The organism is Thauera carbonicopians (assembly GCF_025699485.1).
GTDB lineage: Bacteria > Pseudomonadota > Gammaproteobacteria > Burkholderiales > Rhodocyclaceae > Thauera.
The window spans coordinates 56,724-168,874 of the sequence record NZ_JANUXN010000001.1; the positions used below are offsets into that span (position 1 = coordinate 56,724).

Here is a 112,151-nt window from a genome sequence, read left to right on the forward strand (position 1 = left end):
GGCTGAGACACGGCCGGTCAGGTGTGGCCGGCTGAGGGCTGATCAAGGCCATCGGCGCATCCGGCGAGGCAGGTCATCGTCGGATGCGCCGGATTTTCGTGAATCGAGCGCAGGCCGGCTCGGCAGAGCCATGTACATGCAAAACAAAAAGGGCTGTGGATCAGTATCCACAGCCCTTGCTGTATGTGGGGCGACATACCGGGATCGAACCGGTGACACCTGGAGCCACAATCCAGTGCTCTACCAACTGAGCTAATGCCGCCACTAAAACCTGTCCTGGCCTGCCCGGCAGGGATCGAACCTGCAACCCCCAGCTTAGAAGGCTGGTGCTCTATCCAGTTGAGCTACGGGCAGAGTCCCGCGGGCAATCGGGGTGTGAGCTGGTCGGGGTGGAGGGATTCGAACCCCCGACATCTTGCTCCCAAAGCAAGCGCGCTACCGGACTGCGCTACACCCCGAGAGCCGCGAACTATACAGAGGTCCCGGCATGTCGTCAAACATCTTTTGCGGGATTTTTCATGTTTCCCGCGCGCGCTGCCAATTACGCACAACGCGTAGCATGTTGAGCAGCAGCCACCCGAATTCGATAAGCATCAGCAGCCCGGCGATACGCGCAGCGGCGGCCACGAACACGCCCAGCACGAGGGCGGCGAGTACCGCGAGATGGAGCTTCAACTGCTGCTTGACAGGGATGTCGGGCAGCAGCTTCTTCATGTTCGGGGCGCGGATGCCGGCCTGGGTGAGGTTCAGCCAGGCGAGGAAAGGGACGATCTTGTACAGCATGGCGCTGATCGCGCCGGCGAAGCCGCCGTGCAGAATGAGCACGCCGGCGAGCACCGACCACTGCCCGCCGTCGTCGACGAGGTTGGCGCCCAGCGCGGCGATGCCGGCGAGCATCGCGAGCATCGCCGCGCGGAAGGCATGGAAGGGTGCATCCGGCGTGCTGCGGCGGGTGCGCGACTGCAGCCGCAGGGTCAGTATCGTGAAGGCGCCGAAGGCGAGCATCAGGGCGGTGCCGAGCACGATGCCGGCACCGTCCGCAGCGGTCGAGCGGGCCAGCGACCACGACACCAGGCCCGCCAGCACCACGGGTGCCCACCAGCGGGTGAAGCGGGCAGGATAGCTCGGCGTGATCTGGAACATCGGCACCACGACCCAACTGGTCGCGGCCAGCAGGATGCCGCCCCAGCCCAGCCAGCCCCAGGCGGCATGCAGGTCCACGGCCTGGGCCAGCGGTATCGGCAGGCTTGCGCCGCGGCCGATGGCGAAGGCGAGCGCCAGCCCGAGCACCGCGGTCACCGCCAGGCCGATCAGGGCCAGGCGCAGATCCCGCGGCGCGTGGCTGGCGATCTTGACCGACGGCGAGCGGATCAGGCCGGCCAGCGCGGCGATCAGGAAGATGCCGATGCCGCCGAGCAGCAGCATGGCGCCGCCGATGATGGCGTCCGGGAGGCCGAAGGCGAGGCCGCCGGCGAGCCCGGTGGCGCCGAAGGTGAGCAGCGCATGGCTGCTGCCCGCGACGCCCAGTACCGCGGGGACGCGGACGCCGGCGACCACGGGCAGGATCTGCTGCAGCGCGCCGATCATCACCTGCAGCATGAAGCCGGCTGCGAGCAGGTGGACGGCGGCGAGCGCGCCGGGCGTCCAGCGCGAATCGAGCACGCCGTCGCCGAACAGCAGCACGAGTCCGGCACAGATGCCGAACAGCGGCGCCGTCAGGAAGAAGCGCAGCGGTGCCGACAGCGGCGGCGTGTCTTCATAGGCGAGCCCGGGATTGGCGCTGCTCATGGTTTGCCTGCGGGGTTGCGCGTGGGAGCCGTCACGGACGGCCGATCAGGATCTCCACGGCGCCGTCGTCGCGGATGCTCACCTCGTTGCGATAGCCGTCGCGGTCGAGCATGCGCAGCAGCGGATGCGGCATGCGATCGAGCAGCAGCGTGAACTGCTGGCCGGACTGCAACTCGGCCAGCGCTTCCATGGCGCGCTCGAAGGGTTCGGGAGGCTCCAGGCCGCGGGCGTCGACGATGGTCATGATGCGTGCTCCACGGCAAGCATTTGGGAAAGATGGCTACAGAGCTCGTCCTGGGCATGGGCGAGGCGGGCGTCGCACATCGGGTAGAGGATATTCTCCTCCTTCATGTTGTGCTGCTGCATCATGATCAGAAGGGTTTCCGCCTCGCCGGCGAAATCGTCCGCATCGCGCGCCTGCAGCGCCGCGCGCAGGCGTTCGAGTGCGGCGCGCATGTCGACGTGCTCGCCGCGCATGACCTGGGTCGGCCCCTGGGTCATGCCGGTGGCCGCTTCGAAGGCGGGGAAGAGCTGCTGCTCCTCGGCGTCGAAATGGGCGTTCAGGCCGTGGGCGAATGCTTCCAGGGCTTCGCTTGCGCCTTGCCAGTCGTTCTCGGCGGCGAGCGTTTCTGCGCGGGCGAAATCGTGATCGCAGGCGCGGTGATCGTGGGTCATCAGTTCGGCTATCGTGCTCATGGTCTGCTCCGATGGGACTGAGGCCATTCTCCGCCGTGACCGGCGGCTGGCATTGATACGAGTCAAGTCGGGTAAGGCGCTGCCGGCCGGAGCCGGGTGGTTCGCATTCGATTCGTTTGAGGAATCGTATGCCGCGCAGGCACAATCGCGCTTTTCGTTCCGCCGGAGGCGGCATGTCGAATGCGGCTGCGCCGGGCGCCTGGAGCCGGATCTTCCTGCCCTTTGCGCTCGGCTACTATCTGTCCTACCTGCTGCGCACGGTCAATGCGGTGATCTCGCCGGCGCTGACCGGCGAGCTCGAACTGTCGGCGGCGCAGCTCGGGCTGTTGACCAGCATGTACTTCTTCGCCTTCGGGCTGGCGCAGATTCCGGTCGGGATCGCGCTCGACCGCTATGGCCCGCGCCGCGTCGAAAGCGCCTTGCTGCTGCTGACCGCGCTGGGCGCAGCGCTGTTCGCGCAGGGCGACTCGATCGGCAGCCTCGGGCTGGGGCGGGCGCTGATCGGGCTGGGCGTGTCGGCCTGCCTGATGGGCGCGCTGAAGGGCTTTGCGCTGTGGTATCCGCCCGAACGGCAGAGTTCGATGACGGGCTACGTGATGGCCTGCGGTGCGCTGGGGGCGCTGACCGCCAGCGTTCCACTCGAAGCGATGATTCCACTGCTCGGCTGGCGGGGCGTGTTCTGGGGCATCGCGGCCGTCGCGCTGGCGGCGTCGGCGAACCTGTTCTACAGCCTGCCGCGCGAGACTGCAGCCGGCGGCAACGTGCGTCTGGCGAGCATCGTGCAGGGCGTGGCAGGCATTTTCGCCGCGCCGGCCTTCCTGCGCTTTGCCGGCTCTTCGCTGTTTTTCGTCGGCGGCTTCATGGCGCTGCAGAGCCTGTGGGCCGTGCCCTGGCTGATGCACGTCGAAGGACTGGAGCTGGCCGCGGCGGCCCGCATCCTGCTGGTGATGAACCTCGGCATGCTGTCCGGGCAGTTGTCCATCGGCATGTTCGGCGTGCGCTTGGCCCGCCTCGGCGTGCAGCCCCTGCGCCTGCTGCAGGTCGGCTATGCGGGCCTGCTGCTGGTATTGGCGGCGATCCTGTTCGGGGTCGGCCCGGTCATCGTCATGTGGTTCCTGTTCGGCGTGCTGTCGGCGGTGAATTCGCAGTCCTACCTGGCGGCGGCGAACAATTTCCCGCGCGAGATGTTCGGCCGGGTCAGCACCTCGATCAATCTGATGGTCTTCCTCGGCGCCTTCCTGGTGCAGTGGGGGATCGGCCTGGTGCTCGATCTGCTGCGCAGTTGGGGCTGGGCGATGCCCGAAGCGCTGAAGTTTGCCCTCGCCGTGCTGCTGTTGCTGCAGGCCTTCAGTTACCTGCCGCTGCTGGGCAGGCGCGCGGGAAAAAGCGGGAACTGAAAGGAGCGAAGCCTGCCGAGGCAGCGGGTTTCTCCGATCAGGCCGCTGCGTGCCGCTGCTGCCGGGCGGCGCGTGCGGCAACGCCCAGGCCGGCCAGCCCGGCCGAGCAGACGCCGAGCACCAGTGCCAGGGCCGAGCCGTAGAAGATGCCCGAAGTCATGCCGGCATCGAGCATCGCGCCGAATATCGGTGCCGCGATGCAGAAGCCCAGATCCAGTCCCGAATACACCGTGCCGTATACGCGCCCGGTCGCGCCGGGCGGCGCCGCACGCTTGATCAGCATGTCGCGCGAAGGGCCGGCCAGGCCGATCCCCAGGCCCGCCAGGGCCGTCATCGCCAGCGCCGCGATGCCCGACGGCAGGCCGGAGCCCACCAGCGCCAGCAGCACCGCCGTTGCGAGCAGGCACACGCCGATGGTCTTCTCGAGCCGCTCCACGCGCGTGACGAGGAAGCCGCCGACCACCATGCCCGCGGCGCCGCACAGCATGTAGCCGGTGACCACCATCGCCGTCATCGACAGCGGCAGGCCGTAGAGCTCCTGAAGCGTGGGGCCGGCGAAGCTCTGGATGGCCGACAGCGAGCAGGTGCTCCAGAAGAAGAAGGAAAAGCACAGCCACACCGAAGGCAGCTTCAGGAATGCGAGCGGATGCTCCTCTGCCGCCGCCGCGGTGCTTTTCGCTGCCTGGCTGGCCCACGAACCCTGGCGGTCGTCGAGCGCATCGCGGTTCCAGACCATGATGGCCAGCACCGCCAGCGCCAGCCCGGCGCCGGACAGGCAGGCGATGCGCCACGAGCCCGTCGCTGCGGCGATGCCGGCCATGAACACCGGCGCCGCCGCCCAGCCCAGGTTGCCCGAGATGCCGTGCACCGAGAAACCGTGGCCCAGCCGCTGCGGCGATACGCGCTTGTTGAGGATGGTGAAATCCACCGGGTGGAAGGGCGCATTGCCCAGCCCTGCCAGCACCGAAGCCAGCAGCAGGCCGGCATAGCTGGCGGACGAAGCCGCAACCAGCCCCGCCAGCACGAAGCAGGAAAGTGCGCAGAACAGCACCGGCCGGGCGCCGACGCGATCCACCAGGAAACCCGACAGCGCTTGGCCGACGCCCGAGATCACGAAGAACACCGATACCAGCAGTCCCAGCTCGGAGTAGCTGAAGCCGAACTCCGCGATCAGGAACGGAAACAGTGGCGGCAGCAGCATGTGGAAGAAATGCGAGGAGCCGTGCGCCAGGCCGATCAGGCCGATGGTGCGGGCGTCCTGCCGCAGCGAGGGGGCGTGTGCGATGGAGTTCATGCAGCGGATGATAGGCAGCCTGGCGGCGGCCGATATGCGACAGCAGGACATATACTGTCGCGATCATGCCAAACCAAGCCAGACTTCGGCCTGCCGCGCCGCGAATGAAACCCCGGGCGAAAAACGCGCCGGCCTGCGTGGTGGCGGCAACGACGCCGCATCTCTACCTCCCCACGGCCGAACGTCCGGTGCGGGCGAAGATGAGCAAGCTGCGCGCCGATACGCTGGTGATGCCCCATCGCCATCCCTGGGCGCAAGTGGCCATCTCCGCCACCGGCGTGATCCGCCTGAGCACCGAACGCGGCACCTACATCGTGCCGCCCTGGCGCGCGCTGTGGATTCCGCCCGGCGTGGAGCATGCGGTGACGGTGGTGGAGGACGCCGACATGCGCACGCTCTACTTCCATCAGCCGGCCGGGCGCTTCGGTCCCGACGTGGCGCCTGGGGACGATGGCCCCTGGCGCGGCTGCCGGGTGCTGGAAATGTCCGAGCTGCTGCGCGCCCTGGTGCGCGAGATGCCTTGCGTGCCCGACGATGCACCGCCGCTGCCGGCCGGACTGCGGCAGCGCGAGAAGCTGCTGAGTGCGCTGATCCTGGACGAACTGCGCAGCGCCAGTGCCGTGCCGCTGGGTGTGGACCTGCCCCGCGACAAGCGCCTGCGCCAACTGTGCGAGGCGGTGCTGGTCGATCCCACGCGCCATGAGACCCTGGCCGACTGGGCGTCCGGCACCGGGGCCAGTCCGCGTACCGTCGCACGCCTGTTCCGCCACGAGTTGGGGCGGACGTTCACGCAATGGCGGCAACAGGTCGTCCTAGCCCGGGCCGTGGCCCTGGCCGCGGGCCGCATGCCGGTCAAGCAGATCGCCGCGGAGCTGGGCTACAACAGCCCGAGCGCTTTCAGCGCCATGGTGCATCGTGCCGTGGGCATGCCGCCGGCACGTTTCCTCGGGCTGCAGGACGACTGAAGGAGGGCGGCAGCGGCTCAGGCTGCCAGCCCGCAGGCCACGCCCGACGACCAGGCCCACTGGAAGTTGTAGCCGCCCAGATGGCCGGTGACGTCCATCACTTCGCCGATGAAATACAGGCCGGGACAGGCGCGTGCCTCCATCGTGCGCGAGGACAGGGCGTGGGTATCCACGCCGCCGAGCGTGACTTCGGCCTTGGCATAGCCCTGCGTGCCCGACGGCGCCAGCTTCCAGCCCGACAGCGTGGCGGCGATGGCGCGCAGCTCGGCATGGCGGAAGCCGTTCATCGGCTTCGTCCAGCCGTGCAGTTCGCACCAGGCATGGGCGAAGCGGCGCGGCAGGCGCTCGGCGAGCAGGTTGGCGAGCAGGGTGCGTTCGCCGGCGTGTTCGAGCAGCCAGTGCTCGGTATCGAGGTCCGGCAGCAGGTCGAGCGCGACTGGTTCACGCTCGTCGTCGCCGTAGGCCTGGGCCTGCCAGTAGTTCGACACCTGCAGGATGGCCGGCCCGGACAGGCCGCGGTGCGTGATCAGCGCGGCTTCGCGGAACACCGGGCCGCGGCAGCGGGCTTCGACTTCGAGCGAGATGCCGGCCAGCGGCGCGAGCCGCGACAGGGTCTCGGGCGGCAGCGTCAGCGGTACCAGCGCCGGCAGCGGCGCGATCACCGGCAGGCCGAACTGCTCGGCTAGCCTGTAGCCCAGCGGGCTGGCGCCGATCTTCGGGATCGACAGTCCGCCGCTGGCCACGACCAGGCTGTGGGCGGCGAAGCGGCCGATGCTGGTGTCCACCAGGTAGCGTTCGGCATCGATGTCGCCGCGGGCCACTTCCAGCACCTTGGCGGGCATTGCCCAATCGACGCCGCCGTCCTCGCATTCGCTGCGCAGCATGTCGATGATCTGCTGGGCGGAATCGTCGCAGAACAGTTGGCCCCAATCCCTTTCGTGGAAATCGATGCCGTGGCGCTGCACAAGACCGATAAAATCCGCCGCCGTGTAGCGCGACAGCGCGGAGCGCACGAAATGCGGATTGCGGCAGAGATAGTTTTCCGCGCCGACCCGGCGGTTGGTGAAGTTGCAGCGCCCACCGCCGGAAATGCGGATCTTCTCGGCCAGCTTTTCGGCGTGATCGACGAGCAGCACACGGCGGCCGCGCTGGCCGGCGGTGGCCGCGCACATCATGCCGGCGGCACCGGCGCCGATGACGATCACGTCGTAGCTGCGGGCGGCCGGCCGCCGGCCGGAGGGGGCTGGGTGCGCCACGTGGGTACCTGCGATGACGAAAGCGGCGCAGAATACGCGCTGCGCCACCGGGCGGCAAACCACGCCGGCCGGAGGGCGCGACGAACAGAACGAGAATGTCAGCTTGCTGGAGTTTTTTATGACTGATACCACCACCGGCCCGAACGCACCGCTCCGCAAACGGAGCCTGCTTCGCCCGGCGTTGTGGACCGCGGGAGTGGTGATCGTGATCGGCGCAATCGGCTTCTTTGCCGTGCCGCCGGTCGCCAGGCACTACGCCGTGAAAATCCTGGGCGAGACGCTGGGCCGGCCGGTGTCGATCGAAGGTGTCGCGCTCAATCCCTTCACCGCCACGGCCGAAGTGCGCGGGCTGAAGATTCTCTCCGCCGATGCCGGCAGCGAGGCGCTCGCCTTCGATGCGCTGCGGGTCAATGCCGAACCGGTCCAGTCGCTGATCCAGCGCGGCGTGGTGCTGCACGAAGTGGCGCTGCGCGGGCCGCGGCTGGAAATCGGCATCGACGAGGGCGGGCGCCATAGCTGGAGCGACGTCGCCGAGCGTATCGAAGCGATGCTCGCCGACAAGGAAGAGCCGGCCGACGACGAGTCCGGCGCGCTGTTCTCGATCGGCAACATCCGCATCAGCGACGGCCACGTCCGCGTGGACGACAAGCCGCGCGGACTGGTGCACGAAGTGGCGGACCTGGAAGTGGGCCTGCCCTTCATCTCGAACCTGCCGGTGAAGGTCGACGTCTTCGTCGAACCCAGCCTGTCGGCCACGCTCGACGGCAACCCGCTGCTGATGAAGGCGCGGCTCAAGCCGTTCGCGGATTCTCACGACACCATCCTCGACGTCGTGCTGGACAAGTTCGACCTCACGCCCTGGCTGGTCTATGCACCTTTCGATCCCGCGTTCAGCCTGCCGTCCGCCCAGTTCAGCAGCAACATCGAACTGTCGTTCAGGCAGGCGCCCGAAGGCACGCCCGAACTTGCACTGAGCGGGCCGCTGAAGCTCGAAGCTTTCCAGCTGCTGGACAAGGACGGCACGACGGTCGCGAATATCCCCGAGTTCGAGCTCGAGTTCGCCGACGTGCAGCCGCTGATCAACCGCTGGCATTTCACCCGCCTGCGGCTGGCCCAGCCCGAGATCGACCTGGTAAGGCTGGAGGACGGCGGCATCAACCTGATGAAGCTGCTGCCGGCGACGGCGGAGCAGGCGGCCGAGGCGAAGCCGAACGGCAACAAGCAGCAGAAGGGGAGGAAGGAGGAAGCGAAGGCGGCCGGAGAGCCCGCGGCGGATGCCGCACCCAGGGCCGCTGCGGCCGAAAAGCCCGACTTCCTGCTCGCGCACGCGCGCATCCGCGATGGCGTCGTGCGCTTCGAGGACCGCAGCCTGAAGCAGCCCTTCAAGACGCGGATCGAGGCGATCAACCTCGACCTGCGCGATCTCGCCACCGATTCCGACATGCCGGCCGAGATCCGGCTCGACTACGTCAGCGATGCCGGCGAGAAGCTGGTGCATGAAGACCGCCTGCGCCTCGAACCCTTCGAGTTCGACGGCCTGCTGAACTTCGAGTCGATCCAGGCGCCGCGCTATGCGCCTTACCTCGCCGAAGCCCTGCCCGGCGGCGAACTGCGCAGCGGCACGCTCAGCGGCGCGCTGCGCTACAAGCTCGCGCTGGACGACAAGGGCGAACCCCGCATCGACCTCAAGGCCGACACGCTGGCCGTGCGCGATTTCGCCCTGGCGCTGAAAGGCGCCAAGGACGCCGCGCTGAAAGTGCCCGAACTGGACGCCACGGAGGCGGTGCTCGACCTCGACGCGCAGAGCGTCAAGCTCGCCACGCTCGGCATCAAGGGCGCGAGCGTGTCGGCGGTGCGCCTCAAGAACGGCGACATCGACCTGCTCGGCATCACCGGCCCGGCGGCGAAATCCGGCAGCAAACCCGCAGCGCAAAAAGGCGCCAAGGCCAAGGGCGGCAAGCCGGCCGCCGAAGCGCCGTGGGTCGTCGCCGTCGACAAGTTCGCGCTGCAGGCCGCGTCGATACGGGTCGAGGACCGCACGGTGAACAAGCCGGTGGTGCTGGCGGTCGACAACATCGGCCTGGAAGTGGACGGCTTTTCGACCGCCAAGGATGCGCTCGGCCAGCTCAAGCTCGACTCGCGCATCAACCGCAACGGCCGGCTCGGCGTCACCGGCAGCCTCGGGCTGGAGCCGCTGAAGGCGGATCTCCGCATCGACGCGCGCAGCCTCGACCTGCTGCCGGTCCAGCCCTACGTGCTCGAGCAGACCAAGATCTCCATCTCCCGCGGCGCGCTCAACACCCAGGGGCGACTCAGGCTCGACACCGGCCGGCGGGGCGATCTGCGTGCCAACTTTCGCGGCGACCTCAGCGTCGGCAACTTCGCTTCGGTCGACCGGCTCAATGCCACCGACTTCGTGCGCTGGCGGACGCTGCGCATCGGTGGCATCAATGCCACTTCCGAGCCTTTCTCGCTGGCGGTGCAGCGCATTGCGCTCGACGACTTCCAGACCCGCCTGATCCTCGACGAACAGGGCCGCCTGAACCTGCGGGAAATCCAGGGCGAGCAGGCCGGCGGCGGCGAGACCGCGGCCGCGGCACAGCCGCCTCCGCAGCCTTCGGCGCTCGATCCCTTCATCGACCCGGCACTCACCAATACCGGCCCGCGCCAGCTCGAAGGCCAGCGCAGCGTCGAACTGCCGCCGGCGCCGGCCGAACCGCCGCCGCCGATCCGCATCGACCGCATCGAGATCAAGCGCGGCAACATCGCCTTCAGCGATCGCTTCATCCAGCCGCACTACGACGTCAACCTGACCGACATGGCGGGCGAACTGACCGGGCTGTCGACCGATCCCGACACGCTCGCCAAGCTGGATCTGAAGGGCAGGGTAGACAAGGCCGCGCCGGTCGAAGTCGCCGGCGAACTGAACCCCTTCCGCCACGACGCGCATCTCGACATCCTCGCCTCGGTCAAGGATTTCGAGCTGACCGGGCTGTCGAGCTACGCCGGCAAGTACGTCGGCTACGGCATCGCCAAGGGCAAGCTGTCGGCCGAACTGAACTACAAGATCGAGGAACGCAAGCTCACCGCCACCAACCAGATCTTCCTCGACCAGCTCACCTTCGGCGACAAGGTCGACAGCCCCGACGCGATGAACCTGCCGGTGCAGCTCGCGGTGTCGCTGCTGCAGAACAGCCGCGGCGAAATCGACCTGCACCTGCCGGTCAGCGGCACGCTGGACGACCCGGAGTTCAGCGTGTTCGGGCTGGTGGTGAAAGTGCTGGTCAACCTGATCGGCAAGGCCATCACCTCGCCGTTCGCACTGCTCGGTTCGGTGCTGGGCGGGGGCGAGGAACTGTCCTACCTGGAGCTGGCGCCGGGCGCGGTCGAGCCGGGCGAGGCGGAGCACGAAAAGCTGGGCACGCTGGCGACCGCCTTGCTCGACCGGCCTGCGCTACGGCTCGACATCACCGGCCGCGCGGATCCGGCAGTGGATACCGACGGCCTCAAGCAGGCGGCGCTGCAGCGCGCGGTCAAGGCGCAGAAGCTCAAGGCGCTGGTGGACAAGGGCCAGGCCGCACCTTCGCTCGACGACATCGAAGTGGGCGCGGAGGAATATCCGGAGCTGCTGAAGAAGGCCTACCGCGAAGGCGACTTCGACAAGCCGAGGAATTTCATCGGCATGGCCAAGGACGTGCCGGTGCCCGAGATGGAAGCGCTGATCCTGGCCAACACCCCGGTCGGCGACAACGAACTGCGCGCCCTGGCGCAGCAGCGCGCGCAAGCGGTACGCGACTGGCTGGCGGGCGAGGGCGGCGTGCCCGGCGAGCGCATCTTCGTGCTCGAACCCAAGGTCGAGGCAGCCGGCGAGAACGGGCAGGTGCAGTTCTCGCTGCGCTGAGCTGCATCCGCCGGGCAGGCGTTCAGCGCGCGGGCGCGAGGTTCAGGTTGCCGACGCCGTTCTGGCCCTTGATCAGGAACTTGCCCACCGCCTGGTCGCTGCGGCAGGGTCCGAGCCGGCGGCCGTCGATCTCGCTGCGGGCCGCCGCGGTGCCGCCTGCCCGGGTCGTGCTGAGTTCGCCCTGGAAATTGTACTGGAAGTCGCCGGAGAACTTGCCTTCGATCGTCGCCGTGCCGTCTTGCGTATCGCACTGCGCACGGTAGTGGAAGTACGGCCCTTCCTTCGACCATGTCTGCTCCCGGCAGTCGGCCCCGGCGTTCGCCGGTGTGGCCAGCACGTCGTCCCGGCCTTCCTTGGCGATGCAGATGTGGAAGCTCTCGGTCTTCGCCGCTTCGCCCGCCGGCCCATGGTTGATCAGCCACAGGCCATGCATCCGTTGCGGTGCGTCGATGACGCCTGGGGCGGGCGTCGGGTCGGCGTGAGCGGTTTGGAACGTGGCGGCGGCCAGCAGCAGCGGAACGAGGGTGCGCATGTTCATTTCCAGCGATGGCTTGGGTGTGGGTATCGGATTGGCCGCAGATTAACCGTGCGCCGTGGCGTGGAAATTGAGCAAGGACAATACCGGCTCGGTTTTCGCCAGGTTCAGAACAGTCCCATTTCCAGCCGCGCCGCTTCGCTCATCATCTCCCGGCTCCACGGCGGGTCCCAGGCGAGTTCGACCGTCGCTTCCTTGACGCCGGGGATCTCGAGCAGCTTTTCGCGCGCCTCGTCGGCGATCAGCGTGCCCATGCCGCAGCCGGGCGCGGTCAGCGTCATGCGCACTTCCAGGCGGAAGCCGCCGTCGGGCAGCGGCTCGGCGGTGCAGCCATAGACCAGGCCGAGATTGACGATGTCGATCGGAATCTCGGGGTCGTAGCAGGTGCCCAGCACTTTCCAGGCGTTCTGCTCGACCGAGGCGGCGTCGGCTTCGCCTTCGGCGTGTGCGGGCATCGGCGGCGGCAGCTGGGGCTCCAGCCCCAGCGCATCGGCGTCGCGTTCGGCGATGCGGTACAGATTGCCGCCGCACATCACCGTGATCGAACCGCCCAGGCGCTGCGTCACCAGCGCATAAGCGCCTTCGGGCAGTGTCTCGGGCTGGCCCCAGGGCACGCTGACGGCGTCGCAGTCGCGCGCCAGCACGCGGGATTCGGTTTCGGCATAGCGTTCACCCATGGTCGTCTCCGTCATTCGGTGCGGGCCGGCTCCTGGGCGCCGACGATCGCGTTGTGCAGGGTGTGCCAGGCCAGCGTGGCGCACTTCACCCGCGCCGGAAACTCGCGCACGCCGGACAGCACCGCCAGCTTGCCGAAGTCGCGGTCGGGCGGCACGTCGGTGAGCAGGGCGTGGAAGTCGTGGAACAGGGCTTCGACTTCGGCCACCGGCTTGCCTTTGACCGCCTCCGTCATCAGCGAGGCCGAGGCGGTGGAAATCGCGCAGCCGTGGCCGACGAAGCTGACGTCCTTGACCAGGCCGTCCTCGATGCGCAGATAGACCGTGAGCTGGTCGCCGCACAGCGGGTTGTGGCCGTCGGCCTGGTGGTCGGCGTCGGCCATGGCGTGGAAGTTACGCGGCTGGCGGTTGTGGTCGAAGATGACCTCCTGGTACAGCTCGCGCAGGTCGGGGGCGCTGTCGTTCATGGGGCGTCCTTCAGGTTCCGAACAGTTTCTGGGCCTTGCCGATGGCGGCGGCCAGGGCGTCGACATCGGCTTGTGTGTTGTACATCGCCAGCGAGGCGCGCGCGGTGCCGGGAATGCCGAAGCGGTTCATCAGCGGCATCGCGCAATGGTGGCCGGCGCGGATCGCGACGCCTTCGGCATCCAGGATGGTGCCGAGGTCGTGCGGGTGGATGCCGTCGACCAGGAAGGACAGGATGCCTGCCTTGTCCCTGGCCGTACCCACCAGCCGGATGCCGGGCAGCGTGCCGATCGTCGCCGTGGCGTAGTCGAGCAGGGCGTGCTCGTGCGCGGCGATGCGCGCCAGGCCGATGCCCTGCACGTAGTCGATCGCGGCGGCCAGGCCGATGGCGCCGGCAATGTTCGGCGTGCCGGCTTCGAAGCGCTGAGGGGCGTCGGCCCAGGTGCTGCGCTCGAAGGACACGGTGCGGATCATGTCGCCGCCGCCTTGCCAGGGCGGCATCGCCTGCAGGATGGGCTTGCGTGCGTAGAGCACGCCGATGCCGGTCGGGCCGTACAGCTTGTGGCCGGAGAAGGCGTAGAAATCGCAGCCGATGGCCTGCACATCCACCGCCTGGTGGGCCACGGCCTGGGCACCGTCGACCAGCACCAGCGCACCGGCGGCATGGGCACGCGCGGTGAGCTCGGCCACCGGGTTGATGCTGCCGAGCGCGTTCGACACGTGGGTGATGGCGACGAGCTGGGTGTCCGAGCCCAGCAGGGCGTCGAAGGCGTCGAGGTCGAGCTCGCCGGCATCGCTGACCGGTGCGACCTTGAGCATCGCGCCGGTCTGCTCGCACAGCAGCTGCCAGGGCACGATGTTGGAGTGGTGCTCCATCGCCGTGATCAGGATCTGGTCGCCGGCGCGCAGTTCGGCGCGGCCCCAGCTCTGTGCGACCAGGTTGATGGCCTCGGTGGTGCCGCGGGTGAACACGATCTCGTCGGCGCTCGCGGCATTGATGAAGCGCTGCACCGTGATCCGCGCGTCGTCGTACAGCTCGGTCGCATGCTGCGACAGCCAATGCACGCCGCGATGGATGTTGGCGTTGGATTCCAGATAGAAGCGCCGTTCGGCCTCGATCACGGCCAGCGGCTTCTGCGTCGTCGCGCCGTTGTCCAGATAGGCGAGCCGGCGGCCATGCACCTTGCGGGCGAGGATCGGGAAATCGGCGGCGACGTCGAGCTGCGCCGGGTGGATGTCGGCAGGGGAATTCACAGCAGTTCCTCCAGCAGGGCGCCGCCCGGCAGGCGGCTCAGCAGGGCGGCGCGGGCGTGGCGGCGCAAGGCGTCCTGGGCGATGCGCTCGATCACTTCGGCGGCGAAGGCGTAGGTCAGCAACTGGCGCGCATGGGTTTCGTCCACGCCGCGGGTGCGCAGATAGAACAGCGCGCTGTCGTCGATCTGGCCCACGGTGGCGCCGTGCGCGCATTTGACGTCGTCGGCGTAGATCTCCAGCTCGGGGCGGGCGTCGGCTTCGGCCATCTTCGACAGCAGCAGGTTGTCGCAGCGCTGCACCGCGTCGGTGCGCTGTGCGTCCTGGGCGACGATGATGCGGCCGGCGAACACGCCGCGGGCGTTGCCGTCCACCAGGCCGCGATAGTGCTCGCGGCTGGTGCCGAGCGGCCGGGCATGGTCGATCAGCGTGTGGTGGTCGACATGGCGCCGGCCATCGACGTGGTACAGGCCGTTGAACAGCGTCTCGCAGCCTTCGCCGTCGAAGCGGGTGCGGATGTCGTTGCGCGCCAGCCTGGCGCCGAAGGACAGCGAATGCGTGGCGAAATGCGAACCGCGCGCCTGCTCGGCCTCGATGTTGGCGAGGTGGATGCTCTGTTCGTCCTGCTGCTGCAGCTTGACGTGGCTGATGCGCGCATCCTGCGCCGCCTGCACGCGGGTGACCACGGTGGCCAGCGTGTTGCCGCCGCCGAGGTGATGTTCGACGATGCTGGCCTCGGCATTGGCTTCGGCCACGATCAGGTTGCGCAGGTGGCTGTCGGCCGCGCCGGTGGCGCCGATGAAGACCAGGTGCAGCGGCTGCTCCAGCGCCGTGCCGGGTGACAGATGGACGAAGGCACCGTCGCTGCACAGCGCCAGGTTGAGCGCGTACGGGCTGGCCACGGCGGCGTCATCCCCTGCGGCGCTGCCGAAGGCGGCTTCGACCGCCTCGGGCCGGCGGGCCAGGGCCTCGGACAGGGCGCTGACCGTGATGCCCGCCGGCAGCGGCGGCCTCACCGACAGCGCCGGCTCGAAATGCCCGTCGACGAACACCAGCCAGTGGCCGCCATCGTCGAAATCGGCGCGCAGCGCGGCCAGCGTGGTGGCGGGGTGCGGGGCGTCCTCCGGTGCGGCCAGCGGCTGCTGGTCGAGGAAGGCGAGCGAAGTGTGGCGCCAGGCTTCGAGCCGGCTCGTCGGCCAGCCGGCGGCGGCGAAGCTGTCGATCGCGTTGCGGCGGCGGCCGGTCAGCCAGGGCAGCGCGGCGCCCGGCAGCGTGGCGGCGCGTTCGCGCTGGCGTGCGACCCAGGTATCGATGGTATTCATGGCTCAGCCTCCTGCCGCGCCCGCGGCCTGCGCGGCGCCGGCACCGCTTTCGATCCAGCCGTAGCCGTGCTGTTCCAGCTCCAGCGCCAGCTCGCGTCCGCCGGAGCGCACGATGCGGCCTTTCGACAGCACGTGCACGCGGTCGGGCACGATGTAGTCGAGCAGGCGCTGGTAGTGGGTGATGACGATCATCGAGCGTTCGGGCGAGCGCAGGCGGTTGACGCCTTCGGCGACCACTTTCAGCGCGTCGATGTCCAGGCCCGAGTCGGTTTCGTCCAGCACTGCCAGCTTCGGCTCCAGCAACGCCATCTGCAGCACTTCGTTGCGCTTCTTCTCGCCGCCGGAAAAGCCTTCGTTCACCGAGCGGTAGAGGAATTCCTCGCGCATGCCGACGGCCTTCATCTCGGCCTTGACCCTTGAGAGGAAGTCCATCGCATCGTATTCGGACAGGCCGCGATGGCGGCGCACGGCGTTGACCGCCGCCTTCAGGAAATAGGCGTTGGAGACGCCGGGAATCTCGACCGGGTACTGGAAGGCGAGGAACAGCCCGGCGCGGGCGCGCTCCTCGGCGGGCAGCGCGAGCAGGTCGGTGCCGTCCCAATCGACGCTGCCGGCGGTGACCTCGAAAGTGTCGCGCCCGGCCAGCACCTGGGCCAGCGTGCTCTTGCCCGAACCGTTGGGGCCCATGATGGCGTGCACCTCGCCGTCCTTCACTTCGAGGTCCAGGCCGTTCAGGATGGCCTTGCCGTCCACCGCGGCGTGCAGCTTGTCGATCTTCAGCATGTCATTTTTCCCTGTTTCACTCAGCCGACGCTGCCTTCGAGGCTCACGCCCAGCAATTTCTGCGCTTCCACCGCGAACTCCATCGGCAGTTCCTTGAACACTTCGCGGCAGAAGCCATTGACGATCATCGATACCGCATCCTCGGCGCTGATGCCGCGCTGCATCGCGTAGAACAGCTGGTCTTCGCCGATGCGCGAAGTGGTGGCCTCGTGCTCGACACGGGCGGTCGGATTGCGCGCCTCGATGGTCGGGAAGGTGTGCGCCGCGCAGCGGTCGCCGATCAGCAGCGAATCGCACTGGGTGTAGTTGCGCGCGCCTTCGGCCCTCGGCGTGACCCGCACCAGGCCGCGGAAGGTGTTGCTGCCGCGGCCGGCCGAGATCCCCTTCGAGAGGATGGTGCTGCGGGTGTTGCGGCCCATGTGGATCATCTTGGTGCCGGTGTCGGCCTGCTGCAGGTTGTTGGTCAGCGCCACCGAATGGAAGTCGCCCACCGAGTCGTCGCCGCGCAGGATCACGCTCGGGTATTTCCAGGTGATTGCCGAGCCGGTCTCGACCTGCGTCCAGGAAATGTGCGAGCGCGCACCGCGGCAGTCGCCGCGCTTGGTGACGAAGTTGTAGATGCCGCCCTTGCCGTCCTTGTCGCCGGGGTACCAGTTTTGCACGGTGGAATACTTGATCTTGGCGTCGTCGAGCGCGATCAGCTCCACCACCGCGGCATGGAGCTGGTTCTCGTCGCGCATCGGCGCGGTACAGCCTTCGAGATAGCTGACCGAAGCGCCTTCCTCGGCGATGATCAACGTGCGCTCGAACTGGCCGGTGTCGCGCGCATTGATGCGGAAGTAGGTGGACAGCTCCATCGGGCACTTGACGCCCTTGGGGATGAAGACGAAGGAGCCGTCCGAGAACACTGCCGAATTGAGCGCGGCATAGAAGTTGTCGCCCGGCGGCACCACGCTGCCGAGGTATTGGCGCACCAGCTCGGGATGCGTCTTCACCGCCTCGGAAAAGGAGCAGAAGACGATGCCGTGCTCGCCCAGCTCCTTCTGGAAGGTGGTGGCGACCGATACCGAGTCGAACACCGCATCCACCGCCACGCCCGCCAGCCGGGCGCGCTCGTGCAGCGGCACGCCGAGCTTCTCGAAAGTGCGCAGCAGTTCGGGATCGACTTCGTCCAGGCTCTTCGGCCCGTCCTTCTTCGACTTCGGCGCCGAGTAATAGACGATGTCCTGGAAATCGACCGGCGGGAAGCTCACCGCGGCCCAGGTCGGCGGTCTCATCGTCAGCCAGCGGCGATAGGCTTCCAGGCGCCAGTCGAGCAGCCAGTCCGGCTCGCCCTTGCGCGCCGAGATCAGGCGGATGGTGTCTTCCGACAGGCCCTTGGGCACGGTGTCGGTTTCGAGCCGGGTTTCGAAGCCGGCGGTGTAGTCCTGTTCCAGGAAGGCGCCGAGGGCGTCGCCGCGCGTGGCGGCAGAGGCGCTCTTGGGGGAGGCTGGGGTGGTGACTGGGGTTGGGGCGTTCATCTCGGTTTCTCCTGTCGTTCAGCCCGGGTGGCGTACCAGGCGGCTGGGGCCGCGCATGCGCTGGGCGGCTGGGGAAGAGGTGTCGGCAAACCTGGGGGGTGGCGTCATCTCGGCGATGCTCACGCCCTGCAGGGCCTCGCGGACCACGGTGTTGATGCGCAGCCAGCCGTCGCGGATGCGACAGCCCGTTTCCAGCGTGCAGGTACCGCTGCCGGAACTGCATTCGGTCAGCCCGAAAGGCTGGTCCTCCAGCGCATCGACGATGTCGGCGATGCTGATCTGTTCGGGCGGCCGCGCCAGCAGGTAGCCGCCGTGCGTGCCGCGCTGGCTGACCACCAGCCCGTGCCGCCCCAGCGCCTTCAGGACCTTGCTGACGGTGGCCAGGCCGAGGCCGAGAGCGTCGGCCAGTTCGGTGGCGCTGACGACCTGCGTCGGCGTCACCGCCATGTGGGTCGCGATCAGGGTTCCGTAGTCGGTGAGTTTGCTGATCCGTAGCATGATGAAGGGCCTCCGGGGTGGCCTTGCTGTCTAGCGTGCCTAAACTGTACTAAATTAGTACTGTATTTGCAAGACGGCACCACGGCCAGTGATGGCGGTCGAAGAATGCACGGGAACTGCCGCCGGAATGGCGCGTGGATGCGCCGCCGGGCCTATGATGCGAAAAGGAGCATGCAGGAGGAAGCGATATGGAGCTGGAAGTGGGTCGGGTCTATCCGGTGCGCCTGTGCAGCGGCGAAATCCGCGCCTGGCGCTTCGATGGCCGCGATGGCCGCGGCCTTGCCTGGTGGCATGACACCGAGACCGGCACGGGCTTCAACGAGTCGGGCGTGCTCTACGCCTGGGAGCTGCTGCCGGAGGGAGAGTGCGATGGCTGAGCCGTGGTGGATTCGTGTCGCGCTGCCTTTTCCCGCCTCGCTGGTGCTGCCGGCGCTCGGTCTGGGCGTCGCCTGGCAGACGTGGCCGCAGGCGGCCGGCGCGGGGGCGTTGATGCTGGCGCTGCTTGCCGGGCTGGCTGCCTGGACGCTGGTCGAATACCTGCTGCATCGCTTCTTCATGCACGGCGTCGAGCCTTTCACCGCGTGGCACCTGCAGCATCACCGTGAGCCGCTGGCGCCGCTCCGGGTGCCGGTCGTATTCAGCCTGATGCTGGTGCTGGCCATGCTCGGCCTGCCGCTGATGGTGCTGGGACCGGACAGCCTGGCGGCACCGTTTTCGGCCGGCCTGCTGCTGGGCGACATCCTGCAGGAAAGCGTCCATCAACGGCTGCATGCACATGAAGTGTCCGGCCACTGGCTGCCGTACCTGCGCGAGCACCACGCCTGGCATCACTTCAGGGACGAAAGCCTGGCTTTCGGTACGCTGACGGATTTCTGGGACCGCTGCTTCGGAACCTGTCCGCCATCCGGGCGGGGACGCTGAGGACGGAAGTTCGGAGGCCGGGTTCAGGATTGGTGCCTGCCCGTGCGAAGCACCTGCCAGGCGAGCACGACCCAGCCCAGGATCATCAGGCTGCCGCCGATCGGCGTCACCGCGCCCAGCCAGCGCGGCCCGCCCAGCGCCATCAGGTACAGCGTACCGGCGAAGACCACCGTCCCCGCCGTCAGCAATGCGGCAGGCAGCAGGCTGCGCGGCAGCCGGGCCGCCCCCAGCGCGAGCAGGCCGACCGCATGCCACATCTGGTACTGCACCGCCGTCTGCCACCAGCCCAGCGCGCTGGCATCGAGCAGGCTGCGCAGGCCGTGCGCACCGAAGGCGCCCAGCGCGACGCCGAGCGCGGCGAGCAGGGCGCCGGCAAGCAGGGGAAAGCGTTGGATGTCGTGCATGTGCGAGCTGACTTCCTCTGGATGAGATGGGGGAAAGAGCGAAGCACGGACGCCGGGTTTGATGCGGGCTTCCGTAGCACCGATCAGGAGGCGGGCGGAATCCGCAGCGGAATCGTCACCGGCCCGTCGTTGACCAGCCGGACTTTCATGTCTGCGGCGAAGCGTCCGGTCTGCACCACCGGATGTGCGGCGCGCGCGCTGGCGACGAAGTGCTCGTACAGCGCCTCGCCGGTGCGCGGGTCGGCGGCCTTGCTGAAGCTCGGGCGGTTGCCGCCGCCGGTGTCCGCTGCCAGCGTGAACTGGCTGACCACCAGCAGGCCGCCGGCGACGTCCTGCAGCGAGTGGTTCATCCTGCCGGCCTCGTCGGCGAAGATGCGCAGCTTCAGGATCCTGGCGAGCAGCTTGTCGGCTTCGGCCGGTGTGTCGCCGTGCTCGGCACAGACCAGCGCGAGCAGGCCGGGGCCGATTTCGCCGATGGTGTCGCCATCGACGACGACGCGCGCTTCGGAGACGCGCTGCAGGACTGCGAGCATTTTTTCGGGAGCCTTCAGGCCGGCGCCCCGAAGGGCGCCGGGCGTGGATGCGCCGCCGGGGGCGGCGCTTTCGGTCAGACGGCGGTGAGCGCCTGTTCCAGGTCGTCGATCAGGTCGTCGATGTGCTCGATGCCAATCGACAGCCGCACCATGTCGGTCGTCACGCCGGCCTTGGCCAGTTCTTCCGGCGACAGCTGGCGGTGGGTGGTCGAGGCCGGGTGGCAGGCGAGCGACTTGGCGTCGCCGATGTTGACCAGGCGGGTGAACAGCTTCAGCGCGTCCTGGAAGCGGGTGCCGCCTTCGATGCCGCCCTTGACGCCGAAGGACAGGATGCCCGAGGCGCGGCCGCCCATGTACTTCTGCACCAGGGCGTGGTCGGGGTGGTCGGGCAGGCCGGCGTAGTTCACCCATTCCACCTTGGCGTGGCCCTTCAGGTACTGCGCCACCTTCACGGCGTTGTCGCAGATGCGGTCCATGCGCAGCGCCAGGGTCTCGATGCCCTGCAGGATCAGGAAGGTGTTGAACGGCGACAGCGCCGCGCCGGTGTTGCGCAGCGGCACCGTGCGCGCCCGGCCGATGAAGGCCGCCGGGCCGAGCGCCTCGGTATAGACGACGCCGTGATAGGACACTTCCGGCTCGTTCAGGCGGCGGAAGCGCGCCTTGTGCTCGGCCCACGGGAACTTGCCGGAATCGACGATCACGCCGCCGAGCGAGTTGCCGTGGCCGCCCAGGTACTTGGTCAGCGCGTGCACGACGATGTCGGCGCCGTGCTCGAAGGGGCGGCACAGGTAGGGCGAGGGCACGGTGTTGTCCACGATCAGCGGCACGCCGGCCTTGTGCGCGATCTCGGCCAGGCGGCCGATGTCGGTGATGTTGCCCAGCGGGTTGCCGACCGATTCGCAGTAGATCGCCTTGGTGCGCTCGTCGATCAGCCCGGCGAAGCTGTCGGGGTCGCCGGAGTCGGCGAAGCGCACTTCGATGCCGAACTGGGGCAGGGTGTGGGCGAACAGGTTGTAGGTGCCGCCGTACAGCGCCGTCGCCGAGACGATGTTGTCGCCGGCCTCGGCGATGGTCTGGATCGCATAGGTGATCGCCGACATGCCGGAAGCCACCGCCAGCGCGCCGATGCCGCCTTCCAGCTCGGCCACGCGCTGCTCGAGCACCGCGTTGGTCGGGTTGGTGATGCGGGTGTAGATGTTGCCCGCGACCTTGAGGTCGAACAGGTCGGCGCCGTGCTGGGTGTCGTCGAAGGCGTAGGACGTGGTCTGGTAGATCGGCACCGCGACGGCCTTGGTCGTGGGTTCCGGCGAATAGCCGCCATGCACGGCGATGGTTTCGAGCTTCATGCGACGGGTCTCCCCTGTGGGTGGATGTGTGGCGAGAGTATAGCGAGGGCGGCGTGGATGGCGGAGGCGGTCTGGCTAGGAGGCCGTCTGCTCCTGTTCCCAGCGCTGGAAATATTCTTCCATGTGCTTGACGCAGAGCTTGATCTTGGCCGATGAACTCAGGCGCTCCGGATAGACGGCCCAGATGTTGGCTTCCTGGGTGTATTCCGGCAGTACCGTCACCAGCGCGCCGGTTTGCAGATGGCTGCCCACGTCCCAGATCGAACGCAGCGTGATGCCGTGTCCGCGCAGCGCCCAGGCGACGGCGATCTCGCCGTTGTTGGTGACCAGCGAGCCGCGCACCTTGACGTTGTAGCTGTGGCCGCGCCGCGTCAGCTTCCACAAGCCGACCGGGTGGTCGCGCTCCTTGATGATCAGGCAGTTGTGCTGCGTCAGCGCGCGCAGGTCGGCCGGCGCGCCATGCTCTTCGACGTACGAGGGCGAGGCGCAGAGCACCCGGTGGTTGCGTGCCAGGCGCCTGGCGATGTAGTGCGGCGAGATGACGTCGCCGATCCGGATGTCGAGGTCGATCTTGTTCTGCGCGAGGTCGAGCAGGTGATCCAGCACGTCGAGCCGGACCTGGATTTCGGGGTACTTGCGCGAGAATTCGGCCAGGCTCTCGCCGACCACCCGGCGGCCAAAGCCGAAGCTGGTGGATACCCGCAGCACGCCGCGCGGTTCGTTGCGCTTGACGCCGAGTTCCTCGTGCAGCTCGATGACGCTGTCGAGAATCCTGCGCCCCAGCTCATACACCTGCTCGCCCTGTTCGGTCAGGGAGACATGGCGTGTCGAGCGGTGGAAAAGCTTGCATTCGAGCTGGGTTTCCAGGGTCTGGATGCGCTTGGTAATGTAGGCCGGCGAGGCGCCGAGACGCTGCGCCGCCTGTGAGAAATTCAGTGTCCGCACCACTTCGCAGAACACCTGCAGGTCTTCGATGGAGAATTTGTTGTTCACGATTCGTAAAAACTGATTTCAATTTCGGCTGCTTGTTCGGCCCCGCCCCGGATCGTACGATGAATTGAACTTATCGATCCATCAAACGATTCCAGGGAAGGGGAAAGAGCTTGAACGCAACCGATCTCTCGCTTGCCGAACTTGCCCACGGGCTGCGCAATCGCAAGTTCAGCGCGGTCGAAATCGTCGATTGCTGCCGCGCTGCGCATGAACGCAGCGAGCCGCTGCTGAATGCCTGGAAGAGCTGGAACGGCGACGCAGCACGTCTGCTCGCCCAGTCGGTGGACGGGCTGTTCGACAGCGGGATGGACTTCGGCCCGCTGATGGGCTTGCCGGTGTCGGTCAAGGATCTCTACGGCGTGCCGGGCATGCCGGTGTTCGCCGGCACCGACCAGGCGCTGCCCGCGGCCTGGGAGGCGGCCGGCCCGGTTGCGGGCACGGTGCTGCGCCAGTTCGGCATCGTGATGGGCAAGACGCATACCGTCGAATTCGCCTTCGGCGGGCTCGGCGTCAATGCGCACTGGGGAACACCGTTCAACCCCTGGAGTGCCGACGGGCCGCGGACGCCCGGCGGCTCCAGTTCGGGCGCCGGAGTGTCGCTGGCGCAGGGCAGTGCGCTCGTCGCGCTCGGCACCGACACCGCCGGATCGGTGCGGGTGCCGGCGTCGATGACCGGCCAGGTCGGACTCAAGACCACGCATGGCCGCTGGCCGCTGGCCGGCATCGTGCCGCTGTCGCCCTCGCTGGATACCGCCGGTCTGCTGACCCGCAGCGTGGAGGACATGGCTTTCGCCTTTGCCGCCATCGACACTCCGTGCGGCGAAAGCCGGCCCGGCTGCGCCATGCCCTTGCTGGCCGGCCTGCGTCTGGGCGTGGCCGACAATTTCTTCTGGGAGTCGCTCGACCCGGGCATCGGCGAAAGCGTTTCCGCCGCCATCGACCAACTGGCGCGCGCCGGAGCGCACGTCGTCCGGCTGCGGGTGCCGCATTGCGACGAGGTGTACGACATCTTCCGCCAGGGCGGCCTGGCGGCGTCCGAGCTTGCCGCGTTCATGAACATGGAATTCCCGGAGCGGATCGCGCGCCTCGATCCGGTCGTGCGCGCCCGCGTCGCTGCGGCGGAGCAGGTGTCCTCGGTCGAGTACCTGCGCCGCAAACAGGTGCTGCTGGACAGCGCGCGGCAGGCGACGGCGGTGTTCGCCGACGTCGATGCGCTGCTGGCGCCCACCGTCGCCGTCACGCCGCCTTTGCTGGGCGACATCGCCGACGGCACCGCCTATGCCCGAGCCAACATGATGGCCTTGCGCAATACCGTGATCGGCAATCTGTTCGGCTGGTGCGCGCTGACCCTGCCGGTGGGCTTCGATGCCCGGCGGATGCCAGTGGGCCTGCAACTGATGGGTGCGCCGATGGCTGAAGCGCGCCTGATCGGCATCGGCCTGGCGGTCGAGGCGCTGATCGGCCGCGGGCCGGACATTCTCGGCCGTGCGCCAGCCCTTGCCTGAGCGGCCCTGCCTAAGCGGCCCTGCCGCATTCCGTCGTTTTTTTGCTGTGTGTTCACCAAGGAGGAGACTCGTATGTTTGCCAACAACAAGAGCTGGAAGAAGATCGTTGCCGCATCCGTCGTCGGCGCGCTGTTCGCAGGTGCGGCGAATGCCGCGGACTTCAATTTCACCTTTGCCCACGTGCTGGTCGAAAGCACACCGAACGCCAAGGCCGCGGTGAAGTTCAAGGAAGAGGTCGAGCGCAACTCGAACGGGCGGATCGCGATCAACATCCGTCCTGCGGCGCAACTGGGCGGTGACGTCGAGATCATCGAGCAGACCCAGATGGGGTTGGTGCACATCGCGATTCCGCCGACCGGCAACCTGGCCAACTTCGAGCCGAAGATGTATCTGTTCGACCTGCCTTTCCTGCTCCCAGACACCGCGTCGATGAAGCGCGTGCTGGACGGCGAAGTCGGTCGCGAGCTGCTCGACACGCTCGACAAGAGCAATCTGTACGGGGTGAATTTCTGGGGCGCGGGCTTCCGCCACATGACCAACAACGTCCGTCCGATCACCGGACCGGATGATCTCAAGAACATCAAGATGCGCACCCTGCAGGCGCCGGCGATCCTCGCCACCTACCGTGCCTTCGGCGCCAACCCGACCGCGATGGCCTTCACCGAGGTCTACAACGGCCTGCAGCAAGGCGTCGTCGAAGGCCAGGAGAACCCGCTCGCCAACATCTACTCGATGCGTTTCCACGAAGTACAGAAGTACATGACGCTGACCGGTCATGCCTACCACACCTATGTCGCGGTGATGAACAAGGCCGCCTGGAATTCGCTGCCGGACGATCTGAAGCAGGTCATGCGCGATGCCTTCGATGCGGGCCGCGACCATGGGCGCCAGCTTACCGACGACGACGAGGCGCGGATTGTCGCCGAGATCAAGGACAAGATCGAGATCCGCGAGTTGACCCCGGAAGGGCGCGCTGCCTTCATCGAGAAGTCGCAGCCGATCTACAAGCAGTTCGAAAACCGGGTGACGCCGGCCCTGCTGGAGAGGGCCGTCAAGGCCGCGGCCGGCAACTGATCCTGGAATCGTGAGAGGGGACGGCAATGCTCGAAGCACTCAACAAATGCATCGACTGGATCGAGAACGTGATGATGGTGGTCCTGATGCTGGTCGCCACCGTCGTCGCCATCGTTCAGGTCGCGGCGCGGTATGTCTTCAACAATTCCCTGTACTGGTCGGAGGAGCTCATCCTGTATTCGCTGATCACGATGAGTTTCCTTGCGGCCAGCATGGGAGTGAGATACGCCGCCCATATTTCCGTGGAGATGCTCTACGCCTTTGCCGGACCCCGGCTCACGCGGGTGCTGAAGTACGTGGCGGTGGTGCTCGGCCTGTTGTTCGCCGTTTCGCTGATCCATTACGGCGGCCGGCTGTTCATCAACACGCTGAACATGGGCCAGTTGTCGCCGGCCATGCAGATTCCGGTGGCCTATGTCTATCTGTCGATCCCGATCGCCGGCGTGTTCATGGCCCTGCGCTATCTGCTGATCCTGCGGACGCTGTGGAGCGGGCGGGAATACCGGCCGCTGCTGGCTTCGATCAGCCCGACGACCTGAGGGGAGCCGAATCATGATTTCCGCCCTGATTCCGATTTTCTTCAGCTTGCTGCTGTTCGGCCTGCCGATCTTCGCCGCGCTGGCTTTTGCCGTCACCGCGGTACTGAACGTCTCCGGCGGCATCGATCCGCTGGTGGTGCCGATGCGGATGTTCTCGGGGATGAACAACTTCTCCCTGATGTCCATTCCTTTCTTCATCCTCGCGGCCGAACTGATGCGCATCGGCGGGCTGTCGGACCGCCTGATCGAGCTGGCAAAGGTGCTCATCGGCTGGCTGCCCGGCGGGCTGGCGGCGGCCACGGTGCTGGCCTGCCTGTTCTTCGGCTCGATCTCGGGTTCCAGCCCGGCGACGGTGATCGCCATCGGCACGATCATGTACCCGGCGATGGTCAAGGCGGGCTACGACAAGTACTTCGCCATCGGCCTCATCGCCACCGCCGGCACGCTCGGCCCGATCGTGCCGCCGAGCATCGCGCTGATCATCTACGGTTCGGTCACCGGCACTTCGGTGGGCAAGCTGTTCGCGGGCGGACTGCTGCCTGCGCTGCTGATCGGCAGCCTGCTGATCGGCTATACCACCTGGTATTCGATCCTGCGCAAGTATCCGCGCGACCCTTTCCCGACGCTGCGCCAGATCGGCCATGGCTTCGGGCGCGCGGCCTGGGGCCTGGGCCTGCCGGTGATCCTGCTCGGCGGCATCTACAGCGGCGTATTCACGCCGACGGAGTCGGCAGCGAGCGCATGCCTGTACGGCTGGTTCGTCGGCGCGGTGATCTATCGCAACATCGGCCTGCGCAGCCTGCTCGAGATCCTGCGCAACACCGGCCTGCTGTCGGGTACGCTGCTGCTGATCACGGCCGGCGCATCGGCCTTCTCGTGGATCCTGGCCTCGACCGGCACGCCGACCCAGATCGCCACCCAGGTGCTGTCGAGCACCGATTCGCCGCTGCTGATCATGCTGTTGTTCAACGTCATCATGCTGGTCGCCGGCTGCTTCCTCGACAGCGCCTCGGCGATCATCATCCTGGCGCCGCTGATGCAGCCGATCGCCGCGCAGGTGGGTGTTGACGCGGTGCATTTCGGCATCATCACCCTGGTCAACCTTTCGGTCGGCATGCTGACGCCGCCGGTGGGCCTGAACCTGTTCGTCGCCATGGGCATCGCCAAGATGACGCTGTACGAGATCTTCCGCGCGGCGATGCCCACCATCGCCCTGATGCTGATCGCGCTGCTGCTGGTGACCTACATCCCGACGATCAGCATGCTGTTGCCCAACACCCTGTATTGAGGACGTCGATGAAAACCATCCACCTGCTATCGACCGGCGGCACCATCGCCAGCGCGCCGGGCCAGGACGGGCGCAATATTTCCGGCGCACTGCCCGGCGAGGCGCTGGTGCAGGCGCTGGCCCTGGGCAGCGAGATCCGGCTCGAAGTGCATTCGGTGCTGCAGAAGCCGAGCAATGCGATCGACGCCAGCGACTGGGCCCTGATCGCCCGCGAGTGTACCGCGCTGATGGCTTCGGGGAAGGCCGACGGCATCGTCGTCACCCACGGCACGGACACGCTGGAGGACACCGCTTACTATCTGGAATGCGTGCTCGATACGAACCGGGTGCCGGTGGTGGTGACGGGCGCCCAGCGCGTGCCGCATGCGCTGGGCAGCGATGCCTACATCAACCTCCGGCGCGCGATCGAGGCTGCGGCCGACGATGCCTGCCGCGGCCCGGGCGTGCTCGTTGCTTTCAACGAGTCACTCTACGGCGCAAGCTTCGTGCGCAAGGTGAGCAGCTTCCGGCTCGACGGCTTCGATGCGCCCGGCCTGGGCTGCCTGGGCTTCATCGACAACGGCCGCGTCGCGCTGCTGCAACATCCGGCGCGCCAGCCGCGCCTGAGCCACGAAGCGGCGCTGCCCAGGGTGGACGTCGTCCCGGCCTATGGCGGCGCGGCCGGCGCCATGCTGGCGGCCGTGATCGCCAGCGGCCCGGCAGGGCTGGTGCTCGATGGCGTGGGGCGCGGCCATGTGCCGCCGGAATGGATGCCGGTGCTGCGCGAAGCCATCGCCGGCGGGCTGGTGGTGCTCGTGTGCAGCAGCACGCTGCACGGCGCCACCCACCAGAGCTACCAGTTCGCGGGTTCGCTGCACGAGCTTGAACAGGCGGGCGCGCTCGCCGTGGCCCATCTTTCGGCACGCAAGGCCCGCATCCGGCTGGCGATCGCCCTGGCAGCGGGCATGCGTGGACCCGAGGCATTGCGACAAGCATTCACCTGGCAGCGCGAGCGCTGCTGAACCTCTCGACAAGGAAGAAAAATGTCCGCACTCAAGATCGCCGTCATCCCGGGGGATGGAATCGGCAAGGAAGTCATGCCCGAAGCGATACGCGCGCTGGAGGTGCTGCAGCAGCGGCACGGCCTCGAACTGGTGTTCGAGCATTTCGACTGGGCCTGCGCCGAGTACTACCAGCAGCATGGCGAGATGCTGCCGCCGGACTGGTTCGAGCGCCTGAAGGGCTTCGATGCGATCCTGTTCGGTGCCGTCGGCTGGCCCGAGGTCGTGCCGGACCACATCTCGCTGTGGGGTTCGCTGCTGAAGTTCCGCCGCGAATTCGACCAGTACATCAACCTCCGCCCGGTGCGGCTGATGCCCGGCGTGCCGTGCCCGCTGGCCGGAAAGAAGCCGGGCGACATCGACTTCCTGGTCGTGCGCGAGAACACCGAAGGCGAATACACCGACCTCGGCGGCCGCATCTACGGCGGTACCGAGCGCGAGATCGTCATCCAGGAATCGGTCTTCTCGCGCCACGGCGTCGACCGCGTGCTCGAATACGCATTCCAGCTCGCCGCCCGGCGCGAGCGCAAGCACCTGACATCGGCGACCAAGTCCAACGGCATCGCGATCAGCATGCCGTACTGGGACGAGCGCCTCGAAGCGGTTGCCGCCGGCCACCCCGGGGTGCGCTGGGACAAGTACCACATCGACATCCTGTCGGCGCGCTTCGTGCTGTCGCCGGAGCGCTTCGACGTCGTCGTCGCATCCAACCTGTTCGGCGACATCCTGTCGGACCTCGGTCCGGCCTGCACCGGCACCATCGGCATCGCGCCGTCGGCCAACCTCAATCCCGAGCGCCGCTTCCCCTCGCTGTTCGAGCCGGTGCATGGCTCCGCGCCGGACATCTACGGCCGCAACATCGCCAACCCGGTGGGCATGATCTGGTCGGCGGCGCTGATGCTCGAATTCCTCGGCGAGCGCCAGCCCGCCTGCGCGGCAGCGGCGCAGGAACTGCTGCGTGCGATCGAGCAGGTGCTGGAGCACGGCCCGCGCACGCCGGACCTGGGCGGCGATGCAGATACGACCGTGATGGGCAAGGCGGTCGCGGATCTGCTCGGGCGAGCCTGAGCGCAAGGCCGGATGCGGCGGCAGCCCGTTTCCGGCCGTCCCTTGACCCGCATCATTTTCCCCCGCCGGGCGCTCGGCTCTAATGGGCTCCACACAGGAGAGCCCTCATGTTCCGCATCGCCAACTTCATCCGCGAACTCGATCAACCCACGTCGGTCGGCCCGCGCCGCAATCCGCCCGGCCCGGTGGTCATCTGGAACCTGATCCGGCGCTGCAACCTGACCTGTGAGCACTGTTACTCGATCTCGGCGGACAAGGACTTTCCCGGCGAGCTGAACACGGCCGAAGTGTTCAAGGTCATGGACGACCTGAAGGCCGCGCGGGTGCCGGTGCTGATCCTGTCGGGCGGCGAGCCGCTGCTGCGGCCGGACATCTTCGACATCGCCCGCCGCTCCAAGTCGATGGGCTTCTATACCGCGCTGTCGTCCAACGGCACGCTGATCGACGCCTCGAACATCGATGCGATCGACGACATCGGCTTCGACTACGTCGGCGTCAGCCTGGACGGCATCGGTGTCACGCACGACCATTTCCGCCGCAAGCAGGGCGCTTTCGAGGCCTCGATGGCCGGCATCCGGCTGTGCCTGGAGCGCGGCATCAAGGTCGGCGTGCGCTACACCATGACCGAAGGCAATGCCCACGACTTGCGTGCGCTGCTGAAGCTGGTCGAGGACGAGGGCATCGACAAGTTCTATTTTTCCCACCTCAACTACGCCGGCCGCGGCAACAAGAACCGCGCCGGCGATGCCCGCCACCGCACCACGCGCGAGGCGATGGAGCTGCTGTTCGAGACCTGTCTGGAGCTGCACCGGCGCGGCATCGAGAAGGACTTCGTCACCGGCAACAACGATGCCGACGGACCATTCCTGCTGCAGTGGGTGCAGCGCCGCTTCCCCGAGCGTGCGGCGCACATCGAGGCCAAGCTGCGCCAGTGGGGCGGCAACGCCAGCGGCGTGAACGTGGCCAACATCGACAACCTCGGCATCGTGCATCCGGACACGATGTGGTGGCACGTGCCGCTGGGCGACGTGCGCAAGCGTGCCTTCGGCGAGATCTGGAACGATCTGGACAATCCGCTGCTGGCCGGGCTGAAGCAGCACCCGCGTGTGCTCGAAGGCCGCTGTGGCGGCTGTCGTTACCTGGACATCTGCAACGGCAGCTCGCGCGTGCGTGCCTCGCAGATCACCGGCAACCCGTGGGCGGAAGATCCGGGCTGTTATCTGGACGACGACGAGATCGGTTTCGCCGGCGGCGGCGAGCGCGTCGTCACCACACCCTGGACGCGTATCGCGAAGGTGCCGGCATGAGAAAGAATTCCTGCGCTCGCAGCAATGTTGCGGCGCTGTCCTTTGACGGAGTGTTTTCCTCCTGGGGTAGTCCGGCGATGAAGACGTCGCTGGGCGCGATCCTGTTCGGTGCCGCGATGCTGGCGGCCGGCAGCGGCAATGCAGCCGACACGGCCCGTCCCGACGTTTCCGCGCTGTATGCCCAGCATTGCGCCGCCTGCCATGCTCCCGACCGCCTCGGCGGCATGGGGCCGGCGCTGTTGCCGGACAACCTGTCCCGCCTGCGCAAGCCCGAGGCGCTGAAGATCGTTGCCGAGGGGCGCACCGCGACGCAGATGCTGGGCTTCGCCGGGCAGTTGGACAAGGACGAAATCGCCGCGCTGGTCGACTGGATCTACAGCCCGGTCGAGCCGCCGCCGCGATGGACCGACGAAGACATTCGCGCGTCCTGGATCCGGCATGTCGATCCGGCTACGCTGTCCGACAAGCCCGTGTTCGATGCCGATCCAATGAACGTCTTCCTCGTCGTCGAGGGCGGCGATCACCACGTCAGCGTGCTCGACGGCGACAAGCTCGAGCCCATCCACCGCTTCCAGTCGCGCTTCGCGCTGCACGGCGGTCCCAAGTTCGCCGCCGACGGGCGCTACGTGTTCTTCGGCTCGCGCGACGGCTGGATCACCAAGTACGACCTGTGGAACCTGAAGGTGGTGGCGGAGGTGAGGGCGGGCATCAACACCCGCAACGTCGCCGCGTCGCCGGACGGCCAGCACGTCGCAGTGGCAAACTACCTGCCAAATACCCTGGTGCTGCTCGACGGCGACCTGAACCTGGTCAAGACCATCGCCGCCACCGACCGCGACGGCAAGCACAGCTCGCGCGTGTCGGCGGTGTATGACGCCACGCCGCGCCAGTCCTTCATCGCCGCGCTGAAGGATGTGCCGGAAGTGTGGGAGATCAGCTACACCAAGGCGGTGGAAGACATCCCCACCGGCTTCATCCACGACTACGCGCAGAAAGAGGGCAGCTTCATTCCCGGCTACCTGAACCCGCGCCGCACCATCCTGCAGGAAGTGCTGGACGACTTCTTCTTCACCCAGGACTACGCCGAGCTGATGGGTGCCTCGCGCGAAGGCGTCGGCCAGGTGGTCAACCTCGACATCCGCCGCAAGATCGCCGACCTGCCGCTGGACGGCATGCCGCACCTGGGTTCGGGCATCACCTGGGAGTGGACAGACACTCGGACCGGCGCCGACGGCAAGCCGCGCACGGTGATGGCGAGCACCAACCTGAAGGCGGGCGAAGTCACGGTGATCGACATGAAGAGCTGGGAGGTCATCAAGCGCATCCCCACCCGTGGTCCCGGCTTCTTCCTGCGCAGCCACGCCAACAGCCGTTATGCTTTCGTCGATTCGATGATGAGCCCGCAGGCCAAGCACATCCTGCAGGTCATCGACAAGCAGTTGCTGGAAGTGGTCAAGGAAATCACCGGCGAGCCGGGAAAGACCCTGGCCCACATCGAATTCACCCGCGACGGCCGCTACGCGCTGGCCAGCCTGTGGGAAGACGAGGGTGCGGTCATCGTCTATGACGCCCAGACCCTCGAGGAAGTGAAACGCCTGCCGATGAGAAAGCCGGTGGGCAAATACAATGTGTGGAACAAGATCACACGCGAAGAGGGCACCAGCCATTGAGTGCCCCCGCAATCCCTGACGAAGAGTAAGACCATGGCCCTGATCCCCCTCGAAGAACCGACCACCAAACGCATCCCGCCCGACACCTTCTCGCTGTGGGCGCTGGGCTTCCGCCCCTTCTACCTGCTGGCCGCGGCCTTTGCCGCGATTGCCGTGCCGATATGGGTCGTGGTCTTTTCCGGTGCGCTGCAGACGCCGATTCCCGGCATGTGGTGGCATGCGCACGAGATGATCTTCGGCTTCGCCGCGGCGGTCATCATCGGTTTCCTGTTCACTGCCGCGCGCAACTGGACCGGGCTGGACACGCCGGCCGGCGGCCAGCTCGCGGCGCTGGTCGCCTTGTGGCTGGCCGGCCGGCTGGCGATGGCCTTCGGCAGCGGCGTATGGGTGGCGGTGATCGACCTCGCTTTCCTGCCGGTGGCCGCGGCGCTGCTGCTGCGCGTGCTGACGCGTGCCAAGAGCAAGCGCAACTACTTCGTCGGCGTGCTGCCGGGCCTGCTGTCGCTGGCCAACCTGGTGTTCCATCTCGCGGTGCTGGGCGTCATCGGCGCCGATCCGCTGGCGGCGATGCATCTCGCGCTGGGCCTGATCGTGGTGCTGGAGACCGTCATCGGCGGACGCGTGATTCCGATGTTCACCTTCAACGTGATCCGTGGCATCAAGCAGTGGCGCGACGTGCGCCTCGACTGGGCGGCGGCGGTCTCCACCGGTATCGCGCTGCTGCTGTGGGCGGCCGGAGCGGGCGCCTGGGCTGCCGTGCTGTCCTTCGTCGCCGCGGTGCTGCAACTGCTGCGTGTCGGTGGCTGGAATCCGTGGGCGACGCGCAAGGTGCCGCTGCTGTGGATCCTGCACCTGTCCTACCTGTGGATTCCGATCGGCCTGGCCCTGATCGGCCTGGCCCAGCTCGGCCTGCTGCCGCGCACCGCCGGCATCCACGCGCTGGCGATCGGCGCCACCGGCGGACTGATCATCGGCATGATCACCCGCACCGCGCTCGGCCATACCGGCCGCATGCTGGTGGCCGGCCCGATCGAGACCGCCGCCTACGTGGTGGTGCAACTGGCGGCGCTGGCCCGGGTGCTGACCGTGGCCGCCGTCCCCGTTGCCGCCACCGGTGGTATCCACGCCGCCGCCACGCTGTGGGCGATCGGCTTCGCGCTCTACCTGTGGCGCTACACGCCCTTCCTGCTGAAGGCGAGGGTGGATGGCAAGGCGGGGTAGGGGGAGTGCCGCAGAGGCCAGTGACGTAGTTCAGTCTTCGATACAGCAAAAAACCAGCCGCATCGGCTGGTTTTTTGCTGTACGTCCCGGACCTTGCTTCCCTGCTGGAAGCAGGGCCGGGTTTTTCTTCAATCCAGGCTGCTGCGCAGCCGCTCGATGTCCGGGATGTGGATGGTGCGGCCTTCGACCTCGATCAAGCCGGAGCTGGTCAGTTCGTGCAGGATGCGGGAGAAGTGTTCCTGCGTCAGGTTGAGCCGCGAGGCGATGGTGCCCTTGCTGGTGGGCAGGCGGATGGAGACGCGGCCGTTGTTGTTGCATTCGCCGCTCAGCTCCTCTTCGCGCAGCAGGTAGCCGATGATGCGCTCGCGGCCGGAGCGCAGCGAGTAGCTTTCGACGTCGCCCATCAGGCGGTGCAGACGCTGGGAGAGGCCGGCGATGATCTTGTGGCAGAAGTCCGGGTCGTTGCTCATCTCCTCGAACAGCACCTGCTTGCCGATGTGCAGCAGGGCGCTGTCGGTCAGCGCCTGCGCCATGACGACGTAGGGCTTGTCCATGAACATCACCGCTTCGCCGAAGCTCTGGCCCGGGCGCAGGATGTCGACCACTTTCTCGTTGCCTTCGGACGAGGTGAAGGCGAGCTTAATCTGGCCGGACAGGATCAGGTGGAAGCCGGTGCAGGCATCGCCGCGATGGAACAGGATTTCGCCCTTGGTCGCCTTGACTTCGCGCACGCCGCGGGCAAAACGGGCGATTTCGCCGCAGCCCAGGCCCTGGAACAGCGAGGCATGGCGGAGCAGGCGGCACAGGCGTTCGACTTCGGGTGCCAGCGGAACGGCCCCGGCAGCCGGGTCGGCTTCGCGCATGGCTTCCTGGCATGGGGTGTCGAAATGGTTCATGGCGTCGATCAACGGGTCAGTTGGGCGTAGAACATCGGCAGCCGGGCGGGCAACTCGTCGGGCTGGCGGATCACTGCATAGCCGCCGGGGCCGAACAGGTGCGGCAGGTAGCTGGCGCCTTCGCGGTCGATGGTGACGCAGAAGGGCACGATGCCGCGGCCGCGCGCCTCGATGACGGCGACGCGGGTGTCCTCGATGCCGTAGCGGCCGTCGTAGAGGTCGAGGTCGTTGGGTTTGCCGTCGGACAGGATCAGCAGCACGCGCCGGGCGGCGGCCTGCTTTTCGAGCACGCTGGTGGCGTGGCGGATCGCCGCGCCCAGGCGAGTGTAGTAGCCCGGCTTGATCGCCATGATGCGGCCGCGCGCGGCGTCGTCGAAACGCTGCGAGAAAGTCTTCAGGTGGTGGAAGCGGACGTTGCTGCGCTTGACCGAGGAGAAGCCGCACAGCGCGAAGCGGTCGCCGGTGGCCGACAGCGCTTCACCGAACAGCAGCAGCGAATCGCGGATGACGTCGATGACGCGCGCTTCGGACGAGATCCAGGCGTCGGTGGACAGCGACAGATCGGCCAGCGCCAGGCAGGCGAGGTCGCGTTCGCGCTTTTCCAGCGACAGGTAGAGCTGGTCGGATGGGTGCTGGCCGATGGCACGATCGGTGGCGGCGCGCACCACCGCGTCGAGATCGAGCTCGCTGCCGTCGATGCGGCCCTTGAGCCAGCGCCGGCCCGGCTGTAGCGCGGCGAACTGGCGATGCAGGTGGCGCGCGGTGCGATGAAGGTGGGGCGGCAGCGGCGTGGGCGCGGCACGTGGGTCATGTGGCGAGGCGGTGAACTCCTGCAGGCGGACGTGGTCCTCGCGCAGCAGGCCCTTGCGGTAGTCCCATTCGGGCAGCGGAATGCCGTCGCCGAGAACGACGTCGTCCTCGGCGGCGGACGGCAGATCGAGGTCGAAGCGCACCTTGGAGGCGACACGCTCTTCGTCGCGCGACAGCGCGAGCTGTTCGAGGTTGGCGGCGGCGTCGGCGGCGTTGTCGTCGGGGTCGTCGTCGGTGCTGCGCTTGACCTTGAGGAATTCGGCCACCGACAGCAGGCTCTCGGCGCGGAAGATCATCAGCAGGCCGTGCTTTTCCTGCGGCTGGTCGACGCGCTCGACGCGGTGGGCCTGGCGTTCGGTTTCGCGCTCGTCGCGCTTGTTCTGCGCGTTGGCGCTGGCTTCGGCGCCGCGTCCGCCGCGGGCGGCGGCGGCCTCGCCGGGCATCAGGTCGCCCAGCCACAGCAGCACCGGCTGCTGCGGCATGCCCTTGGGCGGCAAGGGCGGCAGGACGGCGACGCTGCCGGGATGCTGCAGCGCCTGGCGAATCAGGTTCTCGCGTTCGGCTTCGGCCGGCGGCAGGCGGGCGGGCTCGATGCGCTGCTGGATGACTGCGGCCACCAGGCGCTCGTAGCGCGGCTGCAGGCCGGGCCAGCGCAGCAGTGCGCGCAGCGTGGCGAGCTGGTTCAGGCGCAGTTCGAGCGTCGCCGCGTCGGCGCTGGCGCCTTCGGGCAGCGGTGCGAGCCGGGCCTGGGCCTCGGCCAGTGCGGCTTCGTCCTCGGCCCCGGCCGGCGCGCCGCTGGCAGCGGCGAGCGCGGCCAGCCACAGGTAGAGGTCACGGTTCAGGCTGCGCTCGGGCAGGGTGTCGAGCTCCATCGGCAGGCGCAGCGTGACGGCGTCCATGCGCGCACGGGCCGTGCGTTCGTCGCTGCCGGCGATGCGCGACAGCAGGCTGCGGCGCGCGCCATGGACGTCGGCGGTGGCGGCGGCGACACGCAGACCGGGGTCGCCGCCGAGGGCGCGGAAAAACACGCCGGTCATGCGTTCGATTTCCTTCAGCCTGACCACGGCCTGGGGAAAGTGGCCGCCCGCGGCGCGGGTGATGAAGCGGTGCCAGAGCTTGCCGACGGTTTCTTCCATGGTTCAGCGCTCCAGATCCTTTTCGCGCGGCCCGAAGATCGGATAGCGCCAGGGCCGGCCATTGACCGCACGCGACAGGCCGAGCACGCCGAGCAGGATCAGCCCGGAATGGACGAAGGTGAAGTAGAGCACACCGATCACCCACGACCACGGGTTGTCGAAGCCGCCGAGGACGAAGATGGCGACGCTCAGGCTCACCAGCAGGGTGCCGCCCCAGATGCAGGTCCAGCCGGTCTGGCGCAGGTGGTTGCGTACCAGCGGGTCGGGATGGTTCCGGTGCTTGATCCACAGGAACATCAGCGCCAGGAAGGCCAGGCCCGGCGCCAGCATCAGGTTGATCAGGAACAGTGCCTCCGCCGCGATGGCGAGGTGCGGGCCGGGGACGGCGTGGCGGAGCGGGTCGGGGCGTTCGGTCGACATGGCCGTTCGGGTCAGCGGCCGAAAGTGGCCGACACGACTTCCATCAGTGCCTCGGCGACTTCGCGGTCGTCGGTCAGGCTTTCGATGATGCCGACGCGGCAGGCGGCGACCGGGTCCATGCCGTCCTTGATCAGTAGTGCGGCATAGATCAGCAGCCGGGTGCTGGCGGCTTCCTCGAGGTCGCGGTCCTTCAGTGCGCGCAGCGCGCCGGCGATCGCCACCAGGCGGCGGGCGAGATCGGGCGGGCAGGCGGTCTCGCCGATCAGGATCGCTTCTTCCTGCTCGGCGCGCGGGAAGTCGAAGCGCAGGCTGACGAAGCGCTGGCGGGTCGAGGGTTTCATGCCTTTCAGCAGGTTCTGGTAGCCGGGGTTGTAGGACACCACCAGCATGAAGCTGGGCGGCGCTTCGAGCAGTTCGCCGGTGCGGTCGATCGGCAGGATGCGGCGGTCGTCGGCCAGTGGGTGCAGCACCACCGTGGTGTCCTTGCGCGCCTCGACCACTTCGTCCAGGTAGCAGATGCCGCCTTCGCGCACCGCGCGGGTCAGCGGGCCGTCGCACCATACCGTCTTGCCGTCGCCGATCAGGTGGCGGCCGACGAGATCGGCGGCGGTGAGGTCGTCGTGGCAGGCCACGGTGTGCAGCGGCAGCCCCAGGCGGGCGGCCATGTGGGCGACGAAGCGGGTCTTGCCGCAGCCGGTGGGGCCCTTGATCAGCAGCGGCAGGCGGTTCTTCCAGGCGTGCTCGAACACTGCGACTTCGTCGCCGGCAGCTTGGTAGTAGGGGATGTCGAGCTGTTGCGTCTCGGCGCGGTTGTCCATGTTCATTGCGGCATTCCTTTGATGTATGCGATGGCGATGACCACCCAGACGAGGATCATCCAGCCCAGCGTCAGCATGCGCCACAGCGCCGGTGCATGTCTCAGGGCCATGAAGTCGAGGATGATGACCGCGCCCTTCCAGAACGAGATCGCGGCCAGCGCGGCGATCGCGCCCTTGCCGGTGGCGCCCAGCGCGCCCATGCCCCAGGTCAGCAGCGTGGCGACGATCAGCGTCGCCCACAGCAGGGTGGCGCGTCGCGGCGTGCCATGTACGTCGGAGCTCATCTTCTCCTCCTCAGTGGATGACATAGACCAGCGGGAACAGGATCAGCCACACCAGATCGACCATGTGCCAGTAGGCGGCGCCGGTCTCGATGCCGTTCATCTCGCCCGGCCGATAGCGGCCCTGGCGTGCGCCGTTCCACATCGCGACCAGGATCACCATGCCGAGGATCACGTGCATGAAGTGGAAGAAGGTCAGCGACAGGTAGAACATGTGGAAGGGGCTGCTCGACAGGCTGATGTTGTGCTCGAAGGCCGCCGCGTATTCGAACATCTTGACCACCAGGAAACCGGCGCCGCAGGCGATCGCGGCCAGCAGCCAGCGCGCGCAGGGCTGCGACAGGCTGTGCTCGGCGGCCTGCACCGCGCGCACGACGAAATAGCTGGCGGTGAGCAGCAGCACGGTGTTGAGCGCGCCGGCGTTGCGGTTCAGTGCCGCCTGTTCGGCGTCGAACAGTTCGATGTTGTTGGCACGGGTGAAGGCGTAGGCGGCGAAGAACACGCCGAAGGCCAGCAGTTCGGCGAGGATGAAGAACCAGATCGCCAGGTCGCCCGCGAGCCGGGGGCCGGTGTCGTCCGGGGGTGTTGCAATGGCGGGTAAAGTGTCCTGTTCCATGCATCGAAGTCTAGGCAGCGGGGCATGGAATTAACTTGATCGTGGTTAACTGAGCTTTTCCGCACGGAATTCGGCCGCACTGCCCAGCCAATACCGCGTCACGTCCGCCATGCGGTTGGCAAAGCCCCATTCGTTGTCGAACCATACCACCAGGTTGACGAGCCGCGGTCCGATCATGCGGGTCTGGCCGCCGTCGACGATCGCCGAATGCGGGTCGTGGTTGAAGTCGATCGAGGCGTGGGGGTCGTCCGACCATGCCAGCAGTCCGCGCCACGCGCCTTCGGCGGCGGCGCGCAGCAGATGGTTGATCTGCGTTGCGTCGGTATCGCCGGCGAGCTGCAGCACCATGTCGATGGCCGAGACGTTGTGCGTCGGCACGCGAATGGCCTTGGCCTGCACCTTGCCGGCGAGCTCGGGCAGCAGGCGCTCGACGCCGCGCGCCAGGCCGGTCGACACCGGGATGATCGACTGCATCGCCGAGCGCGTGCGGCGCAGGTCGGCGTGGTGGTAGCCGTCGATCAGCGGCTGGTCGTTCATTGCCGAATGCAGCGTGGTCAGCAGCACGTTCTCGAGGCCGAGTTCGCGATGCAGCAGGGCCAGCACCGGCACTGCGGCATTGGTGGTGCATGACGCGTTCGATACCAGCCGGGCATCGGCGCGCAGGCTGTCGTCGTTGATGCCGTGCACGATGGTGGCGTCGACGTCCTCGGCGCTGTTGCCCGGCTGCGACAGCAGCAGGCGCGGGCAGCCCGCATGCAGGAAGCGTTCGAGCTCGGCGCGGCTGCCGTATTGCCCGGAGCATTCGACCACCAGGTCGATACCCCCGGCCGTCCAGTCGACCGCTTCGGGCGTGCTCGCATGCGAGACCGCGATGGCCTGGCCGTCGATCAGCAACCGGCCGTCGCGCGTCTCGACCCGGCCGGGAAAGCGGCCGTGGGTGGAATCGAAACGGGTCAGGTAGGCGATGCTCGCCAGGTCCGCCGGCTCGTTGATCGCCACCACCCGGAACTGCTGCGCCAGCCCGGCCTCGTGCAGCGCACGCAGGTAGCAGCGACCGATGCGGCCGTAGCCGTTGATGGCGATGCGTTGCGGGCGGGGCGGGGCGAGGGGCTGGGTGCGTGACACGGCGGCTTCCGGTGTTCGGGTCGGGAAAAACGGGATTCTAATGGGTGATGGCCCTGTGCCGGAATTCGTGCAGGGCAGGAGCAGGCTTGCTGCGGTTTCAAGACTATTTATTTGATTCTCGTTTTTATTAGTACAATGAGAACCGTTTTCATTAAAATTCATCGCCTGTTCTCATGAGGAAACCATGAAGGCCCGCATCGCAAGTTTGAAGAGGAAAACCGTATGCCTGGCCATCCTGTCGGCCATGCCCGCACTGGCAGCCGCACAGGAAAGCCGGCAGGCGTCCGCAGACGACGGGCTGGCACCCACGGTGTTGAAGGCGGTTACCGTCGATGCCTACCGAACGGCGGAAACGACGTCGGGTGCAACCAAGACCGATACGCCGGTTGCCGAAACGGCACAGTCGGTATCGGTGATCGTGCGTGACGAACTCGACGCGCGCGGAGTGCAGAACCTCAACGACGCGATGCGCTACGTCGCCGGGGTCGCGCTCGAAAGCTCCGGCATCGACAATCGCGTCGATGATTTCAGCATCCGCGGCTTCGATGCCGGCAGCTGGAGCAACAACGTGACCGTCGACGGCATGCGGGCGCCGCAGGGCAGCCAGTGGAACCGGACGATGGTCGATAGCTGGAACCTGGAGCGCGTCGAAGTCCTCAAGGGGCCGTCGGCGGTGATGTATGGCCAGGTGGCACCGGGAGGCATGGTCAACCAGGTGAGCAAGATGCCGTCGGCCGACCGTGAGCGGCTCCTGCGGCTCGGCATCAACGGCCATGGCCAGTTCAACACTGCCTTCGATGTCGGCGGCGGCAGCGAGGACGACCGCCATCTGTTCCGTCTGGTCGGGCTGTACCGCAAGGGCGATACCCAGATCAAGCACACGCCGGAAGAGCATTACTTCATCGCGCCGAGCTACAGCTTGCAGATCTCCGACGCGACGAAGCTGACGCTGCTGGGCCTGTACCAGCGCGACGACGGCGGTTCGACCTACCAGTTTCTGCCAATGGACGGAACGCTCGTCGCGACGCCGTTCGGGCGGATGAAGAACACCACCTTCATCGGCGAGCCGCACTGGAATACCTATGATCGTACGATCTGGACTGCCGGCTATGTCTTCGAGCACGCATTCGACGACAACTGGAAGTTCAGCCAGAGTGCGCGCGTGACGGACGTGGAGTCCCTGTTCCGTACGGTGGTCACCAGCGGCGCATTGAATGCCGATGGCCGCACCCAGAACCGCCGCGCAGTATGGGGTGAGGGCGATTCCAGGGGTTATACCGTGGATACGCGCCTGACCGGCAAATTTGCCACCGGCGCGGTTGCACACACCTTGCTCGCCGGGCTGGATTGGCAGAAGGCGGATTGGACCGGTGCGCGCGGCGCGATGATCAGCCCTCCGCCCATCGATATCTTCAACCCGGTGTACGGCGGCTTCAGGCCGACCACCACCAGTATCAACTACAGCGGCGGCAAGAACGAGCAGACCGGGGTCTATCTGCAGGATCAGATGGCCATCGACAAGTGGCGGCTGACCTTGGGTGGCCGCTACGACTGGACCGAGGATGACACCTACTCACAGTCCTATTCTGCCATTTCCGGTGTCTACGGCGCCCGCAGCCCGAGCAGGGTGAAGAACGAAGCCTTCACCCGCAATGCCGGAATCCTCTATGTTTCCGATCTGGGCCTGTCGCCTTATCTCAGCTATGCCGAGTCGTTCCAGCCGGCCGGCAGCAATACCAGCATGAGCTTCACCGACAAACCCTTCGATCCGGTGACGGGCAAGCAATGGGAATTCGGCATCAAGTACCAGCCGGCGAACCATGATGGTCTCGTCACCGTGTCCATCTACGACCTGCGCCAGCAGGACATCCTGGTCAACGACCCCGATCCTGCCCATAACACATGCGGTTCGAACGGAACCAGCCAGTGCCAGGTCCAGGATGGCGAGAGCCGGGTGACGGGCGTGGAGGTCGAAGGCCGGATCACGCTGCAGAAGGGATTGAGCGTGATTGGCGCGGTGTCATGGATGGATTCGGAGATCACCCGCAGCACGGCGGGCCTGAAGGGCAAGGAGCTTGCACGCGTGCCGGAGAAAACCGTGTCGCTGTGGGCCGACTACACTTTCCTCGGCGGAGACCTGGCTGGCCTGAGCCTGGCGGCCGGGGTGCGCTACAACGGCAGAAGCTACGGCGACAGTGCCAATCTCTACGAGATTCCGTCCTTCACGCTCTATGATGCGGCAATCCGCTACATCATCGGCCGCGACAGCAGCACGCCCGTCCAGCTTGCGCTCAATGTCGGCAATCTGACGGACAAGCGCTACGTTTCCACCTGCGGCGGCGTTTCTTCATGCTTCTACGGGACCGGTCGCACCGTCAACGCGACCGCGACCTTCAGTTGGTGAGTCCGTGGCGGCAGGTCCGCCCGCCGGGGCGGACCGCGTCATGGCATACCTTGTGGGCAGTGACGCAGGCGGGGGCGGCAGTGATGATTCCCGCTGCGGCCGTATCTTTCGAATGAGATCAGTACGATGAATGCGTGGATGGTCCTGCTTTCGGCGCTGTCCGGTGTGGCGGGTGCATGGCTGCTCTATCTGGCATCGCCGCAGCAATTGTGGCTGGCACGCCGACCCTCTCCCCGTGGCCTTGCCTGGCTCGGCAGCGGTTGCCTGCTGCTGTCCCTGGCGCTGCTGCTGTCGATGATGGGGGCGATGGCCGCGGTGGCGAGCTGGATGGTGCTGGCGATGCTGGTATGGACGGCGGCTCCGTTCGTCGCTGCATGGCGGGCACGGCAGCGGAGGTCGTCGTGAGCGGGAAGGCGGCGACGGGGAATGTGCGGCGGCTCGAGAGCCGCCACTGGTTCGGCAAGAGCTGTGCCGGCGTGCTGCTCGGTTTCGGCCTGGCGGTGGCGCTTTCCGGCCTGTTTGCCTGGCTCGGCCCGGGAGGCATCGAGGGCGGAGGCGGCAAGACGCAATTCAACATGTGGCTGATCGCGCCGATCTGGGCAGGTGTGCTGTCCTTCGTATTCCTGTTTCGCGACAGCCTGCGTGCATGGCTGTGGCTGGGCGCGGCAAATCTGGCTGCTTTCGGCCTGCTGGGCGCGCTGCGGCTGGGCATGGGTTGAGCAATGAAAATCCGCAACGACGTCATCAAGGTATACAAGGACGTGCACATCTGGGTCGGCATCGTCAGCGGGCTGATGCTGTTCATCGCCTTCTACGCCGGCGCCATCACGATGTTCGAGAAGCCGCTCGAACGCTGGGCGACACCGCCGTCGGCGCTGGCGCCGCCGCCACCGATCGAGCGCGCGGACGAATTGCGGGAGGCCGTCCTCGCCAGGCATCCGCAGGCGGCGAAGTTCCATGCCGTCGTTGTCCAGCCGACTGCCGAAATGCCTGCAAGAGTGGTATGGCGCGAACCTGGCAAGACCCGTCGGGACTTTACCGAGTATGGAGCGAGCTTCGCTGCCGACGGCAGCCTGCAGGTCGAGAAGCTGGCCAGGGCGCAGGTGGCGCAACTGGTCGACACGCTCCATCAACTGGTCGGTTTGCCGTTTGCCGATGCGGTGGCGCGCCCGATCATGGGCGCGGTGGCATTGCTGTATGCCGTGGCGCTCGTCTCCGGGCTGATCATCGTGCTGCCGACGCTGGTCAAGGATTTCTTCGCCCTGCGCCTGGGCAAGAACATCAAGCGCATGTGGATGGACGTCCATAATGCGCTGGGTATCGTCAGCCTGCCCTTCCACCTCGTCATGGCGCTGACCAGCGTGGTGTTCGCCTTCCATACGCCTTTTTATGCGGTGCAGGAGAAAGTGGTGTATCCCCATGGCCTGCCCTGGGGGCAGCACGCGCCTGCGCCCTTGCCCGGCCCCCACGAATACCCGCTGCCGGCGGACGAACTGCTGCGCAGAGTCGAGGCGCAACTGCCGGGCTTCGAGGTCTACAGCTTCATCTTCCGGGAGGACCATGGCCAACTGGAGGCGAGCGTCACCGGCCTGGACATCCGCTACGGCACCCGTGGGCGAACCTATGCGAGCACGCACCTGAATCCCTATACCGGCGAAGTGGACCCGCATGATCTGCCCGGGCACATGGAGCCATGGGACGCGACCGTCAATACCTTCTTCATGCTGCATTTCGGCAGCTACGGCGGCAATGCGATGCGCTGGCTCTACGTGGCGATGGGGCTGGCCGGTGCCATGCTGTTCTACACCGGAAACCTGCTGTGGATCGAATCACGCCGCAGGAAGCAGCGCGACGGCGTCGTTCCCGGGCAAAAGCGTTCGGCCCGGGTGCTGGGCTGCCTGACCGTCGGCGTGTCCCTTGGCTGCGTGATCGGTATTTCGGCGACGCTGGCTGCGACCAAATGGCTGCCAGGGCAGGTTGATGATCTCGCTGCATGGCATGAGGGCATCTATTACGCAGTTTTCCTCGCCGCCGTGGCCTGGGCTTTCGTACGGGGGGCTGCCCGCAGCGCCGACGAGCTGCTGCGGCTGGCGGCACTGGCGACTTTGCTGATTCCGCTCGGCAGCCTGGCGGGCATCTGGGGAGTCGGCGGTACCTGGAACCATCCCGGTACGGGCTTTGCCGTCGATGCCACCGCCCTGGCAGCCGTGCCGGTGTTCCTGCTGCTGGCACATCACACCCGCAAGCGGATGCGGGAAGGCCATGCCGATAGCGTCTGGTCCGCGAAGCAAGAAGCTGCCGTCGAGCCGGATGCTCCACCTCGGGGGATGGCGGCCTCGAAGTGACGGCCTGAGGCAGACGGCCACTGCTGCGCTTCGCCGTCGCTCTGCGGCCTGCTCCGCGGGCTGGACGTGACAGGGGTTCCAGGCTGTAACCCCGGCCCCCCGGCGGGGCAGAGCAATGCGGCTGCCGGCGCCAGGTGGCCCGCACAGAGGCGGGCGGTCTGAGCCTCAGTCGCCGGTGGCCAGCGTGGCCATGTCGATCACGAAGCGGTAGCGCACGTCGGCTTTCTCCATGCGCTCGAACGCCTCGTTGATCTGCTCCATGCGGATCATCTCGCAGTCGGGCAGGATGTTCCTCTCGGCGCAGAAATCGAGCAGTTCCTGGGTTTCGCGGATGCCGCCGATCGGCGAGCCGGCGATGCGGCGGCGGCCGAACAGCAGCGGCACCGTGCTCAGTTCGTCGAGCGGGCCGATCTGGCCGACCAGCACCAGCGTGCCGTCCACTTCCAGCAGCGGCAGATAGGGCTTGAGGCTGTGCTGGACCGGCACGGTGTCGATGATCAGGTCGAAGCTGCTGGAGGCCGCGCGCATCGCTGCGGTATCCGCCGACACCAGCAGGCGGTGCGCGCCCAATGCCAGCGCGTCGGCTTCCTTGTCCTTGCTGCGGCTCAGCACCGTGACGTCTGCGCCGAGCCCGACCGCCAGCTTGACCGCCATGTGGCCGAGGCCGCCCAGGCCGATCACGGCCACCCGGCTGCCGGGGCCGACCTGCCAGGTGCGCAGCGGCGACCAGGTGGTGATGCCGGCGCACAGCAAGGGCGCCGCCCGGGCCAGATCCAGCCCTTCGGGCACGCGCAGGCAGAATTCCTCGCGCACCACCAGATGCTTGGAATAGCCGCCCTGCGTCGGCTCCCGGGTGATGCGGTCGTGTCCGCCATAGGTGCCGGTGCAACCTTTACGGCAGAGCTGTTCCTCGCCCCGTTGGCACAGGTCGCATTCCATGCAGCTGTCGACCAGGCAGCCGACGGCGACGTGGTCGCCGGCCTTGTAGCGGGTGACTTCGGCGCCGACCCGGGTGACGCGGCCGACGATCTCGTGCCCGGGCACGATCGGGTAATAGCTCTTGCCCCAGTCGTTGCGCGTGGTGTGCAGATCGGAATGGCACACGCCACAGTAGAGGATTTCCATTGCGACGTCGTTCGGCCGCAGCGCGCGGCGCTCGAACCTGTAAGGCGCCAGGGGAGTGTCCTTGCTGTAGGCGGCATAACCGTAGGTCTGCATGTGCGGGCTCCAGTGATGGATTTGTCGGGAAGCAGGGATCGTACAGGCTGTGGCGCGACAGGCAAGTGACCTGCCGCTGGCGGAGCGCCGGACCACGGGCCGTGGACGAAAAAAGGGGCGGCCAAAGCCGCCCCAACCCCTTCCCCTGGTCGCCCAGGAGTTACTGCGGAGAGACACCGGTCATCGTCATGCCTTTGCCGGCGGGGTTTCCCCCTTGACGAAGAAGCTGATCACGTACACCAGCAGGCCGATGAAGAACATCACGCCCGCCCATTCACGCATCCAGTAGAACAGGGTGACCTGGTCCTGGGCGGCCATGAAGGACATCGGGGTGTCGGACACGCGCTGCAGCCAGACTTGCAGGATGCCGGCGGCGGTCAGGAACAGGGTGATGAAGACCATCGCGATCGTCATCAGCCAGAAGGCCCACATCTCCAGCACCTGCGACTTGTTCGAGTTGGCGGCACGGCCGCGCAGGATCGGCATCGCGTAGCTGATGATGGTGAGCACGACCATCACGTAGGCACCGTAGAAGGCCATGTGGCCGTGGGCGGCGGTGATCTGCGAACCGTGCGTGTAGTAGTTGACCGGAGCCAGGGTGTGCAGGAAGCCCCACACGCCTGCGCCGAGGAAGGCCATCACGCCGGTGCCCAGGGCCCACAGCACGGCAGCGCGGTTCGGGTGCTCGCGGCGGCGGCGGTTGACCATGTTGAAGGCGAAGACGGTCATGGCGAAGAAGGGCAGCGGCTCCAGCGCGGAGAAGATGGAACCCCACCACTGCCAGTATTCCGGCGCACCGATCCAGTAGTAGTGGTGGCCGGTACCGATGATGCCGGTGACCAGGGCCAGCGTGATGATCACGTACAGCCACTTCTCGATGACTTCGCGGTCGACCCCGGTGACCTTGATCAGCACGAAGGCCAGCAGCGCGCCGAGGATCAGTTCCCACACGCCTTCCACCCAAAGGTGCACCACCCACCACCAGTAGAACTTGTCACGGACGAGGTTCACCGGGTTGTAGAAGGAGAACAGGAAGAAGATCGCCAGACCCCACAGGCCGAGCAGCAGCACCATGCTGATGGCGGTCTTGCGGCCCTTGAGCGAGGTCATGGTGATGTTGAACAGGAAGGCGAGGGCGACGATGACGATGCCGATCTTCGTCACCAAGGGCTGTTCGAGGAACTCGCGCCCCATCGTGGCCAGGATGTCGTTGCCCGTCATCTCGGCCAGCGTGGCGTAGGGCACCAGCAGATAGCCGAGGATGGTGGCCGCCCCGGCGACGAGGAAGATCCAGAACATCGCCAGCGCCAGCTTCGGGCTGTAGAGCTCGGTTTCCGCTTCTTCCGGAATCATGTAGTAGGCCGCACCCATGAAGCCGAACAGCAGCCACACGATCAGCAGGTTGGTATGGACCATGCGGGCGACGTTGAACGGGATTTCCGGGAACAGGAAATCGCCGACGACGTACTGCATGCCCATGATCAGGCCGAAGATGATTTGCCCCACGAATAGACCGATCGCCGCGATGAAGTAGGGCATGGCGACCGCTTGTGATTTGTATTGCATGGATGATCCCCTATTGCGTCAGCGGTTCTGTGGCTCAGCCTTCGATGTTCGGCGGCCAGTTGGCGGTGTTGATCTCGGAGGTGTATTTCAGGAACTCGACGAGTTCATCCAGCTCCTCGTCGGTCAGATTGAAATTGGGCATCTGACGACGGCCGGGCGCCATCGTCGGCATTGCCTGCATCCAGGCCTTGATGAACTCCGGACCACGGCGGACATAGACGTTGCCGAGTTCAGGCGCGAAATAGGCACCTTCGCCCAGCAGGGAGTGGCATCCGATACAGTTTCGTGTTTCCCAGATATGCTTGCCGGCGGCGACTGCCGGGGTGATGTTGTGAGAGTTGTCGCGCGATGGCAGCTCGCGCTCGGTGTCGAAGGTCAGCGCCAGGAACAGGAGGAAGAAGAAAACCGTCCCCCCATAGAAGATGTTCCGCGCCATCGATTTTGTGAAAATGCCGCTCATCGCGCACTCCTCATCATTGGTCTCGTTTTCAGGATTGGATTGGTGTCAGTGGTAAGGGGGATTACATTCCCACGGCTGAGCCGATGGTGAGCGCATGGTAGGGAGCCCGCTGCTCCCCCACCATGATTTGAATCAAGATTGACCGGGCAGCCGAAATGCGCCCGCCGACCGGGCTGGAGAGCGTGGATGGAAATGAACGGGATGGCATCCGCAGCGCATCGCGTCTGCATGGCCATGCTCGCGCTGCCGGTCTTGCCGGCGATTGCGCTGCCCCACGGCGAGATCGTGGTGGATGTAGGCCATACCCTGGCGGCACCGGGGGCGACGAGCGCGCGTGGACGCAGCGAGTTCGAATTCAACCTCGACTTGGCACGCGAGGTGACGGCGGCGCTGCAGGCGCGGGGCTGGTCCGCGCGCCTGATCAACGAGGACGGCCTCATTCCCAGCCTGAAGGCCAGGCCGCAGGCGGCCGAGGGAGCTGCCTTCCTGCTGTCGATCCACCACGACTCGGTCAATGCCTTCGAACTGCAGCCCTGGCAGTGGCAGGGGCGGGCGCTGGACTACAACGACGATTTCGCCGGACATTCGCTGTTCGTCTCGCGCGACAACCCGGATACCGCGCGCAGCATCCTGTGCGCCCGCATCATCGGCGCACGCCTGCAGCACATGGGCTTCGAGCCCACCCACAAGAACGGCCGCCGCCGCGCCTACGCGGACCCCGTGCACGCCGTGCATTATTACGATGGCCTGGCGGTGCTACGGCATGCGACGATGCCCGCAGTACTGTTCGAGGCCGGCGTGATCAAGAACCGCGACGAGGAACTGCTGCTGCGCGATTCCGCGCGCATCGCCCGCATGGCCGATGGCATCGCCACCGCGCTGGCGGCCTGCCTGGCTGCAGGCCAGCCGGCCGATGACGAAGAGACTGCGGATGGGCCGCCGCTGCAGCCGAGTGTCGAATAGGCAGGGCGGCTGGCAGCAAGGAATGTCGTGGCCAGGCTTTCTCGCCACGCAGGTTGAAACGAGGAGACAAGCATGCACGAAGAAATCCTGCGATTCTGGTTCGAGGACATCCAGCCAGCCCAATGGTGGGAAGTCGATCCGGCCTTCGATGCCCTGCTGCGCGAACGTTACGCGGCTGTGCTGCAAAGCGCTGCGCAGGGCGAATGCCATGCCTGGCGCGGCAGTGCCCGCGGCCGCCTGGCCGAGATCATCGTGCTCGACCAATTCTCACGCAACATCCATCGCGGCACGCCGCGTGCCTTCGCGCAGGACGGCATGGCCCTGGTGCTGGCGCAGGAAGCGGTCGCGGGCGGTGCGCTGGACGCGCTCGGGCCTGCCGAACGTGCCTTTCTGCTGATGCCTTACATGCACAGCGAGTCGGAACTGATCCATGTCGAGGCCGAACCCTTGTTCAGGCGTTGGGCGTCGCAGGACAGTCATGATTATGAACTGCGCCACAAGGCCATCATCGACCGCTTCGGACGCTATCCGCATCGCAATGCCATCCTGGGGCGGCAGTCCAGCACCGAGGAAATCGAGTTCCTGAAGCAGCCGGGCTCGAGCTTCTGAGCCGGCTGCAAAGGCCTGGTTCAGGCCGCGGGCGCTTTCCAGTTGCGCGTGGCATGCACGCATTCGCGCACCAGCGCCGGGCCGCGATAGACCAGGCCGCTATAGACCTGTACCAGGGCCGCGCCGGCTTCGAGCTTGGCGAGCGCGTTGCTGCCGTTGAGCACGCCGCCGGCGGCGATGATCGGCAGTTCGCCGGCAAGCGCCGCGGCGAGCTGGCGGACGACGGCGGTCGAGGCCTCGAACACCGGTGCGCCGGACAGCCCGCCCTGCTGCTCGCCGTAGCGGATGCCCTGCACCTTGTCGCGGGCGATGGTGGTGTTGGTGGCGATGACGCCGTCGATGCGGTGGCGGCGCAGCGCGTCGGCGATGTTGATGACCTGGGCTTCGTCCAGGTCGGGGGCGATCTTCAGCGTCAGCGGTACGTAGCGGCCATGGGTGTCGGCCAGCCGGGTCTGGGCGGCCTTGAGTCGGCCGAGCAGGTCGTCGAGTTCGGACTCGCCCTGCAACTGGCGCAGGTTCTTGGTGTTGGGCGAGGAAATGTTGACGGTGACGTAGCTGGCCAGCGCATAGACCTTGTCGAGGCAGGCGAGGTAGTCGTCGGCGGCGTTCTCGATCGGGGTGTCGAAGTTCTTGCCGATGTTGATGCCGAGGATGCCGCGGAACCTGGCCGCCTTGACGTGGGCGATCAGCACGTCCACGCCGTGGTTGTTGAAGCCCATGCGGTTGATGACGCCTTGCACTTCGGGCAGGCGGAACATGCGCGGACGGGGGTTGCCGGGCTGCGGACGGGGCGTGATGGTACCGATCTCGATGAAGCCGAAGCCCATGCGGGCGAGGCCGTCGATGGCTTCGCCGTTCTTGTCGAGGCCGGCTGCAAGGCCGATGCGGTTCGGGAAGCGCAGACCCATGACTTCGACCGGCTCGGCCGGCTCGGGCTGGCCGGCGGGCAGTACGCGGCCGGCGAGGTTCAGGGCATGGATGGTGAATTCGTGGGCGGTCTCGGCGTCGAGCGAGAACAGCAGGGGGCGGGCGATGTCGTAGAGCATCGGCGGATTGTAGCGATTCGCTGCGTGTCAGGCGATGGCGCCGGGCGTGCCGGGAGGTGTGTGCGACGAGGGGCCGGCATCCGCGTCGGGAGTCTGCGGCCGTGAAGGCGGGTTGCCGTGGCCGGCCACGGTCTCCATTGCCACCCACTGTCCGGCCTGCAGCGCCTGCAGCGGGTGGAAGCGTGCCTTGTAGGCCATCTTCGGGCTTTCGCCGATCCAGTAGCCGAGATAAACGTAGGGCAGGCCCATGCGGCGGCAGGCTTCGATCTGCCAGAGGATGCCGTAGGTGCCGAGCGAGCCCTTGGCCAGCTCCGGTTCGTAGAAGGTGTAGACGCTGGACAGGCCGTCTTCCAGGCGGTCGATGATGCTGACCATGCACAGGGTGTCGCCGTCGTGGAATTCCACCAGTCGCGTATCGACGTGGGTCTGCAGCAGGAAGTGGGTGTATTGCTCGCGGTTGTCGAGGTCCATGCCGCCGCCGGCGTGGCGGGTGGCCTGGTAGCGCTGGTACAGGCGGTAGTGCTCCTCGACGAAGGCCAGCGGCCGTTCCACGGCCCGCAGCCCGGCGTGGCGCGTCCAGGCGCGCCGCTGGCTGCGGTCGGGGCGGAAGTCCTGCACCGGGATGCGCACCGGCACGCAGGCGTGGCAGGTGTCGCAATGCGGCCGGTAGGTGAACACGCCGCTGCGGCGAAAGCCGCGCCGCACCAGCTCGCCATACACCTGGGTATCGATCAGGTGGCCGGGGGTGGCGACCTGCGAACGTGCATTGCGGCCCGCCAGGTAGGAACAGGCGTAGGGCGCGGTGGCGTAGAACTGTATCAGGGCGTAGGGGTAGTCTTTCTGCATCTTCGCTCCCGGCCGTGTATCTAGCCCCAGTCGATGTAGCGCGCGGCGTCTGCCGGCCATCTGGCTGCCGCCGCGCCGGCCGATGCGTGCCGGGCGAGAATGTCGCCAAACTGCCGGCGCGGAATCTCGCTTGCGCCCATCGACAGCAGGTGCGTCGTCGTCATCTGGCAGTCGATCATGACATAGCCTCGCATGTGCAGGAAGCGGGCCAGGTGGGCGAGCGCGACCTTCGAGGCGTTCGACTCGAGCGAGAACATCGACTCGCCGAAGAAGACCCGCCCCAGCGCCATGCCGTACAGGCCGCCCACCAGACGGCCGTTGCGCCAGGTTTCGACGCTGTGGGCGTGGCCGAGTTCATGCATGGCACAGTAGGCGGCGCGGATTTCCGGCGTGATCCAGGTGCCGAGGCCAGGTGTGCGCGCTGCGGCACAGGCGTCGATGACGGCGCTGAAGCGGGTGTCGAAGCGGACCTCGAAATGGCGCCGGCGCAGGATCTTGCGCAGGGAATGGCTGATGTGGATCCGTTCCGGGGCGAGCACCAGGCGCGGGTCGGGACTCCACCACAGGATGGGTTCGCCGGGGTTGAACCAGGGGAAGATGCCTTTCCGGTAGGCGGCGAGCAGCCATTCCGGGTTCAGGCCGCCGCCGGCGGCGAGCAGGCCGTTCGGTTCGCGGAGCGCATGCTCGACCGGCGGAAATCCGGGCGGGCCGTCCAGCCAGGGAATCATGCCGCGCTCAGGCCGTTGCGCCGGCCGCCGGCGAGTCCTGGAAGGTGATGACGTGGTCGGCGTCCAGGCGGATGCCGATATGCTCGCCGATCGCGTGGTTGTGGTGGCTCGGCACCAGCGACAGCACCCGGGCGCCGCTCGCCAGGCGCAGGGTGTAGAGGATGTCGGCGCCACGGAAGGCCTTGTGCAGGACTTCGGCCTTCAGCGGGCTGGCGTCGTCGTGGACCACGTCGTCCGGGCGCAGCAGCACGTCGACCGCCTCGTCGGCCCTGCACGCCTTGCGGTCGCCGCAGGACAGCGGGACATGGCTGTCGAGCACGCCGAGCTCGATGCGGACGCGGCGTTCGTCCAGCATCTGTCCGTCGACGAACACGCCCTGGCCGATGAAGTCGGCGACGAAGCGGTTGGCCGGCTCGTGGTAGAGGTTGTAGGGCGTGTCCCACTGCTGGATGCGGCCTTCGTGCATGATGCCGATCTCGTCGGCCACGGCGAAGGCTTCGTGCTGGTCGTGTGTCACCAGGATGGCGGTGGTGCCGGTAGCCTTGATGATGTCGCGCACTTCGTGCGACAGGCGCTCGCGCAGCTCGACGTCGAGGTTCGAGAACGGTTCGTCGAGCAGCAGCAGGCTGGGGCGGGGTGCCAGCGCGCGGGCGAGCGCGACGCGCTGCTGCTGGCCGCCGGACATTTCGTGCGGATACTTGCGGCCCTGGTCGCTGAGACCGACCAGTTTCAGCAGTTCGGCGACGCGCGCCTTGCGCCCTTCGGCGTTCTCCTTGCGCAGGCCGAAGGCGATGTTGTCCGCCACCGTCAGGTGGGGAAACAGCGCGTAGTCCTGGAACACCATGCCGATGCGCCGCTGTTCGGGGGCGAGATGCTCGCCGGCGGTGCTGACCACCCGGCCATCGAGCCGGATCTCGCCCGCCGCCACGCGCTCGAAACCGGCGATGCAGCGAAGCACGGTGGTCTTGCCGCAGCCGGAAGGCCCCAGCAGGCAGCCGATACGGCCTTTTTCCAGGCTGAAGGACAGCTGCTGGACGATCCGGTGAGAGCCGAAAGCGAGGTCGATGTCGGTGAGCTGGAGATGGGCCATGTCGGATCGTCGGGCTGTGGAGAGGGAGGATTATTGCATTGCAACGCGTAACAAATGCGATCAATTATAATTCTCCTCTTCTGCAAGGGGCCAGACGGCGGCAGCCGGAGCCCGACAACGACGGAACCAGAATGAACAACAAGGGAGGGCAGGCCGCCACCGGCCTGCGCTGGTCATCTTTGACCGTGGCCGCGGTGATCATCGCGGCCTTGATCGCCGCGCCTGTGCTGTCGGTGTTCTCCAACGTCTTCAGCGGGGGGACCAGCGAGACCTGGACGCATCTCAGCGAAACGGTATTGGGCGAATTCGTCTTCAACACCGTGGTGATGTGCGTCGGCGTCGGCCTGGGCGTGGCGTCGATCGGCGTGACTACCGCCTGGCTGACGACGATGCTGGATTTCCCCGGGCGGCGTTTCTACGAATGGGCGCTGATCCTGCCGATGGCGGTGCCGGCCTACGTGATGGCCTACGTGTATACCGACTTCCTGCAGTTCGTCGGGCCGGTGCAGACCGGGCTGCGCGAACTGTTCGGCTGGCGCGCGGGCGACTACTGGTTTCCGGACGTGCGCACGGTCGGCGGCGCAGTGACGATGTTCATGTTCGTGCTCTATCCCTACGCCTACATCCTGGTTCGTGCGGCCTTCCTCGAGCGCGCCGGCGGCATGCTGGAGGCGGGGCGTTCGCTGGGACTCGGGCCCTGGGCCTGCTTCCTGCGCGTGTCGCTGCCGCTGGCGCGGCCGGCGGTGGTGGCCGGCACCGCGCTGGCGCTGATGGAAACCCTGGCCGACTTCGGCACCGTGTCGTACTTCGGCGTGCAGACCTTCACCACCGGCATCTACCGCGCCTGGTTCTCGCTCGGCGACCGCGTCGCCGCGGCCCAGCTCGCCGCCGCGCTGCTGGCCTTCGTCGTCATCGTGCTGAGCCTGGAGTTCGCCAGCCGCGGGCGGGCGCGCTTCAACAACACCTCGCGCCAGCAGGGTGCGCCGGCACGCAAGCGGCTGTCGCCGGGCTGGGGGCTGCTGGCGAGCTTCGCCTGCTTCATGCCGCTGCTGCTGGGTTTCCTGCTGCCGGCCGGGCTGCTGCTGCAGATGGCTTTCGTCGAGGGCGACGCCCAGTTCGGCCCGCGCTTCCTGCAACTGGCGCGCAACAGCTTCGTGCTGGCGGCGGTGACGGCAGTGCTGGCGGTGGTGCTGGCGGTGGTGCTGGCCTATGCGGCGCGGCTTGCCCGTTCGTCGCTGCCGGCGGCGCTGAACCGCATCGTCGGCCTCGGCTACGCGGTGCCGGGCTCGGTGATCGCGGTTGGCGTGCTGATTCCGGTGACGCGGCTCGACGCCTGGCTGGCGCAGGCCTGGCAGGCAGCGTTCGACGTCAATCCGGGCCTGATCCTGACCGGCGGCATTGCTGCGCTGGTCTATGCCTATCTCGCCCGCTTCCTGGCGGTGGCGCTGCATGCGGTCGAATCCAGCCTGGGCAAGATCACGCCGAGCATGGACGACGCGGCGCGCAGCCTGGGCTTCGGCAAGTGGGCGACGCTGCGCCGGGTCCATGTGCCGATCCTGCGTGGCAGCCTGCTGTCGGCGGCGCTGCTGGTGTTCGTCGATGTGATGAAGGAGCTGCCGGCCACGCTGGTGATCCGGCCGTTCAACTTCGACACCCTGGCGACGCAGGCGCATACGCTGGCAGCCGACGAGCGCCTGACCGAGGCATCGACCGCGGCGCTGACCATCGTCGCCGTCGGCCTGCTGCCGATGATCGTGCTGTCGCGTCAGATACTGAAGACCAGCAGGCGGAAGGATTGAGCAGTCCGATCTTCATGCGGAGCCGTCCGCGCTGGTTGCAAAGACGACAAAGACGGGCAGGAACGTGATGCCGTCGCCTTTCCCGGCCAGTTCGCATCGAGGATAATCGCACGGGCAAGCTGTTCTGCCGGCGCGGCGCTTTGCCGGCGCGGCGCGCCTGTCATTTTCCGACGATGCGAAAACATGCAGATAGCAACAAAGCCCATTCATGCCCCCGCTCCGCTCCGCACGGCCGCTGAAGCGCTCGAACTCGCGCCGATTCGCTCGATCCTGGCGCTCCAGGTGTTGTCTGCCATAGGGAGCCGCACATGGCGCTGATGGACGAGCGTGCCCTGCTGATGGCGCTGGAGAGCGCTTCACTGGGGGTGTGGGACTGGGACATTCCGTCCGGCAGGATGAGCTTCAGCCGCTTGTGGGCATCCATGCTGGGGCGGCGGCCCGAGGAGCTTGTGCCGGACGTGTCGTCATGGGAGGTGCTCGTGCATCCGGACGACTGGAGCGGCATCCAGTCCGCGCTGGAACCTCATCTGCGGGGAGAAACCGAGTCCTACGCCGCTGAATACCGTCTCCGCCACGCCGACGGCCGCTGGGTGTGGGTGCAGGATTCCGGACGCGTGCTGGAGCGCGACGACAAAGGCAAGCCCCTGCGGGCCGTCGGCCTGCATCAGGACATCAGTTCGCGCAAGGCGATGGAGGAGAGCCTGCTGCTGCTGGCGACCAGCGATCCGCTGACCGGGCTGTGGAACCGGCGGAATTTCGCCGAGATGGTCAATGGCGAACTGGGCCGGGTACGCCGCCATGGCTCGCAGGCCTGCCTGTTGCTGCTCGACCTCGATCACTTCAAGCGCATCAACGATACGCACGGGCATGCGGCTGGCGATGAGGTGTTGCGGCACTTTTCCGCACTGGTTTCTCTCCATCTGCGCGAGGCCGACGTGTTCGCCCGTCTGGGCGGCGAGGAGTTCGGCGTCCTGCTGCCCTGTATCGAGGGCGATGCGGGCGCGCTGCGCGCGGCCAGGCGTCTGCGCGAACTGATCGCGTCGAACCCGGCCATCGTGGATGGCAAGCCCTTGTGCTTTTCCGTGAGCATTGGCATGGCCATGCTCGATCCGGAAGATGAAGGCTTCGACGAAATCTTCACGCGTGCCGATGAGGCGCTCTATGAGGCCAAGCGCACGGGCCGCAACCGTGCGGTGCTGGCAGGGCATGCACTTGACGGCGGGCAGGGCAGACGATGAACAAGAAACGGGCTTCGCGTCCCACAACGACGCGAAGCCCGTCAGCCGGGAATGCCCCGAAGACGGACGGGGCTCGTCCGCCGGCTCCGGCTGTCAGCGGTAGCCGGCGCGGTCGTAGATCTTCTGCGCTTCGGCGACGGTGTCGGCCAGTTCACCGATCTGGATCGAATCCGCCTTGAATTCGCCCAGCTTGTCGAGCGCGGCGTTTTCGACCTTGACCGAAGGCACCACCGGCCATTCGTTGTTGCCGTTGGCGAAATAGGCCTGGGCTTCGTCGGAGGCCAGGTATTCGAGGAACTTGACCGCGGCTTCCTTGTTCGGCGCGCTCTTCAGCATGCCGGCGCCGGAAACGTTGACGTGGGTACCCCAGCTCTGCTGGTTCGGCCACACCGCCTTGACCTTGGCGACCACTTCCTGATCCGCCGGGCGCGGCGAATTCATCAGGCGGGCAAGGTAGTAGCTGTTGGCGATGGTGACGCCGCATTCACCGGCCGCGACGGCCTTGATCTGGTCGGTGTCGCCGCCCTTGGGTGCGCGCGCGAAGTTGTCGACCACGCCGCTCGCCCACTTGGCGGTGGCTTCTTCGCCGTTGTGCTTGATCAGCGCGGCGCCCAGCGACAGGTTGTAGGGGTGGCTGCCCGAGCGGGTGCACACCTTGCCTTTCAGCGCCGGGTCGGCGAGCTGCTCGTAGGTCTGGGCCTGTTCGGCCTGAACCAGCTCGGGGTTGTAGACGATGATGCGCGCGCGCTGCGAGAACGAGAACCAACGCTCGGTGCGCAGATTGGCCGGAATCCGTTCTTCCAGCACCGTCGACTTCACCGGCGTGAAGATGCCCATCTTGTCGGCGTTGGCCAGGCGCGAGATGTCCACGGTGATGAAGATGTCCGCCGGGCTGTTGGCGCCTTCGTTGCGGATGCGTTCCAGCAGTTCGTCTTCCTTGGCTTCGATGCGGTTGACCTTGATGCCGGTCTGCTTGGTGAAGTTGCCGTACAGGGCTTCGTCGGTCTGGTAGTGGCGGGCGGAGTAGATGTTCAGTTCGGTGTCAGCCGCGTACGCGCTCGGCGCCGCAATGGCGAACGTGGAGAGCAGGGCGATGACGGTGGCTTTCTTCATCATGTTGGAGGTCTTCCGTGGCTGTCGTTGAGTCCGGATATTAAACGAGAAGAGTTCGCAGTTGCAAAGGCGCTCATTTCATGTCTTAATAGTGATAATCATTCGCAACTATCGGATACGGACATGGACGCACTCCTCGTTGGCGCAGATCGGCTTGGCAACATTCCCGACATTCTGTCGAACTTCGGCATTCGCATCGCCGGCCACGTCAGCGGCCGGGACACCACCCACCAGCGCCGCAGCAGCTCCCTGCCTGCGGGAATCGGCATGGTGATCCTGTTCACCGATTTCATCGGCCACAACGTCATGCAGCGCTTCCGCGAGGCGGCCAACCGCGAAGGCGTGATGTTCGTATGCTGCAGACGCTCGACCTGCGCGCTGCAGCAGGCGCTGGGCCAGCGCATGGCGGAGAAGTGTTCGACGTGTACCGTGGCAAAGAAGTGTCGGCAGAAGCACTGAGAGCTGCCGCGGGAACGGCGCCGGGTCCGTAGCCGGTCGCCGCAGACGACGAAGGCGCTGGATTGCCGCTTGTTTGCGGCAATCCAGCGCCTTTCACGTTCTTGATGGACAGCTAACGATGGATCGTCGACGCAGGTGACGGATCAGCGGATGGCGGCGAAGCTGTCGGCGGTGGCGCTGCTGTCTTCGTCGATCAGGCGGCGGGCGCCGTTGAAGCGCTTGGACCAGTAGCTGCTCGAAAGCGCCTCGACGCGTACCTTGCCGCCGCTGGATGGCGCGTGCACGAACTTGCCGTCGCCCAGGTAGATGCCGACGTGGGAGAAGGCGCGGCGCATCGTGTTGAAGAAGACGAGGTCGCCCGGTTTCAGTTCCTGGCGGCCGATCTTGTCGCCCAGCCGGGACATCTCGGCGGCAGTGCGCGGCAGATCGAAGCCGATGGCGTTGCGGAAGACGTTCAGCACCAGGCCGCTGCAGTCGAGGCCGGTTTCAGGCGAGGTGCCGCCGAAGCGGTAGCGTACGCCGAGATAGGTAAGCGCCTGATCGACGAGCTGTTCGGCAGCCGAAACGTAGTCGCTGCCCGCGTCGCCGTTGCCCGGGGATTCGCTGCTCGCCACGCTCATCGCCACCTGCTGCCTGGGTTCGTCCGCGTGCGTGGCCTGGATTCCCGAGAGGGCGAGCGTCAGCACGAGGAGGAGTGGGCGAATTTGCATTCGGCGGAATATACGCAAATGTAACAGGCTTGTAAACAAGCGGCTGGCATGCGCGCCGGGCAGGGTTGCGGACAGCTCGTGCAATTGCCGGACAGTTCCTGTTTACAGCCGGTTGCGATACTGCCGCTGGCTGCGTTCGAGGTCTGCGAATGCGCGTGGCGTATGCATCCCCTGCTCGGCAGCCCGGGCCTGCGCGACGAGGAGCAGCTGGGCGATGGCCCAGGCGTCGCCCAGCGCGTGGTGGCGCTGGAAAGTCTCGATGCCGAAGCTCTCCATCCAGGCGGCGAGCTTCGCCGGGCGCTCGATGCGTTCGGGAAACAGCGCGGGCAGCAGGAAATAGAGATCGATCCACAAGTCGTCGGGTTCGATGCCCAGATGTTCGTCGAAGGCGTGTTCGAGCATGCTGCGGTTGAGCGCGGCGTTGAACACGACCAGCGGCGCCTTGCCGGCCACGCCGAGCAGTTCGGCGAGGGTGGAGGCGGGGTTGGGGGCCAGGTTGCCGTAGTAGCTGTCGCGCGGGGCGAGCAGGCCGCCATCCACGGCCAGTGCGGCGACGGCGATCAGCCGGTCCTTGTCGAGGTCCAGGCCGGTGGCCTCGGTGTTGAGCACCACGTAGCGGGTCTCGAAATGCGCCGTGCCGGCGTCGGCCGGGGCCAGTTCGGTCCAGCGCTGCAGGGCCAGGGCGCCCTCGTCCGAGAGCGGCGCCTCGGTCTGCGACGGGGTGAGAAAGCGGCTCAGCCATTTGCTCATAGCTGGTAGTCGAGCTTGATCCGGATCTGCAGCTTGCGGGCCTGGCGGAAAGCTTCCTTCAGGATGCGGCGATCGAGTTCGTTGAGGGTGTCGGGATCGACCTGGTTGTCGTCCGGCGCGCCATGCTCGGTTTCGAGGTGCTGGGAGCGCAGGCGCAGCAGCTGGATGAAGTGGAAGCCGTCGATGATGGCCGACACTTCGTCGGCGGACACGCCCATCTTGCCGCTGGCCTGGCGCAGGCGCTGGGCGGTGCTGCTGGAATCGATGCCGATGCGCAGGGCGATGATGCGGGCGACATCGACGAACAGCCGCGCGCCCGATTTCTTCAGGTCGATGCGGCCGTTCTCCTCGACCACGAAGTCGCGCAGGCGGCCGAGCGGCGGCGTCACCGACAGCGCATTGGCCGCCATCATGCGCAGGAAGGCGGCGTTGCCGCGCACCGTCTTGTTGAGCCAACTGCGGAGCTGGTCGCCGAGGCGTTCGTTGCCGTACAGCACGCGGAAGTCGAAGAAGATCGAGGCGTTGAGCAGGGCTTCGGGGTCGGGTTCGCGGATCCAGGCGCCGAAGCGCGACTTCCATTCGTCCAGCGTCAGGCACAGCTCGGGGTTGCTCGCCATGATGTTGCCCGTGCACAGCGGGAAGCCGCAGAGGGCGAGGCTGGCATTGACCTCCTTGGCGAAGGCGATCAGCCTGCTGCGGATCGATACCGGGTTTTCCCACTCGGCGCACTGCCAGATGATGCCGTTGTCCTGGTCGGTGGATAGCGTCTGTTCGTGCCGACCCTCGGAACCGAAAGCCATCCAGCCGAAGTTGATGCCGGTCAGGTCGTGGTTTTCGAGCGCGAGCTGGATGATGCGGCGCGTCAGCGCATCGTTGAGCGTCGAGATGAACTGGGTGAGCTGCTCCGCAGCGATGCCCTGGGCGATGAGGTTGAGGGCGAGCTGGCGGATGTCCTTGCTGGCGCGCTGCAGCGATTCGACGTCCGCAGCGTTGTCGATGCCCGCGCGAATCTGCCGCAGGCCGATGCGCTGCAGCGAGAACAGGTCGCGCTCGGAGACGACGCCCTTGAGCCGGCCTTCGGCGTCCACCACCAGGATGTGGCGCACGCCGTGCGTGGCCATCGCCAGCGCGGCATCGTAGGCCGAAGCGGTGGTGGCGAGCTGGTGGGGGTTGGCCGTCATCAGTTCGCCGACCGGGTTGCCGAGATCGAAGGTGGCGAGGATCACGCGCGGCAGCAGATCGCTCTGCGTCAGGATGCCGACGGGGTGGCGCTCCTGGTCGGTCATCACGGCGCAGCCGACGTGCTGTGCGTCCATCTGTTCGAGCACTTCGCGTGCCGGCGTGTCGGGAGAGAAGCAGACGGGCTCGCGCTTGACGAGCTGGCCCAGCGTGGTCGTCATCGTCTGCTGCTCGGCCGCGCGCTGGGCGAAGGCAGCCTGCAATTGCTCGCGCGACTGGTTCAGCAGGCTGGCGATGTACTGCGTGCAGAACAGATGGAAGGCCGGGCTCATTTCCATCAACTGCAGGAAGTCGTCCGCATCGATCTGGAAGCAGAAGCTGTCCTCGACCGCCACATAGGCGTTGGTCGACGGACGCTGGGCGGAAATCGCGCCGATCGGGAAGCATTCGCCCGGGCCGAGCGGCAGGCTGGCGTATTCGCTCAGGGCGGAAGAGGCCACCTGGCGCGCCTGGATCTTGCCGCGCTGGATGATGTGGAAATGGCGCGGCACGCCCATCTCGGGCGTCAGGATCTCACTGCCGCGTGGGTGGAAGGCAAGCGCGGCGCGCTCGGCGAGGAAGGCGAGGGCCTCGGCTTCCATGCGGTCGAAGGGCGAGAAGCGGCGCAGGAAGTCCGTGCTGGCTCCCACCAGCAGGTCGGCGGCGATGGCGGTCATGACGGTTCTGTCGTCGGTCGGATGCGCCGATTATAGGGGGCCGCCGGAACAATGGCTTGTCCGCGCGCAAGCGGCCGCCCGTCGGCAGCGGTTTGCGCGCGGAGAGTGGGGACGAAAAGCGTGCCGGCGAAAACTTACAGCACGTCGGCAGCGTAGTCGGCCAGGCGCGAGCGCTCGCCTCGCTGCAGCGTGATGTGGCCCGAATGCGCCCAGCCCTTGAAGCGATCGACGACGAAGGTCAGGCCCGACGAGCCTTCGGTCAGGTAGGGCGTGTCGATCTGGGCGATGTTGCCCATGCAGATCACCTTGGTGCCGGGGCCGGCGCGGGTGATCAGGGTCTTCATCTGCTTGGGCGTCAGGTTCTGCGCCTCGTCGATGATCAGGAACTTGTTCAGGAAGGTGCGCCCGCGCATGAAGTTCAGGCTCTTGATCTTGATCCGGCTGCGGATCAGGTCGCGCGTGGCGGCGCGGCCCCAGTCGCCGCCTTCGCCGGCGGTGCCGTTGAGCACGTCGAGGTTGTCCTCGAGCGCGCCCATCCACGGCGCCATCTTCTCTTCCTCGGTGCCGGGCAGGAAGCCGATGTCCTCGCCCACCGACACCGTCACGCGGGTCATGATGATCTCGGAGTAGCGCTTGCTTTCCAGCACCTGGGTCAGGCCGGCGGCCAGCGTCAGCAGGGTCTTGCCGGTGCCGGCCTGGCCGAGCAGGGTGACGAAGTCGATGTCCGGGTTCATCAGCAGGTTCAGCGCGAAGTTCTGCTCGCGGTTGCGCGCGGTGATGCCCCACACGTTGTTCTTCTGGTGGCCGTAGTCCAGCACGGTCTCGAGCAGTACCTTGCCGCCGTCGCGTTCCTTGACCCAGGCCTGCAGCGGATTGTCGCCACTGGTCTCGTAGACGAACTCATTGACCAGCAGGTCGGGTGCCAGCGGGCCGCCCACGCGGTAATAGGTGTGGCCTTCTTCCTTCCACGATTCCATGCCGCGGCCGTGGGTCTCCCAGAAGTCGGCCGGTAGCTCGCGCGTGCCGGAGTACAGCAGGTCGGTGTCCTCGAGCACCTTGTCGTTGAAGTAATCCTGCGCCGCCAGCCCGAGCGCGCGGGCCTTGATGCGCATGTTGATGTCCTTCGACACCAGGATGACTTCACGCTCGGGATGGCGCTCGGCCAGGTAGGTGACGACGGCCAGGATCTGGTTGTCGCCGCGCGCAGTGGGCAACGCGGCGGGCAGCGCGGCATCGATCGCTTCGGTCTGCAGGAAGAGCCGGCCGGTGGCGAGCCCGTGCGACGGCAGGTCGAGCGCGATGCCTTCGTCGATGCCGTCGGGAGACGTGTTGACGATCTCGTCCAGCATGCGGCTGGCCTGGCGGGTGTTGCGCGCGACTTCGGTCGTGCCCTTCTTGTTGTTGTCCAGCTCCTCCAGCGTCATGATCGGCACGTAGAGGTCGTGCTCCTCGAAGCGATACAGGCTGGTGGGGTCGTGCATCAGCACGTTGGTGTCCAGCACGAAGAGCTTGCAGTCGTGCTTGCAGGCGCTTTTCTTCACCGTCTTGCCGCGCTTGGCGGAAGCGGTCGCAGCGGTTTTGGGGATCTTGGCCTGCGCTTTCGGTGCCTTGTTCTTGGCGGTCGGGGGCATGATCGGGGCTCGGAAGGTGAAGGAAAGGCGCGCGGGACGATCGCGCGCGTCGACGGTGGGGATCAGAGCGACTGCACGACGGCAAGCACTTCCGCGGCGTGGCCGGGGACCTTGACGCCGCGCCATTCGCGGGCGATCCGGCCGTCGGCGTCGATCACGAAAGTGCTGCGCTCGATGCCGCGCACCTGCTTGCCGTACATGTTCTTCAGCTTCATCACGGCGAAGGCTTCGCAGGCCACTTCGTCCGGATCGGAGACGAGATCGAAGGGCAGCTCGAGCTTGGCCTTGAAGTTCTCGTGGCTCTTGATGCTGTCGCGGCTGATGCCGAACACCTCGCAGCCGGCGGCGGCGAATTCGCCGTGCAGGGCGCCGAAATCCTTGGTTTCGTTGGTGCAGCCGGGGGTGTTGTCCTTGGGATAGAAATAGATCACCAGCTTGCGGCCGCGCAGTTCGGACAGCGTGACCTTGCGGCCGCCGGTGGCGGGCAGGGTGAAATCGGGGGCAAGGCTCATGCAGTTCTCCGTATGTTCTTCGAGCGTCGGGAGCGGCGGAAAGCGGGGTATTCCGTGCATGGCTGCAGGCCGGAGCGGCCTCGCCATGCGCGCATACGTTTCAACGCAGGGTAGCGGAGCAAGGTTTCGCCCGCAATCGTCCGTCGGCAGCCGGTCGTCCGGCCATGCGGGCCGCTGGCCGAGTGCGATGCGATCCTTGTCCGTCTCGCGGTCAGTGTATATAGTCGATGTATATCGCAGGTGAAGGAGGAGCGATCATGACCACCACGACCGTTTTTACCAACAACCGCACACAGGCCGTGCGCCTGCCTGCCGAAGCCCGCTTTCCGGCCGAGGTCAAGAAAGTGAGCGTGCGCGTGGTCGGCAACGAACGCATCATCGCGCCAGCCGAGTCGGCCTGGGACAGCTTCTTTCTCGGTAGCCATACGGTCAGCGACGATTTCATCAGCGAGCGGGCGGATCAATCGCAGCCGGAGCGCGAAGGGCTATGAATGCGCCCGCGCTGCTCAGCCATCTGCTCGACACCAACATTGCGATCTACGTCATCAAACGCCGGCCTATCGCCGCGCTCGCCAGTTTCAACCGCCACCACGGCCGCATGGCCATTTCCAGCATCACGCTGGCCGAGCTGATGCATGGGGTGGAAAAAAGCAGCGATCCGGCACGCAATTTCCTCGCTGTGCAGGATTTCAGCAGCCGCCTTCAGGTTCTGGCCTATGACGAAGCTGCCGCGGCTCACTACGGGCAGATCCGCGCCGCATTGGAGCGACAGGGCCAGCCCATCGGTGTCAATGACCTTCACATCGCCGGGCATGCCCGGAGCCGGGGGCTGACGCTGGTGAGCAATAACCTGCGTGAGTTCCAGCGTGTTCCCGGGCTTCGACTGGAAAACTGGATCGATCCGTAGGCCGTTTCAGTCCGCGGCCTCGAACAGCAGCGCGACCGCCACCGAGCGGCCTTCGCTGACCAGGATGTTGTAGGTGCGGCAGGCTGCCGGCAGGTCCATGAACTCGAAGCCGATGCGCGCCTCGATCAGCGGGCGGAGCAGGACGGGGGACGGAAAGCGCTGGCGCCGGCCGGTGCCGACGATGAGGATCTCGGGCCGCAGTTCGGCCACCGCCGCCAGGTCGTCGGCTGTCAACGCGGCCAGATCGCCGGTGGCGGCGGGCGCCCAGCCGGTGTGGATGCCGTCCGCGGTCACGATCAGGTTGCCGTCGTGGCGCACCTTGTTGACCATCACGTGGTCGTCGCCGTAGCCGGTGACGACGTTGAACTTGTCGTTGCTGTCCTGATGGAGTTTCATCGTTCGTCGCTTGTCGTTGCCTCGATGAGGTATTCGATGCGGCCGTCGGTGCGCGCCGGGAAATTGCCGCAGTGCGGCAGCGCGGCTAAGATAACAATCTTTTGCGGCAAGGGGTAAGCCCCGGGTTTCTTCCCAGCCGTTCCTTCCCTCCCAGCACGAAAAGGCCAGCCATGAAAGCGGAGAAGACAGTCGAGCTCGCAATGCCCAACCCGGAACCGGCTGCCAGGGCCGAGGCGGGTGCGGCCGTCGCGCGTCCGATCCGCAAGTCGGCCAAGCTGAACAACGTGCTGTACGACGTGCGCGGACCCATCGTGGATGCGGCCAAGCAGATGGAGGACGAGGGCCAGAAGATCATCAAGCTGAACATCGGCAACATGGCGCCGTTCGGCTTCGATGCGCCCGAGGAAATCCAGCAGGACATGATCCGCAACCTGCCGGATTCGGCGGGCTATTCGGACAGCAAGGGCATCTTCGCCGCGCGCAAGGCGGTGATGCACTACACTCAGCAGTTGCGCATCGAGGGCGTGACCCTCGAGGACATCTACCTGGGCAACGGTGCCAGCGAACTGATCGTGATGGCGACCAACGCGCTGCTCAACGATGGCGACGAACTGCTGGTGCCGACGCCGGACTACCCGCTGTGGACCGCCTCGGCCAGCCTCGCCGGCGGCACGCCGGTGCATTACCGCTGCGACGAGGACAAGGGCTGGCTGCCCGACCTCGACGACATGCGCGCGCGCATCACGCCTCGCACCCGCGGCATCGTCGTCATCAACCCCAACAATCCCACCGGCGTGATCTATCCCGACGACGTGCTGCAAGGCATCGTCCAGATCGCCCGCGAGTACGGCCTGGTGCTGATGGTCGACGAGGTCTACGACAAGGTGCTGTACGACGGCGTCGAGTTCACGTCGATGGCCAGCCTGTCGACCGACGTGCTGACGCTGACCTTCAATTCGCTGTCCAAGGCCTACCGCTCCTGCGGCTACCGCGCCGGCTGGATGGTGATTTCCGGGCCGAAGGACGACGCCAAGGACTACATCGAAGGCCTGAACATGCTGGCCAACCTCAAGCTCGGCTCCAACGTGCCGGGCCAGTGGGCCATCCAGACCGCGCTGGGCGGCTACCAGAGCATCAACGACCTGGTCAAACCCGGCGGGCGGCTGTGCCGCCAGCGCGACATCGCCTACGAACTGATCACCGCGATCCCGGGCGTGAGCTGCGTCAAGCCGCAGGCGGCGCTGTACATGTTCCCGCGGCTCGATCCCAAGGTCTATCCGATCGAGGACGACCGCCAGTTCTTCATGGAAGTGCTGCGCGCCACCCGCGTGATGCTGGTGCAGGGCTCGGGCTTCAATTACCCGGACAACCAGCATTTCCGCATGGTCTTCCTGCCGCACGAGGACGACCTGCGCGAGGCCATCGGCCGCCTGGCGCGCTTCCTCGAGAACTACCGCAAGCGCCACGGCGCCTGACAGCCGGCCGGCGCACCGCGCCGGCCATCCGGCAGACTCTTCCCCCCCGACACACTTCACACACCACGGAACACACTGCATGAAACCGATCAATGTTGGCCTGCTGGGCATCGGTACCGTAGGCGGCGGCACCTTCACCGTCCTGAAGCGCAACGCCGAGGAAATCTCCCGCCGCGCGGGCCGTCCGATCCGCATCACCGCGGTGGCCGACAAGAACCTGGAACTCGCCCGCAAGGTCACCGGCGGCGAAGCCAGGCTGACCGACGACGCCTTCGAAGTCGTCGGTGATCCGGAAGTCGACATCGTCATCGAACTGATCGGCGGCTACGGCGTGGCCAGGGAACTGGTGCTGAAGGCGATCGAGAACGGCAAGCACGTCGTCACCGCCAACAAGGCGCTGCTCGCCGTGCATGGCAACGAGATCTTCGCCGCGGCGCAAGCGAGGGGCGTCATGGTGGCCTTCGAGGCCGCGGTGGCCGGCGGCATCCCGATCATCAAGGCGCTGCGCGAAGGCCTCACCGCCAACCGCATCGAATGGCTGGCCGGCATCATCAACGGCACCACCAACTTTATCCTGTCCGAAATGCGCGACAAGGGCCTGCCTTTTGCCGAGGTACTGAAGGAAGCGCAGGCGCTGGGTTACGCCGAAGCCGATCCGACCTTCGACATCGAGGGCGTGGATGCCGCGCACAAGGCGACGATCATGAGCGCGATCGCCTTCGGCATCCCGATGCAGTTCGACAAGGCCTACGTCGAAGGCATCACCAAACTGGATCCGGTCGACATCGCCTATGCCGAACAGCTCGGCTACCGCATCAAGCTGCTCGGCATCGCCCGCCGCCGCGAGCAGGGCGTCGAGCTGCGCGTGCATCCGACGCTGATCCCGGCCAAGCGCCTGATCGCCAACGTCGAAGGCGCGATGAACGCAGTGCTGGTGCAGGGCGATGCGGTCGGCGCCACGCTGTACTACGGCAAGGGAGCGGGCGCCGAGCCGACCGCCTCGGCCGTCATCGCCGACCTGGTCGACGTTACCCGCCTGCACACTTCCGACCCGGAGCACCGCGTGCCTCACCTGGCCTTCCAGCCCGACCAGGTGCGCGACGTGCCGGTGCTGCCGATCGAGGACGTCGTCACCTCGTACTACCTGCGCATGCGGGTCGACGACAAGCCCGGCGTGCTGGCCGACATCACCCGCATCCTGGCCGACAGCGGCATCTCGATCGAGGCCCTACTGCAGCGGGAAGCCGCCGAAGGCGAATCGCAGACCGACATCATCATGCTCACGCACCGGACCGTCGAGCGCAACGCCAATGCCGCCATCGGCCGTATCGAGGCGCTGCCGGTGGTGCGCGGACAGGTCACGCGGCTGAGGATGGAAGCGCTGCAGTAAGTTTTCGTCCGGGACTGCATGGACGAAAAGGGAAAAGGCCGCGGCTCCCGCTGCGGCCTTTTTGCTGCCCGGCAGCAGCGCTGCAGCACCGCACGCGCGGGACGTGCCCGGTCCCGGCGTGGATTTCCGCTATCCTTCGACGGGAACTCGACCATCCCGGAACCCAAGTGCGCTTCTTCGACTTCACTTCCTGGCCGGATCTGCTGCTGGCCGTCATCGGCCTGGCCCTGTTCACGCTGATCAGCATGGGCATCCGGCTGATCATGATGTTCTCGATCCAGCAGCGCCGGGAGCGGGTGAACAGGCAGATCAACGAACGCCTGAAGACGCTGATCGCCGCCTACAAGACGCTGGGCGGCTCCTTCACCGGCACGCTCACCGTCGATCCCACCCACATGCGCGATCTTCGCCGCGAGGCCGACACCCCGGCCGGCGGCGAGGACGCCGCGCAGCAGGCCTCCAATTCGGAGCGCGCCCGGCGGATCCGCGACGCGGTGGAAGCGGCGCTGTCCGACATCATCCTGCTCGGCACCGAGGAACAGGTGCGCCTGGCCGCGGCGGCGAGCCGCCAGCTGGTCGCCGGCGAGCACGTCCATACCGACGAACTGGTCGTCTCGCTGCGCGACTTCATCCGCCAGGCGCTGGATCTGGCGCCGGTTCCGGCCGATGCGGAGATTCCGGCTCAGGGCCCCGCGCGGCCGTCGGGCCCGGGCAGCCGCGGCGGTGCCGGCGGTGGCCGCGGTGGCGGAGGCGGCATGGGGATGGGCGGCGGGGGCGGGGGTGTGGCCTTCGGCGTGTCCGAGCGCTCGACGCCGGATCTCTGATCGGTGCGACACGGGCGCGACACCGGCAGGATGGGCCTGTTCGGGCGGCGCGTGTCAGCCGGACGTCGCGGGCTGGCCTTGCTGCACCGGGCCATGCGGTTCTGTCTACCGATCCTGTCCGCTTTCGGCCTGCTGTCCGGCCCGGCGCAGGCCGAGAACGGCAGCCGCCCTCAGGATGTGACCATCGGTGTGCTCGCCTACCAGGGTGAACTGGCGGCGGCGCTCGACTGGGCGCCACTGACCCGTTTCCTGAACGAGCGTATCCCCGGCTACCGCTTCGATCTCGAACATTTCGATGCCGATAGCCTGCACGAGGCGATCCGCCAGCAGCGCGTCGATCTGGTCGTCACCAATCCCGGCTACTACGTGGCGATGGAGAACGAATTCGGCCTCAGCCGGATCGCCACGCTGGATTCGCCGCAGGCGCTGTCGCCGGACAAGGGAACCGGCTCCGCGCTGATCGTGCGCAGCGAGCGTAGCGACCTGCAGACGCTCGGCGACCTGCGCGGCAAGCGCCTGGCGGCGATGGCGCCGGACGCTTTCGGCGGCTACCTGCTGGTAGTGCGGGAGATGCTGGCGCAGGGCATCGACGCGGAATCGCATCTGAAGGAGATCCATTTCCTCGGCGTGCCGATGATGCGCATCGTCGCAGCCGTACAGCGCGGCGAAGCCGATGCCGGCGTGGTGCGCAGCTGCTTCATCGAGCAGGCCGCGGCACGCGGCGTGCTGCGTCAGGAGGATTTCCGCGTGCTGGGTGACCGCCGCAGCGCAGATCCCGCGGTTGCGGCCTTTCCCTGCGGCTTGTCGACCGCGCTGTATCCCGACTGGCCGATCGCGGTGACGCGCGGTATCGGCCACGGCCTGTCAAAGCAGGTGGCGCAGGCGCTGCTGGCGATGCCGGCCGACACCGGCATGGCGTGGACGGTACCCGCCGATTACCAGTCGGTGCACGAGCTGTACCGCGAACTGCGCACTGGCCCTTATGCCCATCTGCGCGACGTCACGCTGGCAGGCCTGCTGCGCCGCTTCTGGCCCGCCTTGCTGGTACTCGCCCTGGTGCTGACCGCCTGGGGTGTGCATACGGTGCGGGTCGAGCATCTGGTGCAGCGCCGCACCGCCGAGTTGCGCGCCTCGCTGCGCGCCCGCGAAGACGCCGAGGCGAGGGTGCGCAGCCACCAGGAGCAGATGGAGCACCTGTCCCGCCTGTCCATCCTCGGCGAGCTGTCGGGTAGCCTGGCGCACGAGATCAACCAGCCGCTGACCACCATCGGCAACTACGCCCGCAGCCTGCTGCGCCGCCATGCCGACGGCCGCCTGAGCGACGCGGCGGTGGTCGAAGCCTGCGCCGAGATCGGCAGTGAAGCCGAGCGGGCCGGCGGCATCATGCGCCGCATCCGCGATTTCGCCCGCAAGCGCAGCGCGGTGCGCGAGCCGGTGGATATGCCGGCATTGGTCGACAGCACCCGCAAGCTGATCGAAGGCATGCTGCTGCACGCGCCGGCGATCATCTGCGAGAACGAGCTGCCGCCCGGCTGCGAAGTGCTGGCCGACGGGCCGCAGATCCAGCAGGTGCTGCTGAACCTGGTGAAGAACGCGATCGACGCCGGCCGCGATCTGCCGCCGGAACGCCAGGCCGTCACCATCCGCCTGGAAACCGCCGACAAGCGCCTGCTGGTCCACGTCATCGACCAGGGCTGCGGGTTGACCGCGGAACAGCAATCCCATCTGTTCGAGCCTTTCTTCACCACCAAGCCGGATGGCCTCGGCCTGGGGCTGCCGATCTGCAAGACCATCGTCGAAGCGCACGGAGGTCGCCTGTGGGCCGAAAGCAATGTACCGTCCGGCATGCGTTTCTCCTTTTCCCTGCCTTGCCATGTCGCTGCAAACTGAAAATGCCGTCGTCTACGTGGTGGACGACGATCCCGCACTTTGCCGCTCCCTGCGTTTCCTGCTCGAAGCCGAAGACTGGCCGGTACGCCTGTTCGGTTCAGCGGAGGCGTTCCTCGATGAAATCGGCAGCCGCGCCGGCCCAGGCCAGCCTTGCTGCCTGCTGCTCGACATCCGCATGCCGGCGATGAGCGGGCTGGAACTGCAGCAGGTGCTGCGCGAGCGCGGCTTCGAGGCACCGATCCTGTTCATGACCGGGCACGCCGACGTGTCGATGGCGGTACAGGCGATGAAATGCGGCGCCTGCGATTTCATCGAAAAGCCCTTCGACGATCAGGCGATCATCGATGCCGTCGCCAAGGCCATCGAGCGTTGCGCGTCGATGCTCGACGAGGCGCAGCGGCGCGACGGCGCCCGTGCCGCGCTCGCCCACCTGTCGCCGCGCGAGCAGGAAGTCGCACACCTGGTCGCGCGCGGCTTGCCCAACAAGCTCATCGCCGCCGAGCTCGGCATCAGCGAGAAGACGGTGCATATCCATCGCCAGCACGTGATGGAGAAGGCGGGCATTTCCTCTGCGGCAGAACTGGCGCGGCTATTCCTGCGTGCCGATCCTGAAGCACTGGACTGAGCAATACCGGTTTTTCCAGGTCTGGCAAGAAAAAGGCCGGCATTTTCGCCGGCCCAAGCTCATACAGGAGAGGCTCTCAAATCCTCATCAATAACGGGCATCCGAAGGCCTGCCGCCCTTGGGCCAGTCGTTGACCTTCGGCGGGAAGTCCGGACGGGGGAAGTGGCTGAACCAAGCTGCCACGTCCACCGACTCCTGGTCGGACAGGCCGCCCTGGCCGAGCGGGAAGCGGTCGTGGAAGGCGATCGGCATGTTGCGCTTGACGAAGGCCGCGGCAGTGTAGATGCGGGCCATGCCGGCGCCGATATTGAAGGAATCGTTGCCGCCCAGCGGCGGGTAGACCCAGCGGCCCTTGGCGTCCTTGATGCCTTCGCCTTCGTCACCGTGGCAGATCGCGCACTGTTCGGCGTAGATCAGCTTGCCGTTTTCCGGGTTCGGCACGATGCTGCGGTCGATCTTGCCGATGCCGCGGCCTTCGACGCGGTCTTCGGGCTTGGTCTCGCGCTTCATCCAGTCGAAGTAGGCGACCATGGCCTTCATTTCCTCGCCTTCCTTGGGCAGCGCCTTGCCGTTCATCGAACGCAGGAAGCAGCCGTTGATGCGTTCTTCCAGGGTGATTTCGCGGCCTGCACGGGCGCCGTAGCTCGGGAAGAAGGCCGACACGCCGACATAGGGCGAACCATCAGCGACGGTACCGGCGTTCAGGTGGCAGCTTGCGCAGTTCATCGCCGCGCCGACGTGGTTGGGCAGCATGCGGGCGGTGTCGATGTTCAGGCGCGCACCCAGCACGAGCTGTTCGGCGTTCGGCTCCTTCAGCATGTCGGCCAGGCGAGGCGTCTCGAACGGCCGCTCGTTGATGCTCTTGGCGCCGAGGTGCTTGCGTCCGTTGGCGACGTCGCTCGCCAGCACTTCACGTGCATCGCCGGGGCCCCAGCTGCGACGGGTGAAGTTCAGGATGTCGGCGATTTCCTGGTCGGCCAGTTGGGCGAAGGCCGGCATGTACAGCGGCCGCGAGTGGCTCTCGGTCACCGGTGCGCGCCAGCCGGTCAGCATGATATGGATCAGCGTCGAAGGATCCTGCGACTGCAGCGTGTGGTTGCCGGTCAGCGGCGGGAACACGTTGGGCACGCCGTTGCCGTTGGCGCGGTGGCAGTCGGCGCAGAACTGCAGGTAGCCCAGGCCGCCGCGGGTGGTGAAGATCGTGGTCGGCACGTCATCTTCCGGTGCCGCGCCCATGCCGGCCGGCAGCGGCACGATGGCAGGTGCCGGACCTTGGGCGATCTGCATCGGCAGGTCATCCTTGCCCGGGGACAGGGATTTCAGATAGACGCCCATCGCGAGCAGGTCTTCGTTCGTCATGTACTGGGTGCTGTGCTGCACCACATCCACCATGTTGCCCGACACCGTGCCGTGCTTGTTGCGGCCGGTCTTGAGCAGCTCGGCGGTGTCCTCCGGCGTCCACAGGTTGCGCAGGCTCAAGGCGCGCCAGCCTTCGACGGTTTCGCCGGCGAGGAAGGTGTCTCCCTTGCCGCCCTTGTCGCCCATCGTCTTTTCCTGGAAGGCGAAGCCGCGCGGTGTGTGGCAGGCGCCGCAGTGGCCCAGGCTCTGCACGATGTAGGCGCCACGGTTCCATTGCGCTGACTGCTTCGGATCGGGCGTGAATGCTTCGTCGTCTAGGAAGAAGGCGTTCCACAGCGACAGGCCCCAGCGCATGCTGAAGGGCCAGTCCATGTCGTTTTCCTTGTTCGCCTGCTCGACCGGCTCGACGCCCTTCATCATGTAGGCGTAGAGGTCACGCATGTCCGCTTCGGTCATTCTGGCGTAGGACGGGTAGGGCATCGCGGGGTAGAGGTTGTGGCCGTCGGCGGCCACGCCCTTGCGCATCGCGCGGTCGAACTGCTCGAACGTGTATCGGCCGATGCCGGTCCTCTCGTCGGGCGTGATGTTGGTGGAGTACAGGGTGCCGAACGGTGTTTCCAGCGCCAGCCCGCCGGCCATCGGCTTGCCGTTTGGCGCGGTGTGACAGGCGACGCAGTCGCCCATTCGGGCAATGTATTCGCCGCGCTTGACCGCATCGGCTTGCGCCGTGTCGGCCGAGGCGGCAGCGGAGGCCAGCAACAGCGAACAGCCGATGCCGGCAGTTCGCAGGATCGCTCGCGTATTCATGGAAAGCTCCCTTTGGCTCATGACAATCTGACTTGTCGGAAGCTTATTTCCTCGTTACTGGCATGGGTATAAGAAAATTTCCCTAGTGCCGGCCGGGTGTCGCTGCCATTTCCGCGATACGCTGGCGTGGGGAGAGAAGCCCCGGTAAGCTGGCCGCCTTGTTCGGGAGCATGGAAAGGAAATGGCAGGCGCAGCGTTGACGAGCACGGTCGATCAGGTCTTCATCGGGCGCGTGCGCCTGATGCTGCCCGAAGGCGAAGCCAGCGGAATCTTCAAGTCGGCGGTCGACGGTCCAGTGCAACTGGGCCCGACCGGGCTGGCAGGAGACGAGCAGGCCGATCTGCGCCATCACGGTGGACCGGACAAGGCGCTGCACCATTACCCGGCCGAGCACTACGCGCTGCTGGCCGAGGAATGGCCGCAGTGCGCGGCGATGGTGGGGCCGGGCATCCTGGGTGAAAACGTCAGCACGCGTGGCCTGACCGAGCACGATCTCTGCATCGGCGACGTGCTGCGCATCGGTGAAGCGGAGGTGCAGGTCAGCCAGCCGCGTTCGCCGTGCTGGAAGATCGATCTCCGGCTGAAAGTGAAGGACGCTTCGCGCTTCGTCGAGGCGGCGGGCGTCACCGGCTGGTACTACCGGGTGCTGCGGGAAGGCCGCCTGTGCGCCGGCGACGATATCGAGCTGCTCGAGCGGCCCAATCCCTGGCTGACGCTGGCCGAATACTGGGACACGGTGATTGCCCACCGGCCCGATCCCGCGGCGCTGCGCCGCATCGCCGCCGCACCCGGACTCGCGGCGGACAAGGCCAGCCGCTGGCTGGAGAGGGCGGCCTGGCTGGAGGCGAATGCCGGCTGAAAGCCGGCGCGCGACGAGCGGCATGCGGCAAGCGCCAGCGAGGACTGGCGGCTACACTGGACATATGCGCAGCCGTCGCCTGGCGCGAGGGTCGTGCCGGCGGCAAACAGGATCGGCTTTCATGGCATTCAAGCTCATCGTCTTCATCGGCATTCTCGTCGCCGTCGCCGTGCTCGGTGTTCGCGCCTACCGCTCCTCGGTACAGGGGTTCGAGGCGCGCCAGGGCCGTGACAGCGACGACGATGGCTGAGGGTGCCGGTTGCCGAGCGTCAATCCACCAACACAGGAGACAGGCATGTCCGATCACGTCTATAAGCTCGTCGAAGTCGTCGGCTCTTCACGCGAAGGCACCGATGCTGCCATTCGCAATGCCATCGAGACTGCGGCGCAGTCCATCCGCCACATCGACTGGTTCGAGGTGGTGGAAACCCGCGGTCACGTCGTCGACGGCAAGATCGCGTATTTCCAGGTCACGCTGAAGATCGGCTTCCGGCTCGAGGCCGACTGAGGCTTCTCGCTTTCGTCACCCGTCGCCCGTTCAGCCGCCGCAGATCAGGGCGCGCGAGCGGGCGCTGCCCTGGTTGAGGCCGATGGTGCAGCCGAAGGGGTCGAGGAGTATCGCGGCGCGTGCGCCGAAGTCGGTGGTGACGGGGCCCCGGTGCAGCACTGCGCCCCGTTGCTCGAGGTGGCGGATCGCGGCGTCGATGTCCGGGACTTCCCAATACACGGTGGTGCCGCCGATACCGCCCGGGCATTTCGAGTCCGCGGGATGGAAGCCGATGGTGAGGCCGTCCACATGAATGAAGGCGTACTGCGGGTTCTCGTGGCGGACGCTGCTGCCCAGCAGCTCCGCGTACCAGGCCGCAGCAGTGTCGATGTCCGGCACGAAGCGGACGATGGATTCGAGGGTTCGCAGCATCGGGCGTCCTGTGGTTTGTTCGAGGCGGCGTGGCGCTGTCGCCCCGCCGCCCCGTCCGAACGGGCGGCTCAGCAGCGCGCCTGCTCCATCGCCTCCCGGCTGCATTCGTCCAGTAGATGGACGATGGAGCGGTAGGGCAGGCCGGTGGCGGCGGTGAGGCCGATCTCGCAGGTCTGGTTGCTGGAGTAGCCGCCGCAACAGCCTGCCGGGATGTCGGCGGCCAGCTTGCGCAATGCGTGGGCGTTCAGTTCGGGCACGACGAAGCCGCGGTCGCCGCCGAAGCCGCAGCATTTGACTTCCGCCGGCAGCGTCACCTGCTCGGCACAGGCGCGGGCGAGCCGGGTGAGCTTGTCTTCGAAGCCCATGCGGCGCGCGCTGCAGTTCAGATGCACCAGCACCGGCGCGCTCTTCTTCGCCAGCATCAGGCGCGGCAGCAGGGCGTCGTGGGCGAACTCGACGAGATCGTACACCGGCAGGCGCTCGCCGAGGAAAGTCTTCATCCGCAGTGAACAGGCGCTGGCATCGAACACGATCGGATGGCGGCCGTTGTCGCTGGCGCGGCGCAGCACGGCTTCCAGTTCGGTCGACTTGCGCTCGGCGTCCTCGGCGAGGCCGCGGCTGGCGAAGGACTGGCCGCAGCACAGCGCATCGATGCCGTCGGGCACGACCGGCGCGTAGCCTGCGCGTTCGAGCACGCGGATGACGGTTGCCGACAGCGCATTCTCCGGCGTGTCGGCGCCGAACATGCGGCCGGCACAGGCCGGGAAATAGACCACCTTGTCGCCGCCGGCGGAGGGCGTGGCGCGGCCCGCCGGCTGCGGCTTCGGCATGCCGGCTTTCCAGGCGCTGCCGCTGAGGCGGGCGAGCAGCGGCGTGCCGAGCACGGATTCGGCGACATGGCCGGCTTTCAATGCCGTGCGCGCCAGTGCCTGGGTGGCGCCGAAATGGTTGGCGGCGACGCGGCCCAGCGAACGCGCGACCGAGGACAGGTTTTCGCCGCGCACCGCGCGGGTCAGCGCGCCGGTCTCGATGCCGACCGGACAGGCGGTGGCGCACAAGCCGCAGGTGGCACAGGTGTCCAGGCCCATGTAGAGGTAGTCCTGGCCGAGCTCGCCGGGCGCTTCGCCCGCCGCCTTGCGCCGCGACAGCTCGCGCCAGCCGACGATGCGCTGGCGTGGCGACAGCGTGAGGCCGTGCGAGGGGCATTGCGGCTCGCAGAAGCCGCACTCGATGCAGCGATCCACCGGCGCGTACAGGTCTCCGGCGGCGGGCATCGGCTTGAGGTGCTTGACGTGGGCCTCGGCGTCGTCGTTGATGATGACGCCGGGGTTGAGCAGGCCTTCGGGGTCGAACAGCTGCTTGATCTCCTTCATCAGTGCATAGGCCTGCGCGCCCCATTCCAGCTCGACGAAGGGCGCCATGTTGCGCCCGGTGCCGTGTTCGGCCTTCAGCGAGCCGTCGTACTTTTTCACCAGCAGGGTACAGAGCTCGTCCATGAAGGCGGCGTAGCGGGCGACTTCGGTGTCGATGCCGAAATCCTGCGTGAATACGAAGTGGACGTTGCCTTCCAGCGCATGGCCGAAGATGATCGCTTCGTGATAGCCGTGCCTGGCGAACAGTTGCTGCAGATCGAGGCAGCAGGCGGCCAGGTCGGGCACCGCCACCGCGACGTCCTCGATGATGACGGTGGTGCCGGGCTTGCGCACCGCGCCGACTGCCGGGAAGGTGCCCTTGCGCACGTTCCACAGGCGTGCGATCTCGGTGGTGTCGGTGGTGAAGGCGGGCGGCTCCAGGAGCGGATGGCGGGCCAGCTCGGCGAGCACGGCGTCCATGCGGTTGGTCAGTTCCTCGGCGGACGGCGCCCGCGTCTCGATCAGCAGCGCGGTGGCGCCGTCGGCCAGGTCGCGCAGTACCGGCGGCATGCCCGGCTTGTCGGCCACCGCCCGCAGCGAGGCGCGGTCGAGCAGCTCGACCGCATCCACCGGCGCCGACTTCAGCCCGGCCACCGCCAGGCAGGCGCTTTCCATGTCGGGGAAGAACACCAGCGCGCTGGCCTTGTGGGCGTATTCCGGCACGGTGCGGTAGCTGACGCGGGAAATGAAGCCCAGCGTGCCTTCCGAGCCGATCATCAGGTGGGCGAGGATATCCACCGGGTCGTCGAAATCGACCAGGGCGTTGAGGCTGTAGCCGGTGGTGTTCTTGATCTTGTACTTGCTGCGGATGCGGGTGCAGAGCGCCTCGTCGGCCTTGATGCCGGCGGACAGCGCGGCCAGGTGCTCGAGCAGTGCCGCATGGCTGCTGCGGAAGGTGGTCACGCTGGCCGCGTCGGCGGTGTCGAGCAGGCTGCCGTCGGCCAGCAGCACGCGGATCGCGGCCAGCGTGTTGTAGCTGTTCTGCGCGGTGCCGCAGCACATGCCGCTGCTGTTGTTGGCGACGATGCCGCCGATCTTGGCGGCGTTGATCGATGCCGGGTCGGGGCCGATCTTGAGGCCCAGCGGCGCCAGCCGGCGGTTCACCTCGGCGCCGATGATGGCCGGCCCCACGTCCACCGTGGTGCCGTCGGCGGCGATGCGGCAGGTCGCCAGGCCTTCGCCGAGCAGCACCAGCACGCCGTCGGTCACCGCCTGGCCGCACAGGCTGGTGCCGGCCGCACGGAAGGTGACCGGCCGCTGGTGGCGGCGCGCGAGATCGACCACGTCGCGCACTTCGTCCTCGCTATCGACGACGGCGACGACTTCCGGAATCAGGCGGTAGAAGCTGCCGTCCGTGCCGTAGGCGAGGCGGCGCAGTTCGTCGGTGATCACGTGCTCGGCGGGCAGCCGGCGGCGCAGGGCTTCGATCAGTGCGGACATGGAGATTCGTCCCTCGGTGGGAATGGAGAAAGGTGTGAGGGACGCGGCGCTCCGCATGGAGAACGCCGCGTGCGGACGGATTCAGTGCCGTTCCCGCACCATGTCCCGCAGCCGTCGCGGCGCGGGCTTGAGCGGCGTGCGCGCCGCCGTCCAGCCGCTTTGCTGCTTCGGCGTCAGCGCCCGGAAGCGCGAAGCAAGCCAGGTGAACAGCCGGTAGTTGCCCGGGCTGGCATAAATGCCCGCCCAGGTCCGCCACAGCAGCGACAGCGGTTTGCTGTAGCCCGCGCCCTGGCCGGCCAGGGCCGGGTCGGCATGAGGCTCGCTCTGCGCCTCGCCCCGCAGGCGGATCAGCAGTTCGGGAATCGGGATGCGCACCGGACAGACCTCGCCGCAGGCTCCGCACAGCGAGGACACCGTCGGCAGCAGATGCGTCTGTTCGAGGCCCATCATGTGCGGCGACACGATCTTGCCGATGGGGCCGGGATAGGTCGTGCCATAAGCGTGGCCGCCGATGCGGGTATACACCGGACAGTGGTTCATGCACGCGCCGCAGCGGATGCACTGCAGCGTCTTGCGCAACTGTTCGTCGGCATAGGCCTGCGAGCGGCCGTTGTCGAGCAGGATCAGGTGGACTTCCTCGGGCCCGTCTTTCTCGTCCGGCTTGCGCGGGCCGGAGATCATGTTGAAGTAGGTCGAGATTGCCTGGCCGGTGGCCGAGCGGGTCAGGATCGAATACAGCGGCGCCACGTGCTCCAGCTTCTCGACGACCTTTTCGATGCCGGTGATCGCCATATGCACCTTCGGTACCGTGGTGCACATGCGGCCATTGCCTTCGTTCTCGACGAGGCAGAGCGTGCCCGTTTCGGCGACGGCGAAATTGACGCCGGACAGGCCGATGTCGGCATGCTCGAACTTCTCGCGCAGCACCCGGCGGCCGATCTGGATCAGCGCATCGACGTTGTCCGTGTAATCGACGCCCGGCACCTTGTCGGCGAACAGGCGGGCGATCTGTTCCTTGGTCTGGTGGATCGCCGGCATGATGATGTGCGAGGGTTTCTCGCCGGCGAGCTGGACGATGTATTCACCCATGTCCGACTCCAGCGCTTCGATGCCGGCGGCTTCCATGGCGTGGTTGAATTCGATTTCCTCGCTGACCATCGACTTGCCCTTGACGATGGATTTCGCCGCATGGCGGCGGGCGATGCCGAGCATGATCGTATTGGCTTCGTCGGCATCGGAGGCCCAGTGCACCTGCACGCCGTTGCGGGTCAGGTTGGCTTCCAGCTGCTCCAGCAGCTCGGGCAGCTTGGACAGGCTGTACTGGCGGATGCTCTCGGAGAGGTCGCGCAGCGAGGACAGCTCCGACGCATCCGGAAACTGCGCGGCGCGCTTGGCCATCAGGAAATCCATCGCGCCGCGGAAGCTCGTGCGCAGATGGGTGTCGTTCACCGCTTCGTGGATGCGCTTGCGCAGCGCCTGTGCCGATACGAAGGCGAGCGGCTGGGCGGTATTCGATTGGGGGGTGCTCATTGCCCGTCTCCTTCGGCGTTGGTGACGATCACGACCAGTTCCTTCGGGCCGTGGGCGCCGTAGGCCAGGGTCTGCTGGATGTCGGCGGTCTTGGACGGGCCGGACACCAGCAGCGCGTTGGTGGGCAGGCCGGAAGCCCAGCCGCCGTCGCGGATGGCGTGGAAGAAGGTCTGGTGGATGCGGCGCGCATCCAGCAAAGCGAAATGGATCGGCGGCACCAGCGACAGGGTGCGCGGTTCGGCAGCGGACGGCCACAGGATCAGCGTGCCGGTTTCGGCGATGGCCCCCAGCGTCTGGGTGAAGCCGGCATCGACCTGGTGGAACAGCTCGCGCTTGAAATCCTCGACCCGCCCGGCCCAGGGGCGCAGTGCCGTAGTGGAGAAGCCGGCCGGATCCAGCCGGCTGCCGGCCGGCGTATCGGCGCCGTAGAGCAGCGAAGCGACGCCCTTGTCCGCGCACAGGCGGGCGAGCAGTGCGGGCCAGTCGGCTTCGGTGGAGAAATGCACTTCGGCATGGAAGCTCTCGATGCCGGTGCGAAAGCGCGCCACGCGTTCGGCGAGGCTCTCGTCGCGCAGGCGGGGCTGGTAATGCTGGTCCAGGTCCGGCACCGGCAGGGGCTGGGCGGGGCGGCTGGCGCGCAGCCTGGACAGGATGCGTTCTCGGCTGGCGCTCATGTCAGCTCCTCTGCGCGACCTGGCCGCCGGTGCGGCGCAGCAGGAAGGTGGCGAGGTGCTCGCCCGGCAGCGAAGCCTGGCGGCGGCCGGCGTCGAGATCTTCCTTTTCCGCACGCTTGGTGATGTTGAGCAGGCAGCCGCAGTCGGCGGTCACCACTTCGCGCGCGCCGGTCGCCTTCAGCGCGGCAACCTTGTCGCTGACCATCGCGGTCGAGATGTCCGGGTGCTTCAGCGAGAAGGTGCCGCCGAAGCCACAGCATTCGGATTCGTGATCGTGGTGGGCGAGGGTGACGTTGCCCAGGCGGGCGAGCAGTTCGCGGCCGACGAGATGGGTGCCCATCTCGCGCCGCGCCGAACAGGAGGTGTGCAGTGCGACGGTGACGGGCTCGCCCTCGTCGTGGCGCTGGAAGCCCAGCACGTGCAACAGGAATTCGGCGAGCTCGTAGGTGCGGGCGCCGATTGCCGCCGCCTTGGCGCGCAGCGCCGGATCGTCGCCGACGACATTCTCCCAGTGCCACCGCAACATGCCGGCACAGGAGCCGGAAGGGACGACGATGGGCAATTCCTCGGGAAACAGCTCGAGCTGGGAGACGACCACCTTGCGCGCTTCCTGCGGAAAGCCGGTGGTGAAGGCGGGTTGGCCGCAACAGGACTGGTTTTCGGGGAAGATCACGCGGATGCCTTCGCGTTCGAGCAGGCTGATGGCATCCATGCCGGCTTCCGGCACGAACAGATCCACCAGACAGGTGGCGTAGAAATACACGGCTGCCGGTCGCGGCGGATAGGCGCGCGCAAGGCTGTTCGACGGGTTGCTCATGTCTCCTCCTCAAGGTGCCCGTCAGCGCTGCGGGACCGATTTGATTATATTGGTAATACCACTTGACTCGTCGCTCAAAAAAATGTAATGGCAAGCGCAGCCAGCGTCAACGATTCATTTTTTCGATGGATGCGGCTGTAATCGGGCCGGACGCCATGAACGGCGACGGCCGCCGAGCGCCATGCCCGACGGCCGTTTCCGCAGTTTCGCCGGCGCAAACCGGCCCTTTCCGTCAGCGGCGCATGTCAGCCCTGCACACCGGTGAGCTGGTGCAGCCGCGCGACCGTGCCGGCATCCAGCCCCAGGCCGCGTGCGAGCTGGCGCAGATAGGCCACTTCGGCCTCGGTGTCGAGGTCGATCGCCAGCAGCGAAGCACCGTAGACCTGAGCTGCGACCGCCTGGTTGGGCACGGCGGCGATCAGCGATTCCAGATCCAGCGGGCGGCGCAGCTCGGCGACGACGAACTGCTTTTCTTCCGCCGTGACGCCGTCTTCGCCGATCTTGCCGACGATGCGCTGGATTTCGCTTTCGTCCACCTCGCCGTCGGCCTTGGCCGCCGCAATCATCGCGCGCAGCACGAGCTGTTCGGTCTCGGGCGAAGTCATCGCCGCCAGCTGGGTCGGCTCGATCTGGTCGGGTGCCATCGCCGCCTGGGCGCCGGTGAAGCCGGCCGCGGTCCGCGAGCCTTGCCAGTTCTTTAGCGCCGCCATCGCCAGCGTGGCGAGGATGGCCATGCCGGCACCGCCGAGCGGGTTGCCCGAGCCGGCGCGGCCGGTGCCGCTGCTTCCGCCGCCCAGCATGCCGCCGAGCACGTCGCCGAGGCCGCCACCCGCAGCGCGGCCGCCGGCGCCGCCGCCGAGCAGGCCGCCGAGCAGATCACCCAGGTTGCCGGCTCCGCCCCTGGCCGAACCCTGGCCGCCGAGAACGCTGCCCAGTACGTCCGCCAGGCCGCCACCCGCGCTGCCGCGGCCACCGCCGCCCGCGCCCAGGACCGTGCCGAGCAGATCGCCCAGGCCGCCGGCACCGCCCAGCCCGGACGAGCCGAGCGTGTGATCCAGCCGCGAACGGCTCTGGCTGGCCATGCCTTGCTGCAGAATCTGGCCGATGATGTTGCCGAAACTCATGGTGTTCTCCGGTTTTTGTCGTGAGGCGCAGGAATTGTAGCCGCCTGCCGGCCCTGGAACGGTATGTCGGCTGCCGCGCCATTCGTTAAAATCGCGCATTTGCACCCGGACGCTTCGTCCGGCCCGATTCCAGCCCAGTCTCCGAGGACTTCCTCCGTGAAATACATCTCCACCCGAGGCCATGCCGGCCAGCCCGCCAATCCCGAGTTCTGCGACATCCTGCTCGGCGGCCTCGCACCCGATGGCGGGCTGTACCTGCCCGAGACCTATCCTCAGGTGACGCGCGCCGAACTCGATGCCTGGCGCAATCTCTCCTACGCCGAGCTGGCTTTCGCCATCCTGTCGAAGTTCGTCACCGACATCCCGCCGGCCGACCTGAAGGCGATCTGCGACAAGACCTACACCGCCGAGGTCTACTGCCACGTGCGCGAGGGCGACAAGGCCGGCGACATCACGCCGGTGCATTGGCTGGAGGAGGGCACTCATTCTCGTCCCCTCGGTCTGTTGGAGCTGTCCAACGGCCCGACGCTGGCCTTCAAGGACATGGCGATGCAGTTGCTCGGCAACCTGTTCGAGTACGTGCTGGCCAAGCGCGGCGAGACGATCAACATCCTCGGTGCGACCTCGGGCGACACCGGCTCGGCGGCGGAATACGCGATGCGCGGCAAGCGTGGCGTGCGCGTGTTCATGCTGTCGCCGCACGGCAAGATGAGCGCCTTCCAGCGCGCGCAGATGTATTCGCTGCAGGACGACAACATCTTCAACATCGCCGTCACCGGCATGTTCGACGACGCCCAGGACATCGTGAAGGCGGTGTCGAACGACCATGCCTTCAAGGCGAAGCACAAGATCGGTGCGGTCAATTCGATCAACTGGGCGCGTGTCGCGGCGCAGATCGTCTATTACTTCAAGGGCTATTTCGCCGCGACGAAGAGCAATGACGAGCAGGTCGCGTTCTGCGTGCCCTCGGGCAACTTCGGCAACATCTGCGCCGGCCACATCGCCCGCCAGATGGGCCTGCCGGTGGCGAAGCTGATCCTCGCCACCAACGAGAACGACGTGCTCGACGAGTTCTTCCGCACCGGCGTCTACCGTCCGCGCAAGGCCGCCGAGACCCACGTCACTTCCAGCCCGTCGATGGACATCTCCAAGGCCTCCAACTTCGAGCGCTTCGTCTTCGACCTGGTCGGGCGCAAGCCGCAGAAGGTCGCTGCGCTGTGGGCGGAAGTCGATGCCGGCCGTCCCTTCGACCTGTCGACCTCGGCCGAATTCGCCCGCATCGGCGACTTCGGCTTCATCTCGGGTGCCAGCAGCCACGCCGACCGCCTGGCGACCATCCGCAAGGTCTACGAGCAGTACGGCGTGATGATCGACACCCACACCGCCGACGCCGTCAAGGTGGCCTGGGAGCGTGCCGCCGAAGTGCCGGCCGGCGTGCCGGTGCTGGTGCTGGAAACCGCGCTGCCGGTCAAGTTCGCCGAAACCATCGTCGAGGCGCTGGGCCGCGAGCCGGAGCGCCCGGCCGACCTCGAAGGCATCGAGAAGCTGCCGCAGCGCGTCGAGGTGATGGCGCCGGACGTGGATGCGGTGAAGCGTTTCATCACCGAGCGCGTCTGAGGCGGCCAGTGCCGCGGAGCCCTGGCTCCGCGGTGTTCGGGCCGTAGCCGGTACCGGGCAGGCTTCAAGCCGATTCGGGCTGCGGATCCCGGATGAAGCCGAGGCGGGCGGCAGCCGTCTGCTGGTCGGCGGCTGCCAGCGCCTGAAGCTCCAGGCCCTTCCATTGCAGTCGGGGCGCGGCGGCGTCCGGCGTGGATGCGCCCGACATCAGCGCCGACAAGGCTTCTTCGCCGGCGGTGCCGCCTGCCGGATCGAGGACCTCGGCCAGCAGCATCGCCAGGTCGCGGTCGTCCAGCGCGGCGGGGCCGGCGTCGGTGGCGAGGAACAGCCGTCCTTCGGCGTCGAGCAGCAGCGGGCAGGTCGCCGTGACGCTGCGCCCGGTGTGGGTGACGAAGCTGCTGTCAGGCTGCAGGCGCAGCACCCAGGGCGCGCTTTCCAGCGCGACGTACACCCGCTGCGGGCCGTTGTTCACCAGCCAGCGGCCTTCTGCGTCATGGGTGTAATGGGCGTTCAGGAAAGCGATCAGCCCGGGATGGGAGATCGTTTCGCCTTTCAGCCGCCAGCGGCCGCGGGCGTCGAGCGACAGCCAGCCGTAGCAGGCCGGCACCGTCGGCCAGGGCGGCAGGGAAGCGCTGGCGCCGTCGGCCATCGGGCGGCGCTCAGGCCTGGGCCTCGACGTGGCGCAGCGACAGGTCGAGTGCGCGCACGTCCTTGGTCAGGGTGCCGATCGAGATGCGGTCGACGCCGGTTTCGGCGATGGCGCGCACCCGCTCCAGGCTGACGCCGCCGGAAGCTTCGAGTTCGGCGCGGCCGGCGTTGATGGCGACGGCTTCGCGCATGTCGTCCAGGCTCATGTTGTCGAGCAGCACCATCTTCACGCCTGCATCAAGCGCTTCCTTCAGTTCGTCGAGGCTCTCGACCTCGACTTCGATGAAGACGTTTGACGGCGCGATGAGGCGCGCCTGCTCGACCACTTCACGGATGCCGCCGGCGGCGATGATGTGGTTTTCCTTGATCAGGATGCCGTCGTAGAGGCCGACGCGGTGGTTGGTGCCGCCGCCGATCGCAACCGCGTACTTCTGCGCCAGGCGCAGGCCGGGCAGCGTCTTGCGGGTATCGACGATCCTGGCCTTGGTGCCGGCGACGGCATCGACGAAGCGGCGTGTCACCGTGGCGGTGCCGGACAGCAGTTGCAGGAAGTTCAGCGCCGTGCGCTCCGCGGTCAGCAGCACCCGCGCGCGGGCGATGATGTCGCACAGCACGTCGCCGGCCTTGACCACGTCGCCGTCGTGGACGTGCCAGTCGACCACCGCCGCCGGGCTGAGCGCGGCGAAGGCGGCGTCGAACCAGGCGGTGCCGCAGATCACCGCGTCCTCGCGGGTGATGACGCGGCCGCGGGCCTCGGTGTCGGGCGCGATCAGGCGCGCCGTCAGGTCGCCGGTGCCGATGTCTTCGGCCAGGGAGGCGGCGATGTTGCGCTGGATTTCGACGCGAAGCTGTTCAGAGAGCATGGGGGGTGAGCGGACAGGTTGCAGGAGGCGCGATTCTAGCATCGCGCCCGCTGCGGACAGACCGGGGGGTGCCCCCGGGATCAATGCTTGCCCAGCGTGATCAGCGGGCGGGAGTCGCGCTGGCCGTCGCGGTTCGTATCCTGCTGCGCTTCGATGAGCCAGCCGTTGAAGACGCCGCGGGCGGCGACGATGGTTTCGCTGGCGCTCAGGCCGATCGGACCGGTGCCTTCGCGTGCCAGGCGATCCGCCGCGGCGCCATGCAGATGGACGGCCGCGATCAGTGCCGATTCGGCGGGCCAGCCCTGGGCGAGCAGGCCGGCGACGAGGCCGGTGAGCACGTCGCCCATGCCGGCGCTGGCCATGCCGGGGTGGCCGCTGGTGTTGATGAACCAGCGCCCGTCGGGTGCAGCGATGATCGAGCCGCAGCCTTTCAGCACGGTCAGCGCATTGTAGCGGCGGGCGATGTCGAGCGCAGCCTGCAGGCGGTCGGACTGGACGGCCGCGGTGCCGATGCCCAGCATGCGGCCGGCTTCGGCCGGATGCGGCGTCAGCACGGTCGGCATCCTGCGTGCGGCGAGCTGGTTCTGCAGCGCGGTGTCGGTGCCGATCAGGTTCAGTGCGTCGGCGTCCAGCACCAGCGGAACGTCGCGGGCGAGGGCGGTGGCCAACTGTGCGGCAGCGTTGGCGTCGGTGCCCAGGCCCGGCCCCACGGCCAGCGCGCTCAGGCGCTCGGGCAGTTGCGCGGCGCGGCGCAGCATGAGTTCGGGGTGCGAGAAGTCGACCGCCGGGCCGTTGGGGTCGAGCAGGCCGGCATAGACCCGGCCGGTGCCCAGCCATTGCGCCGCACGCCCGGCCAGCAGCGCCGCACCGACCATGCCCGCATTGCCGCCGAGGATGCCGGCATCGCCGTACAGGCCCTTGTGGCTGTTGCGCGGTCGGCGCACCAGCAGGCTGCGGAACAGCGCGGGCGTGATCGCATGGCCGGCGGCGGGCAGCCAGGCCGGCGCGTCGATGTCCAGCCGCTGCACGCTGATGTCGCCGCAGTAGTCGGGGCCGTCGTTGGTCAGCAGGCCGGGCTTGAGCGAAATGAAGGTGGTCGTGTGGGTGGCGCGGAAGGTCGTGCCGTGCGGCTGGCCGGTGTCGGCGTCGAGGCCGCTGGGCACGTCGAGCGCCATGCGCGGCGACGGCTGGGCGTTGAGGGTCTGGATCCAGCCGGCGTAGCGGCCTTCGATCCTGCGCTTGAGGCCGATGCCGAAGATGGCATCCACCACCAGCGCCCAGCCCTGCGCCGGCGCCGCCGGCAGGTCGGAAATGATCTGGCCGCCCGCCGCGAGATAGTCCGCGTAGGCCTTGGCGGCTTCGGCGGGCAGATTCTGGGCGTCGGCGGCGAAGGCGACCTGCACTTCGCGCCCGGCCTGGGCCAACTGGCGGGCCATGACGAAACCGTCACCGCCGTTGTTGCCCGGCCCGCAGGCGATCAGGATCGGCCCGGGGCGGTCCATGATCAGGCGGACCGCGTCTTCCGCGGCGGCGCGGCCGGCTCGCTCCATCAGCGGCGGCCGCGCGCTGGGGATGAGCTTGCCTTCGATTTCGCGGATGCCGGCGACGGGATAGATGGGTAGGGCGGACAGGAACATGATGGGCGCGCCGTCAGGTAAAGGCGGAATTGTAAGGCGCGCTGCGGCGCAGCGTGAACGAGCGTCGAGTCGAACGCATGATGCCATGCCTGCCGTTGATCATTATCGACATCCAATGAGATGTCACTACGGTTCCTTTCAGTTGTCTGTGAAGCTCGTGCCGAGGCGCTGAACACCGGAGCGGCTCGGCACCGCGCCGGTGTGCCGGGTCCGGCTGGCGGGTCAGAAGCTGTACTTCAGCGAGGCCATGAAGTTGCGCGGGGCGCCGTAAAGACCGTTTTCGCCGATACCGCTGAAATAACGCCGGTCCAGCGCATTGTTCAGGTTGAGAGAAACGGACAGACTCCGGTCGATCTGGTAGCGCGCCATCAGGCTGACCAGGGCGAGACTGCCTTGCCGGTAGTTGAAACCGCTCCCGCTGGTAATGGCATTCTGCCAATGGAGGCCGCCGCCCAGCGTGAGTTTCTCCCATGCGCCGGGCAGGCGGTAGCTGGTGAACAGCTTCAGAGTCTGGCGGGGAACATGGGTGAGCACGCGTTGGCCGTCGCCATCTTCGGTGGTCGCATGGGTGTAACCCGCCGCAAGCTGCCAGCCCGGCGCCAGTTCACCGTTGAGCTCCAGTTCGACGCCTCGGGCGCGGGTGTTGCCCAGCAGGTCGTATGTGAACGCGTCATTGTTCCAGACGGCGAGGTTGTCTACTTCGTTGCGGAACACCGAAAGGCTGGCCGTCAGGCGGCCGCCGTGGAAGCCGGCCTTGACGCCCGCTTCATAGCTGACGCCTTCCTCGGGTTTCAGCGCCGTGGGGATGAACTCGCTGAGCCAGGAATCCTGCGGGCGGAAGATCTTGGTGTAGCTGGCATAGACCGACCAGGTGTCGTTCAGCGCGTGCACGATGCCGGCATACGGGACGAAGGTGTTCTTGCGCTCGCGGGTGGAGAAGTCCCCCCACAGAACGCTGGTTTCGTCATGATCCCGCGCCCAGCGGGTGGTGCGCCCCCCGAGCAGCAGGCTGGTGTCATCCGTGAGCGTGAAGCGGGCATTCACGAAGGCACCGTAGTTGCGCTCTTCTCCACGGGAGCTGCCGGTTTTTTCAAACGTCGGAGCCGCTGCATTGGCCCACTGATGGACGGTGGTCGCAACGGGATAGCCCGCATCCAGGGTGTAGGCCGGGCCGTGCGACCTGAGCTTCGACAGCGTGAGGCCGGCAATCAGCTCATGGTCGCGGCCGAACAGCGGGAACGCGCCTGATACATAGGCATCGAGGTTGTCCTGCTCGAGTTGGTGTTCCCAACGGTTCGGCCGAATCGTCACGCCTGCGCCGGTTGCCGGGTCGACCGTGCCGAGGAAGCTCGCGACCAGGCCATCGTAGTCATAGCGCGTATGGCTGTACTCCACCTTGCCGACCCATCCGGAACCGAAGCGGTGTTCCAGCGAGGTGAAGATGCCATCCATGTCGTGCTTGTAGTAGCGCCACTTCTGGCTGGTATTGTCCGAGCGCGACAGCGGGATGCGCTGGCCATTGCTGAAATAGAGCGGCCGGCTGATGATGGCGGAGTCGCTATCCTGCCGCAGATGGTTGAAGCCGACGGTGAGCAGCGTGTGTTCGCTCAGGTCGAACTCGCCGATGCCGTAGAGCGCGAGGCTCTCCTGTTTGAAGCGATCCACCCAGGCGCCCTGTTGCTTGTAGTCGCCGACCAGGCGCAGGCGTGCCGTGCCGCTTTCGTTCATGGCGCCGGATACGTCGGCCCCGGCGCCATGGCGGTCCCAGCTGCCGGCCTGCAGCGTGAGCGTGCGCTGAGTGTCGGCGGTCGGCCGCTTGCGGATCAGGTTGACCGTGGCCGCCGGCGTGCCGAGGCCGTTCATGACCCCCGTGGCGCCGCGCACCACTTCCACGCGGTCGTAGGCGGCCGTATTGGCGAGGAAGGGACTCATGCCGGTGGAGGTCGGCACGCCGTCGATCTGGAAGTTGCCCAGGCTGGAGCCGCGCGCGTAGATGTTGGGGCTATCCTGCCCGATCGAGCTTTGCTGGACGAAGATGCCAGCCGTGGCGTTGAGTACGTCGACCAGCGTGTCCAGCCGCTGATCCTCCAGCCGCTGCCGGGTCAGCACGGTAACCGCCTGCGGGGTTTCCTGAGGCGTCAGGTTCAACCGCGTGGAACTGCTGGTGGACCAGGTGGTGTAGGAGCCGGTGCCTTCGGTGGTGGAGCCGAAGGCCTTGCCGGAGATGGTGACGGCCGGCAGCACTGCTTCCCGCGTGGGCGCTTCCGGGGTCGGCGCGATGGTGAAACCGTTTCTGCCACTGGCCTGGGCACTCAGGCCGCTGCCGGCGAGGAGGCGGCTCAGGGTCTGTTCGACGCTCATCCGCCCGGAGACTGCGGGCGCCTGGCGGCCGCTGAGCAATGCGCCGTCGGCGAAGATCTGCACACCCGTCTGGCGCGAGAGTTCGTTCAGCGCGCTGCCCAGCGGTTGGGTTGCCAGCTCGATGTCGAAGCCTCGTGCCGCCTCTTGCACGGCGTGCTGGGCCAGCGCCGGCGCCGGTGCGGCGACGAAGGCAAAAGTGCCGCACAGAGCAGCGGTGATGGGCAGCAGGCGGAAGCTGCTCGGCTTGCGATGGGGCATGTCGGCTCCTGTTCGTGGACATGCGTGCTTCGACCAAGAAGCGCGCTTCAGGGCAGGAGACGTTCGGGAGAGAAAAACGGAGACAGGGGCGGAGCGATTTTCGGTTCGCCGCTGCGTTTCGGGGTCAGCGTGCCGCCAGACGGATGCTGCCATCGTCGAGCACTTCCGCACGCAGCGGCAGGATGGCAGGCAGCGCCTGGACGAGGCTGCGCTGATCCTGGGCGCGGAAGCGGCCGGTCAGTCGTAGCGCGGCGGTACGGGCGTCGGCGAGGACGATGGGCTGCCGGCGGTAGGCGTTGATGGCGGGCAAGGCGTCGGCCAGCGGCACGTCGTCGAAAAGCAGCCAGCCGTCGCGCCAGGCAGCGACCTGCTCGGGCCGGATCGGGCGGATGGCTTCGGGGCGGCCATTGCTCACCTTCAGTGCCTCGCCGCCGCGCAAGTCGATGGCCGGCGGGCCGAACATGGGCAGACGGGCAAGGCCTTCAGCGCGCGGCGTGAAGCGGACGTGGCCGTGCTCGACGGCGATCTCCAGCACTCCACCTCGGGCAGCGACGTTGAAGGCGGTGCCGAGCACTTCGATACGGCCTGCAGAGGTGTCGATGCGGAAAGGACGGCCAGTGTCGCGGGCAACGGCGAAATACGCTTCGCCTCCGGCCAGCTCGACATGGCGCGCAGCATGGCTGAAGCTGGTGTGGAGCACGGTGCCGGGCGCAAGCTGGAGCCGGCTGCCGAGGGTGCCGTCCGGGCCATCGGGCAGTTCGGCAAGCAAGGTGTCGAAACCGTCGTTGCGGTATTGCCGGGCGAATTGCACGGTCTGCTGCCGGTACAGCCAGGCGCCGCCGCCGAGAAGGCCGGCGCCGCTTCCCGTCAGCAACAGGGCGAGCATCTGGCGCCGGCGTGGCGAGGGATTTCCCGAGGTCGCCGGGGCGAAGCGTTCCCGCAGCTCGGGCGCCAGGTCGCCGAGCATCTGCCAGCGTTGCCAGGCTTCGCTTGCCGCTGCGGCATTGGCCGGAGAGCGGACCCGCCAGCGTGCAAGCTCGGCTTCGGCGCGGGCTGCCACTTCGGGCCGCTCCACTGCGGCCTTGGCGATCAGGCGCAGCGCTTTCTCGACCAGGCGTTCGTCCGCACGGGCATGCATCAGGCGTCCCACCCCGATGGCTGCTGATCGAAGTCCACATAGCCGCCGGCCGGTTCGACGTGCTCCGGCAGTTCTGCCTGCAGTTCGGCGAAGACACGGCTGCAGTCGAGTGCGGCGCGAACCACGTGCTTGGCCACGGTGCTTTCCTGGATGCCGAGCTGGGCGGCGATTTCGGCCCGGCTCATGCCATAGGCGCGGAACAGGATGAACACCTCGCGCCGAACCCGAGGCAGGCTCATCAGTTGAGCAACGACCCGTTCGATGATCTGGCGCTGGGCGACCACGTAGTCGGATGCGGGCGCGGCTTGGCGCGCTTGCGGGGCACCATGTCGCGCAACCCAGTTGCTGGCAGTCTGCTGGCGGCGATGGTGGTCGATGCAGAGGTTGTGGGCGATGCGGAAAAGCAGGGCGCGCGGCGACTCGATGGCGACGTCGAGCTTGCGCTGCACGCTGAGCAGGAGCTGTTCGAAGCTGCTCTGGGCAATGTCGTCGGCGTCGGTGCCGTTGCCGAGCTTGCGGGTCAGGAAGCGGCGCAGTTCACGGTAGTGGGTGAGGGCTTCGGCAACGGAGGGGCTTGGGGAAGACACAGGAGTGGGCGCCAGGCCATATGTTAATGATAACTTTTATCATTATATGAGCGTTTCAGCGAACTCGCTGCTTCCATGCTGCTGGGCAGCCTCTTCCTCGATGATAATGTTCTAGCCACCGACGATTTCATGAGCGACCGTGGCAACCAGTGTCAGGCAGGGCACGGCGCTTTGTGAATTCACCTACGACGCTTGGGAAGGGTCGTGGATGGATAGCGTAGCGGAACCCATCAATCATAGTCTCCATGGGTCGAATGATGGGTTTCATCTACGGCTCTACCTATCCTGCTCCTACTGAATCGTTTAGAACTGGTACTTGGCTGTCAGGGTGAAATTACGCGGATCACCGTAGTTACCGTAGTTCAAGTAAATGCCCGTGTAATGCTTCTTGTCGAATAGATTGTTGATGTTCAGTTGCAGGCTCAAATCCTTGCCGGCTTGGTAGCTGGCAAACGCGTGAACCAGCGTATAGGCCGGCTGCTTCGCATCACCACCACCAGGACGCTGCCCTTTCTCGTAGATTTGGCTTTGCCAAGTGAGATGGCCACCAAGGAGCCATCGGTTCCACTCTCCGTAGAGACGATACGAACTGCTCAGGCGCAGCAGCTTTTGCGGCTGAATGGTCTGGATGCCATTGCCGTTTCCATCCTTGGAGATGCGTCGGGTGAAACCGCCGGCAACATTCCAGCCGAGTAGTGGCTCGCCCGAGATCTCCAGTTCATAACCGCGCGTCGTGGTGCCATCGATGGCTCTGTAGCGGTATTCGCCGTCTATGATGGTGTCGAACTCGGCCAGATTGTCCTGCTTGACCTTGAAGACCGCTGCCGAGAAATTGAGTCTACCGCCATGAAATTCTCCTTTCACTCCTCCTTCGTAGTTCGTGCCGATGATGGGGGCAAGCAGTGCACCGTTGCGGTCGCGAGCCGTTTGGGTTTTGAAGATGTCGGCGTAACTGGCGTAGGCCGAGTAGTTTTCGGAAAAGTCATAAATCACTCCGGCATAGGGCGTCACTTCGCGGTGATAGCTTGCGCTTGAGGTGACGCCCCAGTCCGTCAATGAGTAATCGACATCGGTCAGACGCGCACCGAGTATCAGTTTCAGCGGATCGGCCAGACTCAGACGGCTGGCAACGTAGGCGGCTTTTTCCCTATGGTCGATGTAGATGGGATTGTCTGTGCGGTGGACCGAGCCGAATTGCGGATAGGGGAATGAACGCTGATTGTAGTAGCTGTCTAGTGGGGGAACTGGCAAGCGCCTGTAGAAGAGCCGGCTTTCGTCGTATTGGTAGTGGGAGTAGCCCAGCATCAGTTCATGTTTCCGCCCAAGCAGGGTGAAGGGGCCGGAAGCGGAAAGATCGAAGGTATCTTCCTGCTTGTCGATGTCGTAATACGCGCCGCTCAGCCAGAAACTGCCTGCGCCGGTTTCACGATCGAAAGCCCCTTCGAGTGTACGCAGCTTGGGAGTCGTTTCGGTTTTCCGGTAGCTGTATTGCAACTTGGCGTGCCAACCGTTGGCAAACTGCTTTTCCAGGCTGGCGAAACCGGCCAGGCGCTCGGAGTCGATGTAAGTCCAGTCTGCGGCGGTCGTGGTCGAGCGCGAAAAATTCGCCTTGCTCCCGTCGATGTAGTACATCGGCACCGGCGCGCCGTAGGTGGCACCTTTAGTGAGACTATCATGGTAATCAATGCCCACGGTGAACAACATGTCGGTGGGCAAATCGGCTTCCAGGACACCGTATATCCCGGTGCTACGCTTGTCGTAATAGTCGAGGTAGGATTTCCGGTCGGCATGGGTAGCGACCAGCCGTCCGCGGATTTTTCCTTCTGCCGCCAACGGGCCCGACAGATCGATCTCGCCTCTATAGGCATCCCAGCTACCGGCACCCAGTTGCGCGTACCCCTGGAATTCCCTGGTCGGTTTTTTGCGCACCAGATTGATGGCAGCGGAAGGTTCGCCGGTGCCGCTCAATAGGCCTGCGGCTCCGCGCACGATTTCTACCCGATCATAGATGGCATTATCGGAAAACCAATCGGTGTCGAATCCGAAGCCGCTGTCGGACGAAGATACCCCGTCGTGGCGAATCTTGGTGATGTCGAAGCCGCGTGCACTGGGCAGGGTACGGTTGCTTTCGTACCGGTTCATGGTGATACCGACCGTACGTTCCAAGGCTTCGGCCAGTGTGATCAACCCTTGATCATCCATTTGCTGCCGCGTGATCACAGTGACCGATTGCGGCGTGTCGCGTAGCGTAAGGCCAAGGCCAGTGGCAGAACTCATGCTTCTGGTCGTATAGCTGCCTGTACTCTCTGTTGTAGCGTCAGATACGCTGCGCCCCGTGACAGTGACGGGCGCCAGCGTCACATCGCCTGCTGCTGGCGCCCGTTCCAGCGTAAAACCATTCCCCCTCCTCACCGCAATCAAGCCGCTGCCAGCCAGCAGGCGACTCAGTGCCTGATCCACGCCCAGTCGTCCTTGCGCTCCGGGGCTCCGCTTGCCGCCGGCAATCTCCGGGGTGAAGGACACATTGATCCGCGTCTGTGCGGAAAATGCTGCCAGTGCGCCTTGCAGCGGGCCGGCGGGGATGCTGAAGTCGAAAATGGCTTCCTGCGCCTGCGCAGTCACAGGCAGGGCCAGCGTGGCGCCCGTGGAGGCGACAAAGGCGAAGCGCAGGACGAGCGCCAACGGGCGCAGAAGTTTGGGTGGATGTTTTTTGATCATTACGTGGGTTCCTCGAAGCTTGGGTGGCATGGCGCATATCGGGCGCTCATGCCTTCAAGTCGTTCGAGAAACGCGAATCAACAACACCTGCGGAAAATTTTCTCCGTGCCTTCACGCGGCAGTGACGCGTACCCAGTAACGGGTGCGGTAGATGACCCGGATGGGCAGCGTGGCCGACAGGTTCTCGAGTACGTCGGGAATGTCGTCGAGGTGGAAGGCGCCCGACAGGGTGAGATGGGCGACGGCCGGATCGCAGCCGAGATGGCCCTTGTGGTGGCGTGCCAGTTCGTCGATGACGCGGCCGAGCGGCCAGCCGTCGACGACCAGCAGGCCCTTGCCCCAGGCGTCTGCATTGGCTTCGAGCGGCGCCGGGATATGGGCTGCCGCGGCGGTGAAACGGGCTTGCTGGCCGGCTTGCAGCAGCAGCGGGGCGGTGCCGCCGGCCGGGCGGATTTCCACGGCGTGCTCCAGGACCTGGACGAGGCTGTCCGTAACAGCGTCGCGCACTGTGAAGCGGGTGCCGAGCGCGCGGATGCTGCCGTGCCGGGTGCGGACGATGAAGGGGCGCTGCTGTGGATCGGGTGCGGTGGTGACGAGGATTTGGCCTTCATACAGACGGATTTCACGCTGGCTGGCATCGTAGCGCACGTCCAGTGCGGTCGCGGTGTTGAGTTGCAGCTGCGCGCCGTCGGCCAGGATGATTTCGCCGCGTTCGCCGGTGCCGGTGCGGTGTGTCGCCGCTAGCGCCCGGACCGTTTCCCGCTCTCGCCAGGCCAGCGTGCCGGCGCCGCCGGTCGTCAGCAGCACGATGAGGGTCTTCAGCATCTGCCGGCGCGCGCCGTGCGCGGCGCGGAAGGTGTCGTGGCCGATCGGTTCGGGTAGTTGCTCGAAGACCTGCCGCAGACGCTGGACACGTTCCCAGGCCTGCCGGTGCGTGGGATCGAGCGCCAGCCAGCGGGCGTGCTCCTGGTGTTGCGGCGCATCCGGCGCGGCATCGCGCAGGTCGAGGTACCAGGCGGCGGCGCGTTCCAGCGTCGCCGCGTCGGGCCGCCGCTTGAGCGCCTCAGTCATCCATCAGGGCCAGGCACTGGGCCATGGCACGGATGAAGTGCTTGCGCACGGTATTGGCCGAGAGGCCCATCTGCCGGCCGACTTCGGCCATGCTGAGGCCGTCGAGCTGCACGCGCAGGAATATCTCGCGCGAGCGCTCGCCGAGCTGGTCGAGCAGGCGGTCGATTTCGAGCAAGGCTTCGACGATCTGCTGCCTTTCCTCGGGAGAGGGTTCGAACGCGGCCGCTGCGCTCGGTGCCAGGGCATCGAGGCAGGCCTGCTCGATGCTGCGGCGGCGAAAGAGGTCGACCAGCAGGCTGCGTGCGATGCTGCTCAGGTAGGCCCGCGGTTGACGCAGTTCCTCGGCCCTGCGCTGGGCGAGAACACGGATGAAAACGTCCTGCGCCAGATCGCAGGCCTGATCCCTGCACGACAGCCGCCGCTTCAGCCAGGCTTTGAGCCAGCCATTGTGTTCGGCATAGAGCTGCTCGAACGGCAGGTCGAACTCGGCAGCGGTGGGTTTCATCGGTTGGGCTGAAGGAGGGGCGATGCCTAGAATTATAAACAAGAATCATTATTGAAACGAATTCATACCAGGGACGCACATCGTCCGCGTGCCGCAGAGCGGCTACGCTTTACCCCCGCCGAAGCAGGGGCCGTGGGTCAGAAGCGATAGCTGAAGCTGGCGGCGAAGTTGCGTCCGGGCTGGCTGTAGGCGTCGATGACGCTGCTCGTCGAGCTCAGCGAGCGGGTGTCGGCCCAGTGGAAATACTTGCGATCGAAGACGTTGAACAGGCCGACGTCGATGCGTGCATGGCGGTTCAACTGGTAGTGGCCGGTGAGATCGAGCACGGCGAAGCCCGAGGGGCGGTAGGCGGTGTCGTCGTGCGCGCGCTTCTTGCGTTCGACGGCGGTCAGCACGGCTTCGAGGGCGTAGCGGCCGGGTTCGGCGTATTGCAGGCCGATCACCGCCCTGGCCGGGTCGATGGTTTCGAGCGCCACCCAGTCGTCGTCCTGCCGGCTCTTGCCCTGGCTGCGGGCATAGCTCGCAGCGAGCGTCCAGTGCCTGTCGATCACCCACTCGGTGCTCAGTTCGAAGCCGTGGATGCGGGCCCGCGAACGGTTGACGTACTGGTAGATGAGCGGGTCCGAGGGTATGCCCGTGCCGCCGACGGTGGCGTTCTCGATGAAGTCGCGGTAGGTGTTGCGGTACAGGCTGAGGGCGTAGGCCAGGCCCTGGACGCGGCCGCGCAGGCCGATTTCCACCGAGCGGCTGGTTTCCGGCTTCAGGTCGGGATTGCTGATGGTCTGATAGGCGAAGAAGGGGCTGCTGAGATTGACGAAGCCGTTGTTCACGTCGTACGGCGTGGGCGCGCGGAAGCCGTGCGCATACTGCGCATAGGGCATCAGCGCCGGATGGGCCTGCCAGATCAGCCCGAGCTTGGGCGACAGCTCGGTGTCAGACAGCTTCTCCGGGCTGAGGCCCTTGTACAGCGGATCGTTGCGCTTCGGGTCGAGCACGAAGTGGTCCACGCGCAGGCCGGGAATGATCAGCAGGCTGCCGGCAGTGATCTCGTCCTGGACGAAGGCGCCGATGATGCGGTAGTCGGTGTCCGGAAAGGCTTTCTCGGGGAAGGTGCCGGCGGCCGGTGTGCCGTTGCGCAGGTTGGTGATCTCCATCTGGTCGATGTCGATGCCGTAGCTCAGCCGGTGGCGGTCGCCGATCCGGCTTTCGAACTGGGCGCTGAGGCCGAGCAGGCGCTCTTCGTACCAGGCGTCGCGCGTGCGGTCGCCCAGTGTGGGGCGGCGCTCGTCGGAGAACTGGCGGTTGCTGCTGTCCTGGTAGTGCACGCTGACGCGCGCGTTCTGCACCCAGTGGTGGCTGGCGTCGTCGAAGCGCCAGTTCAGGCGCAGCAGATCCCGTTCGACACGGTCGCGGGTGCCGAGATCCGATACCGTGGCGGTGCGCCCGCTATACACGTCGCCGTCGATGTCGCGGCGCAGGCGTTCGTAAGTGAGGCCGAAACGGTGGTGGGCGTCGGCCTGCCAGCCCAGCTTGGCGAGCAGATAGGACGAATCGTTGTCCTGCGGGTTGGGTTTGTCGCGGCTGGCGTCCCGGGCGGAATTGCCGCCCATGTTCTCGGGTTCGCCGTAGCTGCGGAAAGCGCCCAGCACCATGCCTTCGAATCGTTCGCCGCGCGCGGCGAACGAGGGCGACAGCAGCCAGCCGTCGTTGACCGAGGCATAGCCGGCCTTCAGGCCGAACTCCTGCGAGTTGCCCAGCGTGAGCAGGTCGTCCACGTCCTTGGTGCGGAAGGACACCGCGCCGCCCAGCCCGTCGCTGCCGTACAGCGTGGAGGCGGGGCCGCGCATCACGTCCACCGTCCTGTAGCCTTCCACGTCCAGGTAGTCGCCGCGCCCGGAGAACTGGGCGCCGTGGGTGAAGCTGGCCGGCAGGCGCACGCCGTCGGTCTGCAGCAGCACACGGTTGCCTTCCATGCCGCGGATGTTGATGCCTTCGTTGCCGGCGCGGCCGGTGGTGCCGAGGGCGGCGCCGGGGCGATAGGGCGCCACGCGCACCGACACGCCGGGTTCGTAGCGGAACAGGCTTTCGAGATCGTGGGCCTGGTTGCGCTGGATGCGTTCGCTGTCGATCACCGTCACGGTACCGGCGATGCTGTCGATGTCCGAGTCGATGCGGGTCGCCGTCACCCGTACTTCCGGCAGCTCGGCCGCCGTCGTGGGGGTGCTCTCGTCTTGCGCCAGGGCGTGGGGAACGAATGCCGCGGCCAGCAGGCCGAGGGTGCAGGCCTGCTGCCGGGTACGCGGAAAACCGTGCTTTGCCTTCATCTGCGTCTCCATGAATGCGTCCATCGAGGCCGGTCGATACATCGACCGGCCTGCCACTGCCGCACGGCGCTGGCTCAGGCCGGGCGGAAACAGGCGTGAAACGCGATCCAGGGATGGTCGTGACGTGGATGAGGCATGGTGGTAGCGATTACATCGGATCCTTCGGGTGGATGGACGGCGCTCGGCACGCCTTGTGTTGTATTGTCGTGGCGGCCGGCGCGCATTTGCGGCCGGCCGTGCGGGTGTCCGCGCTCAGCCGACCATCTTCGCCGGGTCGATCCAGCGGTCGAAGTCTTCCGCCGAGACATGGCCCAGGGCCAGTGCGGCCTCGCGCAGGCTGCTGCCTTCCTTGTGCGCCTTCTTGGCGATCTGCGCAGCCTTGTCGTAGCCGATGTGCGGATTCAGCGCGGTGACCAGCATCAGCGAGCGCTCGACCAGTTCGGTGATGCGGGCGCGGTTCGGCTCGATGCCGGCGGCGCAGTGGTCGTTGAAGCTGTTCATGCCGTCGGCGAGCAGGCGCACGCTCTGCAGGAAGTTGTGGATGACCATCGGGCGGAAGACGTTGAGCTCGAAGTTGCCCGAGGCACCGCCGATGTTGATGGCGACGTCGTTGCCCATGACCTGGGCGGCGAGCATGGTCATCGCTTCGCTCTGGGTCGGATTGACTTTGCCCGGCATGATCGAGGAGCCGGGTTCGTTCTCCGGGATCGAGATTTCGCCCAGGCCGCTGCGCGGGCCGCTGGCGAGCCAGCGTACGTCGTTGGCGATCTTCATCAGGCTGGCGGCCAGGGTCTTCAGCGCGCCATGGGCGTGCACCAGCGCGTCGCAACTGGCCAGCGCCTCGAACTTGCTGGGCGCGGTGACGAATTCCTGGCCGCCGAGGCGGGCGATCTCGGCGGCGACGGCTTCGGCGTAGCCCTTGGGCGCGTTCAGCCCGGTGCCGACCGCGGTGCCGCCCAGCGCCAGTTCGCTCAGGTGAGGCAAGGCGGCACGCAGGTGTCGCTCGCCGTGGGCGAGTTGCGCGGCCCAGCCGGAGATTTCCTGCCCCAAGGTGAGCGGCGTGGCGTCCTGCAAGTGGGTACGGCCGATCTTGACGATGTCGGCGAAGGCGCGGGACTTGTCTTCCAGCGTGGCGCGCAGCCGGGCCAGCGCCGGCAGCAGTTTCTGGACGATCGCCAGCGTGGCGGCGACGTGCATCGCGGTGGGGAAGACGTCGTTGCTCGACTGGCTGCGGTTGACGTCGTCGTTGGGGTGGACGAGACGCGCTTCGCCGCGTTCGCCGCCCATCAGTTCGCTGGCGCGGTTGGCGAGCACTTCGTTGACGTTCATGTTGGTCTGCGTGCCCGAGCCGGTCTGCCAGACGGCGAGCGGGAATTCGTCCGGGTGCATGCCGGCGAGCACTTCGTCGGCGGCGGCGATGATGGCGTCGGCCTTTTCCGCGGGCAGCAGGCCCAGGCCGTGGTTGACCCGCGCGGCGGCGCGCTTGACCAGGGCGAGGGCGTGGATGAGTTCGGTGGGCTGGCGCTCGGTGGAGATGGCGAAGTTGATCAGCGAGCGCTGGGTCTGTGCGCCCCACAGGTGGTCGGCGGGGACGTCGATCGGGCCGAAAGTGTCGTATTCCTGGCGTGTGCTCATGGAGGAGGCTCCTGTTGGTGAGGTGGAAGGCGGGCGCGCGCCGGCGCCGCCTCGAGCGGATGAGCTGGAGAAAGGCTTTTCAGGCAAAAGGCGAGTCCGGGCCGTCGAGCTGCATGGATGAGGACAGGTCCAGGTTGGCGACGCGCCAGCGCAGCGCGGCCAGCCGCGCCTGCCGCTGAGGAGTGAAGGCGCAGCAGGCCAGTCGAGCCAGCGGCTGATGCAGATGATCCAGGCACAGGTGGCGCCAGTGGCCGGGCAGGGCGCGGTCCGCGGCGGTACCGGCCAGCAGCTCGGCTGCGCGCCATGCGGCTTCCCAGGGCGACAGCCGCATGCGGCGTACCAGGGCGTCGGCTTCGGCGAGGTAGTGCGGGATCAGGCGCGGCTCGTCCGGCTGCAGGGCGCAGCGGATACGGATCGCAGCCCAGAGCCAGCGCTGTTTGCGGTCGAGGTAAGGTGGCATGTGGCCGTTGCGCGGTCATTTTCAAGTAATGAGAATCATTATTGTCAATGAGGCCGAGATAAACAAGCCCGACGGCGAAAAGTCGCAAGCGGGCGAGTTTCAGCCGGCGTCGCCGATGCGGCGCTTGTCGCTGCGTATCTCGGTGTGCAGTTCGATCTGGCCCTCTGCCCCGACCGTCTCCAGGCGCACGGTGAAACCCCACAGGCGGGCCAGGTGCTTCATGACTTCGCTGGTGGAATCGCCCAGCGGGCGGCGGCTGTGTTGCTGGTGGCGCAGCGTCAGCGAGCGGTCGCCGCGCAGATCGACGTTCCAGACCTGGACGTTGGGTTCCCGTGCGCCGAGGTTGTAGTGGTCGGAGAGGACGTCGCGCACGTGGCGGAAGCCTTCGTCGTCATGGATGGCCGAGACCTTCAGCTTGTTCTGGCGGTCGTCGTCGAGTACCGCGAACATGCGGAAGTTGCGCATGACCTTGGGCGATAGGTATTGGGCGATGAAGCTCTCGTCCTTGAAGTTGCGCATCGCGAAGTCGAAGGTCTCGAGCCAGTCGCTGCCGGCGATCTCCGGGAACCAGCGGCGGTCCTCGTCGTCCGGGTGCTCGCAGATGCGGCGGATGTCCTGCCACATCGCGAAACCGAGCGCGTAGGGGTTGATGCCGTTGTACCAGGTGGCGTTGTAGGGCGGCTGGTACACCACGTTGGTGTGCGACTGCAGGAACTCGAGCATGAAGCTGTCGGCGAGCAGGCCTTCGTCGTACAGGTGGTTGAGCAGGGTGTAGTGCCAGAAGGTGGCCCAGCCTTCGTTCATGACCTGGGTCTGGCGCTGGGGGAAGAAGTACTGCGCGATCTTGCGCACGATGCGCACGATCTCGCGCTGCCAGGGTTCGAGCAGCGGGGCGTTTTTCTCGACGAAGTAGAGCAGGTTCTCCTCGGGCTCGGGCGGGAAGCGGCCCGGCGATTCGGCGCGGGCATGGATGTCGTGCGCCGGCAGCGTGCGCCAGAGTTCATTGACCTGGCTCTGCAGGTAGTTCTCGCGGTCCTGCTGGCGAAGCTTTTCCTTGGCGAGCGAGAGCTTGGGCGGGCGCTTGTAGCGGTCCACGCCGAGGTTCATCAGCGCGTGGCAGGCGTCGAGCAGGGTTTCGACCTCCTCCTCGCCGTGGCGCTCCTCGCACTCGCCGATGTAGTTCCGCGCGAAGATCAGGTAGTCGATGATGGCGTCGGCGTTGGTCCAGGTGCGGAACAGGTAGTTGCCCTTGAAGAAGCTGTTGTGGCCGTAGGCGGCATGGGCGATCACCAGGCCCTGCATCGTCAGGGTGTTTTCCTCCATCAGGTAGGCGATGCAGGGGTTGGAGTTGATGACGATTTCGTAGGCCAGCCCCATCTGGCCGCGGCGGTAGCCCTTCTCGGTGGCGAGGAAGTGCTTGCCGAAGGACCAGTGGTGGTAGTTCACCGGCATGCCGACCGAGGCGTAGGCGTCCATCATCTGCTCGGCGGTGATGATCTCGATCTGCACCGGATAGGTGTCGAGCCGGTAGTGGCCGGCGACGCGGGCGATTTCGGTGTGGTAGCGGTCGATGCTTTCGATCGACCATTCCGAGCCGCGCGGCAGGGGGTCGAGCTTGCGGGTGGTCGTGGCCGTCATAGGATCGTCTTCTTGAACAGTTCGCGGAACACCGGGTAGATGTCGGCCGGAGACTCGATGCGCTGCATCGCGAAGTGGGGCTGTTCGTCGGCGATGCGGGCGTATTCGCGCCACAGGTTCTGCGGCTCGCCGGCGGTGATCTCGATGTAGGCGAAGTACTGGCAGCTGGGCAGGATGTCGCGGGTGAGCAGTTGACTGCACAGCGGCGAGTCGTTGTCCCAGTTGTCGCCGTCCGAGGCCTGCGCGCCGTAGATGTTCCACTGGCCGTTGGCGTAGCGCTGGCGCAGGATGTCGCGCATCAGCAGCAGTGCGCTGGATACCACGGTGCCGCCGGATTCGCGCGAGTGGAAGAATTCGTCCTCGTCGACTTCCTTGGCCACGGTGTGATGGCGGATGAAGACGACTTCGATGTGTTCGTAGCTGCGCGTCAGGAACAGGTAGAGCAGCATGAAGAAGCGCTTGGCGGTGGACTTGCGCTCCTCGCTCATCGAGCCGGAGACGTCCATCAGGCAGAACATCACCGCTCGCGTGGTGGGGCAGGGCACGCGGATGCGGTTGTTGTAGCGCAGGTCGAAGCGCTCGATGAAGGGGATCTGCTCGATCTTCTCGCGCAGCCTGGCGATTTCCTCGCGCAGCGCGCGGGCTTCCTCGCTGTCCCCGCAGGCTTCTTCGCCGCTGCAGCGGGCCAGGAGTTCGTCGAGCTGCTGCTGGAGTTCACGCAGCTTGCCGGCGTAGGGCGAGCCGAGCGCGAGCCGGCGGCCGAGCGCGCTGCGCATCGAGCGGATGATGTTGATGTTCGCCGGCACGCCGTCGGCGGTGAAGCCGGCGCGCTGGGTCTTGTATTCGGTGACCTTGGCCAGTTGGGTGCGGACCAGGCGCGGCAGTTCGAGATCCTCGAAGAACAGGTCGAGGAATTCCTCGCGCGAGAGCTGGAAGACGAAATCGTCCTCGTGCTCGCCTTCGTTGCTCGCCTTGCCCTGGCCGGAGCCGCCCGCGCCGCCGCCGAGCGGGCGGTTGATGAGATCGCCGGCGCTGAACTGGTCGTTGCCGGAGAAGACCTGTTCCCAGATGCCGCCCCGGCCGTGATGCAGCGAAGGCTCGGACAGGTCGCGCGCGGGGATGGCGACTTCCTCGCCGTTCTCCAGGTCGCGGATCGAACGGCCCTCGATTGCGCCGGACACCGCCTTGCGGATCTGCTGCTTGAAGCGACGCATGAAGCGCTGGCGGTTAACCGTGCTCTTGTTCTTGCTGTCGAAGCGTCGATCGATGATGCGGACCATGCCTCCTCCTCGGGCCGAAGCCGGCAAGGGTGCGCGCCATGACGGGCGCGCACCTCATCCGCACGGATTCACGAAGACTTGCGTACGCGCAGATACCATTCGCACAGCAGGCGCACCTGCTTCTCGGTGTAGCCCTTCTCGATCATGCGGTCGACGAAGTCCTGGTGCTTCTTCTGCTCGTCGGCACTGGCCTTGGTGTTGAAGCTGATCACCGGCAGCAGGTCCTCGGTGTTGGAGAACATCTTCTTCTCGATCACCGCGCGCAGCTTCTCGTAGGAGGTCCAGCTCGGGTTGCGGCCGTCGTTCTTGGCGCGGGCGCGCAGCACGAAGTTCACCACTTCGTTGCGGAAGTCCTTCGGGTTGCTGATGCCGGCCGGCTTCTCGATCTTCTCCAGTTCGTCGTTGAGCGCGCCACGGTCGAGGATCTCGCCGGTGTTCGGGTCGCGGAACTCCTGGTCCTGGATCCAGAAGTCGGCATAGGTCACGTAGCGGTCGAAGATGTTCTGGCCGTACTCGGAATAGCTTTCGAGATACGCGGTCTGGATTTCCTTGCCGATGAACTCGGCGTAGCGCGGCGCCAGGTACTCCTTGATGTAGCCCATGTAGCGCGCCTCGGTCTCGGGCGGGAACTGCTCGGCCTCGATCTGCTGTTCGAGCACGTACATCAGGTGCACCGGGTTGGCGGCGACTTCGCGGTGGTCGAAGTTGAACACCTTGGACAGGGCCTTGAAGGCGAAGCGGGTGGATAGCCCGGTCATGCCTTCGTCGACGCCGGCATAGTCGCGGTATTCCGGGTAGCTCTTGGCCTTGGGGTCGGTGTCCTTGAGGTTCTCGCCGTCGTAGACGCGCATCTTGGAAAAGATGCTGGAGTTTTCCGGTTCCTTCAGCCGCGACAGTACCGAGAACTGGGCCATCATCTTCAGCGTGTCGGGGGCGCAGGGCGCTTCGGACAGCGAGCTGTGGGCCAGCAGCTTCTCGTAGATGCGGATTTCGTCCGACACCCGCAGGCAGTAGGGCACCTTGACCGTGTAGATGCGGTCGAGGAAGGCCTCGTTGTTGCGGTTGTTCTTGAACGCGACCCATTCGGACTCGTTCGAGTGCGCCATCACGATGCCGTCGAACGGGATCGCGCCGAAACCTTCCGTGCCCTTGTAGTTGCTTTCCTGGGTCGCGGTGAGCAGCGGGTGCAGGACCTTGATCGGCGCCTTGAACATCTCGACGAATTCGAGCAGGCCGCGGTTGGCCAGGCACAGGCCGCCGGAGTAGCTGTAGGCGTCGGGGTCGTCCTGCGAGTATTGCTCGAGCTTGCGGATATCGACCTTGCCGACCAGCGAGGAGATGTCCTGGTTGTTCTCGTCGCCCGGCTCGGTCTTGGCGACCGCGGTCTGGCGCAGCACCGACGGCATCAGCTTGACGACGCGGAACCGGGTGATGTCGCCGCCGAACTCGTGCAGGCGCTTGACCGCCCACGGGCTCATGATGGTGTCGAGGTAGCGGCGCGGAATGTGGAAGTCGTCCTCGAGGATGCGGCCGTCTTCCTGGGCATCGAACAGGCCGAGCGGCGACTCGTGCACCGGCGAGCCCTTGACCGCGTAGAAGGGGATCCTCTCGATCAGCGACTTCAGCTTTTCCGCCAGCGAGGATTTGCCGCCGCCGACCGGGCCGAGCAGGTAGAGGATCTGCTTCTTCTCCTCCAGCCCCTGCGCGGCGTGGCGGAAGTAGGACACGATCTGCTCGATCGCCTCTTCCATGCCGTAGAAGTCGCGGAAGGCCGGATAGAGGCGGATGAGCTTGTTGGAGAAGATGCGCGAGCGGCGCGGGTCGAGGCGGGTGTCGACCAGTTCGGGCTCGCCGATCGCGGCCAGCATGCGTTCCGCGGCCGAGGCATAGGCCATGCGGTCGCTGCGGCAGAGTTCGAGGTACTCCTGCAGCGACATTTCCTCTTCGCGCGATGCCTCGAAGCGGGCCTGGTAAGCATTGAAGATGGACATGGCAATCTCCCTGACGATCGATGCGAGGGGTGCGTGCCTGATGATGATACGCGACCTGTGTCCTGCCACCTGCATCCAGTCGTATGACGGTGAGCGCGGACGCGCGCCTGCGCGGATGCCGGCTCTGTAGCATCAGAGGCTCCGCGCGGGTGCGAGTTCCGCGCCCGGGCACCTGCCAGCGGCGTTTTCGTGCATGGCATCACGGTCTCATCCAGTCCCCAAGCGTGACGCGGGCGCTGTGCTAGAATCCCGCTCTTCGTTCAACGCGTTTGCGCTGGCGATGTGTGCGTGCGTCCTTGTCGAAGATGCATGCCGACGCCGGCGAGAACGGTTTTTTTGACTTCTCAGGATCGACCCAATGGAGCAGAACCAGGTAACCCCGAGCGCACTCGAGCGCCGTATCGACATCGCCGTTTCGCTGGCGGACATCGAGAAAGAGGTGGATGCCCGCCTCAAGCGCATGGCGCGTACGGTGAAGATGCCGGGGTTCCGCCCGGGCAAGGTGCCGATGAAGATCGTCGCCCAGACGCACGGCGGCCAGGCCCGCGGCGAAGCGGTCGGCGCGGCGGTCGAGAAGGCTTTCGGCGACAAGGTGCGCGAGCAGAACCTGCGCGTGGCCGGCTACCCGAACATCGAGCCCAAGGACGCTGCCACTGAAGGCACGCTGGAATTCAGTGCCGTGTTCGAGATTTACCCGGAAGTCGCCATCGGTGATCTCGCCGGCCAGCAGATCGAACGTCCGACCCTGGTGGTCGGCGATGCCGAAGTCGACAAGACGCTCGACGTGCTGCGCAAGCAGCGCACCTCCTTCACCGCGGCCGATCGTGCCGCTGCCGAAGGCGACCGTGTCGTGATCGACTTCACCGGCCGCAAGGACGGCGAAGTGTTCCAGGGCGGCCAGGCCGAGGACTTCCCCTTCGTGATCGGCGCCGGCGCGATGCTGAAGGACTTCGAGACCGCGGTGACCGGCCTGACGGCGGGCGAGAGCAAGACTTTCGACATGACCTTCCCGGACGACTACCATGCTGCCGAACTGGCCGGCAAGACCGTCCAGTTCGAGATCAAGGTCAAGCAGGTCGAAGGCCCGGTGCTGCCGGAGATCGATGCCGACTTCGCCCGTTCGCTGGGCGTGGCCGACGGTGACGTCGCCAAGCTGCGCGAGGAAGTGAAGGGCAACCTCGAGCGCGAGGTCAAGCGCCGCATCCAGGCCAAGGTCAAGGAACAGGTGATGAACGCGCTGATCGCCGTGACCCCGATCGAAGTGCCGAAGGCGCTGGTGCAGGGCGAGTCGCAGCAACTGGCCGAGAATGCCCGCCGCGATCTGGAGATGCGCGGCATGAAGACCAAGGACATCCCGGTCGATCCGTCGTGGTTCACCGAGCAGGCCGAGCGCCGCGTCCGCCTGGGCCTGATCATGGCCGAGCTGGTCAAGGCCAACGAGCTGCACGCCAAGCCCGAGCAGATCCGCACGCTGGTCGAGGAAATGGCGCAGAGCTACGAGGATCCGTCCGAACTGGTGCGCTGGTACTACGCCCAACCCGAGCGCCTGGCCCAGGCAGAGGCCGTGGTGATCGAGGACAATGTCGTCGCCTGGGTCAGCGAGAAGGCCCAGACCACCGACAAGGACGTGACTTTCGACGAACTGATGGGCAACGCGGCCTGAGTCCGCAAAGGGTCTGACCAATGATGCAAGGAACACCCCAGCACAGCAGCGACTGGAACCCGGTCGGCCTCGGCCTGGTCCCGATGGTGGTCGAACAGAGCGGTCGCGGCGAGCGCGCCTACGACATCTATTCGCGCCTTCTGAAGGAGCGGGTGGTGTTCCTGGTCGGGCCCGTCAATGACGTGACCGCCAACCTGATCGTCGCCCAGTTGCTGTTCCTCGAATCCGAGAATCCGGACAAGGACATCTCGTTCTACATCAACTCGCCCGGCGGCTCGGTCACCGCCGGCATGGCGATCTACGACACCATGCAGTTCATCAAGCCGAACGTCAGCACGCTGTGCATCGGCCAGGCGGCGAGCATGGGTGCCTTCCTGCTGGCGGCGGGCGAGAAGGGCAAGCGCTTCATCCTGCCCAACTCGCGCGTCATGATCCACCAGCCGCTGGGCGGCTTCCAGGGCCAGGCCTCGGACATCGAGATCCACGCCCGCGAAATCCTCTACCTGCGTTCGCGCCTGAACGAGATGCTGTCGAAGCACACCGGCCAGCCGCTCGAACGCATCGAGAAGGACACCGACCGCGACAACTTCATGTCAGCCGCGGCGGCGGTCGAGTACGGCCTGGTGGACAAGATACTGACCAGCCGCGACGACACCTGATTCAGGAGAACCCCCGACATGACGGACAAGAAGGCTGGCGGCGACAAGCTGCTGTACTGCTCCTTCTGCGGCAAGAGCCAGCACGAGGTGCGCAAGCTGATCGCCGGCCCTTCGGTCTTCATCTGCGACGAATGCATCGAACTGTGCAACGACATCATCCGTGACGAGGTCGTTGGCGCCGCAGACCCGGAAGGCACCAAGGGCGCGCTGCCCACGCCGCGCGAAATCTGCGAGATCCTCGACCAGTACGTGATCGGCCAGGGACAGGCCAAGCGCAATCTTGCGGTGGCGGTGTACAACCACTACAAGCGCCTGCGCCACATCGAGGCGCGGGAAGACGACGTCGAGCTCGCCAAGAGCAACATCCTGCTGATCGGGCCCACCGGCTCGGGCAAGACGCTGCTGGCGCAGACGCTGGCGCGCCTGCTCGACGTGCCCTTCGTGATGGCCGATGCGACGACGCTGACCGAAGCCGGCTACGTCGGCGAGGACGTCGAGAACATCATCCAGAAGCTGCTGCAGAAGTGCGACTACGACGTCGACAAGGCGCAGCAGGGCATCATCTACATCGACGAGATCGACAAGATCTCGCGCAAGGCCGACAACCCCTCGATCACCCGCGATGTGTCGGGCGAGGGCGTGCAGCAGGCGCTGCTGAAGCTGGTCGAAGGCACGGTGGCCTCGATCCCGCCACAGGGCGGGCGCAAGCACCCGAACCAGGACTTCATCCAGATCGACACCACCAACGTGCTGTTCATCTGCGGCGGCGCCTTCGACGGCCTGGAAAAGGTCATCCGCAACCGTACCGAAAAGGTCGGCATCGGCTTCGGCGCCGAGGTCAAGAGCAAGGAAGGCAAGAACCTCACCGACACCTTCCGCCAGGTCGAACCCGAGGATCTGATCAAGTTCGGCCTGATCCCCGAACTGATCGGCCGCCTGCCGGTCGTCGCCACACTGCAGGAACTCGACGAGGCCGCGCTGATCCAGATTCTGGTCGAGCCCAAGAATGCACTGGTCAAGCAGTACCAGAAACTGTTTTCGATGGAAGGCGTCGAACTCGAGATTCGTCCTGCGGCACTGCATGCGGTTGCCCGTAAGGCGATCCGGCGCAAGACGGGGGCACGCGGCCTGCGCTCCATCCTCGAAGCCTCGCTGCTCGACATCATGTACGACCTGCCGACCTTGAACGGTGTCGAAAAGGTGGTTGTCGATGAGGCGACCATCGAGGAAGGCGGCAAGCCGCTGCTGATCTACGCCGAGCAGCCGAAAGTGTCGGGTGCCAACTGAGACCGGCGAAGCGGACTCGTGTGATCGTCGTCCAGCCGTGGGTCGTACCCGTCGCTTGAATTTCCAGGTCATGCCCATACATGGGTATGACCTTTCTCATAAGGAAAATTAAAATGTCGGGTTCCGCTGAACTCCCCAACGGACAACTGGAAATGCCGCTGCTGCCGCTGCGCGACGTGGTGGTGTTTCCGCACATGGTCATCCCGCTGTTCGTCGGACGGCCCAAGTCGATCAAGGCGCTCGAAAGCGCGATGGAAGCCGGCAAGAGCATCCTGCTCGTCGCGCAGAAGTCGGCGGCCAAGGACGAGCCCTCGATCGAAGATCTCTATTCCATCGGCTGCATCGCCAACATCCTGCAGATGCTGAAGCTGCCCGACGGCACCATCAAGGTGCTGGTCGAGGGCGTGCGCCGTGCGCGGGTGGACTCGGTCGAAGATCTGCGCCACCTGTTCGTCGCCAAGGTGACGCCGGTGAAGGTGACCGAGGTCGACACCAACGAAGTCGAGGCCATGCGCCGAGCGATCGTTGCCCAGTTCGACCAGTACGTCAAACTGAACAAGAAGATCCCACCCGAGATCCTGACCTCGCTGGCCGGCATCGAGGAAGCCGGTCGCCTGGCCGACACCATCGCCGCCCACCTGCCGCTCAAGCTTGAGCAGAAGCAGGAGGTGCTCGAGATGTTCGACACCGGCGAGCGCCTCGAAAAGCTGCTGAACCAGCTCGAAGCCGAACTCGACATCCTGCAGGTCGAAAAGCGTATCCGTGGCCGCGTCAAGCGCCAGATGGAGAAGAGCCAGCGCGAGTACTACCTGAACGAACAGGTCAAGGCCATCCAGAAGGAGCTCGGCGAAGGCGAAGAGGGCGCCGACCTCGAGGAAATGGACAAGAAGATCAAGTCCGCCGGCATGCCCAAGGAGGCGCTCGCCAAGGCCCAGTCCGAGTTCAAGAAGCTGCGCCTGATGTCGCCGATGTCGGCCGAAGCCACCGTCGTGCGCAACTACATCGACACCCTGATCGGCCTGCCGTGGAAGAAGAAGTCCCGCGTCAGCAAGGATCTGGCCGAGGCCGAGAAGGTGCTCGACAAGGACCACTACGGCCTGGAGCGGGTCAAGGAACGGATCCTCGAATACCTTGCCGTACAGCAGCGCGTGGACAAGGTCAAGGCGCCGATCCTGTGCCTGGTCGGCCCCCCGGGCGTGGGCAAGACCTCGCTCGGCCAGTCGATCGCCAAGGCCACCAACCGCAAGTTCATCCGCATGGCGCTCGGCGGCGTGCGCGACGAAGCCGAGATCCGCGGCCATCGCCGCACCTACATCGGCTCGATGCCGGGCAAGATCCTGCAGAACATGAGCAAGGTCGGCGTCAAGAACCCGCTGTTCCTGCTCGACGAAGTCGACAAGCTCGGCATGGACTTCCGCGGCGACCCGAGTTCGGCATTGCTCGAAGTGCTCGATCCGGAGCAGAACCACACTTTCCAGGACCATTACATCGAAGTCGATTTCGACCTCTCCGATGTGATGTTCGTGGCCACCGCCAATACGCTGAACCTGCCGCCGGCACTGCTCGACCGCATGGAAGTGATCCGCCTGTCCGGCTACACCGAGGACGAGAAGGTCAACATCGCCCAGCGCTATCTGCTGCCCAAGCAGATCAAGAACAACGGCCTCAAGCAGGAAGAAATCTCGGTCACCGAGGAAGCCCTGCGCGACGTGGTGCGCTACTACACCCGCGAAGCCGGCGTGCGCAGCCTGGAGCGCGAGATCTCGAAGATCTGCCGCAAGGTGGTCAAGCAGCTCGTGCTCGAAAGCCGCAGCAGCAAGATCGTCGTCAACGCCAAGAACCTCGACAAGTTCCTCGGCGTGCGCAAGTACAGCTTCGGCATCGCCGAGAAGCAGAACCAGATCGGCCAGGTCACCGGTCTGGCATGGACCGAAGTCGGTGGCGAACTGCTGACCGTCGAAGCGGTGCAGCTGCCCGGCAAGGGCAAGGTGCTGAATACCGGCAAGCTCGGCGAAGTGATGCAGGAGTCCATCCAGGCGGCGCTATCGGTGGTGCGCAAGCGAGCCCGCTCGCTCGGCATCGACGAGGACTTCCACCAGAAGAGCGACATGCACATCCACCTGCCGGAAGGCGCGATCCCGAAGGACGGTCCGTCCGCCGGCATTGCGATCAGTACCGCGCTGGTGTCGGTGCTGACCGGTATCCCGGTGCGCTGCGACGTGGCGATGACCGGCGAAATCACGCTGCGCGGCGAAGTGCTGCCGATCGGCGGCCTCAAGGAGAAGCTGCTGGCCGCAGTGCGCGGCGGCATCCGCATGGCGCTGATTCCGGAAGAGAACGTCAAGGATCTGGCGGAGATTCCGGAGAACATCAAGAACGCTCTGGAGATCGTGCCGGTCAAGTGGATCGACCAGGTGCTGGAGCGTGCGCTGGAACGGCGTCCGGAGCCGCTGCCCGAAAAGGTGGCGACACCGGTGGCGGCCTCGGATCCGGACGGGGTCAGCGCGGCTCAGCGGCCGCACTGAGTTCCGGCAGATCCACCGGGCGTAGTTCCTGGCATCCACCCAGACAAAGCCGTAGCGTGTGTCATGCACGCTGCGGCTTTGTCATGTGGTGTATCACGCGTTGACCCGCCGAAGTGCGCGCGCTATAAAAACCGGAATCGGCGGGACAGCAGGCCGTACCGGACATCCGTACCGACGCGGATAAGCAGTGAGCGTCATCCCATCGCAGTGCACTTTCGGAGGGATTCAAGTGAACAAATCAGAACTGATCGACGTCATCGCAGCACAGGCCGAAATCTCCAAAGCCACGGCAGGCCGAGCCCTGGATGCAGTCGTCGCGGGGGTGGTGGAGGCCCTCAAGGGCGGCGACAGCGTCACGCTGGTGGGTTTCGGTTCGTTTTATGTCGGTGAGCGGGCGGCGCGCACCGGCCGCAATCCGCGTACCGGCAAGAACATCAAGATCAAGGCAGCGAAAGTCCCGAAATTCCGTGCTGGCAAAGGCCTGAAAGATGCAGTAAACTGATGGGCTTTACTGGGCCGCCTGCCAAAGGCGGTTTCAGCGCGGGTGCTTAGCTCAGTTGGTAGAGCGTCGCCCTTACAAGGCGAATGTCGGCGGTTCGACCCCGTCAGCACCCACCAAGAACAATTGTCACACGGTGGCAAGAAGTACCAGAAACCCGCATCGCTAACGGCTTTGCGGGTTTTTTATTATGTCAGGCAGGATCAGGCCGTGGCACCTCATACCGTCAAAAGCGGCGCTATCTTTGACGGTATACCGCTTTATGGGGTGCTGAGATGCCTCTGAACGACGCAGGCTTACAAGCTCGCGAACGAGCGCGGATTGTACCTGTTGATCCGGCCCACAGACGGAAAACTCTGGCGTTTGGACTACCGTTACGACGGCAAGCGCAAGACGCTTGCCCTGGGAGGCTATCCTGACGTAGCGCTTGCCGATGCACGCAAGGCGAGAGGATCGGGCGCTCGACCAATCGCGGAGATCATGGCGCCTGAGCTGTTGAGCACGCTCAGGCGTATCAAGGTGCGAGGCGCGATCGACTCCGCCCACCGTGCCAAGCAGATCGCTGGCCAGGTTTTTCGCTATGGCATCGTCACTGGCCGGGCGGATCGGAGCCCCGCGGCGCCTTGACACCAGGTTCTTCTAATCATTTTTCGAAAGACTGGCTTTTCCGTCATCGTTTTTCTTCGCCATTCATTGGATTTGTGTAACCATTTCAGTCATCATTTTTCTCTTCTCATGGCTGGTCATCATCGTTTTTTGATGACCATAAGGGGATTTATGTAACATGCAGATCGGTTTCAAGGCCTTGGAGGCCCAGTTCGGCATCGTCCTGGTACAGCCCCTGCGCGTGGAGTCCACCATCGGCACCACCCGTTCGATGCGGGAGTCGCCGGAGCGCATCCAGAACCAGTACCCGGGAGTCTACAGGCCGGCCGATACCTTTGCCGGGCATTTCGAGTTCGGCCTGAAGTACGAGGAGATCCACCTCGAATTCTTTGCGCGGCTGTTCACCGCCTGCGGGCCGGAGCCGCTCGAACGGTGGTGCAGGGCGGAACCGTTCGGTCAGTACGCGCGCCGTGCGGCCTTCTTCTACGAGTGGCTCACCGGGCGCCGGCTGGACGTCCCGGACCTGACCGGCGGGACCTATGTCGACGCGGTGTCCGCCGATGCCTACCTGACGCGCACCGAGGCCGTCCGGGAGCGGCGCTGGCGGATCAACAACAACCTGCCGGGTACGCCTGCGTTCTGCCCCCTCATCCGCCGCACCCCGACCCTCGGCCAAGCGTTGCAGTTCGACCCGTTCGGCGCGATCGTGGAACTGGATCGCCAGTTCGGCGAGGACGTGCTGATGCGCGCCGCGGCGTGGCTCACGCTCAAGGAGTCACGGGCGAGCTTCCTGATCGAGCACGAGGCAGACAAGACCGACCGCATCAAGCGCTTTGCCCACGTCATGGCCGAGCACTGCGGCAAGCTCGAAGTGCCGCTCGGCATCGGCAGCCTCACCGTGCTGCAGAAGGGCATCCTCGGCGAGACGGCGCTTCGGCTCGGCACGCGCCGATCGCCGGTCTTCGTCGGCCAGGCAACCCTTCGCGACGACATCG

Annotated in this window: 101 protein-coding genes, 4 tRNA genes and 1 pseudogene (2 of these 106 cut by a window edge); 43 read left to right on the forward strand and 63 right to left on the reverse strand. The window is 66.4% G+C overall.

Annotated elements, in window-relative coordinates; genetic code table 11:
• Window positions 1-6: the final stretch of a bacterioferritin gene (gene bfr, locus NX068_RS00275; RefSeq protein WP_263459291.1), read on the forward strand. 480 nt of this gene lie to the left of the window's left edge; only the last 6 of its 486 coding nucleotides appear in the window; the start codon falls outside the window, past its left edge; the stop codon is at window positions 4-6.
• Between the two features lie 180 nt (window positions 7-186).
• On the opposite strand, the gene NX068_RS00280 is transcribed toward bfr, so the two are convergent.
• From NX068_RS00280 to NX068_RS00305, 6 genes are all read right to left on the reverse strand, one after another.
• A tRNA-His gene (locus NX068_RS00280) sits at window positions 187-262 on the reverse strand.
• 15 nt (window positions 263-277) lie between these two features.
• Window positions 278-354 (reverse strand) — tRNA-Arg (locus NX068_RS00285).
• 27 nt (window positions 355-381) lie between these two features.
• Window positions 382-458: transfer RNA gene (locus NX068_RS00290), tRNA-Pro, on the reverse strand.
• Between the two features lie 58 nt (window positions 459-516).
• Entirely contained in the window at window positions 517-1,788 is a 1,272-nt protein-coding gene (locus tag NX068_RS00295) for a hypothetical protein (protein ID WP_263459292.1), read from the reverse strand.
• Window positions 1,789-1,819: 31 nt separating this feature from the next.
• A complete protein-coding gene (locus NX068_RS00300) occupies window positions 1,820-2,032 on the reverse strand; it encodes a DUF2249 domain-containing protein (protein WP_263459293.1) in 213 nt (70 codons plus the stop codon).
• Window positions 2,029-2,484 carry a hemerythrin domain-containing protein gene (locus NX068_RS00305; RefSeq protein ID WP_263459294.1) on the reverse strand — a complete coding sequence of 152 codons (456 nt, stop codon included), beginning with the start codon at window positions 2,482-2,484 and terminating at the stop codon, window positions 2,029-2,031. Before NX068_RS00305 ends, NX068_RS00300 begins: the two co-directional genes overlap by 4 nt.
• Window positions 2,485-2,657: 173 nt before the next feature.
• Here NX068_RS00305 and NX068_RS00310 point away from each other — a divergent pair, with 173 nt between their 5' ends.
• A complete protein-coding gene (locus NX068_RS00310) occupies window positions 2,658-3,881 on the forward strand; it encodes an MFS transporter (RefSeq protein WP_263459295.1) in 1,224 nt (407 codons plus the stop codon).
• Between the two features lie 37 nt (window positions 3,882-3,918).
• On the opposite strand, the gene NX068_RS00315 is transcribed toward NX068_RS00310, so the two are convergent.
• Complete coding sequence (locus tag NX068_RS00315; protein WP_263459296.1) at window positions 3,919-5,175, reverse strand: MFS transporter; 1,257 nt, start codon at window positions 5,173-5,175, stop codon at window positions 3,919-3,921.
• Window positions 5,176-5,279: 104 nt separating this feature from the next.
• Here NX068_RS00315 and NX068_RS00320 point away from each other — a divergent pair, with 104 nt between their 5' ends.
• Window positions 5,280-6,140 carry an AraC family transcriptional regulator gene (locus NX068_RS00320; protein WP_263459297.1) on the forward strand — a complete coding sequence of 287 codons (861 nt, stop codon included), beginning with the start codon at window positions 5,280-5,282 and terminating at the stop codon, window positions 6,138-6,140.
• A 17-nt stretch (window positions 6,141-6,157) separates the two neighbouring features.
• On the opposite strand, the gene NX068_RS00325 is transcribed toward NX068_RS00320, so the two are convergent.
• A complete protein-coding gene (locus NX068_RS00325) occupies window positions 6,158-7,396 on the reverse strand; it encodes a BaiN/RdsA family NAD(P)/FAD-dependent oxidoreductase (protein WP_263459298.1) in 1,239 nt (412 codons plus the stop codon).
• Window positions 7,397-7,514: 118 nt separating this feature from the next.
• Here NX068_RS00325 and NX068_RS00330 point away from each other — a divergent pair, with 118 nt between their 5' ends.
• Complete coding sequence (locus NX068_RS00330) at window positions 7,515-11,297, forward strand: DUF748 domain-containing protein (protein ID WP_263459299.1); 3,783 nt, start codon at window positions 7,515-7,517, stop codon at window positions 11,295-11,297.
• A gap of 22 nt (window positions 11,298-11,319) precedes the next feature.
• Here NX068_RS00330 and NX068_RS00335 read toward each other — a convergent pair whose 3' ends face one another.
• The 8 genes from NX068_RS00335 to NX068_RS00370 all read right to left on the reverse strand — a co-directional run bounded on the left by NX068_RS00335 (window position 11,320) and on the right by NX068_RS00370 (window position 18,345).
• Window positions 11,320-11,829 carry a DUF3617 domain-containing protein gene (locus tag NX068_RS00335; protein ID WP_263459300.1) on the reverse strand — a complete coding sequence of 170 codons (510 nt, stop codon included), beginning with the start codon at window positions 11,827-11,829 and terminating at the stop codon, window positions 11,320-11,322.
• 110 nt (window positions 11,830-11,939) lie between these two features.
• Entirely contained in the window at window positions 11,940-12,509 is a 570-nt protein-coding gene (gene sufT, locus NX068_RS00340) for a putative Fe-S cluster assembly protein SufT (protein WP_263459301.1), read from the reverse strand.
• Between the two features lie 11 nt (window positions 12,510-12,520).
• The gene (sufU, locus tag NX068_RS00345) at window positions 12,521-12,973 is read right to left on the reverse strand and encodes a Fe-S cluster assembly sulfur transfer protein SufU (protein ID WP_263459302.1); all 453 of its coding nucleotides are present in this window, start codon (window positions 12,971-12,973) and stop codon (window positions 12,521-12,523) included.
• Between the two features lie 10 nt (window positions 12,974-12,983).
• Window positions 12,984-14,225, reverse strand: a complete 1,242-nt coding sequence (locus NX068_RS00350; RefSeq protein ID WP_263459303.1) for a cysteine desulfurase — start codon at window positions 14,223-14,225, stop codon at window positions 12,984-12,986.
• Complete coding sequence (gene sufD / locus NX068_RS00355; protein WP_263459304.1) at window positions 14,222-15,544, reverse strand: Fe-S cluster assembly protein SufD; 1,323 nt, start codon at window positions 15,542-15,544, stop codon at window positions 14,222-14,224. The genes NX068_RS00350 and sufD overlap by 4 nt, the downstream gene beginning before the upstream one ends.
• Before the next feature lie 3 nt (window positions 15,545-15,547).
• A complete protein-coding gene (sufC, locus tag NX068_RS00360) occupies window positions 15,548-16,327 on the reverse strand; it encodes a Fe-S cluster assembly ATPase SufC (protein WP_263459305.1) in 780 nt (259 codons plus the stop codon).
• A 20-nt stretch (window positions 16,328-16,347) separates the two neighbouring features.
• Window positions 16,348-17,847 carry a Fe-S cluster assembly protein SufB gene (gene sufB, locus NX068_RS00365; RefSeq protein WP_263459306.1) on the reverse strand — a complete coding sequence of 500 codons (1,500 nt, stop codon included), beginning with the start codon at window positions 17,845-17,847 and terminating at the stop codon, window positions 16,348-16,350.
• 18 nt (window positions 17,848-17,865) lie between these two features.
• On the reverse strand, window positions 17,866-18,345 hold the full coding sequence (locus NX068_RS00370; RefSeq protein ID WP_263459307.1) for an SUF system Fe-S cluster assembly regulator: 480 nt from the start codon (window positions 18,343-18,345) through the stop codon (window positions 17,866-17,868).
• 188 nt (window positions 18,346-18,533) lie between these two features.
• On the opposite strand from NX068_RS00370, the gene NX068_RS00375 reads away from it, so the two are divergent.
• A complete protein-coding gene (locus NX068_RS00375; protein WP_263459308.1) occupies window positions 18,534-18,722 on the forward strand; it encodes a hypothetical protein in 189 nt (62 codons plus the stop codon).
• Window positions 18,715-19,266 (forward strand): sterol desaturase family protein, encoded by a 552-nt coding sequence (locus NX068_RS00380; RefSeq protein ID WP_263459309.1) that lies wholly within the window; start codon window positions 18,715-18,717, stop codon window positions 19,264-19,266. Before NX068_RS00375 ends, NX068_RS00380 begins: the two co-directional genes overlap by 8 nt.
• A 23-nt stretch (window positions 19,267-19,289) precedes the next feature.
• On the opposite strand, the gene NX068_RS00385 is transcribed toward NX068_RS00380, so the two are convergent.
• From NX068_RS00385 to NX068_RS00400, 4 genes are all read right to left on the reverse strand, one after another.
• Window positions 19,290-19,670: a DUF423 domain-containing protein gene (locus NX068_RS00385; protein ID WP_263459310.1), complete on the reverse strand. Its 381-nt coding sequence runs from the start codon at window positions 19,668-19,670 to the stop codon at window positions 19,290-19,292.
• An 83-nt stretch (window positions 19,671-19,753) separates the two neighbouring features.
• Complete coding sequence (gene dtd / locus NX068_RS00390) at window positions 19,754-20,203, reverse strand: D-aminoacyl-tRNA deacylase (RefSeq protein WP_263459311.1); 450 nt, start codon at window positions 20,201-20,203, stop codon at window positions 19,754-19,756.
• Between the two features lie 74 nt (window positions 20,204-20,277).
• Window positions 20,278-21,549: an O-acetylhomoserine aminocarboxypropyltransferase/cysteine synthase family protein gene (locus tag NX068_RS00395; protein WP_263459312.1), complete on the reverse strand. Its 1,272-nt coding sequence runs from the start codon at window positions 21,547-21,549 to the stop codon at window positions 20,278-20,280.
• A gap of 75 nt (window positions 21,550-21,624) precedes the next feature.
• Window positions 21,625-22,542 (reverse strand): LysR substrate-binding domain-containing protein, encoded by a 918-nt coding sequence (locus NX068_RS00400; protein ID WP_263459313.1) that lies wholly within the window; start codon window positions 22,540-22,542, stop codon window positions 21,625-21,627.
• Between the two features lie 110 nt (window positions 22,543-22,652).
• Here NX068_RS00400 and NX068_RS00405 point away from each other — a divergent pair, with 110 nt between their 5' ends.
• The 9 genes from NX068_RS00405 (at window position 22,653) to NX068_RS00445 (ending at window position 33,254) form a co-directional block, all read left to right on the forward strand.
• The gene (locus NX068_RS00405) at window positions 22,653-24,047 is read left to right on the forward strand and encodes an amidase (protein WP_263459314.1); all 1,395 of its coding nucleotides are present in this window, start codon (window positions 22,653-22,655) and stop codon (window positions 24,045-24,047) included.
• 72 nt (window positions 24,048-24,119) lie between these two features.
• Window positions 24,120-25,121, forward strand: coding sequence for a DctP family TRAP transporter solute-binding subunit (locus NX068_RS00410; protein ID WP_263459315.1), 1,002 nt, complete (start codon window positions 24,120-24,122; stop codon window positions 25,119-25,121).
• A 26-nt stretch (window positions 25,122-25,147) separates the two neighbouring features.
• On the forward strand, window positions 25,148-25,660 hold the full coding sequence (locus tag NX068_RS00415; RefSeq protein WP_263459316.1) for a TRAP transporter small permease: 513 nt from the start codon (window positions 25,148-25,150) through the stop codon (window positions 25,658-25,660).
• A gap of 13 nt (window positions 25,661-25,673) precedes the next feature.
• Complete coding sequence (locus NX068_RS00420) at window positions 25,674-26,948, forward strand: TRAP transporter large permease (protein ID WP_263459317.1); 1,275 nt, start codon at window positions 25,674-25,676, stop codon at window positions 26,946-26,948.
• Between the two features lie 8 nt (window positions 26,949-26,956).
• The gene (locus tag NX068_RS00425) at window positions 26,957-27,949 is read left to right on the forward strand and encodes an asparaginase (protein ID WP_263459318.1); all 993 of its coding nucleotides are present in this window, start codon (window positions 26,957-26,959) and stop codon (window positions 27,947-27,949) included.
• 21 nt (window positions 27,950-27,970) lie between these two features.
• Window positions 27,971-29,056 (forward strand): tartrate dehydrogenase, encoded by a 1,086-nt coding sequence (locus NX068_RS00430; RefSeq protein WP_263459319.1) that lies wholly within the window; start codon window positions 27,971-27,973, stop codon window positions 29,054-29,056.
• 107 nt (window positions 29,057-29,163) lie between these two features.
• Window positions 29,164-30,363, forward strand: a complete 1,200-nt coding sequence (gene nirJ, locus NX068_RS00435; protein WP_263459320.1) for a heme d1 biosynthesis radical SAM protein NirJ — start codon at window positions 29,164-29,166, stop codon at window positions 30,361-30,363.
• A 77-nt stretch (window positions 30,364-30,440) separates the two neighbouring features.
• Window positions 30,441-32,033, forward strand: a complete 1,593-nt coding sequence (locus tag NX068_RS00440) for a cytochrome D1 domain-containing protein (protein ID WP_263459321.1) — start codon at window positions 30,441-30,443, stop codon at window positions 32,031-32,033.
• Between the two features lie 33 nt (window positions 32,034-32,066).
• A complete protein-coding gene (locus NX068_RS00445; RefSeq protein WP_263459322.1) occupies window positions 32,067-33,254 on the forward strand; it encodes an NnrS family protein in 1,188 nt (395 codons plus the stop codon).
• Between the two features lie 128 nt (window positions 33,255-33,382).
• Here NX068_RS00445 and NX068_RS00450 read toward each other — a convergent pair whose 3' ends face one another.
• From NX068_RS00450 to NX068_RS00480, 7 genes are read right to left on the reverse strand one after another with little or no spacing between them, the layout of a single operon-like run.
• Window positions 33,383-34,150, reverse strand: a complete 768-nt coding sequence (locus tag NX068_RS00450) for a Crp/Fnr family transcriptional regulator (RefSeq protein WP_263459323.1) — start codon at window positions 34,148-34,150, stop codon at window positions 33,383-33,385.
• 8 nt (window positions 34,151-34,158) lie between these two features.
• Entirely contained in the window at window positions 34,159-36,096 is a 1,938-nt protein-coding gene (locus NX068_RS00455; protein WP_263459324.1) for a nitric oxide reductase activation protein NorD, read from the reverse strand.
• A gap of 3 nt (window positions 36,097-36,099) precedes the next feature.
• Window positions 36,100-36,516: a magnetosome magnetite crystal formation protein family gene (locus tag NX068_RS00460; RefSeq protein WP_263459325.1), complete on the reverse strand. Its 417-nt coding sequence runs from the start codon at window positions 36,514-36,516 to the stop codon at window positions 36,100-36,102.
• 11 nt (window positions 36,517-36,527) lie between these two features.
• The gene (locus NX068_RS00465; RefSeq protein WP_442806666.1) at window positions 36,528-37,340 is read right to left on the reverse strand and encodes a CbbQ/NirQ/NorQ/GpvN family protein; all 813 of its coding nucleotides are present in this window, start codon (window positions 37,338-37,340) and stop codon (window positions 36,528-36,530) included.
• Window positions 37,337-37,618 carry a cytochrome C oxidase subunit IV family protein gene (locus NX068_RS00470; RefSeq protein ID WP_263459326.1) on the reverse strand — a complete coding sequence of 94 codons (282 nt, stop codon included), beginning with the start codon at window positions 37,616-37,618 and terminating at the stop codon, window positions 37,337-37,339. The genes NX068_RS00465 and NX068_RS00470 overlap by 4 nt, the downstream gene beginning before the upstream one ends.
• Window positions 37,619-37,628: 10 nt before the next feature.
• Window positions 37,629-38,231: a cytochrome c oxidase subunit 3 family protein gene (locus NX068_RS00475; RefSeq protein WP_263459327.1), complete on the reverse strand. Its 603-nt coding sequence runs from the start codon at window positions 38,229-38,231 to the stop codon at window positions 37,629-37,631.
• Window positions 38,232-38,276: 45 nt separating this feature from the next.
• On the reverse strand, window positions 38,277-39,356 hold the full coding sequence (locus NX068_RS00480) for a type I glyceraldehyde-3-phosphate dehydrogenase (protein ID WP_263459328.1): 1,080 nt from the start codon (window positions 39,354-39,356) through the stop codon (window positions 38,277-38,279).
• 184 nt (window positions 39,357-39,540) lie between these two features.
• On the opposite strand from NX068_RS00480, the gene NX068_RS00485 reads away from it, so the two are divergent.
• From NX068_RS00485 to NX068_RS00500, 4 genes are all read left to right on the forward strand, one after another.
• Window positions 39,541-41,760 (forward strand): TonB-dependent siderophore receptor, encoded by a 2,220-nt coding sequence (locus NX068_RS00485; protein ID WP_263459329.1) that lies wholly within the window; start codon window positions 39,541-39,543, stop codon window positions 41,758-41,760.
• A 138-nt stretch (window positions 41,761-41,898) separates the two neighbouring features.
• Window positions 41,899-42,165: a hypothetical protein gene (locus NX068_RS00490; RefSeq protein WP_263459330.1), complete on the forward strand. Its 267-nt coding sequence runs from the start codon at window positions 41,899-41,901 to the stop codon at window positions 42,163-42,165.
• Window positions 42,162-42,479: a hypothetical protein gene (locus NX068_RS00495; RefSeq protein WP_263459331.1), complete on the forward strand. Its 318-nt coding sequence runs from the start codon at window positions 42,162-42,164 to the stop codon at window positions 42,477-42,479. Before NX068_RS00490 ends, NX068_RS00495 begins: the two co-directional genes overlap by 4 nt.
• A 3-nt stretch (window positions 42,480-42,482) precedes the next feature.
• On the forward strand, window positions 42,483-44,105 hold the full coding sequence (locus tag NX068_RS00500) for a PepSY-associated TM helix domain-containing protein (RefSeq protein ID WP_263459332.1): 1,623 nt from the start codon (window positions 42,483-42,485) through the stop codon (window positions 44,103-44,105).
• A gap of 165 nt (window positions 44,106-44,270) precedes the next feature.
• Here the strand turns inward: NX068_RS00500 and NX068_RS00505 are convergent, their stop codons facing one another.
• The 3 genes from NX068_RS00505 to NX068_RS00515 all read right to left on the reverse strand — a co-directional run bounded on the left by NX068_RS00505 (window position 44,271) and on the right by NX068_RS00515 (window position 47,349).
• Window positions 44,271-45,323, reverse strand: coding sequence for an NAD(P)-dependent alcohol dehydrogenase (locus tag NX068_RS00505; RefSeq protein ID WP_263459333.1), 1,053 nt, complete (start codon window positions 45,321-45,323; stop codon window positions 44,271-44,273).
• Window positions 45,324-45,509: 186 nt separating this feature from the next.
• Window positions 45,510-46,889: a cbb3-type cytochrome c oxidase subunit I gene (locus tag NX068_RS00510; protein ID WP_263459334.1), complete on the reverse strand. Its 1,380-nt coding sequence runs from the start codon at window positions 46,887-46,889 to the stop codon at window positions 45,510-45,512.
• Between the two features lie 34 nt (window positions 46,890-46,923).
• On the reverse strand, window positions 46,924-47,349 hold the full coding sequence (locus NX068_RS00515; protein ID WP_263459335.1) for a c-type cytochrome: 426 nt from the start codon (window positions 47,347-47,349) through the stop codon (window positions 46,924-46,926).
• Between the two features lie 192 nt (window positions 47,350-47,541).
• On the opposite strand from NX068_RS00515, the gene NX068_RS00520 reads away from it, so the two are divergent.
• The gene (locus NX068_RS00520) at window positions 47,542-48,312 is read left to right on the forward strand and encodes an N-acetylmuramoyl-L-alanine amidase family protein (protein ID WP_442806672.1); all 771 of its coding nucleotides are present in this window, start codon (window positions 47,542-47,544) and stop codon (window positions 48,310-48,312) included.
• 72 nt (window positions 48,313-48,384) lie between these two features.
• Window positions 48,385-48,921, forward strand: a complete 537-nt coding sequence (locus NX068_RS00525) for a DUF924 family protein (RefSeq protein ID WP_263459337.1) — start codon at window positions 48,385-48,387, stop codon at window positions 48,919-48,921.
• Between the two features lie 20 nt (window positions 48,922-48,941).
• Here NX068_RS00525 and NX068_RS00530 read toward each other — a convergent pair whose 3' ends face one another.
• Genes NX068_RS00530 through NX068_RS00545 form a run of 4 tightly spaced genes read right to left on the reverse strand, consistent with a single transcriptional unit; the run spans window position 48,942 to window position 52,631 of the window.
• Window positions 48,942-49,967 carry a quinone-dependent dihydroorotate dehydrogenase gene (locus tag NX068_RS00530; protein WP_263459338.1) on the reverse strand — a complete coding sequence of 342 codons (1,026 nt, stop codon included), beginning with the start codon at window positions 49,965-49,967 and terminating at the stop codon, window positions 48,942-48,944.
• A gap of 27 nt (window positions 49,968-49,994) precedes the next feature.
• Window positions 49,995-50,813, reverse strand: a complete 819-nt coding sequence (locus NX068_RS00535) for an arginyltransferase (RefSeq protein ID WP_263459339.1) — start codon at window positions 50,811-50,813, stop codon at window positions 49,995-49,997.
• Between the two features lie 20 nt (window positions 50,814-50,833).
• The gene (aat, locus tag NX068_RS00540; protein ID WP_263459340.1) at window positions 50,834-51,541 is read right to left on the reverse strand and encodes a leucyl/phenylalanyl-tRNA--protein transferase; all 708 of its coding nucleotides are present in this window, start codon (window positions 51,539-51,541) and stop codon (window positions 50,834-50,836) included.
• A gap of 7 nt (window positions 51,542-51,548) precedes the next feature.
• Window positions 51,549-52,631, reverse strand: coding sequence for an ABC transporter ATP-binding protein (locus tag NX068_RS00545; RefSeq protein WP_263459341.1), 1,083 nt, complete (start codon window positions 52,629-52,631; stop codon window positions 51,549-51,551).
• Between the two features lie 131 nt (window positions 52,632-52,762).
• Here NX068_RS00545 and NX068_RS00550 point away from each other — a divergent pair, with 131 nt between their 5' ends.
• A complete protein-coding gene (locus tag NX068_RS00550; protein WP_263459342.1) occupies window positions 52,763-54,430 on the forward strand; it encodes an ABC transporter permease in 1,668 nt (555 codons plus the stop codon).
• Window positions 54,431-54,738: 308 nt separating this feature from the next.
• A complete protein-coding gene (locus NX068_RS00555) occupies window positions 54,739-55,668 on the forward strand; it encodes a GGDEF domain-containing protein (RefSeq protein WP_263459343.1) in 930 nt (309 codons plus the stop codon).
• 93 nt (window positions 55,669-55,761) lie between these two features.
• Here the strand turns inward: NX068_RS00555 and NX068_RS00560 are convergent, their stop codons facing one another.
• Window positions 55,762-56,781, reverse strand: a complete 1,020-nt coding sequence (locus tag NX068_RS00560) for a Fe(3+) ABC transporter substrate-binding protein (RefSeq protein WP_263459719.1) — start codon at window positions 56,779-56,781, stop codon at window positions 55,762-55,764.
• 123 nt (window positions 56,782-56,904) lie between these two features.
• Between NX068_RS00560 and NX068_RS00565 the strand changes: the two genes are divergently transcribed.
• A complete protein-coding gene (locus NX068_RS00565; protein WP_068635153.1) occupies window positions 56,905-57,240 on the forward strand; it encodes a DUF2325 domain-containing protein in 336 nt (111 codons plus the stop codon).
• 143 nt (window positions 57,241-57,383) lie between these two features.
• Here the strand turns inward: NX068_RS00565 and NX068_RS00570 are convergent, their stop codons facing one another.
• The 5 genes from NX068_RS00570 to NX068_RS00590 all read right to left on the reverse strand — a co-directional run bounded on the left by NX068_RS00570 (window position 57,384) and on the right by NX068_RS00590 (window position 62,738).
• Window positions 57,384-57,950 (reverse strand): C40 family peptidase, encoded by a 567-nt coding sequence (locus NX068_RS00570; protein WP_263459344.1) that lies wholly within the window; start codon window positions 57,948-57,950, stop codon window positions 57,384-57,386.
• 102 nt (window positions 57,951-58,052) lie between these two features.
• Window positions 58,053-58,700: a 3'-5' exonuclease gene (locus NX068_RS00575; RefSeq protein WP_263459345.1), complete on the reverse strand. Its 648-nt coding sequence runs from the start codon at window positions 58,698-58,700 to the stop codon at window positions 58,053-58,055.
• Window positions 58,697-60,595 (reverse strand): DUF294 nucleotidyltransferase-like domain-containing protein, encoded by a 1,899-nt coding sequence (locus NX068_RS00580; protein ID WP_263459346.1) that lies wholly within the window; start codon window positions 60,593-60,595, stop codon window positions 58,697-58,699. Before NX068_RS00580 ends, NX068_RS00575 begins: the two co-directional genes overlap by 4 nt.
• Before the next feature lie 134 nt (window positions 60,596-60,729).
• A complete protein-coding gene (locus NX068_RS00585) occupies window positions 60,730-62,226 on the reverse strand; it encodes a PhoH family protein (protein ID WP_263459347.1) in 1,497 nt (498 codons plus the stop codon).
• Between the two features lie 62 nt (window positions 62,227-62,288).
• Window positions 62,289-62,738: a peroxiredoxin gene (locus NX068_RS00590; RefSeq protein WP_263459348.1), complete on the reverse strand. Its 450-nt coding sequence runs from the start codon at window positions 62,736-62,738 to the stop codon at window positions 62,289-62,291.
• 257 nt (window positions 62,739-62,995) lie between these two features.
• Between NX068_RS00590 and vapB the strand changes: the two genes are divergently transcribed.
• A complete protein-coding gene (vapB, locus tag NX068_RS00595) occupies window positions 62,996-63,229 on the forward strand; it encodes a type II toxin-antitoxin system VapB family antitoxin (protein ID WP_263459349.1) in 234 nt (77 codons plus the stop codon).
• Window positions 63,226-63,645 (forward strand): type II toxin-antitoxin system tRNA(fMet)-specific endonuclease VapC, encoded by a 420-nt coding sequence (gene vapC / locus NX068_RS00600; protein ID WP_327084794.1) that lies wholly within the window; start codon window positions 63,226-63,228, stop codon window positions 63,643-63,645. The genes vapB and vapC overlap by 4 nt, the downstream gene beginning before the upstream one ends.
• A gap of 6 nt (window positions 63,646-63,651) precedes the next feature.
• On the opposite strand, the gene NX068_RS00605 is transcribed toward vapC, so the two are convergent.
• Window positions 63,652-64,041 carry an Mth938-like domain-containing protein gene (locus NX068_RS00605; RefSeq protein WP_263459350.1) on the reverse strand — a complete coding sequence of 130 codons (390 nt, stop codon included), beginning with the start codon at window positions 64,039-64,041 and terminating at the stop codon, window positions 63,652-63,654.
• A gap of 170 nt (window positions 64,042-64,211) precedes the next feature.
• Here NX068_RS00605 and NX068_RS00610 point away from each other — a divergent pair, with 170 nt between their 5' ends.
• From NX068_RS00610 to NX068_RS00630, 5 genes are all read left to right on the forward strand, one after another.
• The gene (locus NX068_RS00610) at window positions 64,212-65,516 is read left to right on the forward strand and encodes a pyridoxal phosphate-dependent aminotransferase (protein ID WP_327084795.1); all 1,305 of its coding nucleotides are present in this window, start codon (window positions 64,212-64,214) and stop codon (window positions 65,514-65,516) included.
• A gap of 79 nt (window positions 65,517-65,595) precedes the next feature.
• Window positions 65,596-66,906, forward strand: a complete 1,311-nt coding sequence (locus tag NX068_RS00615; protein WP_263459351.1) for a homoserine dehydrogenase — start codon at window positions 65,596-65,598, stop codon at window positions 66,904-66,906.
• Between the two features lie 167 nt (window positions 66,907-67,073).
• Window positions 67,074-67,730, forward strand: a complete 657-nt coding sequence (locus tag NX068_RS00620) for a hypothetical protein (protein ID WP_263459352.1) — start codon at window positions 67,074-67,076, stop codon at window positions 67,728-67,730.
• 93 nt (window positions 67,731-67,823) lie between these two features.
• Window positions 67,824-69,620: a sensor histidine kinase gene (locus NX068_RS00625; protein ID WP_263459353.1), complete on the forward strand. Its 1,797-nt coding sequence runs from the start codon at window positions 67,824-67,826 to the stop codon at window positions 69,618-69,620.
• The gene (locus NX068_RS00630; RefSeq protein WP_263459354.1) at window positions 69,604-70,245 is read left to right on the forward strand and encodes a response regulator transcription factor; all 642 of its coding nucleotides are present in this window, start codon (window positions 69,604-69,606) and stop codon (window positions 70,243-70,245) included. Before NX068_RS00625 ends, NX068_RS00630 begins: the two co-directional genes overlap by 17 nt.
• 87 nt (window positions 70,246-70,332) lie before the next feature.
• On the opposite strand, the gene NX068_RS00635 is transcribed toward NX068_RS00630, so the two are convergent.
• Window positions 70,333-72,411 (reverse strand): c-type cytochrome, encoded by a 2,079-nt coding sequence (locus NX068_RS00635; RefSeq protein WP_263459355.1) that lies wholly within the window; start codon window positions 72,409-72,411, stop codon window positions 70,333-70,335.
• A 196-nt stretch (window positions 72,412-72,607) separates the two neighbouring features.
• On the opposite strand from NX068_RS00635, the gene NX068_RS00640 reads away from it, so the two are divergent.
• The 3 genes from NX068_RS00640 (at window position 72,608) to NX068_RS00650 (ending at window position 73,778) form a co-directional block, all read left to right on the forward strand.
• A complete protein-coding gene (locus NX068_RS00640; RefSeq protein ID WP_263459722.1) occupies window positions 72,608-73,270 on the forward strand; it encodes an MOSC domain-containing protein in 663 nt (220 codons plus the stop codon).
• Between the two features lie 121 nt (window positions 73,271-73,391).
• Window positions 73,392-73,520: a hypothetical protein gene (locus tag NX068_RS00645; protein ID WP_263459356.1), complete on the forward strand. Its 129-nt coding sequence runs from the start codon at window positions 73,392-73,394 to the stop codon at window positions 73,518-73,520.
• Window positions 73,521-73,565: 45 nt separating this feature from the next.
• The gene (locus NX068_RS00650) at window positions 73,566-73,778 is read left to right on the forward strand and encodes a dodecin (protein WP_263459357.1); all 213 of its coding nucleotides are present in this window, start codon (window positions 73,566-73,568) and stop codon (window positions 73,776-73,778) included.
• 30 nt (window positions 73,779-73,808) lie between these two features.
• Here the strand turns inward: NX068_RS00650 and NX068_RS00655 are convergent, their stop codons facing one another.
• From NX068_RS00655 to NX068_RS00680, 6 genes are all read right to left on the reverse strand, one after another.
• A complete protein-coding gene (locus NX068_RS00655; protein WP_263459358.1) occupies window positions 73,809-74,189 on the reverse strand; it encodes a VOC family protein in 381 nt (126 codons plus the stop codon).
• 68 nt (window positions 74,190-74,257) lie between these two features.
• On the reverse strand, window positions 74,258-77,041 hold the full coding sequence (locus NX068_RS00660; protein ID WP_263459359.1) for an FAD-binding and (Fe-S)-binding domain-containing protein: 2,784 nt from the start codon (window positions 77,039-77,041) through the stop codon (window positions 74,258-74,260).
• Between the two features lie 81 nt (window positions 77,042-77,122).
• Window positions 77,123-78,571 (reverse strand): LutB/LldF family L-lactate oxidation iron-sulfur protein, encoded by a 1,449-nt coding sequence (locus NX068_RS00665; RefSeq protein WP_263459360.1) that lies wholly within the window; start codon window positions 78,569-78,571, stop codon window positions 77,123-77,125.
• A complete protein-coding gene (locus NX068_RS00670; RefSeq protein WP_263459361.1) occupies window positions 78,568-79,245 on the reverse strand; it encodes a LutC/YkgG family protein in 678 nt (225 codons plus the stop codon). The genes NX068_RS00665 and NX068_RS00670 overlap by 4 nt, the downstream gene beginning before the upstream one ends.
• 1 nt (window position 79,246) lies before the next feature.
• Window positions 79,247-80,062, reverse strand: coding sequence for a (Fe-S)-binding protein (locus tag NX068_RS00675; RefSeq protein ID WP_263459362.1), 816 nt, complete (start codon window positions 80,060-80,062; stop codon window positions 79,247-79,249).
• 245 nt (window positions 80,063-80,307) lie between these two features.
• On the reverse strand, window positions 80,308-81,186 hold the full coding sequence (locus tag NX068_RS00680) for a tellurite resistance TerB family protein (RefSeq protein ID WP_263459363.1): 879 nt from the start codon (window positions 81,184-81,186) through the stop codon (window positions 80,308-80,310).
• A gap of 156 nt (window positions 81,187-81,342) precedes the next feature.
• On the opposite strand from NX068_RS00680, the gene thrC reads away from it, so the two are divergent.
• Window positions 81,343-82,803: a threonine synthase gene (gene thrC / locus NX068_RS00685; protein ID WP_263459364.1), complete on the forward strand. Its 1,461-nt coding sequence runs from the start codon at window positions 81,343-81,345 to the stop codon at window positions 82,801-82,803.
• Window positions 82,804-82,867: 64 nt separating this feature from the next.
• Here the strand turns inward: thrC and NX068_RS00690 are convergent, their stop codons facing one another.
• The 15 genes from NX068_RS00690 to NX068_RS00760 all read right to left on the reverse strand — a co-directional run bounded on the left by NX068_RS00690 (window position 82,868) and on the right by NX068_RS00760 (window position 103,917).
• Window positions 82,868-83,452 carry a DUF2946 family protein gene (locus NX068_RS00690; RefSeq protein ID WP_263459365.1) on the reverse strand — a complete coding sequence of 195 codons (585 nt, stop codon included), beginning with the start codon at window positions 83,450-83,452 and terminating at the stop codon, window positions 82,868-82,870.
• Window positions 83,453-83,462: 10 nt separating this feature from the next.
• Window positions 83,463-84,314, reverse strand: a complete 852-nt coding sequence (nadC, locus tag NX068_RS00695; RefSeq protein ID WP_263459366.1) for a carboxylating nicotinate-nucleotide diphosphorylase — start codon at window positions 84,312-84,314, stop codon at window positions 83,463-83,465.
• A gap of 80 nt (window positions 84,315-84,394) precedes the next feature.
• Complete coding sequence (locus NX068_RS00700; RefSeq protein WP_263459367.1) at window positions 84,395-85,951, reverse strand: NAD(P)H-hydrate dehydratase; 1,557 nt, start codon at window positions 85,949-85,951, stop codon at window positions 84,395-84,397.
• Window positions 85,952-86,173: 222 nt separating this feature from the next.
• On the reverse strand, window positions 86,174-88,570 hold the full coding sequence (locus NX068_RS00705) for a TonB-dependent siderophore receptor (RefSeq protein ID WP_263459368.1): 2,397 nt from the start codon (window positions 88,568-88,570) through the stop codon (window positions 86,174-86,176).
• Window positions 88,571-88,694: 124 nt separating this feature from the next.
• Window positions 88,695-89,708: a FecR family protein gene (locus NX068_RS00710; protein ID WP_263459369.1), complete on the reverse strand. Its 1,014-nt coding sequence runs from the start codon at window positions 89,706-89,708 to the stop codon at window positions 88,695-88,697.
• Complete coding sequence (locus NX068_RS00715; protein ID WP_263459370.1) at window positions 89,708-90,295, reverse strand: RNA polymerase sigma factor; 588 nt, start codon at window positions 90,293-90,295, stop codon at window positions 89,708-89,710. Before NX068_RS00715 ends, NX068_RS00710 begins: the two co-directional genes overlap by 1 nt.
• Before the next feature lie 303 nt (window positions 90,296-90,598).
• Entirely contained in the window at window positions 90,599-93,013 is a 2,415-nt protein-coding gene (locus NX068_RS00720) for a TonB-dependent siderophore receptor (protein WP_263459371.1), read from the reverse strand.
• A 111-nt stretch (window positions 93,014-93,124) separates the two neighbouring features.
• Window positions 93,125-94,084 (reverse strand): FecR domain-containing protein, encoded by a 960-nt coding sequence (locus NX068_RS00725; protein ID WP_263459372.1) that lies wholly within the window; start codon window positions 94,082-94,084, stop codon window positions 93,125-93,127.
• Window positions 94,077-94,589: a sigma-70 family RNA polymerase sigma factor gene (locus NX068_RS00730; RefSeq protein ID WP_263459373.1), complete on the reverse strand. Its 513-nt coding sequence runs from the start codon at window positions 94,587-94,589 to the stop codon at window positions 94,077-94,079. The genes NX068_RS00725 and NX068_RS00730 overlap by 8 nt, the downstream gene beginning before the upstream one ends.
• Window positions 94,590-94,726: 137 nt before the next feature.
• Window positions 94,727-96,913 carry a TonB-dependent hemoglobin/transferrin/lactoferrin family receptor gene (locus tag NX068_RS00735; RefSeq protein WP_263459374.1) on the reverse strand — a complete coding sequence of 729 codons (2,187 nt, stop codon included), beginning with the start codon at window positions 96,911-96,913 and terminating at the stop codon, window positions 94,727-94,729.
• 252 nt (window positions 96,914-97,165) lie between these two features.
• Complete coding sequence (gene fumC / locus NX068_RS00740) at window positions 97,166-98,548, reverse strand: class II fumarate hydratase (protein WP_263459375.1); 1,383 nt, start codon at window positions 98,546-98,548, stop codon at window positions 97,166-97,168.
• 79 nt (window positions 98,549-98,627) lie between these two features.
• Window positions 98,628-99,008 carry a hypothetical protein gene (locus NX068_RS00745; protein WP_263459376.1) on the reverse strand — a complete coding sequence of 127 codons (381 nt, stop codon included), beginning with the start codon at window positions 99,006-99,008 and terminating at the stop codon, window positions 98,628-98,630.
• Window positions 99,009-99,107: 99 nt separating this feature from the next.
• Window positions 99,108-100,646 (reverse strand): SpoVR family protein, encoded by a 1,539-nt coding sequence (locus NX068_RS00750; protein ID WP_263459377.1) that lies wholly within the window; start codon window positions 100,644-100,646, stop codon window positions 99,108-99,110.
• The gene (locus NX068_RS00755) at window positions 100,643-101,926 is read right to left on the reverse strand and encodes a YeaH/YhbH family protein (protein ID WP_263459378.1); all 1,284 of its coding nucleotides are present in this window, start codon (window positions 101,924-101,926) and stop codon (window positions 100,643-100,645) included. Before NX068_RS00755 ends, NX068_RS00750 begins: the two co-directional genes overlap by 4 nt.
• A gap of 68 nt (window positions 101,927-101,994) precedes the next feature.
• Window positions 101,995-103,917, reverse strand: coding sequence for a PrkA family serine protein kinase (locus NX068_RS00760; RefSeq protein ID WP_263459379.1), 1,923 nt, complete (start codon window positions 103,915-103,917; stop codon window positions 101,995-101,997).
• Window positions 103,918-104,275: 358 nt separating this feature from the next.
• Between NX068_RS00760 and tig the strand changes: the two genes are divergently transcribed.
• The 8 genes and pseudogenes from tig to NX068_RS00800 all read left to right on the forward strand — a co-directional run.
• Window positions 104,276-105,580, forward strand: a complete 1,305-nt coding sequence (gene tig, locus NX068_RS00765; protein WP_263459380.1) for a trigger factor — start codon at window positions 104,276-104,278, stop codon at window positions 105,578-105,580.
• Between the two features lie 20 nt (window positions 105,581-105,600).
• Window positions 105,601-106,239, forward strand: coding sequence for an ATP-dependent Clp endopeptidase proteolytic subunit ClpP (gene clpP, locus NX068_RS00770; RefSeq protein ID WP_068635121.1), 639 nt, complete (start codon window positions 105,601-105,603; stop codon window positions 106,237-106,239).
• A gap of 18 nt (window positions 106,240-106,257) precedes the next feature.
• A complete protein-coding gene (clpX, locus tag NX068_RS00775; RefSeq protein ID WP_263459381.1) occupies window positions 106,258-107,526 on the forward strand; it encodes an ATP-dependent Clp protease ATP-binding subunit ClpX in 1,269 nt (422 codons plus the stop codon).
• A gap of 113 nt (window positions 107,527-107,639) precedes the next feature.
• Window positions 107,640-110,051 carry an endopeptidase La gene (gene lon / locus NX068_RS00780; protein ID WP_263459382.1) on the forward strand — a complete coding sequence of 804 codons (2,412 nt, stop codon included), beginning with the start codon at window positions 107,640-107,642 and terminating at the stop codon, window positions 110,049-110,051.
• A gap of 229 nt (window positions 110,052-110,280) precedes the next feature.
• Window positions 110,281-110,553, forward strand: coding sequence for an HU family DNA-binding protein (locus NX068_RS00785; RefSeq protein ID WP_263459383.1), 273 nt, complete (start codon window positions 110,281-110,283; stop codon window positions 110,551-110,553).
• A 40-nt stretch (window positions 110,554-110,593) separates the two neighbouring features.
• Window positions 110,594-110,669, forward strand: a tRNA-Val gene (locus NX068_RS00790).
• Between the two features lie 193 nt (window positions 110,670-110,862).
• Window positions 110,863-111,177: pseudogene (locus tag NX068_RS00795) on the forward strand (phage integrase central domain-containing protein); the annotation flags it as partial.
• 157 nt (window positions 111,178-111,334) lie between these two features.
• Window positions 111,335-112,151: the 5' portion of a Fic family protein gene (locus tag NX068_RS00800; RefSeq protein ID WP_263459385.1), read on the forward strand. Its footprint extends 728 nt past the window's final position; the window shows 817 of its 1,545 coding nt (coding positions 1-817); it begins with the start codon at window positions 111,335-111,337; the stop codon falls past the right edge of the window.

What these genes read in the sequence shown, in the direction of transcription:
- NX068_RS00425 (WP_263459318.1), top strand. Translation starts at nt 26,957, where the DNA reads ATGAAAACCATCCACCTGCTATCGACCGGCGGCACCATCGCCAGCGCG.
- NX068_RS00630 (WP_263459354.1), top strand. Translation starts at nt 69,604, where the DNA reads ATGTCGCTGCAAACTGAAAATGCCGTCGTCTACGTGGTGGACGACGAT.
- NX068_RS00615 (WP_263459351.1), top strand. Translation starts at nt 65,596, where the DNA reads ATGAAACCGATCAATGTTGGCCTGCTGGGCATCGGTACCGTAGGCGGC.
- NX068_RS00545 (WP_263459341.1), bottom strand. Translation starts at nt 52,631, where the DNA reads ATGGCCCATCTCCAGCTCACCGACATCGACCTCGCTTTCGGCTCTCAC.
- clpP (WP_068635121.1), top strand. Translation starts at nt 105,601, where the DNA reads ATGATGCAAGGAACACCCCAGCACAGCAGCGACTGGAACCCGGTCGGC.
- NX068_RS00650 (WP_263459357.1), top strand. Translation starts at nt 73,566, where the DNA reads ATGTCCGATCACGTCTATAAGCTCGTCGAAGTCGTCGGCTCTTCACGC.
- NX068_RS00450 (WP_263459323.1), bottom strand. Translation starts at nt 34,150, where the DNA reads ATGAACCATTTCGACACCCCATGCCAGGAAGCCATGCGCGAAGCCGAC.
- NX068_RS00720 (WP_263459371.1), bottom strand. Translation starts at nt 93,013, where the DNA reads ATGATCAAAAAACATCCACCCAAACTTCTGCGCCCGTTGGCGCTCGTC.
- NX068_RS00515 (WP_263459335.1), bottom strand. Translation starts at nt 47,349, where the DNA reads ATGAGCGGCATTTTCACAAAATCGATGGCGCGGAACATCTTCTATGGG.
- NX068_RS00395 (WP_263459312.1), bottom strand. Translation starts at nt 21,549, where the DNA reads ATGAAGCTCGAAACCATCGCCGTGCATGGCGGCTATTCGCCGGAACCC.
- NX068_RS00635 (WP_263459355.1), bottom strand. Translation starts at nt 72,411, where the DNA reads ATGAATACGCGAGCGATCCTGCGAACTGCCGGCATCGGCTGTTCGCTG.
- NX068_RS00735 (WP_263459374.1), bottom strand. Translation starts at nt 96,913, where the DNA reads ATGAAGGCAAAGCACGGTTTTCCGCGTACCCGGCAGCAGGCCTGCACC.
- NX068_RS00750 (WP_263459377.1), bottom strand. Translation starts at nt 100,646, where the DNA reads ATGACGGCCACGACCACCCGCAAGCTCGACCCCCTGCCGCGCGGCTCG.
- NX068_RS00520 (WP_442806672.1), top strand. Translation starts at nt 47,542, where the DNA reads ATGAACGGGATGGCATCCGCAGCGCATCGCGTCTGCATGGCCATGCTC.
- NX068_RS00430 (WP_263459319.1), top strand. Translation starts at nt 27,971, where the DNA reads ATGTCCGCACTCAAGATCGCCGTCATCCCGGGGGATGGAATCGGCAAG.
- NX068_RS00505 (WP_263459333.1), bottom strand. Translation starts at nt 45,323, where the DNA reads ATGCAGACCTACGGTTATGCCGCCTACAGCAAGGACACTCCCCTGGCG.
- sufC (WP_263459305.1), bottom strand. Translation starts at nt 16,327, where the DNA reads ATGCTGAAGATCGACAAGCTGCACGCCGCGGTGGACGGCAAGGCCATC.
- NX068_RS00625 (WP_263459353.1), top strand. Translation starts at nt 67,824, where the DNA reads ATGCGGTTCTGTCTACCGATCCTGTCCGCTTTCGGCCTGCTGTCCGGC.
- aat (WP_263459340.1), bottom strand. Translation starts at nt 51,541, where the DNA reads ATGATTCCCTGGCTGGACGGCCCGCCCGGATTTCCGCCGGTCGAGCAT.
- nadC (WP_263459366.1), bottom strand. Translation starts at nt 84,314, where the DNA reads ATGCTCTCTGAACAGCTTCGCGTCGAAATCCAGCGCAACATCGCCGCC.
- NX068_RS00470 (WP_263459326.1), bottom strand. Translation starts at nt 37,618, where the DNA reads ATGAGCTCCGACGTACATGGCACGCCGCGACGCGCCACCCTGCTGTGG.
- NX068_RS00590 (WP_263459348.1), bottom strand. Translation starts at nt 62,738, where the DNA reads ATGAGCCTTGCCCCCGATTTCACCCTGCCCGCCACCGGCGGCCGCAAG.
- NX068_RS00610 (WP_327084795.1), top strand. Translation starts at nt 64,212, where the DNA reads ATGAAAGCGGAGAAGACAGTCGAGCTCGCAATGCCCAACCCGGAACCG.
- sufB (WP_263459306.1), bottom strand. Translation starts at nt 17,847, where the DNA reads ATGAACGCCCCAACCCCAGTCACCACCCCAGCCTCCCCCAAGAGCGCC.
- NX068_RS00500 (WP_263459332.1), top strand. Translation starts at nt 42,483, where the DNA reads ATGAAAATCCGCAACGACGTCATCAAGGTATACAAGGACGTGCACATC.
- NX068_RS00565 (WP_068635153.1), top strand. Translation starts at nt 56,905, where the DNA reads ATGGACGCACTCCTCGTTGGCGCAGATCGGCTTGGCAACATTCCCGAC.
- NX068_RS00760 (WP_263459379.1), bottom strand. Translation starts at nt 103,917, where the DNA reads ATGTCCATCTTCAATGCTTACCAGGCCCGCTTCGAGGCATCGCGCGAA.
- NX068_RS00370 (WP_263459307.1), bottom strand. Translation starts at nt 18,345, where the DNA reads ATGCTACGGATCAGCAAACTCACCGACTACGGAACCCTGATCGCGACC.
- sufU (WP_263459302.1), bottom strand. Translation starts at nt 12,973, where the DNA reads ATGAACGACAGCGCCCCCGACCTGCGCGAGCTGTACCAGGAGGTCATC.
- dtd (WP_263459311.1), bottom strand. Translation starts at nt 20,203, where the DNA reads ATGCTCGCAGTCCTGCAGCGCGTCTCCGAAGCGCGCGTCGTCGTCGAT.
- NX068_RS00295 (WP_263459292.1), bottom strand. Translation starts at nt 1,788, where the DNA reads ATGAGCAGCGCCAATCCCGGGCTCGCCTATGAAGACACGCCGCCGCTG.
- NX068_RS00555 (WP_263459343.1), top strand. Translation starts at nt 54,739, where the DNA reads ATGGCGCTGATGGACGAGCGTGCCCTGCTGATGGCGCTGGAGAGCGCT.
- tig (WP_263459380.1), top strand. Translation starts at nt 104,276, where the DNA reads ATGGAGCAGAACCAGGTAACCCCGAGCGCACTCGAGCGCCGTATCGAC.
- sufD (WP_263459304.1), bottom strand. Translation starts at nt 15,544, where the DNA reads ATGAATACCATCGATACCTGGGTCGCACGCCAGCGCGAACGCGCCGCC.
- NX068_RS00385 (WP_263459310.1), bottom strand. Translation starts at nt 19,670, where the DNA reads ATGCACGACATCCAACGCTTTCCCCTGCTTGCCGGCGCCCTGCTCGCC.
- NX068_RS00535 (WP_263459339.1), bottom strand. Translation starts at nt 50,813, where the DNA reads ATGCAGAAAGACTACCCCTACGCCCTGATACAGTTCTACGCCACCGCG.
- NX068_RS00420 (WP_263459317.1), top strand. Translation starts at nt 25,674, where the DNA reads ATGATTTCCGCCCTGATTCCGATTTTCTTCAGCTTGCTGCTGTTCGGC.
- NX068_RS00575 (WP_263459345.1), bottom strand. Translation starts at nt 58,700, where the DNA reads ATGAGCAAATGGCTGAGCCGCTTTCTCACCCCGTCGCAGACCGAGGCG.
- NX068_RS00700 (WP_263459367.1), bottom strand. Translation starts at nt 85,951, where the DNA reads ATGTTCCTGTCCGCCCTACCCATCTATCCCGTCGCCGGCATCCGCGAA.
- NX068_RS00690 (WP_263459365.1), bottom strand. Translation starts at nt 83,452, where the DNA reads ATGGCCGACGGCGCCAGCGCTTCCCTGCCGCCCTGGCCGACGGTGCCG.
- NX068_RS00315 (WP_263459296.1), bottom strand. Translation starts at nt 5,175, where the DNA reads ATGAACTCCATCGCACACGCCCCCTCGCTGCGGCAGGACGCCCGCACC.
- NX068_RS00490 (WP_263459330.1), top strand. Translation starts at nt 41,899, where the DNA reads ATGGTCCTGCTTTCGGCGCTGTCCGGTGTGGCGGGTGCATGGCTGCTC.
- NX068_RS00475 (WP_263459327.1), bottom strand. Translation starts at nt 38,231, where the DNA reads ATGGAACAGGACACTTTACCCGCCATTGCAACACCCCCGGACGACACC.
- NX068_RS00675 (WP_263459362.1), bottom strand. Translation starts at nt 80,062, where the DNA reads ATGAGCAACCCGTCGAACAGCCTTGCGCGCGCCTATCCGCCGCGACCG.
- NX068_RS00580 (WP_263459346.1), bottom strand. Translation starts at nt 60,595, where the DNA reads ATGACCGCCATCGCCGCCGACCTGCTGGTGGGAGCCAGCACGGACTTC.
- clpX (WP_263459381.1), top strand. Translation starts at nt 106,258, where the DNA reads ATGACGGACAAGAAGGCTGGCGGCGACAAGCTGCTGTACTGCTCCTTC.
- NX068_RS00305 (WP_263459294.1), bottom strand. Translation starts at nt 2,484, where the DNA reads ATGAGCACGATAGCCGAACTGATGACCCACGATCACCGCGCCTGCGAT.
- NX068_RS00705 (WP_263459368.1), bottom strand. Translation starts at nt 88,570, where the DNA reads ATGCCCCATCGCAAGCCGAGCAGCTTCCGCCTGCTGCCCATCACCGCT.
- NX068_RS00680 (WP_263459363.1), bottom strand. Translation starts at nt 81,186, where the DNA reads ATGAGTTTCGGCAACATCATCGGCCAGATTCTGCAGCAAGGCATGGCC.
- NX068_RS00670 (WP_263459361.1), bottom strand. Translation starts at nt 79,245, where the DNA reads ATGAGCGCCAGCCGAGAACGCATCCTGTCCAGGCTGCGCGCCAGCCGC.
- nirJ (WP_263459320.1), top strand. Translation starts at nt 29,164, where the DNA reads ATGTTCCGCATCGCCAACTTCATCCGCGAACTCGATCAACCCACGTCG.
- lon (WP_263459382.1), top strand. Translation starts at nt 107,640, where the DNA reads ATGTCGGGTTCCGCTGAACTCCCCAACGGACAACTGGAAATGCCGCTG.
- NX068_RS00485 (WP_263459329.1), top strand. Translation starts at nt 39,541, where the DNA reads ATGAAGGCCCGCATCGCAAGTTTGAAGAGGAAAACCGTATGCCTGGCC.
- NX068_RS00530 (WP_263459338.1), bottom strand. Translation starts at nt 49,967, where the DNA reads ATGCTCTACGACATCGCCCGCCCCCTGCTGTTCTCGCTCGACGCCGAG.
- sufT (WP_263459301.1), bottom strand. Translation starts at nt 12,509, where the DNA reads ATGGGTGAACGCTATGCCGAAACCGAATCCCGCGTGCTGGCGCGCGAC.
- NX068_RS00465 (WP_442806666.1), bottom strand. Translation starts at nt 37,340, where the DNA reads ATGAACATGGACAACCGCGCCGAGACGCAACAGCTCGACATCCCCTAC.
- NX068_RS00710 (WP_263459369.1), bottom strand. Translation starts at nt 89,708, where the DNA reads ATGCATGCCCGTGCGGACGAACGCCTGGTCGAGAAAGCGCTGCGCCTG.
- NX068_RS00725 (WP_263459372.1), bottom strand. Translation starts at nt 94,084, where the DNA reads ATGACTGAGGCGCTCAAGCGGCGGCCCGACGCGGCGACGCTGGAACGC.
- NX068_RS00755 (WP_263459378.1), bottom strand. Translation starts at nt 101,926, where the DNA reads ATGGTCCGCATCATCGATCGACGCTTCGACAGCAAGAACAAGAGCACG.
- NX068_RS00645 (WP_263459356.1), top strand. Translation starts at nt 73,392, where the DNA reads ATGGCATTCAAGCTCATCGTCTTCATCGGCATTCTCGTCGCCGTCGCC.
- NX068_RS00570 (WP_263459344.1), bottom strand. Translation starts at nt 57,950, where the DNA reads ATGCAAATTCGCCCACTCCTCCTCGTGCTGACGCTCGCCCTCTCGGGA.
- NX068_RS00335 (WP_263459300.1), bottom strand. Translation starts at nt 11,829, where the DNA reads ATGCGCACCCTCGTTCCGCTGCTGCTGGCCGCCGCCACGTTCCAAACC.
- NX068_RS00660 (WP_263459359.1), bottom strand. Translation starts at nt 77,041, where the DNA reads ATGTCCGCACTGATCGAAGCCCTGCGCCGCCGGCTGCCCGCCGAGCAC.
- NX068_RS00560 (WP_263459719.1), bottom strand. Translation starts at nt 56,781, where the DNA reads ATGAAGAAAGCCACCGTCATCGCCCTGCTCTCCACGTTCGCCATTGCG.
- NX068_RS00745 (WP_263459376.1), bottom strand. Translation starts at nt 99,008, where the DNA reads ATGCCACCTTACCTCGACCGCAAACAGCGCTGGCTCTGGGCTGCGATC.
- NX068_RS00300 (WP_263459293.1), bottom strand. Translation starts at nt 2,032, where the DNA reads ATGACCATCGTCGACGCCCGCGGCCTGGAGCCTCCCGAACCCTTCGAG.
- NX068_RS00550 (WP_263459342.1), top strand. Translation starts at nt 52,763, where the DNA reads ATGAACAACAAGGGAGGGCAGGCCGCCACCGGCCTGCGCTGGTCATCT.
- NX068_RS00455 (WP_263459324.1), bottom strand. Translation starts at nt 36,096, where the DNA reads ATGGAAGAAACCGTCGGCAAGCTCTGGCACCGCTTCATCACCCGCGCC.
- NX068_RS00320 (WP_263459297.1), top strand. Translation starts at nt 5,280, where the DNA reads ATGAAACCCCGGGCGAAAAACGCGCCGGCCTGCGTGGTGGCGGCAACG.
- NX068_RS00730 (WP_263459373.1), bottom strand. Translation starts at nt 94,589, where the DNA reads ATGAAACCCACCGCTGCCGAGTTCGACCTGCCGTTCGAGCAGCTCTAT.
- NX068_RS00380 (WP_263459309.1), top strand. Translation starts at nt 18,715, where the DNA reads ATGGCTGAGCCGTGGTGGATTCGTGTCGCGCTGCCTTTTCCCGCCTCG.
- NX068_RS00585 (WP_263459347.1), bottom strand. Translation starts at nt 62,226, where the DNA reads ATGCCCCCGACCGCCAAGAACAAGGCACCGAAAGCGCAGGCCAAGATC.
- NX068_RS00605 (WP_263459350.1), bottom strand. Translation starts at nt 64,041, where the DNA reads ATGAAACTCCATCAGGACAGCAACGACAAGTTCAACGTCGTCACCGGC.
- vapB (WP_263459349.1), top strand. Translation starts at nt 62,996, where the DNA reads ATGACCACCACGACCGTTTTTACCAACAACCGCACACAGGCCGTGCGC.
- NX068_RS00440 (WP_263459321.1), top strand. Translation starts at nt 30,441, where the DNA reads ATGAAGACGTCGCTGGGCGCGATCCTGTTCGGTGCCGCGATGCTGGCG.
- NX068_RS00310 (WP_263459295.1), top strand. Translation starts at nt 2,658, where the DNA reads ATGTCGAATGCGGCTGCGCCGGGCGCCTGGAGCCGGATCTTCCTGCCC.
- NX068_RS00525 (WP_263459337.1), top strand. Translation starts at nt 48,385, where the DNA reads ATGCACGAAGAAATCCTGCGATTCTGGTTCGAGGACATCCAGCCAGCC.
- NX068_RS00330 (WP_263459299.1), top strand. Translation starts at nt 7,515, where the DNA reads ATGACTGATACCACCACCGGCCCGAACGCACCGCTCCGCAAACGGAGC.
- vapC (WP_327084794.1), top strand. Translation starts at nt 63,226, where the DNA reads ATGAATGCGCCCGCGCTGCTCAGCCATCTGCTCGACACCAACATTGCG.
- NX068_RS00655 (WP_263459358.1), bottom strand. Translation starts at nt 74,189, where the DNA reads ATGCTGCGAACCCTCGAATCCATCGTCCGCTTCGTGCCGGACATCGAC.
- NX068_RS00510 (WP_263459334.1), bottom strand. Translation starts at nt 46,889, where the DNA reads ATGCAATACAAATCACAAGCGGTCGCCATGCCCTACTTCATCGCGGCG.
- NX068_RS00445 (WP_263459322.1), top strand. Translation starts at nt 32,067, where the DNA reads ATGGCCCTGATCCCCCTCGAAGAACCGACCACCAAACGCATCCCGCCC.
- NX068_RS00415 (WP_263459316.1), top strand. Translation starts at nt 25,148, where the DNA reads ATGCTCGAAGCACTCAACAAATGCATCGACTGGATCGAGAACGTGATG.
- NX068_RS00375 (WP_263459308.1), top strand. Translation starts at nt 18,534, where the DNA reads ATGGAGCTGGAAGTGGGTCGGGTCTATCCGGTGCGCCTGTGCAGCGGC.
- NX068_RS00460 (WP_263459325.1), bottom strand. Translation starts at nt 36,516, where the DNA reads ATGTCGACCGAACGCCCCGACCCGCTCCGCCACGCCGTCCCCGGCCCG.
- NX068_RS00665 (WP_263459360.1), bottom strand. Translation starts at nt 78,571, where the DNA reads ATGAGCACCCCCCAATCGAATACCGCCCAGCCGCTCGCCTTCGTATCG.
- NX068_RS00410 (WP_263459315.1), top strand. Translation starts at nt 24,120, where the DNA reads ATGTTTGCCAACAACAAGAGCTGGAAGAAGATCGTTGCCGCATCCGTC.
- fumC (WP_263459375.1), bottom strand. Translation starts at nt 98,548, where the DNA reads ATGAGCACACGCCAGGAATACGACACTTTCGGCCCGATCGACGTCCCC.